Annotated in this window: 118 protein-coding genes, 2 pseudogenes and 1 riboswitch (1 of these 121 cut by a window edge); of the genes and pseudogenes, 49 read left to right on the forward strand and 71 right to left on the reverse strand. The window is 63.7% G+C overall.

Features of this window, described 5'->3' with window-relative positions; all coding sequences use genetic code 11:
- The 6 genes from FJ419_RS19615 to FJ419_RS19640 form a co-directional block, all read right to left on the reverse strand.
- Nucleotides 1-739 carry the 5' portion of a hypothetical protein gene (locus FJ419_RS19615; RefSeq protein WP_281405829.1) on the reverse strand. It extends 2,231 nt beyond the left edge of the window, so only the first 739 of its 2,970 coding nucleotides appear in the window; its start codon is at nt 737-739; its stop codon lies beyond the left edge, outside the window.
- Between the two features lie 369 nt (nt 740-1,108).
- Entirely contained in the window at nt 1,109-1,966 is an 858-nt protein-coding gene (locus FJ419_RS19620) for a patatin-like phospholipase family protein (protein WP_140696952.1), read from the reverse strand.
- Nucleotides 1,963-3,369, reverse strand: a complete 1,407-nt coding sequence (locus FJ419_RS19625; RefSeq protein ID WP_246679256.1) for a pitrilysin family protein — start codon at nt 3,367-3,369, stop codon at nt 1,963-1,965. The genes FJ419_RS19620 and FJ419_RS19625 overlap by 4 nt, the downstream gene beginning before the upstream one ends.
- Before the next feature lie 173 nt (nt 3,370-3,542).
- Complete coding sequence (locus FJ419_RS19630) at nt 3,543-4,904, reverse strand: pitrilysin family protein (RefSeq protein ID WP_246679257.1); 1,362 nt, start codon at nt 4,902-4,904, stop codon at nt 3,543-3,545.
- A gap of 84 nt (nt 4,905-4,988) precedes the next feature.
- Nucleotides 4,989-5,543, reverse strand: a complete 555-nt coding sequence (rsmD, locus tag FJ419_RS19635; protein WP_140696958.1) for a 16S rRNA (guanine(966)-N(2))-methyltransferase RsmD — start codon at nt 5,541-5,543, stop codon at nt 4,989-4,991.
- Nucleotides 5,524-7,485: a pseudouridine synthase gene (locus tag FJ419_RS19640; RefSeq protein WP_140696961.1), complete on the reverse strand. Its 1,962-nt coding sequence runs from the start codon at nt 7,483-7,485 to the stop codon at nt 5,524-5,526. The genes rsmD and FJ419_RS19640 overlap by 20 nt, the downstream gene beginning before the upstream one ends.
- A gap of 181 nt (nt 7,486-7,666) precedes the next feature.
- On the opposite strand from FJ419_RS19640, the gene FJ419_RS19645 reads away from it, so the two are divergent.
- Entirely contained in the window at nt 7,667-8,122 is a 456-nt protein-coding gene (locus tag FJ419_RS19645) for a nucleoside deaminase (RefSeq protein ID WP_140696964.1), read from the forward strand.
- 81 nt (nt 8,123-8,203) lie between these two features.
- Here the strand turns inward: FJ419_RS19645 and FJ419_RS19650 are convergent, their stop codons facing one another.
- The 5 genes from FJ419_RS19650 to FJ419_RS31035 all read right to left on the reverse strand — a co-directional run bounded on the left by FJ419_RS19650 (nt 8,204) and on the right by FJ419_RS31035 (nt 14,945).
- Nucleotides 8,204-8,878, reverse strand: a complete 675-nt coding sequence (locus FJ419_RS19650) for a hypothetical protein (protein ID WP_095767862.1) — start codon at nt 8,876-8,878, stop codon at nt 8,204-8,206.
- Nucleotides 8,879-9,127: 249 nt separating this feature from the next.
- Nucleotides 9,128-12,091, reverse strand: coding sequence for an isoleucine--tRNA ligase (ileS, locus tag FJ419_RS19655; protein ID WP_140696967.1), 2,964 nt, complete (start codon nt 12,089-12,091; stop codon nt 9,128-9,130).
- Between the two features lie 305 nt (nt 12,092-12,396).
- Nucleotides 12,397-13,194, reverse strand: coding sequence for a MipA/OmpV family protein (locus tag FJ419_RS19660; protein ID WP_140696970.1), 798 nt, complete (start codon nt 13,192-13,194; stop codon nt 12,397-12,399).
- 121 nt (nt 13,195-13,315) lie between these two features.
- Complete coding sequence (locus FJ419_RS19665; RefSeq protein WP_140696973.1) at nt 13,316-14,506, reverse strand: glycosyltransferase family 4 protein; 1,191 nt, start codon at nt 14,504-14,506, stop codon at nt 13,316-13,318.
- A 106-nt stretch (nt 14,507-14,612) separates the two neighbouring features.
- Entirely contained in the window at nt 14,613-14,945 is a 333-nt protein-coding gene (locus FJ419_RS31035; RefSeq protein ID WP_210241669.1) for a hypothetical protein, read from the reverse strand.
- On the opposite strand from FJ419_RS31035, the gene FJ419_RS19670 reads away from it, so the two are divergent.
- The 4 genes from FJ419_RS19670 (at nt 14,916) to FJ419_RS19685 (ending at nt 18,835) form a co-directional block, all read left to right on the forward strand.
- Entirely contained in the window at nt 14,916-15,593 is a 678-nt protein-coding gene (locus FJ419_RS19670) for a hypothetical protein (protein WP_210241670.1), read from the forward strand. The genes FJ419_RS31035 and FJ419_RS19670 overlap by 30 nt on opposite strands.
- 111 nt (nt 15,594-15,704) lie before the next feature.
- The gene (locus FJ419_RS19675) at nt 15,705-16,670 is read left to right on the forward strand and encodes a glycosyltransferase (RefSeq protein ID WP_140696976.1); all 966 of its coding nucleotides are present in this window, start codon (nt 15,705-15,707) and stop codon (nt 16,668-16,670) included.
- Entirely contained in the window at nt 16,670-18,097 is a 1,428-nt protein-coding gene (locus FJ419_RS19680; protein ID WP_140696979.1) for a glycosyltransferase family 1 protein, read from the forward strand. Before FJ419_RS19675 ends, FJ419_RS19680 begins: the two co-directional genes overlap by 1 nt.
- A gap of 183 nt (nt 18,098-18,280) precedes the next feature.
- A complete protein-coding gene (locus FJ419_RS19685; protein WP_140696982.1) occupies nt 18,281-18,835 on the forward strand; it encodes an HdeD family acid-resistance protein in 555 nt (184 codons plus the stop codon).
- Nucleotides 18,836-18,995: 160 nt separating this feature from the next.
- Here the strand turns inward: FJ419_RS19685 and FJ419_RS19690 are convergent, their stop codons facing one another.
- Both FJ419_RS19690 and FJ419_RS19695 read right to left on the reverse strand, forming a co-directional pair.
- Nucleotides 18,996-19,979 carry a bifunctional riboflavin kinase/FAD synthetase gene (locus tag FJ419_RS19690; protein ID WP_140696985.1) on the reverse strand — a complete coding sequence of 328 codons (984 nt, stop codon included), beginning with the start codon at nt 19,977-19,979 and terminating at the stop codon, nt 18,996-18,998.
- A 32-nt stretch (nt 19,980-20,011) separates the two neighbouring features.
- Entirely contained in the window at nt 20,012-20,872 is an 861-nt protein-coding gene (locus FJ419_RS19695; RefSeq protein ID WP_140696988.1) for a TIGR01459 family HAD-type hydrolase, read from the reverse strand.
- A gap of 262 nt (nt 20,873-21,134) precedes the next feature.
- On the opposite strand from FJ419_RS19695, the gene FJ419_RS19700 reads away from it, so the two are divergent.
- Both FJ419_RS19700 and FJ419_RS19705 read left to right on the forward strand, forming a co-directional pair.
- Nucleotides 21,135-23,051 (forward strand): pilus assembly protein, encoded by a 1,917-nt coding sequence (locus FJ419_RS19700; protein WP_281405828.1) that lies wholly within the window; start codon nt 21,135-21,137, stop codon nt 23,049-23,051.
- Nucleotides 23,052-23,251: 200 nt separating this feature from the next.
- Nucleotides 23,252-25,225: a pilus assembly protein gene (locus FJ419_RS19705; protein ID WP_181170761.1), complete on the forward strand. Its 1,974-nt coding sequence runs from the start codon at nt 23,252-23,254 to the stop codon at nt 25,223-25,225.
- 249 nt (nt 25,226-25,474) lie between these two features.
- On the opposite strand, the gene FJ419_RS19710 is transcribed toward FJ419_RS19705, so the two are convergent.
- On the reverse strand, nt 25,475-26,299 hold the full coding sequence (locus tag FJ419_RS19710) for a DUF2189 domain-containing protein (RefSeq protein ID WP_140696991.1): 825 nt from the start codon (nt 26,297-26,299) through the stop codon (nt 25,475-25,477).
- Nucleotides 26,300-26,467: 168 nt separating this feature from the next.
- Here FJ419_RS19710 and FJ419_RS19715 point away from each other — a divergent pair, with 168 nt between their 5' ends.
- On the forward strand, nt 26,468-26,974 hold the full coding sequence (locus tag FJ419_RS19715; protein WP_140696994.1) for a CAP domain-containing protein: 507 nt from the start codon (nt 26,468-26,470) through the stop codon (nt 26,972-26,974).
- A gap of 30 nt (nt 26,975-27,004) precedes the next feature.
- Here the strand turns inward: FJ419_RS19715 and FJ419_RS19720 are convergent, their stop codons facing one another.
- The 7 genes from FJ419_RS19720 to FJ419_RS19750 form a co-directional block, all read right to left on the reverse strand.
- Nucleotides 27,005-28,537: a DHA2 family efflux MFS transporter permease subunit gene (locus tag FJ419_RS19720; protein WP_140696997.1), complete on the reverse strand. Its 1,533-nt coding sequence runs from the start codon at nt 28,535-28,537 to the stop codon at nt 27,005-27,007.
- 373 nt (nt 28,538-28,910) lie between these two features.
- The gene (locus FJ419_RS19725; RefSeq protein WP_140697000.1) at nt 28,911-30,107 is read right to left on the reverse strand and encodes an HlyD family secretion protein; all 1,197 of its coding nucleotides are present in this window, start codon (nt 30,105-30,107) and stop codon (nt 28,911-28,913) included.
- Nucleotides 30,104-30,580, reverse strand: coding sequence for a MarR family transcriptional regulator (locus tag FJ419_RS19730; protein WP_140697003.1), 477 nt, complete (start codon nt 30,578-30,580; stop codon nt 30,104-30,106). Before FJ419_RS19730 ends, FJ419_RS19725 begins: the two co-directional genes overlap by 4 nt.
- Before the next feature lie 155 nt (nt 30,581-30,735).
- Nucleotides 30,736-31,722, reverse strand: a complete 987-nt coding sequence (locus tag FJ419_RS19735) for an iron ABC transporter permease (RefSeq protein WP_140697347.1) — start codon at nt 31,720-31,722, stop codon at nt 30,736-30,738.
- A 353-nt stretch (nt 31,723-32,075) separates the two neighbouring features.
- On the reverse strand, nt 32,076-33,023 hold the full coding sequence (locus FJ419_RS19740) for an ABC transporter substrate-binding protein (protein WP_140697006.1): 948 nt from the start codon (nt 33,021-33,023) through the stop codon (nt 32,076-32,078).
- 32 nt (nt 33,024-33,055) lie between these two features.
- Nucleotides 33,056-33,844, reverse strand: a complete 789-nt coding sequence (locus FJ419_RS19745; RefSeq protein WP_140697009.1) for an ABC transporter ATP-binding protein — start codon at nt 33,842-33,844, stop codon at nt 33,056-33,058.
- Nucleotides 33,841-34,227 carry a DUF1636 family protein gene (locus FJ419_RS19750; protein WP_140697012.1) on the reverse strand — a complete coding sequence of 129 codons (387 nt, stop codon included), beginning with the start codon at nt 34,225-34,227 and terminating at the stop codon, nt 33,841-33,843. Before FJ419_RS19750 ends, FJ419_RS19745 begins: the two co-directional genes overlap by 4 nt.
- Before the next feature lie 91 nt (nt 34,228-34,318).
- A riboswitch (cobalamin riboswitch) is annotated at nt 34,319-34,523 on the reverse strand.
- 232 nt (nt 34,524-34,755) lie between these two features.
- Here FJ419_RS19750 and FJ419_RS19755 point away from each other — a divergent pair.
- Nucleotides 34,756-35,589, forward strand: coding sequence for an AraC family transcriptional regulator (locus FJ419_RS19755; protein ID WP_140697015.1), 834 nt, complete (start codon nt 34,756-34,758; stop codon nt 35,587-35,589).
- A gap of 157 nt (nt 35,590-35,746) precedes the next feature.
- On the opposite strand, the gene FJ419_RS19760 is transcribed toward FJ419_RS19755, so the two are convergent.
- On the reverse strand, nt 35,747-36,682 hold the full coding sequence (locus FJ419_RS19760; RefSeq protein WP_140697018.1) for a helix-turn-helix domain-containing GNAT family N-acetyltransferase: 936 nt from the start codon (nt 36,680-36,682) through the stop codon (nt 35,747-35,749).
- 182 nt (nt 36,683-36,864) lie between these two features.
- Between FJ419_RS19760 and FJ419_RS19765 the strand changes: the two genes are divergently transcribed.
- Both FJ419_RS19765 and FJ419_RS19770 read left to right on the forward strand, forming a co-directional pair.
- Nucleotides 36,865-37,161, forward strand: a complete 297-nt coding sequence (locus FJ419_RS19765) for a type II toxin-antitoxin system HigB family toxin (protein ID WP_140542535.1) — start codon at nt 36,865-36,867, stop codon at nt 37,159-37,161.
- Nucleotides 37,161-37,562 carry an XRE family transcriptional regulator gene (locus tag FJ419_RS19770; RefSeq protein WP_140631121.1) on the forward strand — a complete coding sequence of 134 codons (402 nt, stop codon included), beginning with the start codon at nt 37,161-37,163 and terminating at the stop codon, nt 37,560-37,562. The genes FJ419_RS19765 and FJ419_RS19770 overlap by 1 nt, the downstream gene beginning before the upstream one ends.
- Nucleotides 37,563-37,567: 5 nt before the next feature.
- Here FJ419_RS19770 and FJ419_RS19775 read toward each other — a convergent pair whose 3' ends face one another.
- From FJ419_RS19775 to FJ419_RS19785, 3 genes are read right to left on the reverse strand one after another with little or no spacing between them, the layout of a single operon-like run.
- On the reverse strand, nt 37,568-38,704 hold the full coding sequence (locus FJ419_RS19775) for an alanine racemase (protein WP_140697021.1): 1,137 nt from the start codon (nt 38,702-38,704) through the stop codon (nt 37,568-37,570).
- Nucleotides 38,701-39,981, reverse strand: coding sequence for a D-arabinono-1,4-lactone oxidase (locus FJ419_RS19780; protein ID WP_140697024.1), 1,281 nt, complete (start codon nt 39,979-39,981; stop codon nt 38,701-38,703). The genes FJ419_RS19775 and FJ419_RS19780 overlap by 4 nt, the downstream gene beginning before the upstream one ends.
- Before the next feature lie 2 nt (nt 39,982-39,983).
- A complete protein-coding gene (locus FJ419_RS19785) occupies nt 39,984-41,180 on the reverse strand; it encodes an MFS transporter (protein WP_140697027.1) in 1,197 nt (398 codons plus the stop codon).
- Nucleotides 41,181-41,299: 119 nt separating this feature from the next.
- Here FJ419_RS19785 and FJ419_RS19790 point away from each other — a divergent pair, with 119 nt between their 5' ends.
- Nucleotides 41,300-41,926: a TetR/AcrR family transcriptional regulator gene (locus tag FJ419_RS19790; RefSeq protein ID WP_140697031.1), complete on the forward strand. Its 627-nt coding sequence runs from the start codon at nt 41,300-41,302 to the stop codon at nt 41,924-41,926.
- Nucleotides 41,927-41,932: 6 nt separating this feature from the next.
- Here FJ419_RS19790 and FJ419_RS19795 read toward each other — a convergent pair whose 3' ends face one another.
- Nucleotides 41,933-42,829: a LysR family transcriptional regulator gene (locus tag FJ419_RS19795; protein WP_140697034.1), complete on the reverse strand. Its 897-nt coding sequence runs from the start codon at nt 42,827-42,829 to the stop codon at nt 41,933-41,935.
- Between the two features lie 106 nt (nt 42,830-42,935).
- Here FJ419_RS19795 and FJ419_RS19800 point away from each other — a divergent pair, with 106 nt between their 5' ends.
- Nucleotides 42,936-43,697 (forward strand): SDR family oxidoreductase, encoded by a 762-nt coding sequence (locus FJ419_RS19800; RefSeq protein WP_140697037.1) that lies wholly within the window; start codon nt 42,936-42,938, stop codon nt 43,695-43,697.
- An 8-nt stretch (nt 43,698-43,705) separates the two neighbouring features.
- Here FJ419_RS19800 and FJ419_RS19805 read toward each other — a convergent pair whose 3' ends face one another.
- Nucleotides 43,706-44,557 (reverse strand): hypothetical protein, encoded by an 852-nt coding sequence (locus FJ419_RS19805; protein ID WP_140697040.1) that lies wholly within the window; start codon nt 44,555-44,557, stop codon nt 43,706-43,708.
- Here FJ419_RS19805 and FJ419_RS19810 point away from each other — a divergent pair.
- The 6 genes from FJ419_RS19810 to FJ419_RS19835 all read left to right on the forward strand — a co-directional run bounded on the left by FJ419_RS19810 (nt 44,531) and on the right by FJ419_RS19835 (nt 51,694).
- Nucleotides 44,531-45,430 (forward strand): class I SAM-dependent methyltransferase, encoded by a 900-nt coding sequence (locus FJ419_RS19810; RefSeq protein ID WP_246679258.1) that lies wholly within the window; start codon nt 44,531-44,533, stop codon nt 45,428-45,430. The genes FJ419_RS19805 and FJ419_RS19810 overlap by 27 nt on opposite strands.
- A gap of 229 nt (nt 45,431-45,659) precedes the next feature.
- Nucleotides 45,660-45,956 (forward strand): co-chaperone GroES, encoded by a 297-nt coding sequence (groES, locus tag FJ419_RS19815; protein ID WP_010915433.1) that lies wholly within the window; start codon nt 45,660-45,662, stop codon nt 45,954-45,956.
- Nucleotides 45,957-46,019: 63 nt separating this feature from the next.
- A complete protein-coding gene (gene groL, locus FJ419_RS19820; protein WP_140542511.1) occupies nt 46,020-47,675 on the forward strand; it encodes a chaperonin GroEL in 1,656 nt (551 codons plus the stop codon).
- 901 nt (nt 47,676-48,576) lie between these two features.
- Nucleotides 48,577-50,649, forward strand: coding sequence for a TadE/TadG family type IV pilus assembly protein (locus FJ419_RS19825; protein WP_246679259.1), 2,073 nt, complete (start codon nt 48,577-48,579; stop codon nt 50,647-50,649).
- Nucleotides 50,649-51,230, forward strand: a complete 582-nt coding sequence (locus FJ419_RS19830) for a TadE/TadG family type IV pilus assembly protein (RefSeq protein ID WP_140697043.1) — start codon at nt 50,649-50,651, stop codon at nt 51,228-51,230. The genes FJ419_RS19825 and FJ419_RS19830 overlap by 1 nt, the downstream gene beginning before the upstream one ends.
- Nucleotides 51,227-51,694 (forward strand): TadE/TadG family type IV pilus assembly protein, encoded by a 468-nt coding sequence (locus tag FJ419_RS19835; RefSeq protein ID WP_140697046.1) that lies wholly within the window; start codon nt 51,227-51,229, stop codon nt 51,692-51,694. Before FJ419_RS19830 ends, FJ419_RS19835 begins: the two co-directional genes overlap by 4 nt.
- 72 nt (nt 51,695-51,766) lie before the next feature.
- Here FJ419_RS19835 and FJ419_RS19840 read toward each other — a convergent pair whose 3' ends face one another.
- Entirely contained in the window at nt 51,767-52,375 is a 609-nt protein-coding gene (locus tag FJ419_RS19840; protein ID WP_140697049.1) for a TetR/AcrR family transcriptional regulator, read from the reverse strand.
- A 114-nt stretch (nt 52,376-52,489) separates the two neighbouring features.
- On the opposite strand from FJ419_RS19840, the gene FJ419_RS19845 reads away from it, so the two are divergent.
- The 3 genes from FJ419_RS19845 to FJ419_RS19855 are packed head-to-tail and all read left to right on the forward strand — an operon-like array spanning nt 52,490 to nt 54,378.
- Nucleotides 52,490-53,500 (forward strand): NAD(P)-dependent alcohol dehydrogenase, encoded by a 1,011-nt coding sequence (locus FJ419_RS19845; RefSeq protein WP_140697052.1) that lies wholly within the window; start codon nt 52,490-52,492, stop codon nt 53,498-53,500.
- 37 nt (nt 53,501-53,537) lie between these two features.
- Nucleotides 53,538-53,972, forward strand: a complete 435-nt coding sequence (locus FJ419_RS19850; RefSeq protein WP_140697055.1) for an OsmC family protein — start codon at nt 53,538-53,540, stop codon at nt 53,970-53,972.
- Nucleotides 53,973-53,991: 19 nt separating this feature from the next.
- Nucleotides 53,992-54,378, forward strand: a complete 387-nt coding sequence (locus FJ419_RS19855) for a nuclear transport factor 2 family protein (RefSeq protein WP_140697058.1) — start codon at nt 53,992-53,994, stop codon at nt 54,376-54,378.
- Here the strand turns inward: FJ419_RS19855 and FJ419_RS19860 are convergent.
- The 10 genes from FJ419_RS19860 to FJ419_RS19900 form a co-directional block, all read right to left on the reverse strand.
- Nucleotides 54,375-54,773, reverse strand: a complete 399-nt coding sequence (locus tag FJ419_RS19860) for a RidA family protein (RefSeq protein ID WP_140697061.1) — start codon at nt 54,771-54,773, stop codon at nt 54,375-54,377. The genes FJ419_RS19855 and FJ419_RS19860 overlap by 4 nt on opposite strands.
- 119 nt (nt 54,774-54,892) lie before the next feature.
- A complete protein-coding gene (locus FJ419_RS19865) occupies nt 54,893-55,504 on the reverse strand; it encodes a LysE family translocator (protein ID WP_140697063.1) in 612 nt (203 codons plus the stop codon).
- Between the two features lie 101 nt (nt 55,505-55,605).
- The gene (locus FJ419_RS19870; RefSeq protein ID WP_246679260.1) at nt 55,606-55,926 is read right to left on the reverse strand and encodes a YkgJ family cysteine cluster protein; all 321 of its coding nucleotides are present in this window, start codon (nt 55,924-55,926) and stop codon (nt 55,606-55,608) included.
- Between the two features lie 62 nt (nt 55,927-55,988).
- A complete protein-coding gene (locus FJ419_RS30840) occupies nt 55,989-56,147 on the reverse strand; it encodes a hypothetical protein (protein ID WP_181170762.1) in 159 nt (52 codons plus the stop codon).
- A 1-nt stretch (nt 56,148) separates the two neighbouring features.
- Entirely contained in the window at nt 56,149-56,556 is a 408-nt protein-coding gene (locus FJ419_RS19875) for a hypothetical protein (protein WP_140697359.1), read from the reverse strand.
- A gap of 371 nt (nt 56,557-56,927) precedes the next feature.
- Nucleotides 56,928-57,683 carry an SDR family NAD(P)-dependent oxidoreductase gene (locus tag FJ419_RS19880; protein ID WP_140697066.1) on the reverse strand — a complete coding sequence of 252 codons (756 nt, stop codon included), beginning with the start codon at nt 57,681-57,683 and terminating at the stop codon, nt 56,928-56,930.
- 105 nt (nt 57,684-57,788) lie between these two features.
- Entirely contained in the window at nt 57,789-58,448 is a 660-nt protein-coding gene (locus FJ419_RS19885; protein WP_140697069.1) for a glutathione S-transferase family protein, read from the reverse strand.
- Nucleotides 58,449-58,466: 18 nt separating this feature from the next.
- Complete coding sequence (locus FJ419_RS19890; RefSeq protein ID WP_140697362.1) at nt 58,467-59,870, reverse strand: patatin-like phospholipase family protein; 1,404 nt, start codon at nt 59,868-59,870, stop codon at nt 58,467-58,469.
- A 352-nt stretch (nt 59,871-60,222) separates the two neighbouring features.
- Nucleotides 60,223-61,347 carry a metallophosphoesterase gene (locus FJ419_RS19895; protein WP_140697072.1) on the reverse strand — a complete coding sequence of 375 codons (1,125 nt, stop codon included), beginning with the start codon at nt 61,345-61,347 and terminating at the stop codon, nt 60,223-60,225.
- A gap of 49 nt (nt 61,348-61,396) precedes the next feature.
- On the reverse strand, nt 61,397-62,044 hold the full coding sequence (locus FJ419_RS19900) for a TetR/AcrR family transcriptional regulator (RefSeq protein WP_140697075.1): 648 nt from the start codon (nt 62,042-62,044) through the stop codon (nt 61,397-61,399).
- A gap of 239 nt (nt 62,045-62,283) precedes the next feature.
- On the opposite strand from FJ419_RS19900, the gene FJ419_RS19905 reads away from it, so the two are divergent.
- Nucleotides 62,284-63,042 carry an NIPSNAP family protein gene (locus FJ419_RS19905; RefSeq protein WP_140697078.1) on the forward strand — a complete coding sequence of 253 codons (759 nt, stop codon included), beginning with the start codon at nt 62,284-62,286 and terminating at the stop codon, nt 63,040-63,042.
- On the opposite strand, the gene FJ419_RS19910 is transcribed toward FJ419_RS19905, so the two are convergent.
- Complete coding sequence (locus tag FJ419_RS19910; RefSeq protein ID WP_246679262.1) at nt 63,043-63,864, reverse strand: alpha/beta hydrolase; 822 nt, start codon at nt 63,862-63,864, stop codon at nt 63,043-63,045. It lies immediately after the preceding gene.
- Nucleotides 63,865-63,875: 11 nt separating this feature from the next.
- Complete coding sequence (gene choX, locus FJ419_RS19915) at nt 63,876-64,814, reverse strand: choline ABC transporter substrate-binding protein (protein WP_140697085.1); 939 nt, start codon at nt 64,812-64,814, stop codon at nt 63,876-63,878.
- A gap of 84 nt (nt 64,815-64,898) precedes the next feature.
- On the opposite strand from choX, the gene betI reads away from it, so the two are divergent.
- The 4 genes from betI to FJ419_RS19935 all read left to right on the forward strand — a co-directional run bounded on the left by betI (nt 64,899) and on the right by FJ419_RS19935 (nt 68,542).
- On the forward strand, nt 64,899-65,549 hold the full coding sequence (betI, locus tag FJ419_RS19920) for a transcriptional regulator BetI (protein ID WP_140697089.1): 651 nt from the start codon (nt 64,899-64,901) through the stop codon (nt 65,547-65,549).
- Between the two features lie 181 nt (nt 65,550-65,730).
- On the forward strand, nt 65,731-67,128 hold the full coding sequence (gene fumC / locus FJ419_RS19925) for a class II fumarate hydratase (RefSeq protein ID WP_140697092.1): 1,398 nt from the start codon (nt 65,731-65,733) through the stop codon (nt 67,126-67,128).
- Between the two features lie 465 nt (nt 67,129-67,593).
- Nucleotides 67,594-68,010: a DoxX family protein gene (locus FJ419_RS19930; protein WP_140697095.1), complete on the forward strand. Its 417-nt coding sequence runs from the start codon at nt 67,594-67,596 to the stop codon at nt 68,008-68,010.
- Between the two features lie 109 nt (nt 68,011-68,119).
- Nucleotides 68,120-68,542 carry a DoxX family protein gene (locus FJ419_RS19935; protein ID WP_140697098.1) on the forward strand — a complete coding sequence of 141 codons (423 nt, stop codon included), beginning with the start codon at nt 68,120-68,122 and terminating at the stop codon, nt 68,540-68,542.
- Between the two features lie 4 nt (nt 68,543-68,546).
- On the opposite strand, the gene ppx is transcribed toward FJ419_RS19935, so the two are convergent.
- Nucleotides 68,547-70,082: an exopolyphosphatase gene (gene ppx / locus FJ419_RS19940; protein ID WP_140697111.1), complete on the reverse strand. Its 1,536-nt coding sequence runs from the start codon at nt 70,080-70,082 to the stop codon at nt 68,547-68,549.
- The gene (locus FJ419_RS19945; protein ID WP_140545464.1) at nt 70,079-72,274 is read right to left on the reverse strand and encodes an RNA degradosome polyphosphate kinase; all 2,196 of its coding nucleotides are present in this window, start codon (nt 72,272-72,274) and stop codon (nt 70,079-70,081) included. The genes ppx and FJ419_RS19945 overlap by 4 nt, the downstream gene beginning before the upstream one ends.
- A 251-nt stretch (nt 72,275-72,525) precedes the next feature.
- Between FJ419_RS19945 and FJ419_RS19950 the strand changes: the two genes are divergently transcribed.
- Together FJ419_RS19950 and FJ419_RS19955 are read left to right on the forward strand one after the other, a co-directional pair.
- A complete protein-coding gene (locus FJ419_RS19950) occupies nt 72,526-72,771 on the forward strand; it encodes a zinc-finger domain-containing protein (protein ID WP_027169907.1) in 246 nt (81 codons plus the stop codon).
- Nucleotides 72,772-72,786: 15 nt separating this feature from the next.
- Nucleotides 72,787-74,019 (forward strand): FAD-dependent monooxygenase, encoded by a 1,233-nt coding sequence (locus tag FJ419_RS19955; protein ID WP_140697120.1) that lies wholly within the window; start codon nt 72,787-72,789, stop codon nt 74,017-74,019.
- A 227-nt stretch (nt 74,020-74,246) separates the two neighbouring features.
- Here FJ419_RS19955 and FJ419_RS19965 read toward each other — a convergent pair whose 3' ends face one another.
- The 5 genes from FJ419_RS19965 to FJ419_RS19985 form a co-directional block, all read right to left on the reverse strand.
- Nucleotides 74,247-74,915, reverse strand: a complete 669-nt coding sequence (locus tag FJ419_RS19965) for a TIGR02117 family protein (RefSeq protein WP_140697123.1) — start codon at nt 74,913-74,915, stop codon at nt 74,247-74,249.
- A 172-nt stretch (nt 74,916-75,087) separates the two neighbouring features.
- Nucleotides 75,088-75,891: an amino acid ABC transporter ATP-binding protein gene (locus tag FJ419_RS19970; protein WP_140697126.1), complete on the reverse strand. Its 804-nt coding sequence runs from the start codon at nt 75,889-75,891 to the stop codon at nt 75,088-75,090.
- Nucleotides 75,892-75,906: 15 nt separating this feature from the next.
- Nucleotides 75,907-77,064, reverse strand: a complete 1,158-nt coding sequence (locus FJ419_RS19975; RefSeq protein ID WP_140545462.1) for an amino acid ABC transporter permease — start codon at nt 77,062-77,064, stop codon at nt 75,907-75,909.
- A 4-nt stretch (nt 77,065-77,068) separates the two neighbouring features.
- Nucleotides 77,069-78,256 (reverse strand): amino acid ABC transporter permease, encoded by a 1,188-nt coding sequence (locus FJ419_RS19980; RefSeq protein WP_140697129.1) that lies wholly within the window; start codon nt 78,254-78,256, stop codon nt 77,069-77,071.
- 62 nt (nt 78,257-78,318) lie between these two features.
- The gene (locus FJ419_RS19985) at nt 78,319-79,347 is read right to left on the reverse strand and encodes an amino acid ABC transporter substrate-binding protein (RefSeq protein ID WP_140697132.1); all 1,029 of its coding nucleotides are present in this window, start codon (nt 79,345-79,347) and stop codon (nt 78,319-78,321) included.
- A 465-nt stretch (nt 79,348-79,812) separates the two neighbouring features.
- Here FJ419_RS19985 and FJ419_RS19990 point away from each other — a divergent pair, with 465 nt between their 5' ends.
- The 5 genes from FJ419_RS19990 to FJ419_RS20010 all read left to right on the forward strand — a co-directional run bounded on the left by FJ419_RS19990 (nt 79,813) and on the right by FJ419_RS20010 (nt 84,241).
- Entirely contained in the window at nt 79,813-80,985 is a 1,173-nt protein-coding gene (locus FJ419_RS19990) for a cystathionine beta-lyase (protein ID WP_140697135.1), read from the forward strand.
- A 143-nt stretch (nt 80,986-81,128) separates the two neighbouring features.
- Nucleotides 81,129-81,827: an RNA polymerase sigma factor gene (locus FJ419_RS19995; protein ID WP_140545458.1), complete on the forward strand. Its 699-nt coding sequence runs from the start codon at nt 81,129-81,131 to the stop codon at nt 81,825-81,827.
- A gap of 93 nt (nt 81,828-81,920) precedes the next feature.
- A complete protein-coding gene (locus FJ419_RS20000; protein WP_140697138.1) occupies nt 81,921-82,445 on the forward strand; it encodes a DUF4142 domain-containing protein in 525 nt (174 codons plus the stop codon).
- An 86-nt stretch (nt 82,446-82,531) separates the two neighbouring features.
- Nucleotides 82,532-82,828 carry a cupredoxin family copper-binding protein gene (locus FJ419_RS20005; protein WP_246679268.1) on the forward strand — a complete coding sequence of 99 codons (297 nt, stop codon included), beginning with the start codon at nt 82,532-82,534 and terminating at the stop codon, nt 82,826-82,828.
- 327 nt (nt 82,829-83,155) lie between these two features.
- Complete coding sequence (locus tag FJ419_RS20010; protein WP_140697146.1) at nt 83,156-84,241, forward strand: HPP family protein; 1,086 nt, start codon at nt 83,156-83,158, stop codon at nt 84,239-84,241.
- Nucleotides 84,242-84,342: 101 nt separating this feature from the next.
- Here FJ419_RS20010 and FJ419_RS20015 read toward each other — a convergent pair whose 3' ends face one another.
- Both FJ419_RS20015 and FJ419_RS20020 read right to left on the reverse strand, forming a co-directional pair.
- Nucleotides 84,343-85,566, reverse strand: coding sequence for an anion transporter (locus FJ419_RS20015; RefSeq protein WP_140697149.1), 1,224 nt, complete (start codon nt 85,564-85,566; stop codon nt 84,343-84,345).
- Between the two features lie 683 nt (nt 85,567-86,249).
- Nucleotides 86,250-86,414 carry a DUF3309 family protein gene (locus tag FJ419_RS20020; protein ID WP_095768421.1) on the reverse strand — a complete coding sequence of 55 codons (165 nt, stop codon included), beginning with the start codon at nt 86,412-86,414 and terminating at the stop codon, nt 86,250-86,252.
- A 202-nt stretch (nt 86,415-86,616) separates the two neighbouring features.
- Between FJ419_RS20020 and FJ419_RS20025 the strand changes: the two genes are divergently transcribed.
- From FJ419_RS20025 to FJ419_RS20035, 3 genes and pseudogenes are all read left to right on the forward strand, one after another.
- Nucleotides 86,617-86,784, forward strand: coding sequence for a Thivi_2564 family membrane protein (locus tag FJ419_RS20025; RefSeq protein WP_140545453.1), 168 nt, complete (start codon nt 86,617-86,619; stop codon nt 86,782-86,784).
- Between the two features lie 114 nt (nt 86,785-86,898).
- A complete protein-coding gene (locus FJ419_RS20030; RefSeq protein WP_348642822.1) occupies nt 86,899-87,138 on the forward strand; it encodes a hypothetical protein in 240 nt (79 codons plus the stop codon).
- A 122-nt stretch (nt 87,139-87,260) separates the two neighbouring features.
- Nucleotides 87,261-87,696, forward strand: a pseudogene (locus tag FJ419_RS20035) (GFA family protein).
- A 119-nt stretch (nt 87,697-87,815) separates the two neighbouring features.
- On the opposite strand, the gene FJ419_RS20040 reads toward FJ419_RS20035, so the two are convergent.
- Nucleotides 87,816-88,139, reverse strand: a complete 324-nt coding sequence (locus tag FJ419_RS20040; RefSeq protein ID WP_140697152.1) for a hypothetical protein — start codon at nt 88,137-88,139, stop codon at nt 87,816-87,818.
- Nucleotides 88,140-88,214: 75 nt separating this feature from the next.
- On the opposite strand from FJ419_RS20040, the gene FJ419_RS20045 reads away from it, so the two are divergent.
- Nucleotides 88,215-88,784: a hypothetical protein gene (locus FJ419_RS20045; protein WP_140697155.1), complete on the forward strand. Its 570-nt coding sequence runs from the start codon at nt 88,215-88,217 to the stop codon at nt 88,782-88,784.
- Nucleotides 88,785-88,810: 26 nt separating this feature from the next.
- On the opposite strand, the gene FJ419_RS20050 is transcribed toward FJ419_RS20045, so the two are convergent.
- A complete protein-coding gene (locus FJ419_RS20050) occupies nt 88,811-89,071 on the reverse strand; it encodes a hypothetical protein (RefSeq protein WP_140697158.1) in 261 nt (86 codons plus the stop codon).
- Nucleotides 89,072-89,242: 171 nt separating this feature from the next.
- Between FJ419_RS20050 and FJ419_RS20055 the strand changes: the two genes are divergently transcribed.
- On the forward strand, nt 89,243-89,437 hold the full coding sequence (locus tag FJ419_RS20055) for a hypothetical protein (protein WP_127235553.1): 195 nt from the start codon (nt 89,243-89,245) through the stop codon (nt 89,435-89,437).
- A gap of 110 nt (nt 89,438-89,547) precedes the next feature.
- Here FJ419_RS20055 and msrA read toward each other — a convergent pair whose 3' ends face one another.
- The 11 genes and pseudogenes from msrA to FJ419_RS20115 form a co-directional block, all read right to left on the reverse strand.
- A complete protein-coding gene (gene msrA, locus FJ419_RS20060; protein ID WP_140697161.1) occupies nt 89,548-90,069 on the reverse strand; it encodes a peptide-methionine (S)-S-oxide reductase MsrA in 522 nt (173 codons plus the stop codon).
- Between the two features lie 155 nt (nt 90,070-90,224).
- Entirely contained in the window at nt 90,225-90,545 is a 321-nt protein-coding gene (locus tag FJ419_RS20065; RefSeq protein ID WP_140545448.1) for a hypothetical protein, read from the reverse strand.
- A complete protein-coding gene (locus FJ419_RS20070) occupies nt 90,545-90,739 on the reverse strand; it encodes a hypothetical protein (RefSeq protein ID WP_140697164.1) in 195 nt (64 codons plus the stop codon). The genes FJ419_RS20065 and FJ419_RS20070 overlap by 1 nt, the downstream gene beginning before the upstream one ends.
- Nucleotides 90,724-90,963 carry an ABC transporter permease gene (locus FJ419_RS20075; RefSeq protein ID WP_140697166.1) on the reverse strand — a complete coding sequence of 80 codons (240 nt, stop codon included), beginning with the start codon at nt 90,961-90,963 and terminating at the stop codon, nt 90,724-90,726. The genes FJ419_RS20070 and FJ419_RS20075 overlap by 16 nt, the downstream gene beginning before the upstream one ends.
- Before the next feature lie 109 nt (nt 90,964-91,072).
- Nucleotides 91,073-91,276: a hypothetical protein gene (locus FJ419_RS20080; protein ID WP_140697169.1), complete on the reverse strand. Its 204-nt coding sequence runs from the start codon at nt 91,274-91,276 to the stop codon at nt 91,073-91,075.
- Nucleotides 91,273-92,025 (reverse strand): glycosyl hydrolase 108 family protein, encoded by a 753-nt coding sequence (locus tag FJ419_RS20085; protein WP_140697172.1) that lies wholly within the window; start codon nt 92,023-92,025, stop codon nt 91,273-91,275. Before FJ419_RS20085 ends, FJ419_RS20080 begins: the two co-directional genes overlap by 4 nt.
- Before the next feature lie 267 nt (nt 92,026-92,292).
- A complete protein-coding gene (locus tag FJ419_RS20090) occupies nt 92,293-94,353 on the reverse strand; it encodes a sialate O-acetylesterase (RefSeq protein WP_246679263.1) in 2,061 nt (686 codons plus the stop codon).
- A gap of 11 nt (nt 94,354-94,364) precedes the next feature.
- Nucleotides 94,365-94,637 (reverse strand): annotated as a pseudogene (locus FJ419_RS20095) (terminase family protein); the annotation flags it as partial.
- 302 nt (nt 94,638-94,939) lie between these two features.
- Nucleotides 94,940-95,941 carry a bestrophin family ion channel gene (locus tag FJ419_RS20100; RefSeq protein ID WP_140697178.1) on the reverse strand — a complete coding sequence of 334 codons (1,002 nt, stop codon included), beginning with the start codon at nt 95,939-95,941 and terminating at the stop codon, nt 94,940-94,942.
- 292 nt (nt 95,942-96,233) lie between these two features.
- The gene (locus tag FJ419_RS20105; RefSeq protein ID WP_140697182.1) at nt 96,234-96,587 is read right to left on the reverse strand and encodes a hypothetical protein; all 354 of its coding nucleotides are present in this window, start codon (nt 96,585-96,587) and stop codon (nt 96,234-96,236) included.
- A 324-nt stretch (nt 96,588-96,911) separates the two neighbouring features.
- The gene (locus FJ419_RS20115; RefSeq protein WP_140697185.1) at nt 96,912-97,661 is read right to left on the reverse strand and encodes a terminase family protein; all 750 of its coding nucleotides are present in this window, start codon (nt 97,659-97,661) and stop codon (nt 96,912-96,914) included.
- A 22-nt stretch (nt 97,662-97,683) separates the two neighbouring features.
- Here FJ419_RS20115 and FJ419_RS30845 point away from each other — a divergent pair, with 22 nt between their 5' ends.
- The gene (locus FJ419_RS30845) at nt 97,684-97,962 is read left to right on the forward strand and encodes a hypothetical protein (protein ID WP_181170764.1); all 279 of its coding nucleotides are present in this window, start codon (nt 97,684-97,686) and stop codon (nt 97,960-97,962) included.
- On the opposite strand, the gene FJ419_RS20125 is transcribed toward FJ419_RS30845, so the two are convergent.
- The gene (locus tag FJ419_RS20125) at nt 97,949-98,317 is read right to left on the reverse strand and encodes a hypothetical protein (protein WP_140697191.1); all 369 of its coding nucleotides are present in this window, start codon (nt 98,315-98,317) and stop codon (nt 97,949-97,951) included. The two genes, FJ419_RS30845 and FJ419_RS20125, sit on opposite strands and share 14 nt — an antisense overlap.
- A gap of 348 nt (nt 98,318-98,665) precedes the next feature.
- On the opposite strand from FJ419_RS20125, the gene FJ419_RS20130 reads away from it, so the two are divergent.
- The 4 genes from FJ419_RS20130 to FJ419_RS20145 all read left to right on the forward strand — a co-directional run bounded on the left by FJ419_RS20130 (nt 98,666) and on the right by FJ419_RS20145 (nt 100,475).
- Nucleotides 98,666-98,986: a hypothetical protein gene (locus tag FJ419_RS20130; RefSeq protein ID WP_140697194.1), complete on the forward strand. Its 321-nt coding sequence runs from the start codon at nt 98,666-98,668 to the stop codon at nt 98,984-98,986.
- 153 nt (nt 98,987-99,139) lie between these two features.
- A complete protein-coding gene (locus FJ419_RS20135; RefSeq protein ID WP_246679264.1) occupies nt 99,140-99,595 on the forward strand; it encodes a hypothetical protein in 456 nt (151 codons plus the stop codon).
- Nucleotides 99,596-99,828: 233 nt separating this feature from the next.
- Complete coding sequence (locus FJ419_RS20140; RefSeq protein WP_095768410.1) at nt 99,829-100,098, forward strand: hypothetical protein; 270 nt, start codon at nt 99,829-99,831, stop codon at nt 100,096-100,098.
- A 71-nt stretch (nt 100,099-100,169) separates the two neighbouring features.
- On the forward strand, nt 100,170-100,475 hold the full coding sequence (locus tag FJ419_RS20145; RefSeq protein ID WP_095768409.1) for a hypothetical protein: 306 nt from the start codon (nt 100,170-100,172) through the stop codon (nt 100,473-100,475).
- A 93-nt stretch (nt 100,476-100,568) separates the two neighbouring features.
- On the opposite strand, the gene FJ419_RS20150 is transcribed toward FJ419_RS20145, so the two are convergent.
- The gene (locus FJ419_RS20150; RefSeq protein ID WP_140697371.1) at nt 100,569-100,982 is read right to left on the reverse strand and encodes a DoxX family protein; all 414 of its coding nucleotides are present in this window, start codon (nt 100,980-100,982) and stop codon (nt 100,569-100,571) included.
- Nucleotides 100,983-101,195: 213 nt separating this feature from the next.
- Nucleotides 101,196-101,987 (reverse strand): tryptophan 2,3-dioxygenase family protein, encoded by a 792-nt coding sequence (locus tag FJ419_RS20155; RefSeq protein ID WP_140697197.1) that lies wholly within the window; start codon nt 101,985-101,987, stop codon nt 101,196-101,198.
- A 137-nt stretch (nt 101,988-102,124) separates the two neighbouring features.
- Here FJ419_RS20155 and FJ419_RS20160 point away from each other — a divergent pair, with 137 nt between their 5' ends.
- The gene (locus FJ419_RS20160) at nt 102,125-102,598 is read left to right on the forward strand and encodes an Lrp/AsnC family transcriptional regulator (RefSeq protein ID WP_140697200.1); all 474 of its coding nucleotides are present in this window, start codon (nt 102,125-102,127) and stop codon (nt 102,596-102,598) included.
- Between the two features lie 426 nt (nt 102,599-103,024).
- Here the strand turns inward: FJ419_RS20160 and FJ419_RS20165 are convergent, their stop codons facing one another.
- From FJ419_RS20165 to FJ419_RS20175, 3 genes are all read right to left on the reverse strand, one after another.
- Complete coding sequence (locus tag FJ419_RS20165) at nt 103,025-103,384, reverse strand: SPW repeat protein (protein WP_095768502.1); 360 nt, start codon at nt 103,382-103,384, stop codon at nt 103,025-103,027.
- Between the two features lie 166 nt (nt 103,385-103,550).
- The gene (locus tag FJ419_RS20170) at nt 103,551-104,555 is read right to left on the reverse strand and encodes a PAS domain S-box protein (RefSeq protein WP_246679267.1); all 1,005 of its coding nucleotides are present in this window, start codon (nt 104,553-104,555) and stop codon (nt 103,551-103,553) included.
- Nucleotides 104,556-104,666: 111 nt separating this feature from the next.
- Entirely contained in the window at nt 104,667-104,912 is a 246-nt protein-coding gene (locus tag FJ419_RS20175; RefSeq protein WP_140543076.1) for a hypothetical protein, read from the reverse strand.
- A gap of 94 nt (nt 104,913-105,006) precedes the next feature.
- Here FJ419_RS20175 and FJ419_RS20180 point away from each other — a divergent pair, with 94 nt between their 5' ends.
- A complete protein-coding gene (locus tag FJ419_RS20180; protein ID WP_140697208.1) occupies nt 105,007-105,513 on the forward strand; it encodes a hypothetical protein in 507 nt (168 codons plus the stop codon).
- Between the two features lie 40 nt (nt 105,514-105,553).
- Here the strand turns inward: FJ419_RS20180 and FJ419_RS20185 are convergent, their stop codons facing one another.
- On the reverse strand, nt 105,554-105,967 hold the full coding sequence (locus FJ419_RS20185; RefSeq protein WP_140543024.1) for an HD domain-containing protein: 414 nt from the start codon (nt 105,965-105,967) through the stop codon (nt 105,554-105,556).
- Nucleotides 105,968-106,514: 547 nt separating this feature from the next.
- On the opposite strand from FJ419_RS20185, the gene FJ419_RS20190 reads away from it, so the two are divergent.
- Together FJ419_RS20190 and FJ419_RS20195 are read left to right on the forward strand one after the other, a co-directional pair.
- Entirely contained in the window at nt 106,515-106,718 is a 204-nt protein-coding gene (locus FJ419_RS20190; RefSeq protein WP_140697211.1) for a CsbD family protein, read from the forward strand.
- 350 nt (nt 106,719-107,068) lie between these two features.
- Complete coding sequence (locus FJ419_RS20195) at nt 107,069-107,269, forward strand: hypothetical protein (RefSeq protein ID WP_140697214.1); 201 nt, start codon at nt 107,069-107,071, stop codon at nt 107,267-107,269.
- A 95-nt stretch (nt 107,270-107,364) separates the two neighbouring features.
- On the opposite strand, the gene FJ419_RS20200 is transcribed toward FJ419_RS20195, so the two are convergent.
- Nucleotides 107,365-107,559 (reverse strand): hypothetical protein, encoded by a 195-nt coding sequence (locus FJ419_RS20200; RefSeq protein WP_140543027.1) that lies wholly within the window; start codon nt 107,557-107,559, stop codon nt 107,365-107,367.
- A 106-nt stretch (nt 107,560-107,665) separates the two neighbouring features.
- On the reverse strand, nt 107,666-107,875 hold the full coding sequence (locus FJ419_RS20205; protein ID WP_095768399.1) for a cold-shock protein: 210 nt from the start codon (nt 107,873-107,875) through the stop codon (nt 107,666-107,668).
- 405 nt (nt 107,876-108,280) lie between these two features.
- On the opposite strand from FJ419_RS20205, the gene FJ419_RS20210 reads away from it, so the two are divergent.
- Nucleotides 108,281-109,591 (forward strand): divalent metal cation transporter, encoded by a 1,311-nt coding sequence (locus FJ419_RS20210; protein WP_140697217.1) that lies wholly within the window; start codon nt 108,281-108,283, stop codon nt 109,589-109,591.
- The last annotated feature ends 176 nt before the right edge of the window (nt 109,592-109,767 follow it).

The following is a 109,767-nucleotide window of genomic DNA, read 5'->3' on the forward strand; positions in this document are numbered from 1 at the left end:
CGACCGTCTGCTTGTCGATGGCGATTCCGGGCTGGGTCGAAACGCTTGGGACTGTCGTGGTGCGCCACTCCTCGAAGCCGCCATCCGAACCTGAGAAGCTTGAGTAGAGCGTGACGTAGGAGCTGGACGTCGCGCCGGCACTGAGGAAGGAGCTTACCGGGACAAGCACGCGGTAGTCGTCCGTGCCGGAACCGCTATTGGAGTCCGTCAGCAGCTGCGTGCCGGGCATGTCGAAGACCGAGACGAAGCCGGAGAAGCCGGCATCATAGTCTGTGATGGTCGCGTCGTGGTTGGAAATATAGACCCTGAGATCGGTCAGCGTGATGTTGGCATTGACGTTTTCGTTAAGGTCCAGCCGGAACTCGATATATTCGACGCCATTGACGGTGATCGGCTGCAGATTGCCCCATTGCAGGCTGTGTGTGAACGAGGCCTTGTCGTCGAGGACTTTGCCATTCTGATCGGTGTTGAAGCCTTGCTCGACACCTGTCGCCTGCAAGCGGAAGAAGGAATCGTAGTTACCTGTGCCGGAACCAATCGACGTGGCCTCGAGAAGCACACCATCGCCAATGTCACTCATTGTCATTTCCTCCACAGACGCTCGCGCGCCTTTTTGGCCGCCACGGCGGCTAACTACCCCATGCAACGACGCCAAGATCGGCGTCCAAATTCCGTGCGGAGAGGAGGATCCGCTTAGCACCCGGCGCGCCGCACCTGCCCGTCCCCGGCCCGAGCGCACCAAATACAACATGGTGTCTCATGGCGGGTGGCGGCTCGATGGTGACGGCTAAAAGCGGCTACGGATGCCGCGCTGCGTTTCCCCTACCCCAGTAGCGCAGTATCTCGTTGTTGCCGGTATCGAGACTGTTCACGCTACTATATTAGGGTATTATTAACTCTACCGCAGCGTGCGTCAACGGGCAATTCGATGAAGAGTTAATGACAAAACTCAAACCAAGGCGCGAATTCGGTTATTCGGCATAAAGAATACTTCATTCTATCCTTAGGTCTTACTTTATAAGGGACCTTTGCAGCGACCATTTCAGACTTCGGTGTCAGACCTCGGTCGCAGCCATGGCAACTGAAGCGATGCGGCTGGAGGGGGCTCTCAGACCACCTTCTTGTTGCCCTGCCTGCCGCCATGCGCTTCCACGGCCTTCTCCACGGCGCGCTTCAGCTCATCCTTGATCTCCGCCGTCTCGGCCATCAGCGCCTCGATCTTGAGAAAATCGAGCACGCGGTATTTCGAGACTTTTGGGCGGATCAGTATGTCGGGGCTGGACTGCTGCAGCTTGTTGGCGATGATCGACTGCATCATCAACTGCGAGGCGCCATACATCAGGTCTACCGTGGTCGGATGCTTGCGCTCGGCGTCGCTCGGCGCACCGACCACGTCGATTGCGATGACGATATCGGCATCCTTTTCGAGGAGATCGAAGGGGACGGGATTGTAGATGCCGCCGTCGATCAGCAGGCAATCATTGCGCACGACAGGGCGGAACACCGCCGGAATGGCGGCCGAGGCCGCGAGCGCCGAATGCAATTCACCCTCGGCGAACACGGCGAGCTTGTGGCCGAAATAGTCGGTCGCCGTCACCTTGAGCGGAATTTTCAGCTCCTCGAAAGTGGTGGGGATATGCTGAGGCAGGAACGCCTTCAGGATGCGCTCGATGTTGAACTGGCCGACGCGGATGCCGCCCTGCATGGCTTCGGCGATCGTGCCCGGCCGCGACCGCCACATGCGCGCCGCCATTTCAGCGCGGCTGCCGAGGATCGAACGGGAATAGTCGTGGATTTGCGCTCCAGTCATGCCCGCGGCCATGCCGGCGCCCATGATGGCGCCGATCGACGAGCCGGCAATCGCCGCCGGCTTGATGCCAAGCTCGTCGAGAGCCTCGATGATATGGATATGCGCAAGACCGCGCGCGCCGCCGCCGCCGAAGGCCACCCCGAAGGTCGGGCTCATCCCTTGCGGCCTCCCGCCACCTGAACCAGCGGCGGCCCAATGACCATCACCGCCGGGTCGGACGACAGGAGCTTCTTCGCCGCCGCCTTGACGTCGGCCAGCGTCACCGCGTTGATGAGAGCCGCGCGCCGCTTGATATAATCGATGCCGAGATCATCGATCTGCAGCTCCACCAGCGTCGCGGCGATGGAGCTGGACGAATCCAGATTGCTGATGGCATAGGCGCCGACCATGTATTTCTTGGTCGCCGCGAGCTCCTCCTCCGAGGGGCCGTTGTCGGCCATGTCCCTCACCACCTGCCGCACGATCGCAAGCGTTTGGGCCGCGCGGTCGGAACGCGTCGCCGTCGTCACCAGCAGCGCGTTGGAATGCTCGTGATCGACGAGATCGGAGCTGACGCTATAGGCAAGGCCGCGCTTCTCGCGCACCTCTTCGTAGAGACGCGAGGTGAATGTCGAGCCGCCGAGTATCTCGTTCATCAGCGCGGCGGCGTAGAAATCGGGATCGCTTCGCTTCACGCCCGGCCAGGCAAGCTGCAGGGAGGTCTGCGGCAAGTCGTAATTCACTTCGAGCTGCTGCCCGAGCTTGGGCGTGACGTCGACAATCGGCGCCAGCGCCTGCTTGTCCGGCAGGTCGCCGAACACCTCGTCGAGCCTGCCGCTCAACGTGGCGGCGTCGATATCGCCCACCACCGCCACATGCAGGCCGCCGCGGGCGAAATTTGCTTTGTGAAAGGCCCTGAGGTCGTCGGCAGTGATGGTGGCGAGGCTGTCTTTGTTGCCCTCGTCTGGCCGCGCATAGGGATGCTGGCCATAGATCGCGCGCAGCCAACGCTGTTGGCCGATCGTATTGGGGTCCCGCTCATTGGCGAGGATGCCGGACAGTATCTGGGCGCGGATGCGGTCGATCGGCGCCTGGTCGAAGCGCGGGCGGTTCACCGCCAGCTTCAGCAGGCCGAAAGCCTCGTCCTTCTGGTCGGACAACATGCGCATCGAACCATAGATGCCATCGCGGGCGGCCTGAAAACTCATCTCGGCGCCGGCATCGTCGAGCTTCACCTGGAAGCCCTCGCTGTCGAGGTCGCCGGCGCCCTCGTCGAACAGGCCGGTCATCAGGTTGACCAGGCCTTCCTTACCGGCCGGATCCTGCGCCGTGCCGCCGTCAAAGACGAAACGGATCGCAACCAGCGGGATCGAATGGTCTTCCACCAGCCAGGCGGTGACGCCCTTCTTCGACTTCACCTCCTGGATGTTCATTTCGGCGCGCGCGGCAAGCGCCGGCAAAAGCAGGAAGAACAGGGCGAAGCAAAGGATGGCGACGGCGCGATAGACGCGCCCACCTTCTCCCCTTGCGGGAGAAGGTGGATCGGCGCGCAGCGCCGAGACGGATGAGGGGTGTTGCAAGGATCGCCGTCCTTGCCAAGCTGGAACACCCCTCATCTGACCGAGCTTCGCTCGGCCACCGCCCGGGGTCGAGCCACGGGTCTCGCCCCGTCCTTCGGACCCCACGAGGGGAGAAGGGGAAGCCTGGCGGGGAGAAGGAAAGGTGCTCGTGCGGCCAAGAACCATGCTCATCATCAATTCCCCGCCTGCTGCTGCGGCAAGAGATAGCCACTGGTTGAGCGATCGAGCACCAGATAGCGGGCGGCGACTGCCTTGACTTCATCGGCGGTTACCTTGCGGATGCGGTCGGGCCATTCCTGGACGTCCTTGACATTGCCGCCCGTGGCAAGCGTCGAGCCGTACATGTTGGCCATGTCGTCCTGCTTGTCGCGCGCAAAAATCATGGAGCGCACATAGCGGGTCTTGGCCCGCTCCAGCTCATCGTCGCTCACGCCGTCCTTGACGATGCGGGCGATCTCGGCATCGACCGCCGTCTCGATATCGACAAGCTTGGCGTCGCCGCGCGGGGCACCATAGACGGTGAAATTGGTGGCGTCGAGCATGGTGCCCTGGAAGTAGGCGCCGGCCTCGGAAGCGATACCCTGCTTGACGACGAGCTGCTGGTACAACCTGCTGCGGTTGTCGCCGCCGAGGATCTCGGCAAGCAGGTCGAGCGCCTCGGCTTCGCCGGGCTTGGCCGTGTGATAGGACGGCACCACCCATTGCGTCGAAAAACTCGGCACCGAGACGCGCGCGTCGGTCAGCGTCACTGTGCGCTTCGTATTCTGCTCCGGCTCGACGGGACGGATGCGCGGCCGCAGGTCCGGGCCGCGGGCGACCTTGCCGTAGGTCCTTTCGGCCATCGCCTTCACCGCGTTGGGATCGACGTCGCCCACCACCACCAGCACGGCGTTGTTCGGCCGATAATAGGCGTCGTAGAAGGCTTTCGCGTCCGGACGGTTCAACTGCTCCATCTCCTGCATCCAGCCGATCACCGGAATGCGGTAAGGCTGGTTCTGCCAGAGCGTCGCGTCGACCTCCTCGTCGAGCACCGCCTGCGGGTTGCCGTCGATGCGCGAGCGGCGCTCCTCCAGGATCACGTCGCGCTCGGTCTTGATGACATCGTCGGTCAGGATGAGGTTACGCATGCGATCGGCCTCGAAGCCCATCATCTGCTCGAGCGCCGAAGGCGGCACCGTCTCGTGGAAGGCGGTGTAGTCGTAAGAGGTGAAGGCGTTGTTGGAGCCGCCGATCTCGGACACGGCGCGGTCGAACTCGCCGGCGGCGTGATTTGTCGTGGCCTTGAACATCAGGTGCTCGAAGAAATGCGCGATGCCGGATTTGCCGGGCGGCTCGTCGGCGCTGCCGATCTTGTACCAGACCATGTGGGTGACGATCGGGGCGCGATGGTCCGGGATGATGACCACTTCCATGCCGTTGTCGAGCAGGAAATCCTTGACCTCGCCGTCATCGGCCGCGCGGGCCGGAGCAGCCGCGGCAAGCGCCAGCGCGCCCGCCAGAAGCGCTGCGCGCAGCCCAATCCCTGTTTGTCTCATCAAGTTCTCCGGTCGCGGTTGCGCGACGATAGGCAAGGTTCGCTGGTGAGGCAAAGTGATTTGTTCGGCATTTTCGAGGCGAGGCTAGTTGGCCTCGACGAAGCGGATGACCGTTTCGCCGTAATTGCGCTCGTCCATCACGGAAAAACCGGCGCCCGGCTCGAATGGCGCCGAGGCAGCCTCCTCGACGACGCAGAGCGCGCCAGGCAGAAGCCAGCCGCCGGCCTTGGCCGAGCGCAGCGCGCGCTCGCCGAGCCCTTTGCCATAGGGCGGGTCGGCGAAGATCAGGCCGAAGGGCGAGATCGTGCCGGCTTCGCCCAAATGAGCGGCGTCGCGACGAAAAATCTTGGTGCGGCCGGTGAGCCCATAGGCCTCGACGTTCTCGCGGATCAGACCTCGCCCTTCGGTCGATTCTTCGATGAAGACGCAGTAGGAGGCGCCGCGCGACAGCGCCTCAAGTCCGAGCGCGCCGGTGCCGGCGAAAAGGTCGAGCACGCGGCCGCCCTCGAGCTTTTCCGCGTAGCGATGCGCCAGGACGTTGAACACCGCCTCGCGGGTGCGGTCGGTGGTCGGGCGGATGGCATTGCTTTTCGGCGTCGCCAGCGGACGCCCGCGGAATTCACCGCCGACGATCCGCATCGCCGCCCCTCTTCGGACCGCGCGGCCTGTCGCCGCCATCGCCTTCAGGACGCTCGCCGCGAGGCTTGCCGAACGGCTTCGCGCCCGGCTTACCCTTGCCGCCCGGCTTGTAGGATGCCTTGCGCGCCTTCGCCTCGGCGGCCTTGGCGGCATCGGCCTCCGCCCTGCCCTTGCCGATCGGCCGGGCGCCCGGCGCCATCCAGACATTGGCCTTGCGCTGGCCGGGCGGCTCGATCGGCCGCTGCTCGCGCTCGGATTTCTTGCCCCCAAACCGCGGCTTGTCGCCGAAACCGCCACGGTCGGATTTCGGGCCGCGCTCGCCGAACGCCCTGTCCGGCCCAAATACCCTGTCCGGCTTTGTCGAGAGCTTGCTCAGCGCCTCGTCGCGGCTGCCTTCGCGGCGCTTGCGCGCCTTGATCAGCCCGCCCTCGCCGATCGGTCGATGGTCGCCGTCGCGCGTGAATTTCGGCCGGTCGGTCTCTTCACGGCGAGGCCCGCCGCCGCGCACCGGCTTGTTGGAGAACGGCTTTTGGATTTCGGCATCGAAATTGGCGCCGGACTCCTCGATCAGCCGCTCGCCAAGCTGTTCGCGCAACACGCGGCCCTTGATCTCGAGCACATGGCCCTCCGGCAGGTCCTCGAGTTGGAACGGCCCGTAGGAGATGCGGATCAGCCGCGTCACGTCGAGGCCAAGCGCGCCGAGTATGTTCTTCACCTCGCGGTTCTTGCCTTCGCGCAGGCCGAGCGTCAGCCACGCATTGGAGCCCTGCTCGCGATCCAGCGAGGCTTCGATCGAGCCGTAGAAGACGCCGTCGACGGCGATGCCTTCGCGCAGGCCGGCGAGCGCGCTCTCCTCGACCTTGCCGTGGACGCGCGCACGATAGCGCCGCAGCCAGCCGGTCGCGGGCAATTCGAGCACGCGCGACAGCCCGCCGTCATTGGTCAAAAGCAGCAGGCCCTCGGTGTTGATGTCGAGCCGGCCGATCGTCATCAGCCGCGGCAGGTCGGGCGGCAGCACGTCGAAAACGGTCCTGCGGCCTTCCGGATCGCGGTTGGTCGTGACGACGCCCGCCGGCTTGTGGAACAGGAAGAGACGCGTGCGCTCGATCGGCGGAATCTCGGTGCCATCGAGATGGATAACGTCGTCGGCGCCGACATTGAAGGCCGGCGAGTCCAGCACCTTGCCGTTCACCTTGACGCGGCCGGCGGCGATCAGCTCCTCGGCGTCGCGGCGCGAGGCGATGCCGGCGCGCGCCAGCCGCTTGGCGATGCGCTCGCCGCTTTCCGGCGCGGCTTCCGGGGGACGCGGCCGCGGCTTGAAGCCGCCTTCCGGCTTTCTTGCGGTGGCGTCGCGCGGCGGGCGATCGCTGAAGTCGCGCTTCGGCCGGTCGGCGAAATCGCGTTTGGGACCGTCATCGAACGCGCGCTTGGGGCGGTCGAAACGTCGTTCGCCCCGCTCGCCTTCAGCCGCCACCGGCCGGTCGCCCCGCGGCGTATAGGGCTTGCGGCTCTCACGCTTGTCGAAGGGCTTGCCGTCGCGCGGCGGACCTTTGCGGAACGGCCTGTCGCCTCGCTCCCCGCCTTCCCCCGTTTCACGCGGCTTGTAGCTGCGCTTGAAGTCGCGGGCCGGGCGCTCACCTTCGGCCGCCATCGGCCGGTCGCCGCGCGGCGTGTAAGGTTTGCGGCCATCGCGCTTCTCGAATGGCTTGCCGTCGGGACGCGGACCTTTGTTGAACGGCTTTTCGGCACGCCCAGCGCCCTCGCCCGTTTCGCGTGGCTTATAGCTACGCTCGCCATGGCGGCGCTCGCCTTCGGCAGCCGCGGGCCGCTCGCGCTTGGCGAATGGCTTCTTGGCGCCGTAGGCCGGCTTGCCGTCTCGCCGGCCCGCCGGTTTCGAGCCGCCTTTGCGCGGCCCGCGTGAAGATTTCTTGTCGTCGTTCATTACTTCGCTCGTCTTCACCTGCTACAGCGCAGCACGCCCTTTCGGACGCCCAGCGCAGGCGGTGCCATCTTGATTATTGCGCATATGCCAGCGCGGCAAAAACCGATTCCGGTTTTCAAGGTCTCGCGCTAGATAACAGGATCGCTGTCGGGTGGCGAGGAGTAATCGGAATGGAGACCGCTTGAAACGACCGGATTTCATGGCCCTGGCGCTTGAAGAGGCCGAAGCGGCCGGCGGCCGCGGCGAAGTGCCGGTCGGCGCTGTGATCGCCAATGGCGGCACGGTGGTCGCGAAAGCCGGCAACCGCACGCGCGAGTTGGCGGACCCGACCGCGCATGCCGAGATGCTGGCGATCCGCGAGGCCTGCCGGAAGCTCGCAAGCGAGCGTCTCACCGGCCACGATCTCTATGTGACGCTGGAGCCCTGCGCGATGTGCGCCGGCGCGATCTCCTTCGCCCGGCTGCGGCGGCTCTATTTCGGCGCCGCCGACGAGAAAGGCGGCGCGGTGATCAACGGCGTGCGCTTCTTCGCTTCGCCCACCTGCCACCACACCCCGGACATCTATCCGGGAATGGGCGAGAGCGACGCCGCCCTCATCCTCAAGGACTTTTTTCGCGAGAGACGGGATGGTGGGTGAAGTGAGTAGTGGTTAGTGAGTAGTGAAGCAGTCACCACTGACTACTGACTACTGACTACTGACTACTGACTAATGACTATTTCACAGGCCGAGCCAGTCGAACCAGCCGCCCTTCTTGCCTTCGGCCTGCGCCTTGAGACGGCGCTCCTTCTTGTACTCGTCCTCGCCGAGCTCGTTCTGCGGCGCGGTGGCGGCCGCCTGGCGATAGGCAAGCGGCGGCTCGCTCAGATATTTGCGAGTGGTCGGATCGCCCTGCTTCTGTTCGGCCAGCCGGCGCTGAACCTCGGCGCGGCGCGTGGCGCTGGAATCATCCGGCGACCAGCGCGGCGGGTGGCTGGAACCCGAATCCGCCATCGCCTTCTTCACCGCTTCGGGATCGGTCTGGACATCCTCGGCCGCTTCAGGCTGGTAGTTCGGATCGTTCTGGTGCGCGGTGGCGTCGGCGCGGATGCGGGCGCGGCGCGCCTCCGGCGATTCGGGCCAGTCGGCGCTCGCCGTCTGGATGCTCTGCTGCGGCGCGGGCAAGCTTTCCTTCTGCCCAGGAGCTGGCTTCACCAGTTCAGGACGCGGCTTGTAGTCGATCGGATCGCGACGCTTCGGCGTGATCGCGGCAGCGCCGGAAACATCATCGAAGAGCTGCGCGGCAGCGGTCTTGCCGGTCCCGTAGGTGGGCGAGCTCACGCAGCCGGACATTGCGATGGCCGATACCACAAGCGGCGCCATCAGCGCGGCGCGCGCAAACGTTCTGTCGGTCATGCCAAAAAGTCCCACTCTAACAGCCTTTCGGTCGCCACCGGCCAACGGCACGATCCCCTGCTTCCCCGCACTTGCGATGGAAATCCGGCGACAATTTGTCTGCCGGAGTGTCACGTGTTTACCTCAACCGCTTATTAAGGGCAACGCACGGGCGGCGATTGGCCCCCCGGCGCGGTACTTTTGCACTGGATCCCAAAACCGCTGCGCACACTCGGAGCAAGCCCGAGCGCATGCTTTGGGCGACATGCGCTAAACCCGCCCAAGCGCCTTCAGCTCGTGCAGCACGGCCGCATCGCGGGCCGAAACGTCCGGGAATTCCGGGTCCTGGCCGACATCGGCGGTGTAGCGCCAGGAGCGCGCGCATTTGACCAGACCGCGATCCTCGGCTTTCTCCACCACCACCGCCACACCCTTGACGTCGTCGAGCGTGAAGGCGCTTTCCGGGGCTTTGCCATGCTTGACGACGAGATCGCTGGTGATCGCCATCTCGGCCATGTCGACATCGGCGATCGCCGCCTCCAGCGCGGCGTCGTCGAGCGTCACCACCGGCACGGCCTCGAGCGAAGAACCGATCAGCTTCTCGGCGCGCGCGATCTCCAGCGCGCCGGTGACGACACGGCGCACTTGCCTCACCTTGCGCCATTTCTCGGCCAGCGCCTCGTTGCGCCAGTTCTGCGGAATCGTCGGGAACTGATCGAGATGCACCGAGACGGCTTTCGGATGGCGGTCGAGCCAGGCTTCCTCGGTGGTGAAGGGCAGCATCGGCGCCAGCCACTTCACCAGGCATTCGAAGAGGTGGCGCACCACCTGCACGGCCGCCCTGCGACGCAGGCTCGACGGCGCGTCGCAGTAGAGCGCGTCCTTGCGGATGTCGAAATAAAAGGCCGAAAGCTCCACCACCATGAAGTCGAGCAGCGTGCGGGTGATGCGCTTGAACTCGAACGCGTCGTAGCCCTGGCGGACCACCTCATCCAACTCGGACAGCCGATGCAGCATCAGCCGTTCCAGTTCCGGCATCGCCTCGACCGGCACATCCTGGCCGTCGTCATGGGCGAGCGTGCCCAGCATCCAGCGGATGGTGTTCCTGAGCTTGCGGTAGGCGTCGATATTGGTCTGCAGCACGTTCTTGCCGAGGCGCTGGTCTTCCCAATAATCGGTCGTCACCACCCAGAGCCTCAGGATATCGGCGCCGGACTGTTTGATGACGTCCTGCGGCACGACAGTGTTGCCGAGCGACTTCGACATCTTGCGGCCTTCCTCGTCCATGGTGAAGCCATGGGTGATGACCGTGTCGTAAGGCGCCCTGCCCCTGGTGCCGCAGCTTTCGAGCAGCGAGGAATGGAACCAGCCGCGATGCTGATCCGAGCCCTCAAGATAGACGTCGGCCGGCCATTTGAGATCCGGACGGTCTTCCAGCGTGAAGACATGCGTCGAGCCGGAATCGAACCAGACGTCGAGGATGTCCATCACCTGGTGCCATTTCGAGGCATCGTGATTGCCGAGGAAGCGCGCCTTGGCGCCCTCGGCGAACCAGGCGTCGGCGCCTTCCTTCTCGAAAGCGTCCATGATGCGCCGGTTGACGGCCTCGTCCTTCAGCACATTGCCGTCCTCGTCGGCGAAGACGGCGATCGGCACGCCCCAGGCGCGCTGGCGCGACAGCACCCAATCCGGGCGCTCCTCGATCATGGCGCGGATGCGGTTCTGGCCCGCCGCCGGCACGAAGCGGGTGTCGTCGATCGCCTTCAGCGCGCGACCGCGCAGCGTCGTGCCGTCGCCCAGGTCCTTGTCCATATAGACGAACCATTGCGGCGTGTTGCGGAAGATGACCGGCTTCTTGGAGCGCCACGAGTGCGGGTAGCTGTGCTTCAGCCGGCCACGCGCGAAGAGCGCGTTGCGCTTGATCAGCTCGTCGATCACCGCCTGGTTGGCGTTGCCCTTCTTGCCGTTGTCATCGATGACGCGCGCCGCACCGCCCTCGCGCCCGGGGCCGAAGCCCGGCGCGTCCTTGGTGAAGAAGCCGGCATCGTCGACCGTGAAGGGGATCGCGGTATCAACGCCGCGCGCCCTCAGTTCGCTCGCGGCTTCCATCCAGGCGTCGAAATCCTCGCGGCCATGGCCGGGCGCGGTGTGCACAAAGCCGGTGCCAGCATCGTCGGTGACATGCTCGCCGGCAACCATCGGCACCGGGAATTCATAGCCGCCGCCGAGCCCTTTGAAAGGATGCGAAAGCGTAAGCTTCCCAAGCTGTTCGGCCGAGACGCTATGAAGCCTGTTGAACGTGACCTTGGCCTTGGCCGCACAGTCCTCGGCCAGCGCGTCGGCAAAGATCAGCTTCTCGCCCGGCTGCGGACCGAAGGCGTTCTCGGCCGCCGTCACCTCATAGAGGCCATAGGCGATGCGCGGCGAATAGCTCACGGCGCGGTTGCCGGGAATGGTCCAAGGTGTGGTCGTCCAGATGACGACATGCGCCTCGACCAGATCGAGCGCGGCCTCGTCCAGCGCCGGCGAGGCGCCCGCGACCGGCTGGACAAGACTCGCGACCGGAAACTTCACCCAGATCGTGTCGCTCTCATAGTCCTGATACTCGACCTCGGCTTCGGCGAGCGCAGTACGCTCGACCACGCTCCACATCACCGGCTTCGAGCCGCGGTAGAGCTGACCGGACATGGCGAATTTCAACAGTTCGCCAGCAATGCGCGACTCGGCATGGTAAGCCATGGTCGTATAGGGATTGTCGAAATCGCCGATGACGCCGAGGCGCTGGAACTCGTCGCCCTGCACCTTGATCCAATGAGCCGCGAAGTCGCGGCATTCCTTGCGGAACTCGTTGACCGGCACCTCGTCCTTGTTCTTACCCTTGGCGCGATACTGCTCCTCGATCTTCCATTCGATCGGCAGGCCGTGGCAGTCCCAACCCGGCACGTAGTTGGCGTCATAGCCGCGCATCTGGAAGGAGCGGTTGATGACGTCCTTGAGGATCTTGTTCAGCGCATGGCCGATATGGATGTTGCCGTTGGCGTAGGGCGGGCCGTCATGCAGCACGAATTTCTCGCGGCCGGCGGCCTCCTCGCGCAGCTTTCTGTAAAGGTCCATGTCCTGCCAGCGCTTGACCAGGCCAGGCTCCTTCTCAGGCAGGCCGGCGCGCATGGGGAAATCCGTCTGCGGCAAATAAAGCGTTTTGGAATAGTCGATCGTCTCAACAGTGTCGGTCATTGATCTGCCATCTCAGGGTACCCGACGACAAAAGCCGGGCGTTCAGGTCTTGCCTTGACGCATATCGTTTTCCCAAAAACGAAGCCACCTTTGGGCGATATGCGTTGATGTTCATGAAAAAACGCGAGGGGCGCGCGCGAAAACACCCGGCGGCTCCAGCGGCGCTCAGGCCGCCCGGAACACCGGGCCCGTAATTCGTATCGCGATCGCGAAAAGGCGCGAAAAGCTCGTCATGGCGTGGCTTTTAGCGGATGGCGCGGCAGGAATAAAGCGCGGATTTCAAGGCATGAGGCCGCTTTCGCGACCTACATCGTGAAATTGAAGCGGTAAGTGGTCGAGACACCGAAGGTCCACTGGTTGCGGTCGCCCCGTTCCTTGACCAGGCTGGAATCGGCAGCCGGCCCCATCAGGCGCAAATATTCGGTGAAGACGCTCGCCGTCATCGGCTCGGTCACCTTCCAGGTGATCGCGCCGCCGAGGCCTGTCGACTTCACACCGCCGCCCGGATGGTACTCGCTCAAGCCCGAAGCCGCCGCTTCCTTGGCATTGACGCCGTAGTAGGCGTCGAAATAGTCCGACGAGGCGAAGGAAACGCGCGGACCGCCGGAGATGCGAACGGTCGGCGTGATGTCGTAGAAGGCGTCGGCCGCGATATCGGCGACGAAGCCGTTGTGGGAGCGTATGCCATGCCGCAACTCGGCCCGCGCGCGCAGCCAGTCCAGCGGATAAAATTCGAAGAAGCCGCCCACCTCGCCGCCGAAGCGCACCGGATCGAGCCCCTTGAGCTCATCCTTGCTCTCGCGCGAGAATATGAACTTGCCGGTCAAGCCGGCGCGAACGGAACCGTCATCGATCAGCGCCAGCGAGATGTTGTCGTTGCGCGAGGTGAAACGCGCCTCCGGACCGACCTTGCCGAGCGAAATGATCGGCTGGGCGCTGAGCATGTATTTCTTGCCGCCCTCGAAATTCGGCGCGACCAGCGCTGTGGCGCCGAGCGTCAGATACCAGTCGCCGGATATCCAGCTGCCCTCGCCAGCCTGAGCAGCAGGCGCGGCGGACAGGCCCATGGCAACGGCCAGCGGAATCGTCCCGACAATACGCATCGTCACCCCTTACGCGAAACAGGCCGGCAGCACCACCTGCCAGCGCTGAAGCCAATGCCGTGCGTTCGGTAAAATTTGACTTAAAGTCGTAACGTCGGAACCAGCGGAATCAACGGACGAATTAGGCGACACGCCGGGTGCGGCGAGACGTCTCTATCAGATCGCAGGCCGCTTCCAGTCCGCCGGTAAGCGGATTTGATGCCCCGTAGGCAAGGGCCGCTCTGTGCCATTGCGCGGGGACCGCCGGGTTGCCGGCCTTCAGGATTGCCTGCCGCCAGATTTCAGGATCGTCGCGGTTGGCCACAACCAGCCCCGCTCCGCTGGCTTCGACATATTTCGCATATCCGCAGGCGTCCGATGCGATGACAGGCAAGCCGTTTGCGAGTGCCTCGAGGATCACCGTGCCTGTATTTTCAAGGCGAGCCGGATGCAGCATGAAATCGCTTGCAACCACAATCGCCGGAATGTCTTCCTGGATGCCCAGCAGGGTAACCCGTTCCGACATGCCGGATTTGGCAATCAGGGCGCGAAGTCGCGTTTCTTCCTCGCTGCCTTTTCGAAGACCGGCGATCAGCCAATGGATATCCGGGAACGGCTGAAGGCCCTTTACCGCCCGATCGAGACCCTTCACCTTCAATCTGTTGGCGATGGTCAAGGCAATGACGGATTTGCGGGGAAGCCCAAAACGATCGCGGATCTCATTGCGGTCGACAGTGAGCAGCTCCGGTCTGCGGCGTTTCGGATCGAGCGTCGGGCCGACGACGTGAATGCGCGATTCCTCGGTTCGCCAGAAGTCGCGGTAAAGCGCTGCCTGGTTTTCGCTGAGCGCAATGATCTGCACGGCGTTGCCAGGGGCAAAGATCATCGATTCAAGATTCTGCTGGCGCATGAAGCGGGGCGAAAACGGCCGCCACCATCCGAGCTTCGACACAAAATAGGGCGGATCGCCGGCATAGTAGATGTCCAGACCCGCCATCTTGTTGAAACCGACCACGCAGTCGAAGTCGCGCCTGGCCGTCAGCACCGACCTTCCCAGCGCATATTCGGTGCCCGGGTTGGAGAGAACCCTTGCCGGCTGGATCTTTATCGTAGCCGAACTCTCGACATGACCGACCTGGCGCGTCGTCAGGATCGTCACGCTATGGCCGCGCCCGACCAGTCGGTCGCTGATATTGAGACAATCCCTCTGCAGACCCCCGTTCATGAAGAGGGTAGAGATTGCGCAGCAGATTCTCATCGCGTTATCCGGAGCGCCGCCCCACCCCCAAGTCAGATCGGAGAGAGACCCCGGGTGCGCCCCAGACTTCCCCATTCAAACAAACACGCCGGGCGCTCAAATGTTGGTCGTGTTGAAAACAGGCATATGCTGTATATAGTCCGTTATCAAGAGACCTGGATGCTGTTGCATTCAAGCTTTTTCAAAAAAACTCAATTGGAGCGCGCATGAAAATTCCACGGAACGATCGTGGCCGCCGTGCCGGCCTCGACTGAAAGCCGCGGCAGCCGTGCCAAAGGCCCTGCGCGAATATGACTTGCAGCAATGGTTGAGGCTGCAGCCGCTGACGCATGCCGTCAAGACTGCCCGTTACCGGAAAATCGACCGGAGATTTCTGCGCCAGCCGCTCAAGGATGGCGATATCCAGGACGTCCGTGCCGCCGCCCGGGGTCGCCATGTCCTGGTTACCGTCGCTTTCGGCGATGCTCAGTGCCTGGATCTGCAGTTGCGGCTGACGAGACGACTTGTTCGCCATGATCTCCACATCGTTGCCGACAACAGCATCGGCGAAGCTTCCGCAGGCGACAACAGGCAGGTATGCGCAGCCCATGGCGCCGCCTATGTCAGGCTGCCGACCAATCCGTGGACCGCAAGAAACCCGAGCCGGTCCCACGGCGCGGCGCTCAACTGGATGTGGCACAATATTCTGAAGCCGGCCGCGCCGGCCGCGTTCGGATTCCTGGACCAGGATCTTTTCCCGACGAAGCCATGCGACCCTTTCGAGCCTCTTGAAAATGCGTCGTTTCACGGCGACCTCCGCAGAGCAGGCTCGCGATGGTATTTGTGGGCTGGCTATTGCTTCTTCCGATTCGACGCCGTCGGCCGCAAGCCTCTCGATTTCGGGCTCGACTGGTTCGCCGGCCTCGACACCGGCGGAGCCAACTGGGATGTGCTCTATAGGGATGTGGATCCGAACACGGTTCCGCAACGGCCGATAACCGCATTCGCGGCCTTGCCTGGGGTTGAGCTCAGACGGGCCTATTGCGAATGGCGGGGAAGCTGGCTTCATGAAGTCGGCCTCGATGGCGACCTCTCGTTGAAGGCGAAGAAACGCGAGGCGGTGCTGCGGCTGCTCGCGCCCGCACTTGAGGTCCCGCCCGGATCGGCGCGACAAGGAAATTGACGGTCGACAGACCGAGGAAAGTTTGGAATTGGAAATTTTGAAGCCAGGCTGCCGACATTCGAGAATTCAACGGCCATTCGGTCGCGGCCGATCATCGCAAGGAAAGTTCCATTGCCGACAGTAAGCGTCATCATGCCGGTACGAGACGGCGCGCAATATGTCGGCGAGGCCCTGCAAAGCATCCTGGACCAGGATCTGGCGGATATCGAAGTCATCGTCGTCGACGACGGATCTTGCGACAACAGCGCCGCGATCGCGACATCGATCGGCGGCCGCGATGGCCGCGTCAAAGTTGTCGCCAACCGCGGCAAGGGGATCGTCGATGCGCTGAACATGGGGATTGCGCTCGCGCGGGCCCCTCTTGCGGCGCGCATGGATTGCGACGATGTCTCGCTGTCCGACAGGTTGCGCCTACAGGTGGCGTGTTTCCAGGCCGACGCCGATTTGCAGTTGCTCGGCACGGCGGGATTGCAGATCGACCGGGACGGAAACCCGTTGAGGCCGATTGACGTTCCCGCCGGCAACGACCAGTTGCGGGATGCGCTTGCCAGGTACAATCCGATGCTGCATCCGACAGTGATGTTCCGGACCGAGGCCGTCCGGCGCGCTGGAGGCTACCGTCGGGCATTCACCTATGCCGAGGACTACGATCTTTGGCTGCGGCTTTCCGAGACGGGAAAACTGGCCAACATAGATGCGCGGCTCGTGAAGCTGAGATCGCATCCGGGACAGGTATCGCGCATGAAGCAGGATCAGCAAAAGGCGGCAGCGGCATTGGCCAGACAGTCGGCGCTGCTGCGTCGAAATCGCGCCGAGCCGTTCGACGCCAACGGCCAACCCGCGCAGGCCATCGCGCGCTTTCTGGCATCGCGCGCCGCCACAGGGGCCGGCATCTCCAGCCTGGAAAGACGCGACATCGAGTTGCTGTTGCGAACCGCAGGCATACCCATGGCCGTCACTTGCAAGCTGCTGTTCCTTGCGGCTGTCGGCGCCCCGTCCTTCAGGACGCTCGCGCTGGGACCTCGACTGGCCTGGCGCAGGATGATCGCGCGTCCGGCACGAATTCGGCCCAACTGATGCGACTTGTCGTCGATCTCTCGAGCATGCTGCGCTGGCTCGGCCCCCCGGTCGGCCTGGTCCGCGTGCAACGCCACTACGCAGCCGTGGCGGCCGCATTCAAGGCCTCCGAGGTGGCATTCACGGTGTTCGACCCGATCGAGCGGGTGCTTAGACAGGTTTCGCCGAACGTGGCGGCGGAGATCATCGCCGGCGACATTTCGTGCGACATGACCTTTTACCCGGACCCTGCCCGCTTCAAGACGCGTTTTTACGATCGCTGGCCGAACTGGGCGCGGCGGTTGCTGATGGCGATCATCAGACCGCGCCGAATCCTGATAGCGGAAATCGGCGCGTTCGGCCGGCGCAATCCCGGCAGCCCTTTCCTTCGTTTTCTCGACCGGATCGAAAACAGGCTGATGAAGGAAACCGAGCGGCGGCAGGTCGCTGGCGCGGGCGGTTCACGCGCCCGGATCGTCCCGCTCAGGACCGTGGCCGGCGACAAATACGATCTTTCGCCCGGCGACCATCTGCTCTTGATGAACAACGACTGGGCGCATACCGATATCGGGGTCATTTCGCGTGAGGCGCGCTTGGCCGGCGCAAAGCTGATCGTGCTGTTGAACGACATCATTCCGATCCAGTTTCCCGAATGGTACAAGCCGCACGACGTAACGAGATTCACGGACTATGTGGATCTGGCGATGAGACTGGCAGACCGTTTCATCCTGACTTCGAGGCGCGTCACCACCGATGTCGAGGAATATGCCGCCAAGCGCGGCATCCATCTGCCGCAGCTGGAGCATGTCCCTCTCGGCTGCGACAGCGCCCGCAAATCGAAGGCGGACGGCCGCCTGCCGGAGCGGCTCGAGACGGATCGCTACGTCCTCTTCGTTTCCACCATCGAACCGCGCAAGAACCATTCGCTGCTCATGGATGTCTGGACGCGCCTCGTCGTGGACGGAACAGTCGCGCGTAGCGGCATGAAGCTGGTTTTCGTCGGCCGCGGCGGCTGGCTGGTCGACGGCATCCTGGCCAAGCTTCACGGCCATCCTGCCTACGGCAAGAGCCTCGTTCATCTCGACAACGTCGATGACGGAACGCTGTCCCTTCTTTACCGCAACAGCGCGTTCTGCGTGTACCCGTCGCTCTATGAGGGATATGGGCTGCCGCCCGTCGAGGCGCTGGCCTACGGCAAGGCGCTGATCGCCTCGACGGGCGGAGCCATCGCCGAAGTGGTCGGTTCGTCGGGACTCTGCCTTGATCCGCTCGACGTCGAAGGTTGGGAAGACGCTATGCGGGAGTGGATCACTTCGCCCGCGGCCCGTGCTCCGTACGAGGCGAGGGCCGCAGATTTCGTCGCGCGAAGCTGGGGGCAGGCGGGCCGGGAGACGCTGGAGGCGACGCTGGCGCCCTTCCCGGACGAAGTCCAGCCGCAGCAAGGTTGACGATCTCTGCATGCCCGCCGATCGCGGTCATCCGGCCGACGCCGGCCAAGTCGGTTCGTCGGCGAATGAAGGGCTGACGAAGGCGGCCCTTCGCACGCCGTGCTGCTCGCTGGACGCTTAAGTTCATCGGGACTACCTTCCTTTCACCCGCAAGCGGCGCGGCGACATCGGAGGGAAAAGATCATGACCTTGCAAGGCGATGCTCTGAAAGACGCGATCGGCCAGACGCGGGACAAATGGGGATGGTTCGTGGCGCTCGGCGTGTTGCTGCTGATCTTCGGCGGCATCGCTTTCGGCAATCTGTTCATCGCCACCGTCGCCTCCGTCTATGTCGTCGGCTGGCTGATGCTGATGGCGGGTGTCATCGAGATCATCCACGCCTTCGGGGTCAAGACCTGGGGACGTTTCTTCTACTGGCTGCTGAGCGGCCTGCTCTACGCGGTCGCCGGCTTCTTCGCCTTCGACAACCCATTGCTCGCCTCGGCGGTGCTGACGCTGCTGCTGGCCGTCGCGCTCGTCGCTTCGGGGCTTTTGCGGTCCTGGGTGGCCTTCAATCACCGGCCGCAGCAAGGCTGGGGATGGCTGCTGGCGGCCGGCATCATCACCATTCTGCTCGGCCTGATGATCGCCATGGGCTGGCCGGTGAACAGCCTTTGGGTTCTTGGCATCTTCCTGGCGATCGACCTGGTGTTCCAGGGATGGAGCTTCATCGCCATCGGGCTGGCGCTGAAGCGGTAAGCCGCAAGCGGGCGATCTAGGGTGTGTTGAGATTCAGGTCAGGCCGAGCCGAGAACGGTGGTTTCCGAGAACCGGAGCGGAGCGTACTTTTCGTACGTGAGCACCGGAAGCGCAGGAAACCGTCGTTCGCAGGCCGGCATCACCTGAATATCAACGCAGCCTAGAACGCGATTTCGGCGTCCAGCTGCGAGAGCGGGCGCACGCCGTTGAGCAGCGCTCTCGCCTCGGCCTCGTCCTTCTTCATCTGCGCTACCAGCGCATCGAGGCCGTCGAATTTGAGCTCCGGGCGCAGGAAGCCGAAGAACGACACTTGGCAGGTCTCGCCATAAAGATCGCCGGAAAAATCGAAGACGTAGGTTTCGAGCAGCGGCGCGCCATTGTCGTCGACGGTGGGACGCCGGCCGAAGCTGGCGACCCCGTCATGAAGCGCGCCGTCGGCGCGACGGAAGCGGACGGCATAAATCCCCTCCTTCAAACCCGCTTCCGGCGAAAGCCGCATATTGGCCGTCGGGAAGCCGAGGGTGCGGCCAAGCCGCTGGCCGCCGATTACCTCGGTCTCGACGGTGAACCGGTAGCCGAGCAGGCCGGCGGCCTCCTCCACCTTGCCTTCGGCGAGCAGGTCCCGGATGCGGCTCGACGAAACCACCTCCGCGCCTTCATCGCGGAAGGCGTCGACCAGCGTGACGCCGAAGCCGTGCCGTTCACCGGCGGCCATCAGAAAGGCCGGCCCACCCTGGCGGTCCTTGCCGAAATGGAAGTCGAAACCGGTGACGGCGTGGCGGATGCCGAGGTTCTTCTCCAGCACGTCGGTCACGAAAGCCTCGGGGGAGAGCGAGGCAAAATCGCGCGTGAACGGCTGCTCGACCAAAGCGGCAAAGCCAAGCCCGGCGAGCAGCCGCGCCTTCATCGGCGGCGGCGTCAGCACGAAGAGCGGCACCTGTGGCCGGAACACCTTGCGCGGATGCGGCTCGAAGGTGAGCACCAAAGCGGGCACGCCATTGCGGGTTGCTTCGCTCAGCGCGCGCTCCAGGACGGACTGATGGCCGCGATGGACACCGTCGAAATTGCCGATCGCCACGACGCCGCCGCGCAGATGCGCGGACAGCGGCGCGACCGCCGAAAGACGTTGGAAGGCTTGGTTCATGTCGAGGCGCCCGTCATGGCCAGACCACCAACCTATTGCAGACGCGCAATGACGGCGACCGGCCGGTAGCCGTGCTTTTCAAGGAAGCCGGCGAGCCTTTCCGGATCGGGGCTGAGCGGATCGCCATAGTCGCGAGCGTGGATGCCGCCCGAGACATAGAGCACGTCAAAGCCGTTGTCGGCCGCGCCCTTGACGTCGGTCATCATGCCGTCGCCGATGGCGAGGACCTCGCTGCGCTCGACGGCGCGGCCAAGAAGGCCGGCGACCTCCTTCATGGCGACATCGTAGATCGGCGCGAAGGGCTTGCCGGCAATCAACGTACGGCCGCCAAGCTGCGCGTAATCTCGCGCGAGCGCGCCGGCGCACCAGATGGTGCGCTCGCCGCGCTCCACCAGGATATCGGGATTGGCGCAAATGAACGGCAGGTTGCGGGCGCGCAGCCGTTGTAGCATGTCCGCATAGTCGGCGGGCTTCTCGACCTCGTCGTCATAGAGCCCCGTGCAGACGATGCCGGAGGCCTCGAATTCCTCGACGAGATCGACGTCGAGCCCATCATAAAGGGTGAAGTCGCGCTCGGGACCGATGTGAAAGATCTTCCTCGGTCCTTCGGCGATCAGGTCGCGGGTCACATCGCCTGATGTGACGACCTGGTCAAAGGCCTCGGCCGGAACCCCGATGACCTTCATCTGGGCGACGACGTCGGCGCTGCGACGCGGCGAATTGGTGATGAGCACGACAGGCACATTGGCTGCGCGCGCCCTTGCAAGCGCTGCAGCAGCGGCCGGAAAGTGCCATTCGCCATTGTGCACGACGCCCCATACGTCGCACAGTATGGCGGCGTAGCGCCCCGCAAGATCGTCGAGCGAAGCGATGATGTCAGGCGAATCCGCCATGCCGTGTCCCTGATTTCGATCCCTGACAAGACCGCGACAGCCATTCTTCAGTTCAGCGGACGCCACGGCCGGTCCCGCATAACCGAAGCGCTTCATCCTGTCACCAGCTTTCCGGCATCGGCCTTCGACGGCGCGTCGGTGCACAGGGTTAATGCCCAGTCAAATGACCGTGCGACCTTGACGCTTTCGAGAGAGCTAAAATTTAACGATTCATGATCATGCTAAACGAGAAACTATAGGATCCTGGCGGGGGCTAAGGGCATTGATCCGCAAATTCCTACACGACAGGCGAGGCAACTATGCCTTGATGACGGCCGTCACCATGATACCGCTGATGGGCGGCGTGGCGCTTGCGGTCGACTATGCCGAGCTCATAAGGGAGCGGCAGGAGACGCTGAACGCGCTGGACGCCGCCGGCATCGCGACGGCACAGCAGATCGTCGGCGGCGCCACCGACGCCGAAGCCAAGGCTTATGCCAAGACATTCTTCGAGGCCAATCTCAAGCACGTCCTTCCGGCGAACACGACGCTGACGGTGACCTTGCCGAACAACAATGCGGGCGGCGGCACGCTGGTGCTCGAGGCGGCCTTGAAGTACCAGCCCTACTTCCTGCCGGCCGCGGTCGCATTGCTTGGCGGAACGCCGGGTCAGACGAACGTCAACTTCTCGGCCAGATCTGAAATCCGCCTCAAGAACACGCTGGAAGTGTCGCTGGTGCTCGACAATTCGGGCTCGATGACCGATATCAGCGTCTCGAACAAGGTGCGGTTCGATCTCCTCAAGAGTGCCGCCAAGCAGCTCGTCGATCAGTTGGCCGGGCAGGCGCAGTTGATGAAGCAGGTTTCCAAGCCAGTCCAGTTCAGCCTGGTGCCCTTCGCCGCCTCGGTCAATGTCGGCCCCACCTACCAGGGTGCGGCATGGCTTGATCCGTCTGGTATTTCACCCATCCAGCACGAGAATTTCAACTGGGCTACCATGACCAAGGCGCTCAACGCCAACAGGTGGGCGGAGCAGGTTGGCGGCGTTTGGTATGCGCGCGGTTCGCAATGGGGAACACAGCAGGATCAGGCGCTGACGCGCTTTTCAGTCTTTGATCAGATGACGCGGGTGACCGCATGCAGTTTAAAGGATTCGAGCGGCAACTGCCTGCCTAACGCGACATTCACCTATGGCAAAGTCGCGAGCTGGGGAGGATGTGTCGAGGCGCGACCTTATCCCTACAATATCAACGATGCCCCCGCCACGTCGGCAACACCGGCCACGATGTTCGTGCCGATGTTCGCACCGGATGAGCCTGGCAACCAGTGGACGCTTTCAAGCGGTTACGTCAAAACCTTCGGCATGATTAACAGCTGGTGGGATGACAATGATGCGACCACTTCCACAGGCCAGGCCGCACAATTGGCCAGGCAGAAGAACATGACGAAGTACTTCGCCCCGGCCCCGCTTAACAAAGCCCCCTTGCCCGCGCCAATCGACGGCGGACCGAACTATAGCTGCACCACGACAGCGATCACCCCGCTCACGGACGTCTCGAACGCCACCGGCTTGACCACTGTCAAGAACGCCATCGACGCCATGGTCGCAGTCGGCGCTACCAATGTAACCGAAGGCATGGCCTGGGGCTGGAGAACCCTGTCCAGCACAGCTCCCTTTACCGGGGGCCGACCCGAAACGGAAAAAGGCAACGATAAGGTCGTGATAGTCCTCACCGATGGAGCCAACACCTATTACACGCCCAGTTCGTTCTACGCCAATGACTATCCCCTGAACAGGTCGAGCTATTCCGCTTATGGATACACGGGCGTCGGCTACAACGGGACCAGCACTACCCGCCTTTACATGAACACCGATGCAAACTTTGATAGGACGACATACACGAACGCCAACTACACCAAGGCCATGAGCGAGCATCTGGCGACGCTGTGCGACAACGCCAAGGCGGCCAACATCATCGTCATGACCATCGCGCTCGACCTCGATTCACGCAACACGGCCGAGGCGGCGCAGATGGCAGCCTTGAAAACCTGTTCGTCGGACTCGCGCTTTGCCAAGGATCCAGCCGACCCGACCGGCAAGACGCCGAAGAAACTGTTCTGGAATTCGACCGGTGCCACGCTGTCGGACGACTTCAAGGCGATCGGCAACGAATTGTCGAACCTGCGCATCGTCGGCTGATCTGCTCGGACAAGCGATCGCTGACGCCCGCCCGCAAGGCGGGCGCTTGCCATCGTGCGGCACGCCGCCGGCGATAGTTTGGTTAGCGATTGGTGAAGCCGCCGTTAAGCAATCGAGCGGTTTGGCAAACCGGTCCTTCAGCGTTCTGTGGAAGTGTGGCCCGACAGAGAATCCGCCGGCGGGGGGCCGCTTTAAGTACAATGCGCAAATTCTGGCATCAATTCTGCCGTGACCGCCGCGGCAACTATGCGCTTATGACAGCTATCGCCATGGTGCCGCTGATGGGGGCGGTGGCGGTGGCCGTCGATTTCAGCGAGCTCAACCGCCAGAAGCAGATGGTGCTCAACGCGCTCGACGCCGCCAATTTCGCCGCGGCGCGGCGGCTTGCCGAAGGCGCCACGGACGACCGGATCAGAGCCTATGCGGTCGACTTCTTCAACGCCAACCTGAACAACATCGACCCCGCCGACATCTCGCTCAACATCACGCTGCCCACCAGCCAGGCCGGCGGCGGTCTGCTCACGATGAGCGCGACGCTGAACTATCACCCTTATTTCTACCCGTCCTCCTCGCTGCTCGTCGGCGCATCCACGATCGATGCGAACAAGTCGATCAACCTCGCCATGGACTCGCAGGTGCGGCTGAAGAACACGCTGGAAGTGGCGATGGTGCTCGACAATTCGGGCTCTATGACGACGCCCGGCACAGGCACGGGACAGAAGCGCATCGACCTGCTCAAGCAGGCGGCCAAGCAGCTTGTCGACACGCTGGGGCAGCAGGCAGCGCAGATCAAGCAGATCGACAAGCCGGTCCAGTTCAGCCTCGTGCCGTTCGCGGCGTCGGTCAATGTCGGGCCGAACAACGACAACGCCTCCTGGATGGATACCTACGGGCTGTCGCCAATCGCCAACGAGAATTTCGATTGGTCGACGCTGAATGCTCCCGCCAAATACGCTCAGAAAATCAACGGCATCTGGTATAAAAAGGGTACCGGTTGGGGCGCGGAGGAAGGGCAGATACTGACCCGTTTCGAGCTCTATCGGGACATGAAGGTCGTCACCAGCCACGAACGCATCGCCGGCAGCAAGCGCGTCGTCTGCGACGAATATCGCGACAACCATACCTGCGAGCGCAGCCACAATGAATATGACTACAACGACACCTATGGCCCGTTCGCCAGTTGGCAGGGTTGCGTGGAAGTGCGGCCCTACCCCTACAATATCAACGACACGCCGGCCTCCGGCGGGCCAAACAACACAGGCATCGGCGTCGGCGATCCGGCGACCATGTTCGTGCCGATGTTCGCGCCGGACGAGCCCGGCAACCATTGGTATGTCACACAGGATCCTGACGAACCGAGGCCGGTGACCTATGGCGCCGCCAACAGCTGGTGGAACGACGATCCGTCGAGCACCACCGGCAAGACCATGCAGTCCAACATGGCCAAATACTTCATGCCACGGCCGATCAATGCTCCGGTATTGAGCTCGGGCGCCGGGCCGAATTACAGCTGCACCACCACACCGATCACGCCGCTCACCGACGTCACCCAAACAGATGGGCTTGCCGCCATCAAGGCGGCGATCGACCTGATGCAGCCCAACGGCAACACCAATGTGCCCGAAGGCATGGCCTGGGGCTGGCGCACGGTTTCGAGCGCCGAACCCTTCACCGAAGGCCGTCCGGAATCCGAGCGCGGCAACGACAAAGTCGTCATCGTGCTCACCGACGGCGAGAACACCTATTCGACGGTCAGTTCCGATCCGGCCGGCAACAAGTCGACCTATGCCGCCTACGGCTATACCGGCGTCGGCTATAACGGCACATCGGTCACCCGCCTGTTCGGCGGCACGTCGAGCGCGATCGGCCAGTTCAACTATTCGTCGAGCAACTACACCGCGGCGATGAACGAGCAGATGGCGAAGCTGTGCGACAATGCCAAGGCGGCCAACATTATGGTGATGACGGTGGCGCTCGACATGTCGTCTATCAGTTCAAGCGACCAGAAGGCGATGGCCGCGCTGAAGGCCTGCTCTTCCGATTCCCGCTTCCGCAAGGATCCGACCGACCCCAGCAAACCGGCCAAGCTGTTCTGGAACGCCACCGGCGCGACGCTCTCCGACAACTTCAAGGAGATTGCCAACGAGTTGTCGAATTTGCGCGTGGTTGGGTAAGGCGCAGTTAGCGTCGGGCGGAATAGCGCCGGCGCGAAAGCTGCTAATCTCCCCCCTTGTGGGGGAGATGGCCGGCAGGCCAGAGGGGGGCGTGAAAGGAACGCCGGCCCTTGTCCAACCGGCCACTGCTTAGATCATATGAAATTGTGAAGCCGGCGGGACAGCACCCCCCTGCCTTGCCAGGCATCTCCCCCGCAAGGGGGAGATTGGCAGGTTCGCCGATTTCGCCAATTGTCCGCGCTGGCAGCCCTACATCGGTCGGCGTACGGGCCGGATCTGCTCCGGCTCGACCACCTTGCGGTAGAGATGCCAGGTCGCGTGGCCGAGGATCGGCATGACGACGGCAAGCCCGGCAAACAGCGGGATCGAGCCGACCACCAGCAACACGGCGACAGTAAGCCCCCAAAGCGCCATCGTCAGCGGATTGGCCATGACGGCGCGGGCCGAGGTTTCAATTGCCGAGACGGCGCCGACATCGCGGTCAAGCAGCAGCGGAAAGGCAATGACGGTGGTGGCCAAAACGACGGCGGCGAAAACGAAACCGACGGCGTTGCCGACGAGGATCAACGTCCAGCCCCTGCCGGTCGTCAGCACATCGCGCAAAAAGGCGCCGACCGAAGCGGGCGGCTCGGCGCCGAACAGGCTGGTGTAGAGCGACTGTGCGGCGAACAGCCACAACAGGAACAGCGCGAAGAGCAGGACGCCGATGACGGCGATCGACGGCAGCGCCGGCGAGCGGCGCACGTCGAGCGCATGATGCCAGCGGCTGCTCATGCCGAGCTCGCGCCGGCGGCTGATCTCATAGAGGCCGATGGCCGCGAAGGGCCCGATCAGCGCAAAGCCCGACATCAGCGGGTAGACGAGCTGGATGGCGTTGGAGCCGGAGCTCCACCGCGTCAGGATCAGGCCGACGATCGGATAGATCAGGCACAGGAACACATAATGCGACGGCTTGGCCCAGAAATCCTCGGCGCCGAGCCTCAACGCATCCCAGAGATCCGACGTGGTGATGTGGCGCACCGTGGGCTGCACATGCATCCCGCGCGCGTCCGCCATGACATGAAAACCAGCCATAACCGTCCTCCGTTTGATACCGGGGGCGGTCACCGCCTGGGTGGCCGCCCGTGGCTGCCACTTTCAAGAACGCCGGGATCATAACCGATCTTCCGGGGAATGTCGCGCTTCATGCGATTTTCATCGCCCTGCCCGGCAAAAGCCACGATCGCCGGTATCAGAGGCCGCATGACCAGCTCGATCACCGTCTCCCCCGATTTCAAGCGCCGCACGTTGCTTGCAGCCGCCGGCCTGGCGGCGCTTGCCGGTATCGCCGCCTGCAGCACCGTCTCTGTGCCGACGGGCGAAGGCGCGGGCGTCTCTTCGTCCGCGACAGCGACGTTGGCCGGTATCCGCAGCTCCGCCGGTCTGCCGACGCTGACGCCGGACACGCAGCTCGAACAGGCGGCGCTGCAGCAGGCCGGCTATATGGCCTCGCGCGAGCGCATGAGCCACACCACCGCCTGGGGCAAGGATTTCGCCTCGCGCATGAAGGACAATGGCGTGCGCGGCGCCGCCGCCGAAAACATCGCCGAGGGCCGCTTCGACCTTGAGAAGCTGTTCGACATCTGGATGCATTCGGCCGGACACCGCCGCAACATGCTCGATCAGGACTTCAGCCGCTTCGGGCTGGCTTACGTGCGGGACGGCCGGGATCCGGCGTTGCGCTATTGGGCGCTGGTGCTGGGCCGCTGAAAAGGCGGCCGGCTGAGAGCAGCGACTTTATCAATCCATATGCGCGGCCGGCGCCCCGCCTGCGGGCGCGGCCCTGGGCTTGCGCAGCAGAATGACGAATGGAATGGCGGCCAGTGTCATCACCATCAGGATCTTGAAGTCGTTGATATAGGAAATCATCATCGCCTGGGCATTCACCGCGCGGTCGACCTGCGAAAGTGCTAGGGGATTGCCGGCGGCGGCCGCCGGAGAAGCGGCCCACAGATTCGGGTTGTACGGATTGATGAAGGCCGACAGCTCGGTGTGGTTGATCTGGGTGTTGCGCACCATCAGCGCCGCGACCACCGATACGCCGATGGACGAGCCCAGATTGCGCACCAGGCTGAACAGCGACGTGGCGTCGGTGCGGTAGCGCGCGTCGAGCGTGGCGAAGGCGACCGTCGACAGCGGCACGAACACCATGCCCATGCCGAGGCCCTGGATGACGCCCGAGGAGATGATCAGCCAATTGTCCATCTGCGGCGTGAAGCTCGCCATCGTATAGAGCGACTGCGCGGTGAGGAGGAAGCCGATGGCGACGAGGATCCTGGCATCGATCCTGTGCATGATGCGGCCGACGACCAGCATCGAAATCATCGTGCCGATGCCGCGCGGACCCAGCACGACGCCGATGGTCACGGTCGGATAGCCGAAGATGTTGGCCAGCATCGGCGGCAACAGCGACATCGAAGCCAGTATCAGCACGCCCATGACGAAGATGAAGCCCAGCCCGGTCACGAAATTGCGGTCGAGGAATATTTTTGGATCGATGAAGGGATGCTCGGCCGTCACCGTGTGGATGATGAACACCCAGAAGCCGGTGAGCGACAGAGCGAGCTCGATCCAGATTTCGGCCGAGTTGAACCAATCGACCTCGCCGCCGCGGTCGAGCAGAAGCTGCAGCGCGCCGACACCGAGCGACAGCATGGCGAAGCCGAAGAAGTCGAAGCCGCGCACGCGCTTGGCGATGACGGGCAGGTAGGCGGCCATGCCGAGGAAGGCGAGAATGCCGACCGGCAGATTGATGAAGAACACCCAGCGCCAGTTGAAGTTTTCCGTCAACCAGCCGCCGAGCGTCGGCCCCAGGATCGGCCCGAGCATGATGCCGGCGCCCCAGATCGCCATTGCCTGGCCATGGCGCTCCTTCGGGTTGATGTCGAGCAGGAAGGTCTGCGACAGCGGCACGATGGCCGCGCCGAACACGCCCTGCAGCAGGCGGAAGAGCACTATGGTCTCGAGGCTCCAGGCAAGACCGCAGAGCATGGAGAAGATGGTGAAGCCGACGACGGCGGTGAGGAACAGCTCCTTGCGGCCGAGCCTGTCGGCGAGCCAGCCGGTAACCGGCGTCATGATCGCCGCGGCCACGATATAGGAGGTCAGCACCCAGTTGATGTTGTCGGGCGAGGCGCCGAGGTCGCCGGTCATGGTCGGCAGCGCGACATTGGCGATCGTGGTGTCGAGCGCCTGCATGATCGTCGCCAGCATCAGCGCGACTGTGATCAGTCCGCGGTGCGGCACTTCCTTGAAAGGTTCGGGCGTGCTCATGATGCTGAACTTCCAGCAGGTAACAAAAACATGTACGTTAGAGCACGATGCTGAAAAGTATCATGCTCTTTGACTTAGAGGCGGATTCGGATTTCAGGTCGAACAGACCCGAAATCATCCGGCTCTAGGTTTCCGGGCGGCAAAGCCTTCGTTGAGAGACCTTCATCGCGGTGGGACGCGACTATCGATGTGGGGGTTACATCGACCGAAAGTCTCTGTTGGAGCGGATGCCTGCCGCCCGGAAACCTGAGGACCAACGGGTCCGTGGCCAGCTTTCGAACGAGCCGCCATGCGGCTTGCCTTGCCGATCCTTGCCACGTCTCCACCAGACCAATCCCCTCAATGCCCGCCGGATCGCGACGGGCTCGCTGTCTTACCGCGCCTGCTCCCCTGCCGTGGCGTGACCGAAGATCGACGGCAGGCCGCGCGCCACGCCGGTGTCGACGGTGACGGTGGCGCTCATGCCGGTGCGCAACGCCATCTTGGCGTCGGGGTCGGTCAATTCCAGGCGCACGGGAATGCGCTGCGTGACCTTGACCCAGTTGCCGGTGGCGTTTTGCGCGGGCAGCAGCGAAAACTCCGCGCCCGTGCCGGCGCCGATCGCTTTCACGGTCGCCTCGAAGGTTCGGCCCGGATAGGTGTCGACGACGATCTCGGCCTTCTGGCCCGGCTTCATGTTGGTGAGCTGGGTCTCCTTGAAATTGGCGTCGATCCAGGTGTCGCCCGTCTCGACCAGGGCGAATAGCGGCGTGCCGACGCCGACATACTGGCCGACCTTGAACGACGCGGCCTGGTAGACGATGCCGTCCGCCGGCGCCTTGACTGTCGTCTGCGCCAGATCGTAGGCGGCCTTGGCGCGCGCGGCGAGCGCCGCCATCACGGTCGGATGCTTGTCGGTCTCGATTTCCGGATTGCCGCCGAGCGCTGCCTTGGCGCTGACGATCCCCTGCTGAGCGACGGCGAGCTGTTGCTTGGCCTTGTCGAGGTCGTTGCGCGCCTCGTCGAGCGACGACTTGGCATTGATGCCCTTCTGCGCGAGATCGGCGGCGCGGCCATATTGCGACTGCGCATAGTCGACCTCGCTGGAGGCGGACTTTTCCTGCGCCATCGCCTGGCTGTAAGCGGCGCGCAGCTGCTCGACATTGAGGCGCGCGGCGGCGACCGCCGCATCGGCCTGGGCGAGCGCGATCTTGTAAGGCTCGGGGTCGATGACGAAGAGAAGGTCGCCCTGCTTGACCAACTGATTGTCGGCTATGCCGACCTGGACGATACGGCCGGCGGTGTCGGAGGCGACCGAAATCCTGGCCTGCTGCAGGTTGGCGTTCTCGGTTTCCTGATAGCGGCCGCCCGTGATCCAGACATACGCGCCGCCGGCAAGCAGGGCCAGCGGCAGGGCGACCATCAACAGGAAGCGCCCGGGGCGGCGCTTCTTCTTCGGCGCCGGAGCGAGCCGCGGCTCGGGAGCCGCCGCAACCGGAGCGGCCGCCGGCTGGGCCGGCGCTTCCGCGACCGGCTGGGCCGGCGCAAGCTTGGTGACGTTGTCGTCTTCTATCTTGGCTGCCGCGTTCATGCTGCTGCCCCTTCCGTATTCTTCATCTTTTCCAGGGACGTCTCGGCGTCCGTCAAATTCTGCACGATGGCGTCCAGCACTCGGACCAGGACGCGGCGTTCTTCCGCCGACACGCCGGTCAGCGATTCCTCATAGACCTCGCCGGCAAGGCTCTTGACGTCGGCATAGGCCGCGTTCGCCTTCTCGGTCGGGAAGATCATGCGCACGCGCCGGTCGGTCGCGTCCTGGCGGCGCTCGATCCAGCCGCCCTCCTCCATGCGGTCGACCAGGCGCGAAACGCTGATCGGCTCGATTTCGAGGAGCTCGGCAAGCCGCGCCTGCGCCACGCCGGCCTCCTTGGCAACGCGCACGAGCAGCCGCCATTGCGCCGAGGAAAGACCCAACCCGCTGGCGCGCGCCTCGAAACGCTTGCGCATCAAGCGCTGCACGTCGTGGATCAAAAATCCCAATCTGTCGATACCGTCGGAAACCATGAGCGGTACATATAATAAGCGTGCTCACTATTCAAGAGGCTGCTTTGTTCCAGAAGCCGGCAAATCGACGTTGCAGCAAGGCAAGCTCCCTTACGGTTAGCGATCGATGAACGTGCAGGGGTCGGTGCCGGCAGGCCGATCCCAGGGCGGGGAGATCATGGCCGGTTGCGCATCAGCATGGTGACGACGAAGAAGGCGCCGAGCGAGCTCGTGATGATGCCGATCGGCAGTTCCTGCGGCGGCAAAAGCGTGCGGGCAAGTAGATCGCTGGCCAAAAGCAGGATCGAGCCGAACAGCGCGCAGATCGCTATCATGGGCCGGTGCAGCGAGCCGGCCAGCGGCCGGCCGAGATGCGGGATCATCAGGCCGACGAAGCCGATGACGCCGGCTACGGCAACGAGACTGGCGGTCGCCAGCGCGGCGACGAGGAATGTCGTGCGGCGCATCCTCGCCACCGGCACGCCAAGGCTCTCGGCGGCGCTTTCGCCGGCGAGAAAGGCATCGAAGCGGCGGTGGTTCCACAGGCCGTAGGCGAGGATGATGCCGGCGCCCAGCGCCGCCAGGCCGATATTGTCCCAGCGAGCAAGGCCAAGCCCGCCCATGGTCCAGAACAACACCGAATGCGCGGCGCGCTGGTCGCCGGCGAAGACGAGGTAGTTGGTCAGCGCGGTGAACATGAACGAGACGGCGAGGCCGGCAAGGATCAGCCGCTCCGGCCCCTGCCCCCTCACCCGCGACACCAACAGAAGCACGATCGCCGCCGCCAGCATGCCGCCTGTGAAGGCGGCGAGCGGGAGCGTCCAGATGCCGAAACTGTCGCCGAAGACGGTGATGACCGAAACGGCGCCGGCTGCCGCGCCCGAGGAGAGGCCGAACAGGAACGGATCGGCGAGGTCATTGCGGGTGACGGTCTGCAGCAGCGCGCCGACGACGCCGAGGCCGGCGCCGACGGTCATCGCCAGCAGCGTGCGCGGCAGCCTCAGGTCGACGACGATGCTGCCGACCGGGCCGGATGGGCCCCGGCTGTCGAGCCCGGACGCATGCGCCAGCGCGCCGACGACCTCGCGCAAAGGTATCAGCGTCGAGCCATAGGCGATCGAAAGCAGCGCGAGCGCTACCAGCAGGATAGCGCCCAGGGCCATCGCCAGGATGAATGGGGTATGGCGCAAATTCACGGCATGGGACCTGCCGCGGCGATACCGGCGTTCGGGATTAGCGGGGGTCTCCGCGACTTCGTCATTCCAGGGCGAAGCAGGCGCGAAGCGCCGTCGCGGAGACCCTGGAGTCCATTCCGTGACCTGGCGCGCGGAGAGCGACGGCGTAGAATTCCGCACGGTTGCAACGCTCGAAAGCCACGGAATGGATCCTCGGGTCTGCGCCGCGTCGCTTCGCTCCTTGCTCCGCCCGTGGATGACGAAGTGAGGGGCGTTTTCGCCATTCTCCAAGGCAGGCTATCCATCAACGGCAACACTTCCGGCTCATCCGTGCCTCAGACCTAAAACGCCTCCGGATGCATGGCCCTGGCGATCTTGCCGATCGCCTCGATGTTGGCGGGTCCGGGCGTCAGCTCGGCGTAGCGCAGCGCCACGAAGCGCTCGTTCCTGACCGCGTCCGTCTCTTTCATCGCAGGATGGACTTTAAGGAAATCGAGCAGTTTCCTGTAGCCGCCGCCATCCTGGTAATCGAGCAGGATGAGGAACTGGGGATTGCGCGAGGCGACCGTCTCCCAGTCGGTGTTGCCCCAGCTCGTCTCCATGTCGGCCATGATGTTTTCGCCGCCGGCGGCGGCGATTATGGCGTTGGGAATGGCGAACTTGCCGGCGGTGAAGGGCTTGTCCTCGCCGGAATCGTAGAGGAAGACGCGCGTGCCCTTGCGGCCACCCACCTTCGCCATGATGCCGGCGAGCTCGGCCTTCCAGCCGTCGACCAGCTTTTCGGCCTCCGCTTGCTTGCCGAAGATCTTGCCCAGCTTCTCGACGTCGTCATAAAGCAGATCCATCGAGGCGGCGGGCCGGTTCTTGTCGAGATGGACGCAGCTCTCGGTCAGCACCAGCGTCTTGATGCCATGCGGGGCAAGCGTGTCGGGCGTCACCTCGCCGCCCGGCTTCATGCCGTAATACCAGCCGGCGAAGAAGAAATCCGGCTGCACGGCGACGAGGTTTTCGAGCGTCGGATATTTTGGCGCCAGCTCCGGGATGGCGCCCTGCTCGGCCTTGAACTCGGGGCCGACCTTGTACCACCCGGTGATGCCAGTGAGCCCGACGATCGACGGCTGCAGCTTCAGCGCGAAAGCCATCTCGGCCATGTTGAGATCCTGGATGACGGCGCGTTTCGGCGGCGCATCGAAGGTGAGCGGTTTGCCGCAGCTGTCGACGGTGACCGGGAAAGCGAAGGCGGCCGAGGCGACGAGCGACAGGGCCGGCGACAAGGCGAGGCGTTTCACGAGATGATGCTCCTTGTTGGGGTTGTGCAGGTTCAGGGCGGCGAGGAAGCGCGCATGGGAAGCTCGAAGACGGTGAGCTCGCGATCCTCGGTCGGGTGCCGCAGGCGCAGCACGTCGATGCCGAACACCTCGCGGACAAGCGGCTGCGCCAGCGCCTCGCGCGGCGGAGCCAGGGCGTGCAGCCGGGCGTTGCTCATCACCGCGACGCTGGTGGCGAAGGGCGCCACAAGCGCGAGATCGTGCAGCACGGCGACCACGGCCATGTTGAATTCGGCCACCAGCTCGAGCAGCTCGCCGCGGGCGCGCGGGTCAAGGTGGTTGGTCGGCTCATCGAGAAACAGGATTTTGGGCTCTTGCGCGATGGCGCGGGCGAGCTGCGCGCGCTGGCGCTCGCCGCCGGAGAGCGAGCCGACAGTGCGCGCGAGCAACGGCAACAGCCCAGTCCGGCGCAGCGCCTCGACGACGATGTCGCGATCGTCGTGCCGGCGCCTCAGACCGGCGTGCGGGACACGGCCAAGCTCGACATAGTCGATGAGCGCAAGGCGTGGATCCGGCTGGTCCGTCTGACCGACGACGGCGATGCTGAGCGCCCGTTCGGCGGCGGTGATCCTGTCCAGCCGGCGTCCGGCAAGACGAACCTCGCCGCGGCTCGGCGACAACGCCCCGCATAACATGCGCAGCAGAGTCGTCTTGCCGGCGCCATTGGGGCCGATGATGGCCAGCCGCTCGCCCGCCGCCAGCGACAAGCTGACATCCTCGACCAACATCCGGCCATTTGCCGTGGCGCGCAAATCGCGAGCTTCGAGCAGGAGCGCGCTCACCGGACCTGCTCCCTGGCCTTGCCCGCGGCGGGGATGCGCGCCAGTATCTTGCCGGCGAGCCTTGCCGGGCGCTGGCCGGAATTGCACCAGCCGTCGGCCAGCGAGGCATAGAGCCTGGCAAATTCGACCAGCGCGCCGGCGTCGGTGCCGCTGTCGATGGAACCGAAGAGATAGCTGGCTTTGCCTTCCGCGTTGAAGGCCACGGTCAGCGGCCGCGCGCAGCCGGCCATGCAATCGATGGTTTCGACAGCAAATGACGACGCCAAAGTCTCGGCAAGCCTTGAGCGAAGGTCGGCGCACAAATCCCCGCCGGACCTACGTCCGGTCACGGTATCGCGGCACAGCGAACAGACGATGATGCGATGGCTAAAGACGTCCAGCATTTCCGTCACTTTCCAAAAATGGCGACGGAAGGATGCCGGACGAGCCGGCCGACAAGACCGGTGTCCGCGTCTCCTCCCGGCACACCCCGTCCGGTCAACTCGTGTCGATGGCAGGTCTCCTGGCTCGCGGGTCCTTACGCCATCCGCCTTCCCAGCCTTGCCGGCCAGTGGCGTTTCGGATGGAGCTCGCCGCTCACAGTTGCGGGGGCAGCCACGGCCTCGACTCGGATGAGCTCACCGTGTTCCCTTTTCACCCCTCGCCTTGCGGCTCGGGGACCATGACGCAGCTATCGTAGGTTGTCCGCGTGCGAGTCGCAACGGGCCTTCGTCCGCCCCTCGTGCGAAAGACATGGCGGGATCGTCGGGCCGTTGCCGCAAGTCGTTTACTTCCCCTGATATGTAATAACATTACCAGCTAGAATACATTGCCTTGGCTTGTCAACCCGCTCGACTTCGCTCAAAGCGCAATTTCGATCAAACTGGCCGGCGGCGCGGGGGCTAGTGTCGCCGAGCCAAATGCGAGGAGCCATGAACCCGACAGAGAAAGCGCTGTGGTTTGTCGAAAGCCACCTGCCCGACGCCATCAGCCTTGACGAGATAGCGGCAAGCAGCGGCGTGTCGCGCTTCCATGTGACGCGCGCTTTCGGCGCGGCCACGGGACGGTCGGTCATGGGCTATATGCGGGCGCGCCGCTTGAGCGAAGCGGCGCGCAAGCTGGCCGGCGGCGCGCGCGACATTCTCTCGGTCGCGCTCGATGCCGGCTACGGCTCGCATGAGGCGTTCACGCGGGCCTTTCGCGATGAGTTCGGCACCACGCCGGAGTTGGTGCGCGCGCAAGGCTCGACCGAAAACCTCGATCTTGTGGAGCCCATACTGATGGACAGTTCGCTTCTCACCGCACTCGAGCCGCCGCGCTTCGAGACCAGCCGTCCCTTCCTCGTTGCCGGGCTCGGCGAGCGCTACAGCTGCGAGACCAGCGCCGGCATCCCGATGCAATGGCAGCGCTTCGCCCCCTATATCGGCAACATTCCGGGCGAGGTGCCCGGCGTCTTCTACGGTGTGTGCACGAATGGCGACGATGCCGGCAATTTCGACTATGTCGTTGGCGTCGAGGTGATGGATTTCTCCGACCTGCCGAAGGATTTCCAACGCGTGCGGGTGCCGGCGCAGAAATATGCGGTGTTCTCGCATCGCGAGCACATCTCGACCATCCGCCGAACCGTCAACACGATCTGGAACAAGTGGCTGCCGGTCTCCGGACACGAGATCGCCGACGCGCCCGAGTTCGAGCGCTACGGGCCCGAGTTCGATGCCCGCACCGGCAATGGCGGGCTGGAGATCTGGGTGCCGGTCAAAGGATGATGGTCTTCCCTTCTCCCCCTGTGGGAGAAGGTGGATCGGCGCGCAGCGCCGAGACGGATGAGGGGTGTTCCAGGGAAAGCCAGCGTCTCACTCCGCTGGAACACCCCTCATCCGTCGCCTTCGGCGACACCTTCTTCCACAGGGGGAGAGGGAACACCTAAAGCTCGAGATTCCACGTCTGCCCGACAAGATCCTTGCCGAAGGAATGATGGCGTTCTTCCTCGACCAGCTTGAAGCCGGCAGCCTGGTAGATGCGGCGGGCCGAGCCAAGTATGTCGTTGGTCCACAGCGTCAGCGTCTTGTAGCCCTTGGCGCGTGCGAAGGTAATGCATTCGTGGACCAGCCGCCGACCGATGCCGAGGCCGCGCGCCGACGGTTCGACATAGAGCAGCCTGAGCTTCGCGACCTTGGGCGATTTGCGCATGATGAAGACCGAGCCGACCACCTCGCCTTCGCGCTCGGCGATCCAGCTGCGCTCCCATTGCGGGACGAAGTTCTTGACGAACTCACCGAGGATCTCTGCGACCAGAGCCTCGTAAGTCTCGTCCCAACCGTATTCCTGTGCGTAGAGCATGCCCTGGCGGTGCGTGACCCAGCCGATGTCGCCGACCTGCAGCGGCCGCAGGATATAGGGCACCTTGGCTTCAGGTCTGTTGCCGAGCAAGTCTTGGACGGTGCGCATAGCCTTGACCAGCCGCTCCTGGTCGGCCGGCGCCAGGCGATCGAGCAGCGTGCGCACCTGGTCATGCGAATCCTGGTTGAGCGGCGCGAAGGCTTCCCTGCCGGCTGGCGTCAGCGCGATCGAGGCGCGGCGCGCGTCGGTCTCGCTAGCTTCACGTCCGACAAGGCCGCGCTCCTCGAATTTCTTCAAGAGCCGGCTGACATAGCCGGGGTCGAGGCCGAGGTCGCGCACCAGGTCGCTTGCGACCAGCCCGTCGCGATGGGCGAGCTCGTAAAGCACCCGCGCCTCGGTCAGCGAGAACGGGCTTTTCAGCAGGCCCTCGTCGAGCAGGCCGAGCTGGCGGGTATAGAAGCGGTTGAAGGCGCGCACCGCATCGATACGGTCCTTGCCGGGGTGATTGTGGATGGTCATGGGAAATCCTCCTGTCATAGACAGGATCAACCATTTAGTTGACTGAGTCAATAAATACGGCAATTGGTGATCTCGCGATCTCGCGATAGGTCGAGCCGTTACGGTGGGTGCATCTCGGGCATGGTATTCCCGAATTGGGAAATCTCGCTTGTTCCCAAGATGGGAATACGCTATATGTGGTCATGCAGATCGTCAGCAAGAAAACGCTCGTAACGTTTTGGACCAAGCATCCACAGGCTAAAGCGCCGCTTACCGCCTGGTTCAACGCGTCGAGCAAGGTCGAATGGAAGACCTCGGCGGACATCAAGGCCCAGTTCGGCACGACCGTGGATTTTGTCGCCGACAATCGCGTCGTGTTTGACATAGCCGGCAACAAGTACCGGCTGGTCGTGCATGTGAGCTACACATTCAAGCGGTTGCTGATCAAATTCGTCGGCACCCACGCCGAATATGACAAGATAGACGTGGAGAAGGTGTGATGGAAAACATTCGACCCATTAAGACCGAGGCTGATTACGATTGGGCCATTGCCGAAATCACTCGCTATTTCGACCATGAGCCCGCTGTGGGCAGCCCGGAGGCCGACCGCTTCGATGTGCTGGCTGCCCTGATCGAGGCCTACGAAGCCAAACACTATCCCATCGAAGAAACCGACCCCGTGGATGCGATCGTCGCCCATATGGAAATGGCCAATCTCGATCGGGCAGCGCTCGTGCGACTCTTGGGCTCAGCGTCGCGCGCCTCCGAGATCCTGACCCGCAAACGCGCGCTCACGATGGACATGGCATTCAAGATCAACCGCGAGTGGCATATCCCCGCGGAAGTCCTTATTCATCCGTACCATCTGGCGAACGATGAAAAAGTGACTGCCGCCGGATAACGCGGTCACCCCATCGGCAGCACCGGCCAGAACTCCACGATCCGCCCACCGGCGAATACCGCGATCGCGCCGAAATGCTGCAGCACCGCCTCGCTCTGCGTCGGCCTAAGGAACGCATAGTCGCCGGGTTTCACGCTCGCGCCCGCCGGCAGGCCCATGAACTGCTGGTTGGATGACAGGCCGATCAGCCCGTTCGGCTTCATCCCTTCGGGAAACACCGGCTCGGCCATCCATTTGCCGCCATAAAGGTAGCAGCCCTTGCGCGGGTAAAGGCCAAGCGCCTGCAGCGTGCGTGAGACCGCTGGCGGACCGGGCAGCATCGGATCGAGCGCCTTGAGGATCGGCGTGGCGATAAAGGCCGCCGGCTGGAAGCCCTCCAGGCCGGGCGTGTCGAAATCCTTTGGCAGCACGAAGGCCGAGCCGATCGACACTTCGTTGGCGACGCCGCCGCCATGCAGCAGCGCCGTCTTGGAGCCGCCGATGTTGAGGATGCGGCGCTGGTCCGGATCGAGGGCAGCGGCGAACTCCGCGGCCTTGGCAGAAGCCTGCTTCAGCGCCTTGGCCACGCCGCCGAACAGGCCCGGTATCTCCGGCGCATGCGCCTCATAGGCCATGATGCCGTCGCAGAGCAGACCTTTTGGAATCGTGAGCGCGTCAATCTCGGCGGGATCACGAAAACCGCCGCGATGCAGGCCGACGTCGACCTCGAAAGCAAAGCGCAATTCGGTGTCGAGCGCAGCAGCGAGCGCGCCATATTCCGCCAGCCGTTCCGGCGTGTCGATCAGCCAGCAGACGCGCGACCACCAGCCGGCGCCGCCCCTGGTCAGCGCGGCCTTGGCGGCACCCACCGGCATCGGCTTGCCGTAGAGCAGATCGCCCTCGGGAAACGCGTCGAGCACGGCCTGCGACAGCGGCGGATGGAAGGTCATGAAGCGGTTGGTGCCAATCGCCTTGGCGATGTGCGAAAGCAGCGGCACGCAAGGCAGCGACTTGTCGACCAGCCGCACGGCAAGGCCCGGTGCCAGCCTTTGCTTCACCAGCGCGATGTTGCTGTCCAGCCGGTCGCGATCGAGGACAAGGCAGGGCCGGAAAATCTCGGCGGCCCTCAATGCATTGGACAGGGCGGCGAAATAGGCGCTCATTGTTGGATGCCGAACAGGCCGGCCATGTAGGGCGAGACGAAACGGTTTTGCGGATCGATGTCGCGCCGCACCGTCATCGCATCGTCCCAGCGCGGATAAAGCTTCTTGAAGTCCGCCGCCTTCAGGCTGTGCATCTTGCCCCAATGCGGCCTGCCGCCATACTTGCGGAAGATCGGCTCGGCGGCCCGCATGAAAGGCAGCGGATCATTCGCCGCATCGTGGTGGACGGCGATCGAGCAGGTCAGCCTCTTGTAGAATGGCGAAAGCCAGAATTCGTCGGCCGCCACCGAGCGCACCTCCATCGGGAAATAGACTTCCGGGAAATGCTTTTCCGTCAGCGCGATGATCTCGGCCAGCGCCTTGGGACCTTCCTCGTAAGGCAGGTGATACTCCATCTCGTTGAATTTGGTGCGACGCTCGCTGGCGTAGACGTTGAGCCAGTCCTGCACATAGTCTTCCGCCGGCACCTTCTTTACCGCCCCTCTGATCAGCGCACGGCGCAACCACGGCAACCAGCGCAACGCGGTCCGAAGCTTGCGCAAAGTCGCCAGTCCTTCCTCGTCGTCGTCGGCCGGCCGCGTCGTCGGTGCCGCATCGCTGAGATCGCTGGCGATGAACTGGGCATATCCGGCAAATGGAATGTAGTAGAACTCGGCCGAGCGATGCGCGGCCATCATCGTCTCGAAATTTTTGAGCATGTCGCCGATCGGCAGCACCCATTTGCGGCGGCGCAGCCGGTAGGTGGCGATGTTGTTCATCGCCACTTCGGTCAGCACGCCGAAAGCGCCCAGCGCGACGCCCGTGGCGTGGATCATGTCCAGGTCGTTTGCCCGGCTGAACTCGCGCAGCTCGCCTTGCCCATCGACGAGCTGCAGCGCCTCCAATTGCGTGTGATAGGCGCCGAGCGTCGGGCCGGAGCCATGCGTTGCCGTGCCCAATGCGCCGCCGATCGCCTGGCGGTCGATGTCGCCCATGTTGGGCAGGCCCTGGCCGATGTCCTGCAGGATGTGCATCAGGGCGCCGAGCCGCGTGCCTGCCCTCACCCGCGCCCGGTTGTTCGCGGCATCGTGCGAGACCAGCCCCTCGATCTTCTCCAGCGAGACGATGGTGCCGTCGGACTGCACCAGCGGCGTGAAGGAATGGCCGGCGCCGGCGACGCGCAGCGGACCGGGCGCCGAGCGCACCAGTTCGGCCAGCTCGCCGGCATCGGCCGGTGTCGCGATCATTTTCGGGGAAGCCGTGACGAAGCCGGACCAGTTGCTCCAGGGATTTGCCATCTTCACCCCTTTGCTCGGACCCGGCCGCGCCCTCGCGCGACCAGCACGAAAATGCCGAGCAAAAGCACGCTCGCCAAAGCGGCGGCAGCGGCGAATTCGGGCACGGGCCGGAAGTCCGCGCCGTCGATCAGCAGCGAGGCGGCGACCGGGCCGATGGCGAGGCCGAAGAGTTGGGCGGCCGGCACCAGCAGCACCGCGGTGCGCGTCTCGTCGGCGGTGATCGCCAGCCGGATCTGGTAAGGCACGATGAAGAGCAGGATGAAGCCCATCACCAGCGCCACGGCCCAGAACACCGAAAGAGCCGGGCCGGACGCAAGCAGCAGAGAGCTGATCGCCGCGACGATGCCGATGGCAGTGATGGCAAAACGATAGTCAATGCGCGCCTCGAAGCTTGTCGCGGTCATCGCGCCGAGCACCTGCGCGGCAAGGCTCGCCGAAACCATCAAGCCGACAGTGCGGCCATCGATGCCGAACTGCGCGCCGATGGGCTCGAGAAAAGCCCAGACGGCGCCGAAGAACATGAAATAGCAGAAGATCGACAGCAGCGCGGCGATCGCCGGCACGGTCGCCACGTTAGCGAACTGTTCTTCCTTGGGCAGATCGGCGTAGTCGTCCGGCACGGTCCATGCCACGACGAGCGAAAGCAGACAGACGATGCCGAGCGCGATGAAGCCGCCGGCGGAGCCCGCTCTCGGCACTGCATAAAGCGCAAGGATCAGCGCCAGCGCGCATTGCGCCAAGGTCTGCAGCGTGACGAAATAGCCGCCGATGCGCTCGGCCCGGCGCGAGCGGGCGATCAGCTCGGTCGCGACGGCGACCAGCCCGCCCTCCGCGAGGCCGGCCAGCGTGCGTGCGCCGATCAGCGCATTGGGGCTGCCGGCGTAGGCGGTCCAGACATTGGCGAGCGCGAGCAGCACGAGCAGCACCGTGCTTTTCCAGCGCATGTTCCTGGCAGGAAGCAGCATCGCCACTACGCCCGAGCCGATAGCGATGGCAATCATCTCGGCGGTGGCGACCAGCGCCAGCTCGTCGCCGGTGACGTGGCCTTCGCTGTAGAGCGCACCGAGCAGCACCGGCTGCAGTCCGAGGATGAGGAGACCGACCGAGCCGATCCACAGCGCCGAGGCCAGCTGCAGGCCCGTCGGATTGCCGACAAGCCAATCGCCATTTTCCGCTTGCGCGGCTTGCGAAGCAGTCACGAGGCGCTCTCCCTTGCAGCTCGATCGAAAAACTGACAAGTTGTCAGCATTTGGCGAAACTGATACTTGATCATGTTTCTTGTCAACCGCGAATTCGCGGCTTTCACGAGATTTGGCGCATGACGCAGACGAGGCGAACGGCGACGGAACCGCGGCGCAGGCCGAAGCAGGAGCGCAGCCGCGAGCGCATCGACGCGATCCTCGCCACGACCATGCGGCTGATCGGCGAGAAAGGCATCGACGCGGTGACGATGAAGGAAGTCGGCGCGCTGGCCGGCGGACCGATCGCTACCGTCTATCATTACTTCCCCAGCAAGTCGGCGATCCTGGCGATGCTCTATGAGCGGTTCTCCGAGGAAAGCCGCGCACGCTTCGGCGCGATCATCGCCGGGATAGGCCGGCTGGATGACGTGACCGCCGCGGCCGACCAGCTGCTCGACGATTATCATGCCCGTGTCGCCGCGGACCCGGCCATCCAGGACCTGCAGAACGCCATCCAGGCCGACAAGGCGCTGCAGCATCTCGACATCGCCGAGACGAGGCAACAGGCGAAGATGTTCTGCGATAAGGTCGGGCCGATGCTCCAAGCGGAGCAGCGCGAGGCGTTCGGACGTGTCGTGTTCCTGATCTTCCAGCTCGCCGGCGGCGTCGTGCGGCTGGCGCTGACGCAGGACGAGGCGGAGGGCCGGCGCACGATCGAAGATTATCGTTCGATCATCCACACGCAGTTGCGCTTGTTTCTCTGAGCGCGATCAGGGATCCAGCTTCGGCCCCAGGATTTCCACCAGCCAATCAACAAACACCCTCACCCGTGGCGACAATTGGCGGCTCGGCGGATAGAGCACCGAGATCGGCGTCGGCGTCGGCGGAAAATCGGGAAGCACCTCGACCAGCCGGCCGGCCGCGATATCGTCCGCATAGCGGAGCCTTGGCGCCTGGAACAGCCCGAAGCCCAGCCGGACCAGCGCAGCACTTGTGTCTGAGTTCGCGACGGTGACCCGCGACGGTAGGGTGATCTCGCGAACCTTGCCGTCGACGGTGAATTCCAGCGGCATCACCTGCCTCGTGCGCGATGACACGAAGCCTATCATCAGATGGCCGACCAGATCGTCCGGCGTGCGCGGCACGCCGTGGCGTGCGAGATAGGCGGGGCTGGCGACGGTGATTTCGCGGGCGATGCCGAGCCGCCGCACGATCATGTCGCTGTCGGGCAGCGTGCCGGCCCTGATGACGCAATCGACGCCCTCGCGCACGAGATCGACGAGGCGGTCGCCTTCGCCGATATGCACGGTCAGGCCCGGATATCTGGCGAGCAACGCCGGTAGTTCAGGCAGCAGGAAGGTGCGCGCCATGTGGCCGTTGACGTCGACGCTGAGCCTTCCGCGCACCTCATGCGCGCCGAAGCCGCCTTCGGCATCCTCGATGTCGGCCAGAATTCCGATGCAGCGCTGGTAATAGGCTTCGCCGTCGAGCGTCGTCGTCACGTGGCGCGTGGTGCGGCGAAGCAATTGCACGCCGAGCCGTTCTTCGAGCTGCTTGATCGCGGCGGTGGCGCTGGAGCGCGGCAGGGCGAGATCGGCGGCGGCCGCAGTGAAGCTGCGTCGTTCCACGACGCGGGTGAAGAGCCGCATGCTGTCGAATCGGTCCATCGCTGATTGTTCGCACATACTGAATAGTGTTGGCAATCCATGGCCGATTATATCGTCTCATCGGGCGAGTATATGCATCTCCATCCAGGCAGAAGGAGATTTCGCCATGACCACCCGCCCCATCGCTCTCATCACCGGCGGCAGCCGCGGCCTCGGCCGCAACACCGCGCTCAACCTCGCCCGCAAGGGCGTCGACGTCGTCCTCACCTATCGCTCGCGCGCCGACGAGGCGAAGACGGCAATCGCCGAGATCGAGGCGGCCGGCGGCCGGGCTGCCGCGCTTGAGCTCGACGCCGGCGCCGTCGCCAGCTTCCCGGCTTTCGTTGAAGCGTTGAAGAAGACGCTTCACGATACCTGGCAACGCGACCGTTTCGATTATCTCCTCAACAATGCCGGCACCGGTCTGCGCAAGCCGATCGCCGAGACGACGCAAGAGGAGTTCGACACGTTGATGAACATCCATCTCAAGGGCGTGTTCTTCCTCACCCAGGCGCTGCTGCCGCTGATCAACGATGGCGGCCGTGTCATCAACGTCTCGAGCGGCCTGGCGCGCTTCTCGGTCCCGGGCTCCGCCGCCTATGCAATGATGAAGGGCGGCGTCGAGGTGTTCACGCGCTATCTCGCCAAGGAACTGGCAGCCCGGCGCATCACCGCCAACACGGTGGCGCCGGGCGCGATCGCCACCGATTTCAACGGCGGCCATGTGCGCGACAATGCCGAGATCAATCGCGTCGTGGCCGACATGACGGCGCTCGGCCGCGCCGGTGTCGCCGACGACATCGGCCCGATGATCGCCGCGCTGCTGTCCGAGGACAATCGGTGGGTCAACGCCCAGCGCATCGAGGTGTCGGGCGGCATGAATATCTAGGCGATCGGTCACTTGACCTGCTGGATCAGTCCTTCGAAGCCGTCGGCAAGATTGGCATTGCCGGCGGCGATGAAGCTCGACAGGTTCCGGGCTCGCCCAGGAGTCTTGTTGGCATCGAGCAGCACCGCCCTGCCCTCATGCATGACGAAGTCGAACTTGCCGTAATCGAAGCCGAGTTGGCGCCGCAGCGCGCGCAGCTCGTCCGGCACGGGCACCGCCTCGCGGCGGATGGTGTCGTCGCCCTTGACCAGGCTCTGCGGCGAGACATGACGGGTGCAGCGCTCGCGCTCGCCGCAGAACAGCCAGAAGCGGGCGCCAAAACCGTCCGGCTCCGGCTCGGGAATGAATTTCTCGACGACCAAATCCCGACGTTCGAAGATCTCGGCCGGAACATCGGCGAGCGAGGCATGGATCTCGTATCTTTCGAAGGCTTGGACGCCGGGAAACGGCTCCGGCCTGCCGGCTCGCCGCGCGCGCCGGTTCAGCTGCTGTTCCGGCGTTCCCCGATGGTTGAGGCTGCTCTTGACGATGACCTGTCCCTGCCAGTCGTCGCCTTGGCCAATCACGGCGCCGCTGATGCGGCGTTTCGAGATGTCGGCGGCCCCAAGATTGAGGCAGAAGGGAAAGCGGCGCGCATAGTCGACATATTCGGGCGGCGTCACGGTCGAGTCGAGATGCAGCACCGCGATGTCGGCGGCCGGCTTCGCCGACGTGCCGCGCAGGACCCGCACCGAATGGCCGCGGCGCTTCAGCTCCTCCAGCAGATCGAAGAGCATATACGGGCTGTCACGGCGCAGCAGCAGCCCGCGCCGGCTCTGGAAGCGGTCCTGTTCATGCGTGATGACGGCGATGCGTGCCATGCGCCCCACTTGGCTTATTATGCGCCTTCGATTATGCGACGAACACAATGCCCTAACCGATACAGGGTTTGCATGACCGAGCACTGGAATGCAATTCGCAAGCACTGGCAGTTGCTCGGCTCGCCGCTGCGGCCGCCGGCTCAGGTGGTCGAGGCCTACGAACGTGAGCTCGAGCTTTCGCAATCGCACGTCGTCATGCTCGGCGTGACGCCCGAGCTCGCCGGACTTGGCGCCATGATGACGGCGGTAGACGAGTCTCCAGACATGATTGCCGGCATCTGGCCGGGCGACACCGATATGCGCAAGGCGGTGCAGGGCGACTGGTTCGACTTGCCGTTTCCCGGCGCGAGCATCGAAGCGCTGATCGGCGATGGATGTCTCTCCGTCATCGGCGCCGCTGACCTCAGACGCACGCTGTTCGCGTCGATCGCGCGTGCGCTCAAATCCGACGGGCGTGCCGCCGTCAGGCTTTATGCTTCCCCCGAAACCCGCGACGAACCGCAGGAAGTCCGCGCCCTGGCGCTGGCCGGTTGCGTCTCGACGTTCCACGAGCTCAAATGGCGCGTGGCCATGACCGCTATCGCCGGCGCGCCTGATTACACGATACCGGTCAAAGGCATTCTCGAACAATTCGACGGGGTGTTTCCCGATCGCGAGGAGCTGTCGGCTCGAACCGGATGGGAACTGCCGGTTATCGGAACCATCGACGTCTACCGGAACTCGTCCGTCGTCTACAGCTTCGCTCCGGCGGCAGCGCTGATCAAGGAAGCCGGGACCTTCTTCGATGATGTCCGGCTGGCCAAGACCGGCACATACGGGCTCGCGGAACGCTGCCCGCTGCTGGTGCTGCGTTCGCCGAAGCGCCTGGACTGACGGGCGGGGTTGCTCGTCGGCGCCTCGCGATGGCCGGCGCATTTCGGCCTGGCGTCTAGCACGAGAAAAATTTCGCGCCGCTGCCCCCTTGCGCGCGCCTTGACTCCGGCAACCTAGCGGCCTATCTCAGCGCCACGTTAGCACTCGCCTTTGGTGAGTGCTAACTTATATCCGGCGGCCTCGCCGGATGGAGGAACAGTTCTCACCGTTCTCATTCGAGGAAGATAACATGGCAAAGTCCAAGTTCCGCCCGCTTCATGACCGCGTGGTCGTTCGCCGGGTCGAATCCGAATCCAAGACCGCCGGCGGGATCATCATCCCGGATACGGCGAAGGAGAAGCCGCAGGAAGGCGAAATCATCGCCGTCGGCTCCGGCGCCCGCGACGAAAGCGGCAAGCTCGTGCCGCTGGACGTCAAGGCCGGCGACCGCATCCTGTTCGGCAAGTGGTCGGGCACTGAAGTCAAGCTCAATGGCGAAGACCTTCTGATCATGAAGGAATCCGACATCATGGGCATCATCGGCTGACCATCGGCCTCACCTGAATCTTCATCTTCGGGCTCTTCCCGAGCCCCTGCCAGGAGCTAAAACATGGCTGCCAAAGACGTAAAATTCTCCCGCGATGCCCGTGAGCGCATGCTGCGCGGCGTCAACATCCTCGCCGACGCGGTGAAGGTCACCCTCGGTCCCAAGGGCCGCAACGTCGTCATCGACAAGTCGTTCGGCGCCCCGCGCATCACCAAGGACGGCGTCACCGTCGCCAAGGAAATCGAGCTTGAGGACAAGTTCGAGAACATGGGCGCGCAGATGGTCCGCGAAGTCGCTTCGAAGACCAATGACATCGCCGGCGACGGCACCACGACCGCAACGGTTCTGGCGCAGTCGATCGTCCAGGAAGGCCACAAGGCGGTTGCCGCCGGCATGAATCCGATGGACCTGAAGCGCGGCATCGACCTCGCCGTTGGCGACGTCGTCACGACGCTGATCAAGAACGCCAAGAAGATCAAGACCTCGGAAGAAGTTGCCCAGGTCGGCACCATCGCCGGCAATGGCGATGCCTCGGTCGGCTCGATGATCGCCGAAGCGATGCAGAAGGTCGGCAATGAGGGCGTCATCACCGTAGAGGAGGCCAAGACCGCCGAGACCGAGCTCGAAGTCGTCGAAGGCATGCAGTTCGACCGCGGCTACCTCTCGCCCTACTTCGTCACCAACGCCGACAAAATGGTTGCGGACCTGGAAGACGCCTACATCCTTCTGCACGAGAAGAAGCTCTCCAACCTGCAGGCCATGCTGCCGATCCTCGAGGCTGTCGTGCAGACCTCGAAGCCGCTGGTCATCATCTCGGAAGATGTCGAAGGCGAGGCCCTGGCCACGCTCGTCGTCAACAAGCTGCGTGGCGGCCTGAAGATCGCCGCCGTCAAGGCGCCGGGCTTCGGTGATCGCCGCAAGGCCATGCTGGAAGACATCGCCATCCTCACCGGTGGCCAGGTCATCTCGGAAGACCTCGGCATCAAGCTCGAGAATGTCGGCCTCAACATGCTCGGCCGCGCCAAGAAGGTGTCGATCTCCAAGGAGAACACCACCATTGTCGATGGGGCCGGCAAGAAGGCCGAGATCCAGGGCCGCGTGTCCCAGATCAAGCAGCAGATCGAGGAGACCACCTCGGACTACGACAAGGAGAAGCTGCAGGAGCGTCTGGCCAAGCTCGCCGGCGGCGTCGCGGTGATCCGCGTCGGCGGCGCGACCGAGATCGAGGTCAAGGAAAAGAAGGACCGCGTCGATGACGCTCTCAACGCGACCCGTGCGGCCGTCGAAGAAGGCATCGTTCCCGGCGGCGGCGTCGCGCTTCTGCGCGCTTCGCTGAACATCAAGGCAACCGGCGCCAACTCCGACCAGACCGCTGGCATCAACATCGTGCGTCGCGCCCTGCAGGCTCCGGCCCGTCAGATCGCGTCCAACGCCGGTGCGGAAGCATCGATCGTTGCCGGCAAGATCCTTGAGAACAAGGGCCCGACCTTCGGCTACAACGCCCAGACCGGCGAGTATGGCGACATGATCGCCATGGGTATCGTCGATCCGGTCAAGGTCGTTCGCACGGCTCTCCAGGACGCGGCCTCGGTCGCCGGCCTGCTTGTCACCACCGAAGCCATGATCGCCGAAGCTCCCAAGAAGGAGTCGGCTGGCGGCGGCATGCCTGGCGGCATGGGCGGCGGCGGCATGGGTGGCATGGGCGGCATGGACTTCTAAGAAGTCCATAAAGCACGCCCATGAACTAACGTTGCTCAAGCCCGCAAGCGGGCTTGAGTGGCGGCATGGTCTCTAATCCAGCCGATCTGGCTAACACACGGAAAGGGGCGGCAGAGATGCCGCCCTTTCTCGTTGCGGCGGCCCAGAGCGTAGATCAGGATGACGTTTCGTTGAATCGCCATCCTGATCTAACTCTCTGTTGGAGCATGATCTTCTCCGAAACCGGTTCCCACTTTCGTGATCGCGCTCTAGTGGCACAGGGGATTTTGACCGGTCGGCTCTGTTTGCGTTGGCAGGCGGCATGCCTTGGAGATTGGCCGAAACGCCCATCGCGATCGTCATTCCAGGGCGGAGCAGGAGCGAAGCTCCGTCGCGAAGACCCTGGAATCCATGCCGTTACCTTCGCCAATGCGTGCAACGGAGCAAAATTCTGCACCGAGGCGGCGCTTCCAAGTCACGGCATGGATTCTATGGTCTGCGCCGCGTCGCTTCGCTCCTTGCTCCGCCATAGAATGACGAGGTTGGGGCGGCTTCAACCAATTCCCGGCGTTTGCGCTGATTTCACGGAAATGAACGGAGAATCTTGCACCAAGACAAACGGCAACCTTTCAAAAATCTCTGTGTCGGAGAACTAGTTGGAGCATGATCCTCTCCGAAAACCGGCTCCCACCTTTCCGGGATCATGTTCCAGCCAAGCGTGCTGCTCCATGGGCAACCCCTGCTGCAGCTTCAACCGACTGCCTAAACTTTGTGCAATTCCTCAACAAAATCAGCGCCTTCGGTTAAACGCCCGCGATCGTTGCGGCATTTGTCGGACAATATTTTTTAAGATATCCGCGCTTACTAATGAATAGGGCGTGCTTGATTGCTCGCGCGCTTAGGGGTGTCGGGGTCTTCATCGATGCAAATTTTCCACCGGTTCGTGCGTGACCGTGGCGGCAACGTCCTCATCATGTCCGCGCTGCTTTTGCCGCTGCTCGTCGGCATGGCGGCGCTGGTCACCGAATATGGCGGCGCGCTGGTCGAGCGCGCCAGCAACCAGCGTACCGCCGATCTCGCGGCCTTTGCCGGCGCGCTTGCCTATAACAAGACACAGTCGACCGACCGGATGACCGCGGCGGCGATCAATGTCGCCACGCTCAACGGCGTTCCGGCAGCCGATGTGTCGGCGACGCTGGTCACCTCGCCGAAGACAACCGGCGTGAACGCGGTCTCCGTATCGATCCGCACGCAGAAGCAGCTGCTGCTTGCGCGCGTCCTCGACAATCGCCAGCAATTGCAGATCTACGCCAATTCCGTCGCTGAGCTCGGCGCGCAGCCGTCGACACCGGGTTGCATGCTGGCATTGGACGGCACCCAGACGGGCATCACGCTGTCAGGCGGCACGGCCGTCAACGCCCCCAAATGCACGGTCTCGTCGAATAACACGATCACCGTTCCGTGCGGCACCGGCATCTCGGCTATCGGCGTCAACTACAATTCCGCAACGGCCCCGAGCCAGCCTTGCAACGGCATCACCGGACCAAACGGGACGGCGGCGGTGATCACCAAGAAGTCGACTCCCGATCCGCTGGCGGGCAATTCCGCGGTCGCGGCTGCCGTCGCCCGCTTTGCCACCGTGGCGGCGCTCTCGCCAACCGCCGCGCCAGCAGCGCCGACCACCCCGAGCGGCAACAATATCGACTTCGGCTGGACCCAGGGATCAACCCAAGGCCAGGCGAATGCGCTGGGCTGCGCCGCCAGTTGGGCATCGTCGTCATCAACCTGGACGCTGAATTGCGGCAGCAAAACCACGGTCAACCTGGGCACCATCACGATCGGCGGCGGTATCAATCTCAACTTCGCCACCACGGGCGCGGCGACGACCGTCTACAACATCTCCGGCGATCTCACGACCAGCGCCACCACCAAGTTCGGACCGGGCACCTACAATTTCGCGGGCAAGCTGACCACGGCCGGAACCACCACCTTCGGCGCCGGCACCTATGATTTCGGCAAGCAGGTGACAACCACCGGGACTACCACATTCGGTGCCGGCACTTTCAACTTCAGCAAGGGGCTGACGACCGGCTACGGCACCACGGCGTTCGGCGCCGGCACGTTCAAGATCGGCATCAGCGATAACACCTGCGGCGGTATCGCGCGCGTCAGCCTCTGCAACACCAGCACGCTCACCTTCGGCGGGCCGAGCACATTCGAGCTGCCTGGCGGCATCAACAATGCCGGCGGCGCCACGCTGACTTTCGGCTCGGGCACCTCCAACAGCTACAAGATCGGTCCCGGCGGCAATGGCGATGCCATCACGCTCGGCGGCGGCTCCATCACGATCATGGCCGACGCCACCAGCTCGGGCGTGTTCCAGGTCGTCGGCGATGTGAACGGCGGCGGGGGCGGCAGCTGCTTCGTCGTCCCGGCCACCGCCCAGCACGACATCGAGGGCAACTTCATCGCCTCGGGCGCGGTGCTGCTCGGCGCCGGCGTCTACACGGTCGACGGTTACTTCGCGCTGGGCGGGAGCGGTGGCGGCAGCGCCAGCTGCGGCGGCTCGTGGATCAGCGTCAGCGGCAACAACGTAACGCTGGTGCTGTCGGGCAAGACCAAGTCGAACTCGGGAAGCTGCAATGGCTATGTCTTCTGCGTGGCCGCCGGCTACAGCAACATCGTGCTGTCCGCGCCGCAGACGGGCGCCACGGCGAAGCTTGCCGTGATCGGACCGACGTCGACCTCGGTCACGGCCGGCGCAACCTTCGCCGAAGGCGGTTCCAACGCGCAGATCTCCGGCGCGTTTTATTTCCCTTACGGGCCGATCATCATGAATGGCGGCTCCAGCATCCTGGGTTCGAACACCGATACGACCAAGTGCCTGCAGCTGATCGGTTCCCTGATCACCCTGTCAGGCGGCACGGCGGCCACGTCGGAATGCGTCGCCGCCACTGGCGCTACCACGAGCAGCAAGGTGAGCCTCGTCCAGTGATGCCACGTTTCAACACCAGCCCAGCATTCGCCCGCTTTCTCCGCCGCGAGACGAGCGGCGCATCGGCCGTCGAGTTCGCGTTGATCAGTCCGGTGCTGATCCTGATCCTTGCCGGGCTGGTCGACATCGGCGCGTCGCTGAAGGCGAAGTTCGACCTGTCCTCGGCGATCTCGGCCGGCTCCAACTACGCGCTGCTTGGCGCCGACAAGGTCAACTCCGCCGGCGGCGGCACGCTTGCCGGCAACATCCTGGCGGTGGTGGCGAACGGGTTGGGCAGCGCCGGCGGCAGCGTTCAGGTCGTCGTCAACAACGGCGCCGCAGTCAACTACAACACGAGCAACGGCACAGCGACCCAGACCGGCACCGTCTCCAACGCCGATCTCTGTTATTGCCCGACCGGCAGCGCGGCCAGCGTCACCTGGGGTTCGGCGGTGACCTGCGGCTCGACCTGTCCGGCCGGCGGCATCGGGGGCAAGTTCGTCACCATCAGCGCAAGCCGGTCCTTCTCGCCGCTGTTCGGCGGCTTCGACGTGGTGAACAGTGGCAACATCACCGTCCGGGCCATGGTGCAGCCGCAATGAGACACGTCCTGGAGCGCTTCGCGGCGAAGTCTTTGATCCCGTTCATCCGCGACCGGTCCGGCGCCAATGCGGTCGAATTCGCCCTGCTTTCGCTGCCGCTCTTGCTGGTGCTGTTCGGCACGGTGGAGTTCGGCCGCATGTACTGGACACAGCACGTGCTGCAGGACACGGCGACAGCCGGCGCGCGGTGCGTCGGCGTGCTGCAGAGCGGCTGCTCGCAAAACGGCACCTACAACGCCGCCAACACCGTTACCTTCATCAGCGGCATGGCTGCGGCGGACGGCATCACACTCACTGGCACCAACATCAACGTCAACAACAACACGACCTGCTCGGGCCTCAGCGGCTTCACCACCGTGCGGGTTTCCTACACATTCGCGACGGTGCTGCCATCCGTCCTGGTCGCCTTGGCCAGCGGCCCGCAGCTCAGCGCCACGGCCTGCTTTCCCAATCAGGGCGCATGACCCGAAAGGTTTGAACCGGTTTTTCGGCCAGACTTCAGGTCGACTCGGCCTGAAATCATCCGGCTCTAGCGGTCAGACGGCTGTCTTTGCAGGTTGAGCTACGCCACCAGCCAGCACCGCCTGCTCGACCAGCGCCGCAACCTCGTCGGCCACGGCGGCGAGCGGCGTGCGGTCGCGGGTGGCGCGGGCGATCACCATCAGGCCTTCGAGCGAAGATTCGACCAGCAGGGCCAGCGCCTGCGCGCGCCGCTCCGGCACCCCTGCCCTGACGAATGCCTGGCGCAGCAGTCCGATCCACTGCTCGAAGGCCGAGCGGCAGATTTCAACCAGGTCCGGAACGTTGTTCGGCGCGTCGAGCACCACCGGCGCGACCGGACAGCCGAGCGAGAATTCGTTTTCCTCCAGCATGCGTCCGACCGACTGGTAGATGTGGTGGACGGCAACGGCGGGATCGCTTTCTTCCAACAGCGCGGCGCCCAGCCGCTCCGTCACGTCGGCGACACTGGCTCGCGTCACCTCGATGACCAGTTGGTCCTTGCCGCCCGGGAAATGGAAATAAAGGGAGCCGCGCGGTGCTCCGCTGGCGGTTAGAATGTCGTTCAGCGACGTGCCGTGATAGCCGCGCTTGCGGATGAGCAGCGCCGTCGCCTCGATCATGCGGGTGCGTGTGTCCGTCGCCACGTCGACCTCTCAAAATGTCAACCTCTGTCAGGAGAGCGCATTATAGGGCTCGCCCCGAATATGACAATCGGTCTACATAATATGTAAATCGGTCTACATATATCGGAGGCAAAAATGCGGACTTACCGGCTCGAGGAATTCGGCGGCATCGAGGGGCTGGTCATGCGCACGGAAGCGCTGCCCAAGCCGGGTGCAAACCAGATCCTGGTGCGAGTGCGCGCCGCCTCGCTCAACCGCCGCGACACCATGATCCTCAACGGCACCTATCCTCTGGCACCCCGCGCGGGCATCGTGCCGCTGAGCGACGGTGCCGGCGAAGTCGTGGCCGTCGGCGACGGCGTCACCCGCTTTGCCGTCGGCAACCGCGTCACCGGCAGCTATTTCGCGCGCTGGATCGACGGCCGCATGCATCCGGGCGTGATCGACCAACTCGGCTGCACGCTGGACGGCATGCTGAGCGAATATGCGCTGCTTGACGAGCAATGGGCGGTGCGGCTGCCGGACCATCTTTCCTGGCAGGAGGCGGCGACCTTCACTTGCGCCGGGCTGACCGCCTGGAGCGCGCTGACGGGCGCCGAGATTCCGAAGCCGGGGCAATGGGTTCTCACCATTGGCTCAGGTGGTGTTGCATTGTTTGCCTTGCAGTTCGCCAAGCTCATGGGCTGCCGTGTGGCCGCTGTCACCTCGCGAGCGGAGAAAACCGAGAGGCTGCGGGCGCTCGGCGCCGACCTCGTCGTCGCGGCAGCCGAGACACCGGAATGGGGCATGAAGCTGCGCGAGGCGACCGGCGGCATCGACCTGGTCGTCGAAACCGGCGGCCCGGCGACTTTTGCGCAATCGCTGATCGCCAGCACCCTTCACGGGCGCATCGTGCTGCTCACCGTGCAGGACCGCAACGGCAAGTCGGTCGAGATTCCGGGCGCCGTCTATCAGCGCAGCCTGGTCACCATCGGCCGTCTCTTTGTCGGCAGCCGCAACGGGCTCGAGGCGATGCTTGCCGCGGTCGCCACGCACCGGCTGAGACCGATCATCGACAAGGTCTTCCCGTTCGCCGAGGCGCGCGAGGCTTACCGCCATTTCCAACTGGGCGACGTCTTCGGCAAGGTCGTCATCGACGGCGCGTGATCGCCGCGTTTCCGCAAAACCAGATAGGAGATCAGCCATGACAATCCGCGAAGCCTCGGCCCAATGGCAGGGCACGCTCAAGGAAGGATCCGGCCGGCTGCGGCTGGGCAGCGGCGTGTTCGAAGGCGCCTATTCCTTCCCGTCCCGCTTCGAGAACGGCCCGGGCACCAATCCGGAAGAGCTGATTGCGGCCGCCCATGCCGGCTGCTTCTCGATGGCGCTTACCGCCATACTCGGCGCCGAAGGCCACACGGCCGAGAGCATCCACACCATCGCCAAGGTGCATCTCGGCGCGACCACGGCCGGGCCGACGATCACCCGCATCGAACTCGAAACCAAGGCGAGCATCGCCGGCATATCGGTCGAGGATTTCGAGCGGCTGGCGCAAAAGGCCAAGGCGGCCTGTCTCGTCTCGCGCGCACTGGCGGGCGTCGCCACCATCACGCTCAAGGCGGGGCTCGTAGCTCACTGAAACGACAGGAGAATATCCAATGACCCAGGAATTGATCATCGACATCGCCGCGGCCAAACGCTCCGCCGAAACGGCGGAAATCATGCGGCGCTACAACGACGTCTTCCAGCGTCACGATCCGGCGGCACTGGACGAATTGGTGGCGGAGGGTTGTGTGATCGAGAACACCACGCCGGCGCCCGACGGCGCCCGCCGCACCGGCAAGGCGGCTTGCGTCGAATTGTGGTCGGCGATCGCTACCGGACCCGGTACCCGCTTCGACATCGAAGAGACGTTCGTCGCCGGCGACCGCGCCACGATCCGCTGGCGCTTCTGGATGGCCGACGGCAGGTCGCTGCGCGGCGTCAACCTGATGCGCGTCGCGGATCGGCAAATCGTCGAGGCGATGGGCTACGTGAAAGGCTAAGCATCGACCACGGCAACCGCATCGACCTCGATCAGATATCCAGGCGACAGGCTGGCCACTCCCAACACGACGTTGGCGGGCTTGTGGTCCCCGAACAGGGTCACGCGGGCGGCATCGATGATCGGGTAATGGTCATCGAGCCGGTAGCCGACGACGTAGATCATGAGCTTCGCCACGTCGTTGGGACGGGCGCCCGCGGCGGCAATAGCCCGACCGAGATTGGCGAACACCTGGCGCGTTTGAGCCGTGAAATCACCTTCGCCGACAAGCTTGCCGTCTAGGTCTTCAGATTCCTGGCCGGCGATAAATATCAGCCTGGTGCCTTTCGCCACGACGACTTGGCTGTATGTGTCAGGCTTGGGTAGATCCTGGGGATTGATGCATTCAAGCGTCATTGCGACCGCCTTTCTTACTCGGATTTCCGGCCTACTCGGATTTCTGGATCTCTCGAGCCTCGTTAGCCCAAAAGCTCCCCGAGGCTCGACCATGGGCTATGTGGGGGCTGGCGCCAAGGCTACCGATCGGCAAGCGCCAGCTTGGCGCCGAGCATGACGAAGGCGGCGGCAAAGCTGCGGCGCATCCATGTCAGCACCTTCGGCCGCGACACGATGTGGTTGCGCACCGATGCCGCGAAGACGCCGTAGATGGCGAAGACGACGAACGTCATCAGCATGAAAACGCCGGAGAGCTCCAGCATCTTGGGCAGCGCGTGCGGCTCGGTGGGGCTGACGAATTGCGGCAGGAAGGCAAAGAAGAAGATCGACAGTTTCGGGTTCAGGATGTTGATCAGGATGCCCGAGGTGATCGTTCTGGCGGTCGAGCGCGGCGCGGCGTCCTCGTCGATGCTGAGGCCGCCTTTTTCCTTCAATGTGTTCCAGGCCATGTTGAGCAGATAGGCGACACCGAGATATTTCAGCGTCTCGAAGGCGACGGCGCTTGTGTGCAGCACTGCGGCGAGGCCGGTGATGGCGGCCGCCATATGCGGGACGATGCCAAGCGTGCAGGCGAAGGCCGCGACAATTGAGGCGCGCGCGCCGCGCGAGAGGCCAGCGCCAAGCGTGTAAATGACGCCGGTTCCGGGCGAAGCCACGATGATCAACGACGTCAACAGGAATTCAATGCTCATGGATTTCCTCCGCTGCCCTGCCCGGCCGGAAGGTACCGGGAGGCGTGCAACAGGGCAAGCGGGACACTTTTCCTCGCCCCCGCGATGCGGGGGCAAGGAAACTAGCTCACTGCAAGCCCATGCGACGCCCTCGCCATCAGGCAGTCGCCGCCGCCGGGCATGCAGGCGCGGCAGACGTCGGGGCGCAGCTCGTAGATGCCGCAGGCCGTGTGCTTGCCCACCTCGCCGGTGAGCGCCGAGCATCGGCCGCCCTCGCAGCGCATGCCGGACTGGTCGGCTGCTACCAGCTCGGCCGGGATCCGGTCGAGCTGCTCATCCTCCTCGGTCGAAAAACGCGGCCAGTCTGCCGAGTAGGAGCAGCAGGCGCCACAGCTCTGACAGTCGAAGACCGCGACCGCACCGCCATCCTCGTCGACAGACACAAAGGACTGACCGGGCAGGCCGAGCGGCTTGGCTGTGCGACCGCCGTCCTGCGGCAAGGGCGCTACTTCTTTCTGGTCTTGCGCGCCGGCGCTTCGGCCAGCGACTTGAACAGATCGGTCGCAACCTCTGCGGGCGCATCCGGCTTTGCCGCCGGCTTGGCTGGCTTGGCAGCGGCGGGCGGAGCTGCCGGCTGGTCCTTGGCGGAGAATTTTATGGCCATGTCAGTCCTCGTCAGAAAAGCGCGATGATGGCGCATTCGGTTTGCGCAAGCGGCCGATCAGCGCCGAGACCGCCGTGATGTTCATTTCCTCGGGCGACCAGTTCCTGGCGTCCTCGATGTGGTGCGGCGCCAGCTCACGATGCGTGCTGCCGCTGTAGGCGGCATCCTGATAGCTGGTGCGTTGATGGGTCTTGGCGTCTTCCCGCACATACTCGATCAGATAGTTCGGGGCTTCGGCGCGGCCGCGCACGCCAACGCGCACCTGGGCATCGCCATGCGCTCGCTTGCAGCGTTCGAGCCTTTCCAGCACTCGGCGAACATATTCGATCGGCTTGTCAAGGGTATCGACCATATCGGCGATGGTCGCATCGGCGGCGATCGGCGTTGATGGTACGCGTTTGGCGGCCATCAGCGTGTGCCTGCCGGTTTCGGCAAAGCCTGCCCACATGATTCATTCGAGCTAGCGGTCAAAATCTTCTCCTGCCCGGAGGCCTGATGCCGAAATGGCAGAGCGTCTTTCGGCCATGACCACGCACAAAGCAACACGGCGCCGGATTTAAATTGCGGACGCCCGCATCCCTGGCCTTGCCGCATTCTTATCACATCGTGGCGGACGTTGGGGCTATCCGCAAAAAAGGGCAAAAAATTCGTCGGCTGCGGAACCAATGTCGTGGCGGGCCGTTTCCACTCAAGCCGTCAGCAATTCACGAGCAATCGAGAACGGTTGACGGCAAAAGCGTCTCCCGCGCCATAACAAGCGCGAGAGGCGTTTTCTATTGTTCACCGCTCCTGATCGGTCGGACGGATAAGTATCTCGTTGACATTGACCCTTGGCGGCTGGCTGACGGCATAGAAAATCGCGTTCGCAATGTCTTCCGCGGTCAGCGCTTCCATCGTGGCGAGACGGTGTTCAAGTCCGGCCTTGGATTGCACGTTGGTGATATGATCGCCGAGTTCGGTACGCACAAGGCCCGGCTCGACGACGGTGACGCGCACCTTGTCGGCATAGACCTCGCGGCGCAGCGATTCCGAAAAAGCCACCACACCAAACTTGGTCGCCGCATAGCCGCTGGCGCCGGGATTTGCGACCCGCCCGGCGACCGAGGAGACGTTGACGATATGACCCTTTGAAGCCTTCAGGTGCGGCAGCGCCGCCTTGGTGGTCGCCATCAGGCCGATAAGGTTGAGCTCGATCATCTGGCGCCAGTCGTCAAGATCGGCTTCGGCCGCGGGAGCAAGCAGCATGACGCCGGCATTGTTGACGAGGATATCGAGCCGTCCCCATTCGGATACGACCTTATCGACCATCGCGGTGATGTCGCCGGGTTTGGCGATGTCGGCTTCAATGGCGAGCGCGACGCCATCGGCCTGTTCGATGCGCGCAACCAGTGCTTCGAGGCGATCGGCACGACGGGCAGCGACCGCGACTTTCGCGCCGGCCGCGGCAAGGACCGCGGCGGTGGCCTCGCCGATGCCGGACGAAGCGCCGGTGACGAGCGCGACCTTGCCCGTGAGTGGTGAATTTGCGGTTGTCATGAGAAATCTCCAGGAGCCCGGCCCGCCCCTTCACATAGGCCGCCCCGCCGGGGCTTGAAGGCCCCATGAGAGCCATCGACGCAATTTGCCCGAGCCTGCCCGGGCTCAATCCTGTTCGTGCGGCCCAGGCTCCGGCCAGGGCTCCCTGGCGGCTTCGGCATACCAGTGCCGCATCGCGGGCATCGCCAATATCGCGTCGACATAGGCGCGGGTGACGGGTGCCAGCTCGCCGCCATAGGTGTCGAAGCGCGTCACCACCGGCGCATACATGGCATCGGCCGCGGTGAAATGGCCGAACAGGAACGGGCCGCCCTCGCCATATTGCTCGCGGCACTGGCGCCAGATCGCTTCGATCCTCGCCCGCTGCGCCTCGCCCTCGGCATCGAGCGGCTTATGGGATTTCGGCCGGCGCAGGTTCATCGGCCAGCCGTAGCGGACCTCGCGGAAACCCGAATGCATTTCCGTCGCCACCGAGCGCGCCAGTTGACGGGCGCCGAGATCGGTCGGCCAGAGCCTTTTTTCCGGATAGAGATCGGCCAGATATTCAAGGATGGCAAGCGTTTCCCAGACGATTCTTCCATTATGATTCAAGACCGGCACGAGGCCGGTCGGCGACACCTTGGCGAGGTTGGCCGTCGTCTCGGGTGTGCGCAGCCGCACGAAGCCTTCCTCAAAAGGGATATCCAGGTGCTTCATCGCCACCCATGGCCGCAGCGACCATGAGGAAAAGCATTTGTTGCCGATATAGAGGGTGAACTCCGCCAAGACCGTCTCCTGATGATGTCAATCCGCTGCGGCCGTCGTGATCGCCGTCGGCCCGACGCCGGCGCGGGCCTGGATCGCAGCGACCGCTGCCTTTATGTCGGGGTTGACCTCGATCGCCTTGCGGCCGGCCTCGATCGCGAGGTCTACCTGGTTTATCGGCAGCCGCAGCCTGGTCGGGATCTCGTTGAGCTTCGCCTGCACCGCCGGATCGACATCGGCGAAGGACAGGTGCTGGACAACAAGGCGGACATCACGGCAGTTCCAGCCGGAAGCCGAACCACGATAGGCGGAAACGGCGGAGGCCGGCAGGCCACAACGATAGCGCACCAGCTCGCCCTTCCATTGCGAGACGGCGAGCGTCAACGCATCGAACTCGTCGCGCACCGAGGCGGCGAGTGTGGTGCTGGTCACGGCGTCGAGGAGTTCGGCAGCCCTTGGCCCATGCAGGGACTTCGCCCAGCTCACGTCGCTGTCGCTCCCCGCATCCGCGACAATGAAGATCAACGTCGTCAGGCGGACCGCGGCCGATGGCGACAGCGGCCCGTAAGGCGTACCCGCGGCGGAACGCTCGAGCGTGAAGCCGGTGACGCCGATATTGTCGGTGAGGCCGCCGTCGAGCAGCTTCACATAGTCGAGCGGATCGGCGTTCTGATAGGAATCCAGAGCGCTGGCATAGGCCTTGAGCCGCAGCGAGGCATTGCGGTCCTCGAGCGCCAGGCTCAGCCATTGCGGCCTGCGATAACCGCAATGGGGACTGGTCGCCGAGACCACGATCGGCGCGAAGACGATCGGCACGGCCGCTGATGCCGCGACAGCATCGGCAAGCCGCACCTTGTCGAGATCGCTGCACAGCGCCGCGAACGTGTCGTAGGTGAAGAGAAATGGCGTGCGGTTGTAGATGTCGGAAGCGTTGATCCAGACGATCGGCCCGTTCGGCCTGTGCAACGCCTTGAATGTCGCACCGTCGAAGAGATGGTCGTTCAGCCATCTGGCGAAGCCGCTGCGGTCGTTGACGCCGCCATAATAGGCGCGAACCAGATTGACCGGAGAGATCGATACCCTGAGATCGGCCTCGGCATTCTGGGTCAGGAAGCGCTCGCGAAAATCCCGGTAGCCGTCCCTGCCCTTGTAGCCGAAATAGGCGGCGGCGACGGCGCCTCCCGAGGCGCCAGAAATCATCCTGATGTCGTCGACCAGCGTGCGGCGTTCCGGCCGTTCGTCGATGACAATATCGTCGAGCGCCCGCAGCACGCCATAGGAGAAAGCGGCCGCCCGAGTGCCGCCGCCCGAGAACGCCAGCCCGACGACGGTCGAACCGTCATCGGCGGTGTCGGGTATGTAGGTGGGTGACGGGTGGCCGACTTCTGTGCTCAGCACGTTGATCGGCCCGACATCGTCGGCGACGCAGCCGGCCAGGGCCATCAAAACTGCGACAAAGGCCACACGAAGACGCAAACTCGTTTCCCCCAGGGCTGCCTCTCCCGCAGCCGCGGCAGACCCTAACCGGATTGTCTTATCCGATGCAACCGCACCGAGAGAGAGATCCCCGCAGCCTGGAACCCAAACGGATCCGGCACGTTGTCAGACCCGGATGCGGTTCTCGTGTCCAGACCCAGGAGATGCGCGTCAAGCCAATGAAGGGCTTCCGTCAAGCAACGGCCGGCAAGGTGCAGAAGGCTTAGTGGCGACGTGAACGAGAAGGTTCGCAAAGCATTCTGAGGCCGTCTTGTCTTGATGTCGAGATAGGCAAGAGGCCGCCGCGAGGCGGCCTTTTTCATGTCCGGAATTGCTTGGCGAAAGCGTTGGTGAAGACGATCTCGCCATGGTCGCCGGCCGCCTCGCCCAACACCACATCCATGTTGCCGGCAGTGACCCTGGCCAGCGCGAAGCCGCCCATATAGGCCGCCTTCGGCTTGATGATGTCGAGCCGGTCACGCTGGTAGATCATCGGCACTTCGTGCTGGTGGCCGTGGAAGACGGCAATCACATTGTAGCCCTTGATCGCGGCCAGTAGCGCCTGGCGGTCGGCCTCGCCCCACCAATGCGGGCGGCCGGAGCCATCGTCATCATAGGTGCGTTTCACCGGGTCCCAGCGCTCCGTCGAGAAAGTGTCCCAGCCATAATGCTGGAACAGGATCACCGGCCGGCCGTCGCCGGCATAGGTGGCGAGATCCTGCTTCAGCCAAGGCAGGCTGCTTGGCGCGCCATGGCCGGTATCGCCGGCGAAGCGATGCATCTGGACGAGATGCAGGCCGCCCCAGTCCCAGGAATAGCAGTCGGTATCGACGTCGTATTCGGTAGCGGGCACCGGCGGCTTGAAGAACACGCCGGGACGATGGTTGACCTCGACATAATCGCGCAGTTCGCGGCGATACCAATCAACGTGCGGCGGCGAGCCGTTCTGGTCGAGATCATGATTGCCGAGCCCGACATAGACCGGGATGTGGACCCGGTCCGGCCCGACACCTTCTTGATAGCGCTTGGAGAACTGCAGAAGCTGCGTGCCTTCGCTGGGCTCCGTGACCTGGCCGCCGCCATCGTCGGTGATGTCGCCCCCGGTGACGAGGCCGAGCGGCGTGCCGATGCGGGTGCCGGCCGAATGCAGGCCGGTGGCAACGCCGTTGATCTCGGCCGGCCACTTCTTGTCGGCAATCGCGTTCAAGGCCGCGACGTTGCGCAGAAGTGCTGCATCGGTCTTGCCTTCCTGCAGGCAATTGGGACTGAGCCCGCTTGCCATGCGGCAGGCATGGATATCGGCGATGAAGAGGAAAGTGGCGTCGATCGGCTGGATGCGCCTGCCGGTCTGGCCGAAGGCGACGCGAGGCAGCGCGCCGGCAGCAGCGAGACCGCCGGCGATGAAGATGCGGCGCGAAACGGTTGCTGGCGAAGAGCGATTCATCGTCACCCGATTAAACACCCTCGGACCGCCTCCCTCTGTCCTGGCAGCGTTATCGCAATAACACCCTGCGGCGTCGTCTCGTTGCCAATCCGCCCGAAGACGGATGCACGCTTTCCAGCCCCCTCAAGCACTCGCGCAACACCCCGGCGTCCTGTGACGTCTTGGCCATCGACATGGCGCCGGAATAGGCCGCCACCGCAAGCGCGGCGAAGCGGTCGGGATCGGTCCCATCCTCCCCGCCGTCCTGCTGGTCGGCCCGGATCTTGTCGGCGATAGCCCTCCGCCAGCCGGCGAAGATCCTGGCAAGCGCCAGGCGAAACTCGTCGTCGGCCAGCGACAGTTCATGCGCCAGATTGTTAAGCGGGCAGCCGCGCACATAGCCCTGTCGCTCTAGCTCCGCAGCCACCGCCACGAACACGGCCCGCACGCCTTCGCGGGCCGATGACGCCGCCAGCACCGGGTCGATCCAGGTCTCCTGGACCGCCGCCGCCACTCGTTCCTCGATCACTGCGAGCGCCAGCGCCTTCTTGGTCGGGAAATGGTGGTGCAGCGCGCCGCCGGTGACGCCGGCCGCCGCCATCAGATCGCCAAGGCTCGATGCGTGATAGCCGCGCGCCTGGAAGGCGCCTTCCGCCACGTCGAGGACGCGCCGGCGCATGCCTTCCGGATCGTTGGTGCGCTTTTTGCGTTGGGCCATGGCGATCTCCCCTTTTTTCCCTGTTGGAGAAGGTACCTGAGCGAAGTGAGGGCGGATAAGGGTGCCCCGGGAACGCCAGCGCCTCACTCCGCTGGAACACCCCTCATCCGTCTCGGCGCTGCGCGCCGATCCACCTTCTCCCACAAGGGGAGAAGGGGAAAGCAAGATAGCAGATTGACAAAACAGGACAACCGGTCTGTTTATAAACAGGACGATCACCCTGTTTTGAGATTCTGGCCATGAACCGACCTTCCCGCCTTGCCTCGCCCATCGTCGAGCTTCGGCAATACACACTGAAGCCCGGGCAGCGCGAAACGCTGATCGCGCTGTTCGAGCGGGAGTTCGTCGAAACGCAGGAAGCAACGGGCATGACCGTCATCGGACAGTTCCGCGATCTCGACCGCCCCGACATGTTCGTCTGGCTGCGCGGCTTTGAGGACATGGAAACGAGAAAGGACGCGCTGAGCGCCTTCTATGGCGGCCCGGTCTGGGCAGCCTATCGCGATGCCGCCAATGCGACGATGATCGATTCCGACGACGTGTTGCTGCTCAAACCGGCTTGTCGGGGCGCGGGTTTCGACCTGTCGGGGTTGCTGCGGCCGACAGCCACCGAGGCTGAAACCATGAGCAATGGGAGTCGGCTGCCCGGCTTTGTTGAGATTTCGATTCATCATTTGCGGCCAGGCACTGAGGCCGGCTTTGTCGAACGCTTCCAGGCTGAGGCCGTCCCGCAACTTGCGACAAACGGCGCCCGGCTTCTCGGCGCCTTCGTCAGCGAGCATTCCGAAAACACGTTTCCGCGTTTGCCCGTGCGTGCTGCTGAAAACGTCTTCATCATCGTCACGGGGTTTGTTGATGGCGATGCCCACGCCGGCCATCGGGCCGCTCTCGCCGCTTCGTCGGTATGGCGGGCGGCCCGCGAAACCATGGCGACCGTTGCCACGAAGCCGACCGAGACATTGCGCCTGACGCCGACGGCCCGGTCGCTGCTGCGATAGTCACGCTGAAGGCAAGATGCCGGCTATCGCCTCGGCGACAAAGGCCGGATCTTCCCAATGCGGGTTGTGGCCGCAATCCTGTGCCCACACCAGGCGCGATCCGGTCAGCGCCCCTGCCATCGCCCGCTGATGCGCTTCGCCAAAAAGCGGATCGCGCTCGCCTGCGACGATCAGCGTCGGGGCCTGCACGGCGTGCGCCGCGGCGGTCAGATCGGTGCGACGGACTTCTTCGAGGATGGCGCGCCAGCGCGCCGCGGGAATCGCGGACGCGTCTTTCGCAAGGCCGGCGAGAAAAGCCCGCGGCACGCCCGGCCGGCAGGCATGCCACCAATGATAGAAGGGATCGACCGGCGAGATCGGATCGCGCAACGCCGCGACTTCATCGATCAGTTGGTGATCCTGTTCGAAACCGGGCATCAGCGCGCTTGCCAGGATCACCAGCCCGCCGACCAGTTTCGGATGCCGTGCGGCCAGCGCGATCGACACCATGCCACCGAGCGAATGGCCGACGACGACCGGCCGGTCGAGCCGCAGGCGCCGGATCAGCCCGGCAATGTCGTCGGCGAAATCGGCGACGCCGCAACCCTCGCCCGCCTGCGAGACCCCATGGCCACGCAGGTCCGGCATGATGAGCCGGCGGCCGGGAAGATGCGGCGCCAGCAGCGAGAAGCTGCGGCTGGTGTCGGTGAAGCCGTGCACCAGGACAAGCGGCGGCTCCGAACCGGGGATCTCGACATAGGCAAGGTCGAGACCGCCGATATCGACGGTCCGCTTGCGCCCGGCCCAGGACGCCTGCTCGGCCTCCTGATCCGTCAGTTCCAAGGCTGCCGGCCTCACAGTCCGAGCTTTTCCTTGACCGCGGCAAGACCGGGCTTGCCGTCAAAGGTGGTGACGCCGGCGAGCCACGCATCGAGCCGATCCTTGTGCAGGGTGATCGACTTCAGCGCCCCATCCTCCGGCTTCATGCCGTCATTGATGAGATAGCCCATACCGACATTTTCCATGTCGATGTCGAAGGCAAGGTTCTTCAGGAACTGCGCGACGTTGGGGCATTCCTGCAGGAAACCCTTGCGCACCTGGGTGGTCACGGTGGCGGCGCCGAAATTCGGGCCGAAGAACTTGTCGCCGCCGGTCAGGTACTTGAAGTCGTACATCGTGTTCATCGGGTGCGGCGCCCAACCCTGGAAGACGATGAACTGCTTCTCCTTGATCTCATAGCCGACCTCCGAAAGCATGCCGGCTTCGCTCGATTCGACCACCTGCCAGCCGTCCAGACCAAATTGCGGATCGGCAATGGCATCCATCATGAGCTGATTGGATCCGGGCTCGATGCCGTACATCTTCTTGCCGAACTTGTCGGCGAATTTGTGCAGGTCCGACAGGTCCTTGACGCCGGCGTCCCAGACATAGGTCGGCACGGCGAAGGTGTATTTTGCGCCGACCAGGTTGACGCGCACATTCTCGATCGAACCGTCCTTCTTGTAGGGCTCATAATAGGTGACCATCGCCGGATCCCAGTAGCCGAGGAACAGGTCGAGGTCTTTGTTCTTCATGCCTTCATAGATGACGTTGATGCCAAGCACCTCGCTTTGCGGCTCGTAGCCGAGCGCCTGGAGCAGCACCTTGGCCACAGCCGTGGTGAAGGCGAGATCGTTCCAGCCGGGTTCGGCCATGCGAACCACTTTGCAGCCTTCGGCCTCGGCGGCGCCCGCCGCCTGGGAAGCCAGCATTAGCGCCGCGACACAGACGCCTCTCGCAAGCATGCGCAACATTCCGGTTCTCCTCTTTTCGATCGCTTTTGACCTATTGGTCATTTTATTGTCCCATTGGTCAATGATTGATCTGGGCGGACGAAAATGTCAACGTGGATTCGCCATGCATGGATCGGTACGGTGAAACTCACACGCCTCAGCGACATACGCCGCAAGGAACTGCGGCAGGCGGCCTTCGCGGTGCTGGAGCGCGAAGGCATCGCCGGCGCGACGCTGGAAAAGGTCGCGGCCCGGGCCGGCGCCTCGAAGGGCATCGTGCTGCATTATTTCCGCAACAAGCAGGAGCTCTTCGAGCACGCCATGCGCGAGGCCAACGCCGTGCTCTGTCACGCCGTGGTCGCCCGGCTTCAGCGGGCGCGAACGCCGATGGAACGGCTGGACGCCGTGATCGAAGGCAATTTCGAGGAGCATTTGTTCCTGCCGCCGCTTTGCCACGCGTGGCTGTCGCTCTGCGCCGAGGTGCCGCGCGACGAGAAGCTGGCGCGCATCCAGAAAGTCATCCACGCGCGCATGCGCTCGAACCTCTTATCCGGCCTGCGCGGCCTCGCTTCGCCCGAACTGGCCGAAGAGATCGTGCTCGGCGTCACCGCTTTGATCGACGGACTGTGGCTCAGGCTTGGCCTGCAGCCGGGCAGCGTCACGCGCGAGCAGGCGGTGCGCCAGGTCACGGATTTCGTCGCGGGCCGGCTGGCGCTGCGCCAGCCCGCGCCGGTCGGGCTAGCCTCGGCCGGATAAGGTTCATACCGGCGATAGCTCCCGCGCTTGACTAGCCGCGTTGCGACAGCGCCCTCCTCCAGGAGGGGCGAGATTGACCCTCCCTTCAACCGATTTGCATCTTCCCCGCCCGCAATCTCCGCTTGATGCGGTTTGTGCAACGCGATACGCCCTTGCCCAAATCGACAGACGGAGACTTGCCGTGAGCGCTGAAAAGACCAGAACCGAGACCGATACGTTCGGCCCCATTGAGGTCGCGGCCGACCGCTATTGGGGCGCGCAGGCGCAGCGTTCCCTGGGCAATTTCAAGATCGGCTGGGAGAAGCAGCCGGCTTCGATCGTGCGTGCGCTCGGCATCGTCAAGCGTGCCGCGGCCGAAGTGAACATGGAGATGAAGCGGCTCGACCCGGCCATCGGCGAGGCGATCGTGGAAGCAGCGCAAGAGGTGATCGACGGCAAGCTCGACGAGCACTTTCCGCTGGTCGTCTGGCAGACGGGCTCGGGCACCCAGTCGAACATGAACGCCAATGAGGTGATCTCCAACCGGGCGATCGAGATGCTCGGCGGCGTCATGGGCTCGAAGAAGCCGGTGCATCCGAACGACCACGTCAATATGAGCCAGTCGTCCAACGACACCTATCCGACGGCCATGCACATCGCCTGCGCCGAGCGGGTCGCGCACCACCTGATCCCGGCGCTGCACCATTTGCACAAGGCGCTCGGCGCCAAGGCCCGTGCCTTTAATCACATCATCAAGATCGGCCGCACGCATACACAGGACGCCACGCCGCTGACCCTCGGCCAGGAATTTTCCGGCTATGCCGCGCAGGTCGCCTCTTCGATCAAGCGTATCGAGCTGACGCTGCCCGGCCTGCAGGAACTGGCGCAGGGCGGCACCGCCGTCGGCACAGGGCTCAACGCGCCGGTCGGCTTCGCGGAAAAGGTGGCGGACCGTATCGCCGCCATCACCGGCATCGCCTTCGTTACCGCGCCGAACAAGTTCGAGGCGCTGGCGGCGCATGATTCCATGGTGTTCTCGCATGGTGCCATCAACGCGGCGGCCGCGGCGCTGTTCAAGATCGCCAACGATATCCGCCTGCTCGGTTCCGGGCCGCGCTCGGGCCTCGGCGAGCTCTCGCTGCCGGAAAACGAGCCGGGCTCCTCGATCATGCCGGGCAAGGTCAACCCGACCCAGTGCGAGGCGCTGACGCAGGTCTGCGTGCAGGTGTTCGGCAACAATGCAGCACTTGCCTTCGCCGGCAGCCAGGGCCATTTCGAGCTCAACGTCTATAACCCGCTGATGGCTTACAATTTCCTGCAGTCGGTGCAGCTGCTGGCCGATGCTTCCGTCTCCTTCACCGACAATTGCGTGGTCGGGATCGAGGCGCGCGAGGACAATATCAAGGCCGCGCTCGAGCGCTCGCTGATGCTGGTGACGGCGCTGGCGCCGACCATCGGCTACGACAACGCGGCCAAGATCGCCAAGACCGCGCACAAGAACGGCACGACCTTGCGCGAGGAAGCCTTGGCCACCGGGCTGGTCAGCGAAGCCGATTACGATCGGCTGGTGCGGCCGGAGGACATGACGCATCCCGGGTAGCGACGCGGAGCGAGGCTGTTACAGGCTGCTGCAGCCTCGCGATGTCGTCATTCCAGGGCGAAGCAGCCGCGAAGCGGCGTCGCGAAGACCCTGGAATCCATGCCGTTACCTGAACCGAAGGACGCAGCGGAGCAGATCCTCCACCGCTTGCGGCTACTTTGAGGTCACGGCATGGATCCTCGGGTCTGCGCGCGTCGCTTCGCTCCTTGCTCCGCCCGTGGATGACGACGTCATGAGCGTCTCGGCAAATCTGCGAAGCCAGCGCTCGCAAACTTCGGACCGACGGTCCGTTTTGCGGCAGCAGAATTTACTGGGATAGCCCGATCCCGCGACACGATTTTTGCGCACGACCGTCAATCCCGAAAACATACATTCTGTGAACAATGTGTCGCCACATAGGCGGCTTTGGTGAACAGTCACTGTCGTCTATCTGACGGACTATTCAACCCCGTTCGGAGAACCGCCATGTCCATCAACTCTTCCGTCGCCGGCACCGCGTCCAACAGTTCCACTACGATCCTTCTGGGCCGCATTCTGCTCGCCGTCATCTTCCTGCTTTCCGGCTTCGGCAAGCTCACCGCGATTTCCGATACCGCCGGCTATTTCGGCGCTCTCGGCCTGCCTATGCCAACCGTAACCGCCGTCCTGGTCGGCCTGATCGAGCTGCTCGGCGGCCTTGCCATTCTCGTCGGCTTCCAGACTCGGATCGCCGCATGGGTGCTCGCCATCTTCACGATCGCCACCGGGCTGGTCGCGCACACCGGCTGGGCCGACCAGATGCAAATGATCCAGTTCCTCAAGAACCTCGCCATCACCGGCGGCTTCATCCTGCTCGCCTCTTCGGGGGCCGGCGCTTACTCGATCGACGCCAAGCGCGGCTAATTTCTTCCTCCCAGACTGCCAATGGAAGCGGCGCGGAATTTTCCGCGCCGCTTTTCGTTTTTCCAATTGCAGGCGTAAACTGCATCTGCAGACGGCAAGGAGTTGGCCCGTGGCCCGCAACGCACTGCTTTTGGTCTCGCGGCTACTTCTTGCCGCGCTGTTCGTACCGTCGGGTTTCCAGGCGCTCAGCAATATCGGCGGTACGATCAATTATTTCGCCGGCCTCGGCCTGCCACTGCCGACCTTGGCGGCCTGGGGCACAGGCCTGTTCGAGTTGATCGCCGGGTTGTTGGTTCTCGTTGGTTTCCAAACGCGGATCGTGGCGCTGCTGCTTGCCGCCTTCAGCGTAGTCGCCGGTTTCATCGGCCATTACGGCCAGGGCGCGGGCGACGCCACGCTGTCCTTCATGCACCAGCAGATGCTGATGAAGGACATCGCCATTGCCGGCGGCTTTCTGGCGCTGGCCATGGCCGGCGCCGGCGCATGGTCGGCGGACGGGCGTGGCTTCGGAATCGGCGCCGACGTCAGCTGATCCGTTACTTCACCAAGACGCTCGGCCCGCCCTCTACCGCGAGCACCAGGCGGCGGTTGGTGATACGCGCCAGTTGCGCCAGCCGGCCGGCCGGGCGCTCACCATAGAGGTCGGAAAGCGAGGCCGGCAGCACCAGCGCCAGCGCTCCGTTGCCGCGGCTTTCCCATTTCAGCCTCGGCATCACGCCCGGCATTGCCGCCGTCAGCAGATAGACCACGCGCATCATGGCCGCGAGCGTGCGGGCGCGTTCCAGAAGGCGCGGCGGCGCCAGCGCCTTGATCTCGGGAGCGATGCCGTCGTTGAAGACGCCGTCATGGCGATAGGCGTTGGCCAGAGCCAGATAGGCGCGGCCCGGATGGTCGACGCCGGTGAAGGAGGCATGCGCGATGATGTTGAGCGACTGCCGGCCGCGATATTCCGGATGCGCGCGCCAGCCGATGTCGGCAAGCAGGCAGGCCGCATGGCGGTAGCGCGCCTCATCCTCCGTCTCGTCGATGCCGAACGCCTTGAAGGCCTTGCCGGTCCATTCGACCAGGTCATGGGCGTGATGCACCGAGCGCGAGCGCAATAGCGCCAGTTCCTCGGCGGCCGAGATCAGCGGGTCGGCCTTCTGCTCGGCGGCGTCGAGCAGCGAATAGAGGAAACCCTCGCGCACGCCCTGCGCCGAGACGACGATCTTCGACGGCTGCATGGCCGACATGATCTCCTGCAGCACGACGGCGCCGTAGGGTAAGAGCGAGCGGCGGTTCTTGGAGACGCCCTCGATGCCCCTCACCTTCTCGACCTCGCTGCGGGCGACCTGCTTGAGGAAAGTCTGCGCGCTGTCGGCCGATATCTCGTAGTGATGCATGACGCCGAGCGGGTAGTTGTTCATCTCCATATGCAGCCGGGCAAGGTTTCGCCAGGTGCCGCCGACGGCGTAGAAAACCCTGCCCTGCCCGCCCTTCAGAAGCTTCGCCCGCGCCAGTTCCTGGCGCGCGATCTTCTGCGCCTGAACCAGCGAGTTCCTGGCCATGTCCTGCAGGCGCAGGCCGCCGAGCGGCAACGTTATGCCGTCGCCCATTGTCTCGCCATTGATGTCGATCAGCTCGAGGCTGCCGCCGCCAAGGTCGCCGGCGATGCCATTAGCCGGATGGAAACCGGAAATGACGCCGAGCGCCGAATAGTAGGCCTCCTGGCGCCCGGTGAGCACGCGGATCTCGGTCTTCAGCACCTCCTCGGCGCGGTGGATGAAATCGGGGCCGTTGCCCGCTTCGCGCGCGGCGGCTGTCGCCAGCACATAGATGTGCTCTGCACCCGCCTGGTCCGAGAGCGCGCGGAACCTGCGGAATTCCTCCATCGAGCGCGTCACCGCCTCGGGATCGAGCTTGCCCGTCGAAACGATGCCGCGGCCTAGGCCCGCCAGCATCTTCTCGTTGAACAGAAGCGTGGGCGAGCGCGCCAGCCCCTCATAGACGACAAGGCGGATCGAGTTCGATCCGATGTCGATGATCGACAGCGGCCGCCGGTCCTGAAGCCGGCCCTGGGAAACTGCAATCACGCGGCGCTGTTCTTCTTGCGGCGCTTGAACTGGGCAATGCGCTTGGGCGCATGCGATTTCAGCGCGTCGCCCCGCCCGGAGAGGCTCGGATTGGTCATGAAATATTCCTGCGCGTTGAACGGCTCCTCGCCCTCCTCCAGCACAGCGCGCCGGGAGGTGCCGTCAGCCAATACGTCGAAACTTTGCTGGTTGTCCATGATGTTGCCCAGCATGATCTGGCCAAGCACCTGTTCATGCACAGTTGGATTGGTGATCGGCACCAAGGTCTCGACGCGGCGGTCGAGATTGCGCGGCATCATGTCGGCCGACGAGATGTAGACGACCGCCTCGTCGGACGGCAGGCCGTGGCCGTTGCCGAAGCAGAAGATGCGGCTGTGCTCGAGGAAGCGGCCGACGATCGATTTCACCCTGATATTCTCGGAAAGACCCGGCACCTGCGGCCGCAGACAACAGATGCCGCGCACAACAAGGTCGACCTCGACGCCGGCGCGGCTGGCGTCGTAAAGCGCGTCGATGATGGTCGGATCGACCAGCGCATTCATCTTCATCCAGATGCGCGCCGGTCGGCCGTCGCGGGCATGGACGATCTCGTCCGAGATGTGTTTCAGGATGCGCTTGCGCAGCGTGAAGGGCGATACGGCAAGGCGCATCTCCTCGGCGGGCTCGGCATAGCCGGTGATGAAATTGAAGAGCTGCGCGACATCGCGCGCGATCGTCGGGTCAGTGGTGAAGAAGGACAGGTCGGTGTAGATACGGGCGGTAACCGGGTGGTAGTTGCCGGTGCCGAGATGCACGTAGTTGCGCAGCCGGCCATCCTCGCGGCGCACGATCAAGGACATCTTGGCGTGGGTCTTCAGCTCCAGGAAGCCGAACACGACCTGCACGCCGGCGCGCTCGAGGTCGCGCGCCCAGCGGATGTTGGCTTCCTCGTCGAAGCGCGCCTTGAGCTCGACAAGTGCCGTGACCGACTTGCCGGCCTCGGCGGCGTCGATCAGCGCGCGCACGATCGGGCTGTCGTTAGAGGTGCGGTAGAGCGTCTGCTTGATCGCCACCACTTCCGGGTCGGCGGCGGCCTGGCGCAGGAACTGCACCACCACGTCGAAGGACTCGTAGGGGTGATGGACGACGATGTCCTTCTCGCGGATTGCGGCGAAGCAGTCGCCGCCATGTTCGCGGATGCGCTCGGGAAAGCGCGGATTGTAGGGCGTGAATTTGAGGTCGTCGCGCGGGATGGCGACAATCTCGGATATCTGGTTGAGCGCCAGCGGACCGGTGAGCACGCTGATGCGGCTCGACGATACGCCGAGCTCGCCGGCGACGAAGTCCCGCAACGCGGCCGGCATCAGCGTGTCGAATTCGATGCGGATCACCGAGCCGCGGCGGCGCCGCTTCAGCGCCGTTTCGAACAGGCGCACCAGGTCTTCCGACTCTTCCTCGACCTCGATGTCGCTGTCGCGGATGATGCGGAACGTACCGGAGCCCTTGACCTCGTAGCCGGGGAAAAGCTTGCCGATATAGATGCCGACCACTTCCTCCAGCGGAATGAAGCGGACATGGTTCTTGCGGTCGGGCAGGCGGATGAAACGCCTGAGCGCCACCGGCAGGCGCAGCAGCGCGCTCATCTCCTCGCCATTCTTGCGATGGCGCAATTGCAGGGCGATGGAAAAGCCGAGATTGGGGATGAACGGAAACGGATGCGCCGGGTCGATCGACAGCGGCGTCAGCACCGGGAAAACCTGTTCCTGGAAATGCTCCTCCAGCCAGGCTTTCTCATCCTTGGTCAGCGCGTCGCGGGTGATGCTCTCGATGCCTTCCTTGTTGAGCAGCGTCATCAGCGCCGAGAGGCTCTTCTGCTGGTCCTCCTGCAGGCGCTCGACCTCGCGCAGCAACTGCTCGAGTTGCTGTTCGGGCGTGCGGCCGTCCGGGCTCTTCAGCGCGATGCCCTCGCGGACCTGGCCGGCAAGGCCGGCGACGCGGACCATGAAGAACTCGTCGAGATTGGCGGCAGAAATCGACAGGAAGCGGACGCGTTCGAGCAGCGGATGATGCTCGTTCAGCGATTCCTCCAGCACGCGGCGGTTGAATTGCAGCCAGGAGAATTCGCGGTTGACGAAACGATCGGGATTGCCGCCGTCGGGGCTTGCCGCCTCGACGGTGATAAACTCGCTCTGCACCGGCTTCAGTTCGTTCATAGTTTCCTGCTCTTGCCCGCAACCGTCCCCAGGGGGCGTCGCATATTGCCGTTCAATGACGCTCTAGCATTTCTTTATGACGCATGATCGTCACGGAATCGCTCCGACACCGCCCTATGCGCTTAACCGGCTCAACTTATCCTCTGCCAGCCTTTTGCGACAGTTTGATTTCATCGATCTTGCAAACTGGCCTGTTATGCTCCAGATGCAAACTGGTCACACCCACTGGCCGAACCCAATTGGAGACGACGATGGCAGGCGGCAGCATTCCCCATTTCCAGAACGACGCGGGCCATCCCGTCATCGAGATCGGCGTCAAGGAATTCATGTGCACCGGCGCCAACCCGCCTTTCGACCATCCGCATGTGTTCCTCGACATGGGCGACGACAATGAAAAGGTCTGCCCCTACTGCTCGACGCTCTACCGCTATTCACCGTCGCTGAAGGCGACGGAAACCCAGCCGGCCGGCTGCCTCTATGTCGACCAGGCCGCCTGATCGTCCCGATCGACCATGACTGAAATAAGGTCCCGGCAGATCGTCATCGCCGGGGCTGGCATTGCCGGGCTGACGGCGGCGCTTGCCTTTGCCGAGCGTGGCTTCCCGGTAACACTGTTCGAGCAGGCCAGGCAACTCGAAGCGGCCGGCGCCGGCCTCCAGCTTTCCCCCAACGCGACCCGCATCCTGCGGCGGCTTGGCGTGCTCGATCGCCTGCTGGCCAACGCGATCCGGCCGCGAGCGGTGGTGCTGAAGGACGCAAGAAGCCTGCGAGAGCTGGCGCGCGTACCGCTTGGGGAAGCCGCGGAAAAGCGCTGGGGGGCGCCCTATCTCGTGGCGCACCGCGCCGACCTGCAGGCGGCGCTCATGGCGGCAGTGGCGGAACGGCCCGGTATCGCGCTTGTCACCGGCGCGCGCATTACCGGCATTGCCGTCGACCCGCAAAGCGTTACCGCGACGGTCGAATTCGACGGCAAGGCGACGGATGTCGCATGCGGCCTGCTGGTTGCAGCCGACGGCGTCTGGTCGTCGGTTCGCGCCCAGCTTGCCCGGACGGCCGGCTTTGCGGCAAGCCGTTTTTCGGGCGAGCTCGCCTGGCGCGCGACGGTCCCGGCGGAAAGCGCCGCCGGCAGTGCTTTTGCCGAGATCGGAGCCACCGACAGCGTCACCACCTTCCTGCATCCCGGCTTCCACATGGTCGCCTATCCGGTGAGCAAGGGCAACGCCTTCAATCTTGCCGCCTTCACCAGGGGCGAGCGCATCGCCGAAGGCTGGTCCGGCCATGCGGACCCTGCGATTCTTTCGGCTGCCATGCGAGGCACGGCGGCAGCGCTGGCGGAGCTGGCGGCGCTTGCCGGGCCGTGGACAGCCTTCCCCATCCACACGGTCGCGCAGCGGCGCTGGACCATGACGGAGGGCATCGCGCTGATCGGTGACGCCGCGCACGCCATGACGCCCTTCGCGGCGCAAGGCGCGGCCATGGGGATCGAGGACGCCGCTATGCTCGCCAATCTCGTTGCCGACTCCCCCGGCGATCCAGCTCGAGGCCTTGCCATCTGGGAAAATCTCAGACGCCCGCGCGTCGAGAAGGTGCTGAAACGCGGCGCTCTCAATCGGCTGGCCTGGCACGCCTGGGGACCGGTGGCGATCGCGCGCAATCTGGTGCTGGCGACGCGGCCGCCGGAAAAGCTCGCGGCGGACCTGGACTGGCTCTACGGGTGGGAGGAGCGGAAGGTTGTGCGGCGGTAGGCTGGATTGTGCGGAAAACAAGATAGGCTGGCGGGACAGCGCCCCCCTCTGTCCTGCCGGACATCTCCCCCACTTGGGGGGAGATTGGCAGCTTTGGCGCTGGCGCTCATCCTGCAACGTCGGAGATTTGGCGAAAGCCGGCGCGACATCCGATCTCCCCCCTTGTGGGGGAGATGTCCGGCAGGACAGAGGGGGGCGCGAAGGAATGAGACGCTCGCCAATCGGCGCTAATTATAAAGTGTAAGCGACCACCCCAGCGATACCGGCAGCGGGTTCCACCAACCTGTCCGGATGCCGGCAGTGCGCAGTGCCGCCGCCGTCCAGGTGTTGCAGCCGACCAGCGCGTTGAACTGGCCGTTGGCTTCGTAAAAACGGTCGTAGCTCGAGTAGCCGGCATTGTCGATGGCGACCGGGCCGTTTGGGCCGCTCCGAAAGCTCGAGGCGATATAGTCGAGCAGCGCTGAAAAATGCGCCTCGTCGATATCGAAGATTGCGACATCCGGGTGCGGTTCCTTGATCGCCCCCGCAGCATCGACATGCATCACCGAGGCGTCCAGCGTCAGCGCCTTCAGCACCGGCACCGCTTTGAGTTCCAACCAGGTCGGCGTCTCCAGATAGAAGGCGCGGCCGCCCCAGCCGAAGACGATGTAGCGCGCCTCCGGAGCCTCGATCGGCAGGCCGGCATCGGCCAGGAAGGCAAAGCGTTGGCGCACGTCATCATCGACCGGTATCGCAATGTCGGTGTGAATCGGATTCCTCAACACCAATATACGCCGCGTCCCCTCGCCTTCGGCCCGTGCCGCCGGCCAGAGCGGACGCGGTACCAGCGCGCCGAGCGCGGCGGCAAGCACCGCCGCTCCCAACAGCATCACCATATATCGCAGGACTCGTCTCATCGGGTGCGGTGGTTCCGTCTTGTCTGCGTCAACTCCAGGAAAACCTGGACGATCAGGCTAGACGATTTCGGAGCGTCAACCAAAAATGAGCCGGTCCTTGTCCGATCGCCCGAATGCAAAAAAAGCCCGGCTGTTTCCAGCCGGGCTCCCGAAAATTTAGCGTCGCGCCCGCTCAGTGCAGGATCTGCGACAGGAAAAGCTTTGTGCGTTCATGGCGCGGATGGTCGAAGAATTCGGCCGGCGTGTTCTGCTCGACGATCTGGCCCTGATCCATGAAGATCACGCGGTTGGCGACCTTGCGGGCAAAGCCCATCTCGTGGGTGACGCACAGCATGGTCATGCCCTCTTCCGCCAGCCCCACCATCGTCTCCAGCACTTCCTTGATCATTTCCGGATCGAGCGCCGAGGTCGGCTCGTCGAAGAGCATGATGCGCGGGTTCATGCACAGCGAGCGTGCGATCGCCACACGCTGCTGCTGACCGCCGGAGAGCTGGCCCGGATATTTGTTGGCCTGCTCGGGGATCTTGACGCGCGTGAGAAAATGCATGGCGATCTCCTCGGCCTGCTTCTTCGGCATCTTGCGCACCCAGATCGGCGCCAGCGTGCAGTTCTCCAGGATGGTCAGATGCGGGAACAGGTTGAAATGCTGGAACACCATGCCGACCTCGCGGCGCACCTCGTCGATCTTCTTCAGATCGTTGGTGAGTTCCTTGCCGTCGACGATGATCTTGCCTTTCTGGTGCTCTTCCAGCCGGTTGATGCAGCGGATCATGGTCGACTTGCCGGACCCGGACGGACCGCAGATGACGATACGCTCGCCGCGCATCACCTTGAGGTTGATGTCCTTCAGCACATGGAACTCGCCATACCATTTGTGCATGCCGACGATGTCAATGGCGACATCGGTGGTGGAGATGTGCATCTTGGCGGCGTTGACCTTGATTTCTTCCGCGCTGACGGCGTTTTCGGTGGCCATAACCTGTTCCCTTTTTTATCGTTTATAACCGGTGTCGAGCCGGCGTTCGGTGTACATTGAATAGCGCGACATGCCGAAGCAGAACAGCCAGAAAACGAAGGCGGCAAAGATCAGGCCGGACCTCGCGGTCTGCGGGGTCGCCCAGTTTGCATCGGCGAAATTCTGCTTCACCACGCCGAGCAGGTCGAACATCGAGATGATCAGGACCAGGCTGGTGTCCTTGAACATGCCGATGAAGGTGTTGACGATGCCCGGAATGACCAGCTTCAGCGCCTGCGGCAGCACGATCAGGCTCATCTTCTGCCAGTAGCCGAGGCCGAGCGAATCGGCCCCCTCATACTGGCCCTTCGGGATCGCCTGCAAGCCGCCGCGAATCACTTCGGCCATATAGGCGGCGGCAAACAGCGACACACCGATCAACGCACGCAGATACTTGTCGAAGGTAACGCCCGCGGGCAGGAACAGCGGCAGCATGACGCTGGCGAAGAACAGCACGGTGATCAACGGAATGCCGCGCACCGTCTCGATGAAGACGATACAAAGCCATTTGATGATCGGCATCTTCGAACGGCGCCCGAGCGCCAGCACGATGCCCAAAGGCAGCGACACCGCAATGCCGACGAAGGAGAGGCTGAGCGTCACGAGAAGCCCGCCCCAGCGCGAGGTCTCGACAACCGGCAGGCCGAACACGCCGCCAAGCAGCAGGAAGAAGGCGACGATCGGCAGCGCTACGAACAGCAGCATCGCATTCAATCCCTTGCGCGGCACGCGCGGGATCAGCATCGGCACCAACAGCGCCACGAACAGGATGGCGACCAGGATCGGCCGCCAGCGCTCCTCGATCGGATAGGTGCCGAACATGAACTGGCCGAACTTGGCGTTTACGAAAGCCCAGCAGGCACCGGTCCAGCCGTCCGGCTGGATGCCGCCTTGCGTGACGGTAGTGCAGACGGTGCGATCCGGCCCGGTCCACTGGGCATTAAGGAAGGCCCAGCTGATGACCTGCGGCAGGATCCAAAGCACGATGGCGATGCCGAGGATTGTGAGGACGATGTCGCCGACCGAACCGATCAGGTTCTTGCGCACCCAGGCATAGGCGCCGCGTTCGGTAGGCGGCGCCGGCTGGGCAAGCGCCATCTCGGTGCGCACCCAGGACATGTCATGTTCCTGCATGGCCCTACCTCTCTACCAGCGCCATTCTGGCATTGACGATATTCATGACAAAGGACGTCACCAGGCTCAGCACCAGATAGGCGATCATCATTATGAACACGCCCTCCACCGCCTGCCCGGTCTGGTTGAGCACCGTGCCGGCGGTCGCGGTAAGGTCCGGATAGCCAATGGCGATCGCCAGCGAGGAGTTCTTGGTCAGGTTGAGATATTGGCTGGTGAGCGGCGGGATGACTATGCGCATCGCCTGCGGGATGACCACCAGCCGCAGGATCGGACCGGAGCGGAGGCCGAGCGCCGCCGCTGCTTCGCTTTGCCCTTTGTTGACGCCCCTGATGCCGGCGCGCACGATCTCGGCGATGAAGGCCGCCGTGTAGAAGGAGAGCGCCAGCAAGAGCGACAGGAATTCCGGCTTGACCCAGAAGCCGCCGGTCAGGTTGAAGGTCGACTGCTTCGGAAAATCGAAGGTGAGCGGCATGCCGCCGAGCAGGAAGGCCAGCACCGGCAAGCCGACGATAAGCGCAACCGACGTCCAGAAGACCGGAAACTGCTGGCCTGTCGCCTTCTGCCGTTGTCGCGCTCTGTGGGAGACGAACCAGGCCATTGCAATGGCGAGCAGCAGTGCGACGCCTATCAGCCAGGAGCCATCGCCCCAAACGGCGCGCGGAAAATAGAAGCCGCGCTGGTTGAGGAACGAGCCGAAAGGCAGGTGGATGCTCTCGCGCGGCGGCGGCAGCACGGCCAGCACGCCGGAATACCAAAAGAAGATGACCAGCAGCGGCGGGATGTTGCGGAAGATCTCGACATAGACCGTGCAGATCTTCCGGATCAGCCAGTTCTGCGACAGGCGGCCGATGCCGATGGCGAAGCCCACGATGGTCGCAAGCACGATGCCGGCGGCGGCGACGATGATCGTGTTGAGCAAACCGACGACCAGCGCGCGGAAATAGGTCGAGTCGGACGTATAGGCGATCGGCGTGTCGGAAATGTCGAAGCCGGCCCTGCTCCTGAGAAAACCGAAGCCCGACGCGATGTGCAGACGCTGGAGGTTTTCGATGACGTTGTGGACGATCCACCAGATCGAACTGAACAGCAGGATCACAACCAGCGTCTGAAAGAACAGGCTACGTATTCTCGGGTCATTGATGAAGGAGCCGCGACTCGGCTCCTCGCGAAGGATTTCCTGCGAAGCCATGGACCGTCCTCTGGAAAGAGAAACCGGGAGACAGACGACCTGCCTCCCGGATCACGTTTCAATCAGCGGATCGGCGGACCGTATTGCAGGCCGCCCTTGGTCCACAGCGCGTTGATGCCGCGCGCGATCTTGAGCGGGCTGCCCGAGCCGACATTGCGCTCAAACATTTCGCCGTAGTTGCCGACAGCCTTGACGATGTTGACGACAAAGTCGTTGGAGAGGCCGAGATCGGCACCATACTTGCCGTCCGGTTCAGTGCCGAGAAGGCGCTGGATGTTCGGGTCGGTCGACGTCTTCATCTCATCGACATTGGCCTGCGTGATGCCGGCTTCCTCGGCGTTGAGCAGCGCGAAATATGTCCAGCGCGCGATATGCGCCCACTGGTCGTCGCCCTGGCGCACGGCCGGGCCGAGCGGCTCCTTGGAGATGATCTCGGGCAGCACGACATGGTCGGCCGGCGAGGAGAGCGTCAGACGGATACCATAAAGGCCGGACTGGTCTGTGGTGTAAGCATCGCAGCGGCCGGCGTCATAGGCGGCGTTGACCTCTTCAAGCTTCTCGAACACGACGGGGTTGTACTCCATCTTGTTCTTCTTGAAGTAGTCGGCGAGGTTAAGCTCGGTGGTGGTGCCGCTCTGCACGCACACGGCGGCGCCCGAAAGCTGCAGCGCGGAGTTCACGCCGGGCAGCTTCTTGGCGTTGATCATGAAGCCCTGGCCGTCATAGTAGGTGATGCCGACAAAATCGAGGCCGAGCGCGCTGTCGCGGTTGCTGGTCCAGGTGGTGTTGCGCGACAGGATGTCGATCTCGCCCGACTGCAAGGCGGTGAAACGCTCCTTGGCGCTGAGCGGCGTGAACTTGACTTTGGAGCCGTCACCGAAGACAGCGGCGGCAACGGCGCGACAGAAGTCCGCGTCGATACCCTTCCAGTCGCCCTTGTCGTCCGGTGCCGAGAAGCCGGCGAGGCCGGTCGAGACGCCGCACTGGATAAAGCCCTTCTGCTTCACGGTATCGAGCGTGCCGGCCGAAGCGGCAGACGCCATGAACCCGAACGCGGCGACGCCAAGAATGCCGATTGCAATGTGTTTCATGACCCACAGACCCTTTTCTGTTACAGGCGCCCCTATCGCCAGGCGACGCTTGATCTTTTTTCGTTTGTGAATGCAGCTCCCACTCCAAGGCCCACTCCCGGGACCCGCATCGGTTGCGATGCGCTGCCTCCCATTCACGAAACGCATCGAAGGCGATTATTCCTGTGAGGTCAAGGGAAATGACCGATTCCAGGGAGGTTTGAAAAGCAATTGGCGCAAATGCCTGAATTGCGGACAAGAGCACATGAAACCGGCAGGCGATGCGAACAAATCAGCCAAGTCGCGCCGTCGCGAATCCGTGGTCTGGCGGCAGAATCCGCTGCGGCAATGGCGGTGCTTTACTGGGCTTGCGCGCATTTGGATTGGCCCAGCGGAAGACCGGCTTTTGGCGGGCGCGGCGCGGTTGCGCCGGCTTTGCCGCCGCTTTATGGCTGGTTCCTGACATCATTCGACAGGCGATGAACCATGGCTAGAGACGGCATCGAGATGGGCATCAATACGCTGCTTGCCCATTCCGGCAACAACCCGCGCGACTATTTCGGCTTCGTCAACCCGCCGGTCGTGCATGCCTCGACAGTGCTTTATCCCGACGCTGCTTCGATGGCCGGGCGCAGCCAGAAATACACTTACGGCACGCGCGGCACCCCGACGATGGACGCGCTGACGCTCGCCGTCGATGCGCTGGAAGGCTCGGCCGGCACGATCGCGGTGCCTTCCGGGCTGGCGGCGGTGACGGTGCCGCTGCTCACTTTCCTTGCCGCGGGCGACCACTTGTTGATCGTCGACAGCGTCTACCACCCGACGCGCCACTTCGCCGACACGATGCTGAAGCGGCTCGGCGTCGAGATCGAATATTACGAGCCGCGCATCGGCGCCGGCATCGCTTCGCTCATCAAGCCAAACACAAAGGTGGTGTTCACCGAATCGCCGGCATCGAACACCTATGAGGTGCAGGACATCCCGGCGATCTCCGAGGCGGCACATGCGGCGAACGCCATCGTGATGATGGACAACACCTGGGCGACGCCGCTCTATTTCAAGCCGCTCGACCATGGCGTCGACATCTCCATCCACGCAGCGACGAAATATCCGGGCGGCCATTCCGACGTGCTGCTCGGCCTGGTTTCGGCCAACGACGCCTGCTGGACAAAACTTTATGATGGGTTTTGCGCGTTGGGCTGCTGTTCCGGTCCCGACGATATCTACCAGGTGCTGCGCGGCCTGCGCACGATGGGCGTGCGGCTCGAGCATCACCGCAAGAGCGCGCTCGACATCGCGCGCTGGCTGGAGGAGCAGCCTGGCATCGGGCAGGTGCTGCATCCGGCGCTGGAAAGCCATCCCGACCATGCGCTCTGGAAGCGCGATTTCTGCGGCTCGAGCGGAGTCTTCTCGATCGTGCTCAACGGCGGCGGCCAGAAGGCCCAACACGCCTTTCTCGATGCGCTCAAGATCTTCGGCCTCGGTTATTCCTGGGGCGGCTATGAAAGCCTTGCCGTTCCGGTCTTCCTCGGCGACCGCTTGCTTGCCAAAGGCTCATATGCCGGCTCGCTGATCCGCCTGCAGATCGGGCTCGAGGATGTCGAAGATCTCAAGGCCGACATTCTGCGCGGGCTCGCGGCGGCCGCCGCAGCCGGATGACAGGCTGATCGGCACGGAATCCGCACCGGCGGCAGACAAGCCCCGGTCGAAGCGGTAGCATGGTCCGTGCAACTAGCTCGGGAACCTTTTGTCGGCAGGCGCATCCAACCGTGGATGCAACATCTGTCGGGAGATCGGGCGCGATGATAAAGCCCGCCATCGAAACTGCCGAGGTCGGTACGGCCGAAGCCGGCGACATGGCATTGGTTCGCCGGGCGCTTGCGCGCGATCCGAATGCGTTCCGTGCCATTATCAAGACGTACAACCAGCGACTCTACCGCATCGCGCGCGGCGTGGTGCGCAATGACGCGGAGGCCGAGGACATCGTGCAGGAGGCCTATTTGCGCGCCTTCGCCAGTCTCAGCAGCTTTCGCGGCGAGGCTTCGCTCTCCACCTGGCTGTCGCGCATTGTCATCAACGAAGCGCTCGGCCGGCTGCGCAAGCGCAAGCGCGTCGCGGCGATGGATGAGAACCCGGAGGCGCAGATCATCCGGTTTCCCTTGAATCCAACCGACTTGAACCCAGGCGACGATCCGGAGCGGACGATGGCGCAGCGGCAGATTCTGAGGCTTGTCGAACGAGCGACCGACAGCCTTCCCGATGTCTATCGCACCGTCTTCGTCGCCCGCGTCATCGAGGGCCTGAGCATCGAGGAAACCGCCGATTTTCTCGGCGTGAGGCCCGAGACGGTGAAGACCAGGCTGCACCGGGCGCGAATGCTGCTGCGAAAGGCACTGGACGACGAGATCGGTCCGGTGCTGCTCGACGCCTTCCCCTTTGCAGGCCGGCGTTGCGAGCGGCTGACGCAGGCGGTGATGAAGAGGCTGGATTTCGAAGGCTAACTTTCCCGGGAACGTTTCGACGCGTTCGGCATCCAATCTACCGTCAACCTCAAATGAAGCCCGAGGCCAGCGCCGCCGGGCGAAGGAGATGCCATGTTCATGCGATCAACCGCCGCCCTCGCCGCCCTTTTCTTCGTGAGCACGGCGCCGCTGGCGCTAGGCGCCGAAAAGCCCACCGACCCGCAGATCGCCCACATTGCCTATACGGCCGGCACGCTCGACATCGAAGCGGCCAAGCTGGCGATCAAGAAGTCCAAGAACAAGGAGGTCGTCGACTTCGCCAAAGACATGGAGCGCGACCATGAGGCGGTGAACAAGCAGGCGCTCGACCTCGTGAAGAAGCTGAAGGTCACGCCCGAGGACAACGACACCAGCAAGGCCCTGACCAAGGCTGCGAAGGAAGAACGCGCCAAGCTGGCGAAGCTGAAAGGGGCTGCCTTTGACAAGGCCTATATCGAGAACGAGGTGGCCTATCATAAGCAGGTCAACGGCGCGCTCGAAACCTTGCTCATCCCCTCGGCCAGCAATGCTGAGCTGAAGAGCCTGCTGGAGACCGGCCTCAAGGTTTTCCAGGGACATCAGCAGCATGCCGAACACGTTGCCGGCATGTTGAAATGAGGCTGCTATTGCTTTGTTTTGAGGCAATTCCTGACGGAAGGCTACGGCGAAGTCGCCGCGCCCAACCGTTTCACACTTTTCCAGGAATTGCTCTGGTCACCCTGGCGCTGGCCCTCATCGCATCGCCGGCGTTCGCGGCGACGATCGAGATAACGATCGACAAGCTGGTCTTCTCGCCCGCAAACATTCAGGCCAAGGTCGGCGATACGATCGAGTGGACGAACAACGACGTGATCGCCCACACCGCGACGGTGAAAGGCGGCTGGGACGTGATGATCCCGGCAAAGTCGAAGGGCAAGGTTACGCTGAAGGCGGCGGGGACAGTGGACTATTTCTGCCGCTTCCATCCCAACATGAAGGGCCATGTCGAGGTGGCGCCCTAGCTATCCGAGAGCGAGGCGCGCGCAGCGCCTCGCTTGACCTTGCAGCAATCCTCCCATGCCGAAAGCAGCCTCAGCGCCGCGCGCCGCATTCGCACACTTTCGCCGAGGCCAGGACATCCGGGCGAATTGCCGAACCGACTCTGCAAACCGTCGTAAAAGCTTGGCGCGATTGAGAAAGCCGAGGCCGCTGGCGGCGCGTCCTGCGCGGATCGCTGTGCAATAATATTCTCTTCAGCGGCGAATCTGCGGATTGGGTTGGCTTTCAAATCCGCGGCTTCAGCGGCATTGCGGGCAACGCAATTCCACCTCTTCGATCCAGGGCCTGCCATGGCGTTTCGCCTTTTCGTTCCGATCCTTGCTGGCGCGACGCTTCGCGAACGGCTGCTTGCCTGCCTCGGCGCTACCATCGGTATCGCGCTCACCGGCATGATTAGCGGGCTCGCCATGGGTAGCGGCCCGCTTGTGGCGATGCTGGTGGCGCCAATGGGCGCTTCGGCGGTGCTGCTCTTTGCCGTTCCCTCGAGCCCGCTGGCGCAGCCCTGGTCGATCATCGGCGGCAACACGATTTCGGCGCTGGTTGGCGTGACGGTGGCGCATTTTGTGCATGACACGGTGATCGCCTCCGGCCTAGCGGTGGCGCTGGCGATCGCCGCCATGTCGTTCACGCGCTCATTGCATCCGCCGGGCGGCGCAGCGGCGCTTACCGGCGTGCTCGGCGGGCCTGCCGTAGCCGCCGCGGGCTTCCTGTTTCCCTTCGTGCCGGTAGCACTCAACTCGACCATCCTGGTTGCGCTCGGCTTCCTTTTCCATAAGCTGTCGCGGCGCAACTATCCCCATGTGCACGTGCCCGCCGCCCGCGGCCACGGCACCGCCGACCGGCCGCCGGCCGAGCGCGTCGGCTTCCGGCCCGAGGATGTCGACGCCGCCCTCTCGGCGCTCGACGAGACCTTCGATATCGACCGTGACGACCTGGAGCGCCTGCTGCGCCAAGTCGAGTTGCAGGCCATGGTGCGCTCGCAGCGTACGCTGCTTTGCAAAGACATCATGTCGCGCGATGTGATCTCCGTGGCGGAAACGGCCTCGGCCGACGACGCGCGCAAACAGCTGATCGACCACAACATCCGCACCTTGCCGGTGATCGACGCGGACGGACGGCTCTCCGGCGCGGTCGGTCTGCGCGAGCTGACGAGGGCGACCGACACGGTCAAAGGGGTGATGTCTAAGGCCGGCGCCGCCTCTCCCGACACGCCGGCGATGAGCCTGCTACCGGTGCTGACCGACGGGCGAAGCCATGCGGTGGTGATCGTCGATGCCGAGCGGCGCATCCTCGGCCTGATCACCCAGACCGACCTGCTTGCAGCCGCCGCGCGCCTGCAGCAGACAGACAAGGCGCCGTTGAAAGCGGTGGCCTAGGCAAGGCCCTCATCCCGGCAGGCCGGCTGCCAGGTCGAGGCGCTGCCGCCGGTCATCTCGCCGCGGCGCTCTCAATCTGGCGGTCCGAAGGGACAGCGTCTTCAGGCCCAGGCCAGCCAGGCGGTGCCGGCAAGAAGCGTCACCAGCGTCAGCGGCAGGCCGACCTTGAAGAATGCGGAGAAGGAAAGCTCCTTGCCGGCAGCTTTTGCCTGTTCGGCGACGATCAGATTGGCAACCGAGCCGAGCAGCGTGAAATTGCCGGCAAGCGTCGAGCTCATCGCCACGACCAGCCAGGCGCGCCCCGGGTTTTCCAGCCCAGGAACGAAGGGCCGGAGCGCCAGCACCGCCGGCACATTGCTCATGATGTTGGAAAGCACCGCGGTGAAGCCGGAGAGCCGCCAGACATCGTCTAGTCCGATGTTCTTGGCCCAGGCGATCATGTCGGGCGTGAGCAAAGTGCGCTCGGCACCCGCCACCACCACGAACAAGCCGGCGAACATGAAGAGCAGCGGTCCGTCGATCTCGCGGTAAATGCGCCGCGGCTTGATTGCCCGCGTGACCAGCAGGAAGGCGCCGGCAACGAGCGCCGCCTTCGCGACGGGAACGCCGGCGAAGAAGGCGAGCGCCAGCAACACGCACACGATGGTGGCCTTCAGCACCTGCCCGGGCAGCATGCGGCCGCGATAGACTTCCGGGCTGAGTTCGGCAGGGCGGGAGAATTCGGCACGGTAGACGATGCGTACGATGACGATGACGCAGAGCAGGCCGAACAGCGCCACCGGCGCGAGCGCCAGCGTGAAAGCCGGATAGGAAATACCGGACAGCGCACCGATCACCATGTTCTGCGGGTTGCCTGTGATGGTGGCGACGCTGCCGCAGTTCGAGGCCGTGCAGGTAGCGATGAGGTAGGGCACCGGGTTGCGGTTGATGACTCGTGTGACGTGCACGACGATCGGCGCCATCACCAGGCAGATCGCATCGTTGACCAGGAAGGCCGAGAGCGCGCCGGTCAGCAGCGTCACCATCACCAAAAGCATGAAGGGCGCGTGGGCATGCTCGATGGCAAAGCCGCCGAGCGCCCGAAACGCGCCCGAGACCTTCAGATGCGCCACGACGATCATCATGCCGAGCAGCAACGTGATGGTGTCGAAATTGATGGCTCTGTAGGCATCTTCGATGCCGATCGCGCCGATGGCGATCATGGCGGCGCCGCCCAGCAGCGCGATGCCGGCGCGGTCGAGCCGCAGGCCCGGAATGCGGCCGACGGCGACGCCGGCATAGGTGAGCACGAGGATGAAAAGCGCGCCCGCGCCGGTCCATGTCATTGCAAGAAGGTTCCCGTTGCCTGCCCTGTCCCGCCGGAATCGATCGACGCACCGGGCGGCACCACATTTAGCAAGGCCAGCGCAAAGGGAAAGCGCGCAAGCGCGTGAAAGCTTATGTCGCTTTCATGCCTTTCACATTCATAAACGCTAATGTAAAGAATGGTGAATTAACATATGTGACCGATAATCCAGGCGTTGGGGACTAAACGGATGAACACGGTCGTTGAAGCGGAACATAGCGTCCCGTCACGGGAGGAACTGATGCGTCCGCAGGAATGCCCCCGCTGTCACGGGGCCAAGAAGGTTTTTGTTTGCGCGCGCTGGCTGAGCTCGAACGGCCATTGCTGCCCAGGGGGCACGCATCGGCTGAATTGTCCGGGACACAGTATCGCCTGCCTCGAATGCAGTGTGCGCGAGAGCTAGCGGGATTCGCGGATCTGCCGCCGGTCGACCGCAACACCGCCGAATCCTGTTCTATGGCAGCAATGATCATCTGACTGCGATGCGCCCTGCGATGGCAAACACTTCCGCTCCTTGCCGTCGTCGCGCTGATCGTCACCTTACGCGCCAACTTCGCCGAAACGCAGATCGGGAACCGCAACGCCAGTCGCGAAGCAATTGGCCGGCGGCGAAGCTGAGGGACGCGCTGGCGACGCCCTGAGGCCCGGTCGCGCCGTGGGCCGTCAGATGCGGCCGAGCAACACCAGGATGATCACGATGACCAGGACGAGTCCGAGGCCGCCGCCGCCATAATAGCCGGTGCCGTAGAAAGGCCCTCCGCCTAAGCCGCTGAAGCCGCCAAGCAGGGCAAGAATGAGAATGATGATGAGAATCGTGCCGAGGCCCATGGTTTCTTCCTCTCTGACAGTGCGATCCCGCGCATTGCTATCGAGGAAGTGAACTCGCAAGCCGCGCGCATGTTCCGCCGACGTCGAAGCCAGCTTCTGTTTTCGCACGACACGATCGGCGGCTCGATCCGCTTGGAACCATTTCGCAGCCGGCAACGTTGGAGCCTGCCCATCCGGGCAATCTTGGTAAGGAGGCAGGCATATGGGCGCATCGATCCTTATCGGCATATTGATCACCTTCCTGGTGGTGATCCTGGTGCTCTACCTCGTGCAACGCCTGCCGCTAGATGCCCGCGCGCGGCAGATCGCGCAGATCATCGTCATCATCATCGGAATCGTTTCGCTGCTCAAATATCTTGCGGTATTCTAGCCGCGATCCATATTCGACAGCCGGAAACTTCAAAAGCCCGGCGTCCCCATGAGAACCCTGTCGATCGCACTTGGCGCAGGCAAAATATTGTGCGCCGGCCCAATGTTGTGCACCATGAGCGCTGCCTACGCCCGGCCGGACACACGCGCGATGACTTGCGAGCAGACGCAGACACTCATCAAAGGCGATCGTGCCATAGTTTTGAGCACGGGTCGGGACACCTATGACCGGTTCGTTCGGCAATTCGGCAATGCGTGCGACTGGCCGGAAGTGCCTGTGTCGACGACGGTTCCGACCAAGGACGGCGAGTGCCGCGTCTATCGGTGCGAGGAGCCGATCAACCTCCCCGACTGACCGCCGCTTCTTGCACGCAGGCGTGGAACCATCGCAACTTGTTGCGGGTTTTAGCAGCCGGCAGCGGGACCTGCCGGGCGCGAGGGAAACTGGCTCTGTGCATAACCGAGGGAGGAACGGCAATGCCTGAAATCGCACGCAGCGGGAGTTGCCTGTGTGGCGGGGTGCAGTTCCGCGTCACCGGGGAGCCGCTCCGGGTCGGACTCTGTCACTGCAAGGACTGCCGCAAGCGGATCGGCCTTCCATGCCTACGCCGTATGGCCGCTAAAAGCGTTCGAAACCACCGGCATCACCAGCAGCTATGGCGCTCGGAGCTTTTGCCCCACCTGCGGAAGCCGCGTTCCGTTCGTCGGCGACGACGAGGCCGAAGTGACGATCGGCAGCCTGGACGTTGCGCCAACCGAAGGGCTGGTGCCGAGCTACGAACTGTGGATCGGACGCCGCGAGCCCTGGTTGCAGGCCCTCCCCGCGGCGCGCCAGTTCGAGCATGACCGGATCGCCGATGATTCGGCCGCAAGCGCTGAAGCCGACCTGGAGCCGCGGCAAAGCTTGGCTTAGGTTGATCTCTTGCCAGACTTTAGTCCGAACGACCTTCAGTCTGGTGACGGCTTCGGCACGTCCGGGAGGACGCCCGGCCGCGGACTGATGCGCGAGCTTTTCTCGAAGTTTCGCGTTTTTCAACCACCGGTCGGTTTGCCGGTCAATCGGCTGACGCTAGCATTTGGATATGCTGCAAATATGAGGCGGTAAGCCGGCTTGGCTCCCTGCAGCAGCACGCAAAGAGTTTTATTCTTTTTACAAAATATAAGAATTTTCAACCATCCTTCTTGTGGAAATACAACCTCCTGGATTGTTTCGCCTGCTTGCCCGCCGCGTTTTCGTGTGAAACGCCAAGCGGCAGTTGCAACATCAGGGTGAAAATTCTTTCGACTCAAGAAATTTTTCTTCGCCGTCTTTCCGGTTATACCGAACACGGCATCCCGAATTGCCACCGGCAGCAAGCCTTATGACTTCGGGCCTTGTACAAAAGGCCATGTTTGTTTCTTACCGTTTTTGCGGCATAGTGCTGCCAAAGCTTGAAACCGGACGGGGCGGTTTTCATGACGTCGGCGCCTGAACACGACCGCAACATGCATATGCGGTATCCACCGATCGACGGGTTCTGGACGTGGGACATCAAGCGCGACCGCGTTTATGGCGATGCCAATCTTTCAGATTATTTCGGTCTGACACTCGATGAGTTCTCTCACGGCGCCTCGCTTGAACGATGCATGCAAAGCATCGATCGGGACGACCGCTCACGGGTTCGGCTGGCGATCCGCAAGGCCGTGGAGCGCAGGTCCGCATTCAGGGAGGTCTATAGGGTCCATTCCGAAAAGATGGGGTTGCGCAAGATCCTGGCCGTCGGCCAATGCTATGTTGACGGGACAGGCGAGGCAGCGCTCTATCCCGGCTGGTTCGTCGATTTGACGGACGACGCCGCGTGCGAAGAGCAGGCGCTGCGCGAGATCCGCAACCATGTCGGGCAAGCCAAGGACCTGGCGCGGTCGATCGGACACGAGCTGATGTCGTATCTCCTGGACAACATCGAGGAAGAGGTCGAGCAGCGGCTTGGCGCAAGTCTGGGGAGGCGAAGATCGTCTTGAAGCAGCTTTCGCCGATTGCTCGCGGGTCAATTTCGCTTGCCGCGCCGGCCGACTTCAGCCGCGACCATGCGCGCAAAATGCGACTGGGGCGACCGGCGCTCTATGAGCTTGGCCCGCTCCAGGGCCGCATCGCCGTAAAATTCGATCAACACGCCGGCAGCCTTGGCGGCGTCGGCTCTCAATCGGCCCAAATCGGCTTGCCCGCTCTCGCTCGGGGGCTCGCTCCTGGCGATCACGTCAAGCATGGCTTGCAACTTGTCAGGAGTGCTGCCCTCGTCTTCGTGCATGGTCGCCATCCGATTGGGCGCGTAAAATATCGACATTTCCGCGCGATGTCCAACAGCTTCGTTGATCCGGCGTCCTCAGTGCAACCGAGTGCAGCTTCACCGCGAGCGAGGCGATAATCTTCGTACAAGCATAGTGAGCCAAACTTACCGCACCGACATTTGGGGGCACCCATGGACCAGCCTAGCAAAATGGAAAACCTGCAGTTCGCGCAGGGAATCCTGCGAGAACTTCGCCAGAAGGCGGAGGCCGATGGCGAGAAGCTTCTGACCTACCTGATCGACATGGCTTATCTCGAAGCTAGCGACCGCATCCGCGCCCACTGGATCGGCAGCCACGAACACGAAGGCCGCCGAGCCAAGGGCTGAGGCCCGCCGGGCCGGGACAACCGGCCGGAACGCAAAAAGCCCGCCATGCCTTCCGGCATGGCGGGCGGATCAAAGCGCGTGAAACCTATGTCAAACGCGGCGGTCGCTGATTATGACGCGGCCGCCTGTTGGCGAACCGGAAGCTTCCAGCCCGGCCGTGCGAAATGGCAGGTGTAGCCGTTGGGATAGCGCTCGAGATAGTCCTGATGCTCGGGCTCGGCTTCCCAGAAGGGCCCGACCGGAGCGAGCTCGGTGACGACCTTGCCAGGCCACAGGCCGGACGCGTCGACATCGGCTATCGTGTCCTCGGCGATACGTTTCTGCTCATCGCTGGTATAGAAAATCGCCGAGCGATAGCTCGCGCCGATATCATTGCCCTGGCGGTTCTTCGTCGTCGGATCGTGGATCTGGAAGAAGAATTCGAGCAGTGTGCGAAAGCTGGTCCTGGCCGGATCGAAGATGATCTCGATCGCCTCGGCGTGGGTGCCGTGGTTGCGGTAGGTGGCGTTGGGGACATCGCCGCCGCTGTAGCCCACGCGCGTCGAGATCACGCCGGGCAAGCGCCGGATCAGATCCTGCATGCCCCAGAAGCAGCCGCCGGCAAGGACCGCGCGCTCGGTGGAAGAAGCCATGTCGTACCTCCTTTGGATTGCTCCATAGATAGGCGTTGCGCCTGGATTCTTCCAGCGGCTCGAGCGGGCCAGCCGAACACACCGGCATCTTGGTCCGGTGTGGACGATCCGCCGGTCGACGTCTTGATGCCCTGCACGGCTTCGGTCCGCCGCGATCAGGAATCCGGCGTTTGTTTGAATCTTCGCACCACCACCTCGAACACGATGTCCGAGATCCACATTGCCGAGACTCCGATGAGGAAAGCGGCGGCGAGCGTGGTGGTGTCGTCGGCGGCGGGGATCGGCAGGCCGCTTGCCCGGACCCAGGCGACGACGGGCAATGTCAGATAGGCGGCGGCCAAGGCGCCGCAGATGGGCGAGGCAATCATCTCGCGCAGCTTGTAGCGATGGCGCGACAGCGCCCGCAGCACGCCGCCGGCGAGCCCCGCTGCCACGACCTGGCCCTTGATGCCCAGGAGATCGAAGATGTCATGCATCACGGCCTCCAGCCGCAGAGTTTCTCGCCCTTGCGGTTGTACGCAAGCAGCGCCCTCGCCTCCTGGTCGGACAAGGCATCGACCGCGCTGGCAGAGAGGCGCATCGGCGGGGCGACGGCGCAGAAGCTGCCCCTGGCCGTGGTGCAGCCGGCGAGCGCGGCGACGATGGCGGCGACGATCAATCCCTTGCCCATGATTTCAGCTCCTTTCTAACCGCGTCAGCCGGCAAAGCGCCGACCTCGTTGTCGACCTGGTCGGCGACATCCCGGGCCGCGGCCTCGGCGTCGGCCTGCTTGCTGCGCTCGGCCCTTGCGCCTGCGAGGCGCTGGCGGAAGCCCCAGCCGAGCGCGCCGACAAGGCCGGCGCCGATCGCCAGGATTGTCGGATTGGTGAGGATCCATCCCAGCAGCGCGCTCATAGCAGCGCTCCGATGAGAAGACCGGCGACAAAGCAGGCGGCGCCGATGACGACATACGGCCTGGCGGCTTCGATACAGGCGGTGAGCAGACCTTTCAGATTTTCCATGGTCAATGCTCCCAGCCGAACCGGCGCGCGAGCAGATGCCACCACTCCGCCGCGGCGGCGATGGCAAGACCGAGGCCGGTCTCCAGCGCCATTTGAATGTCGGGATCGGCGGAGAATGCCGAGGCGTCGTCGGCGCCCAGAAGGCCGCGCGCGACAAGCACGCCCGCGCAATAGCGCAGGGCGACGCGGATGATGACGGCAATCATTGGCAGAACACTCCGAAAAGATTGCAAGGAAGATGCGCGGTCCACGCGGTGAGCGAGCCGAGCGCCAGCGCGATCAGCGCGAGGACGCAGGCTACCTTGGCGGGCGATGCGGATTTGTGTGGCACAGCGGGCGCCTCGCCGGCGGCAGGCGATCCGGCGCCGGCAGGGGTTGCGGCTAGCGGGACGTCATCGGGGGACGCGGGCCCCGGCGAAGCGGATCCCTCAGTCGCCGACGGCGCGGCCGACATCAGCAGCGCCTGCCGGCGCACGGAGGCGACTCGGGCGCTCCAGCCCCGGCCGAAGCTCGGCCAAGTCGATAGTTTTTTCAGGAAGGCGAGCCGCGCGTCGCACAGCGCATCGATGACGACGCCGGCGGGTTTTGCCCTCACCGCCGCCAGCGTGGCCGGGCCAATGCGGCCATCCTGAACAACGCCGAGCACACCTTGAAGATACTTCGCCGCCCTGCCCGGCCCACTGTTCACGGCGAAGTCGAACAGCGCGTAGTCGATGCCGCCGGGGAGCTGAGCGCCCGCTACAGCATCCCAATAGAAACGGCGGTAGACGGTGGCGACTTGGTCATCCGAGATGGCGCGCAGATCGGCCTTCGTGGCGTCTGCTTTGACGTAGCGGCGGAAATTGGCGAGCGTGACGCCCTTCATGGTGGCGCCGCCGGGGTCGGCGGGGTTGTCGGACCAGCCGCCTTCGGAGGTGAGGACGAGCGAAAGGGCACGCGCAAAGTTGCGGTCCATGGGGGTTCCTTTCGGATTATGTTTGGATATGGCCGGCGCCAAGAGAGGGCCGATGCGCGACGGCTTGACCTTGAGGCGCACCGATGTTCAGGCGGAGACGTTTGACGAGGCGGCGGCGACGCTCGGGCCAGTCAAGGGTGGGCTGAGCCGGAAGCCGACAGCGGCCGGACTAACTGGGCTGCTTAAGTGACGATCACTCGGCAGGAGCGAACGCTCTGCCACGCATATGCCTGATGCCGACCAGTTCTCCCATGCCATCGAGTTCCATCAGGCAGCCATCTGGACAACCCAGTTGGTGCCGTCTGAAATCAGCAGCGCCCACTTCCCCGCAGTAGCGGCAAGGATAGCAGTTCCGGCCGCACCACCCGCAAGCGGCACGACATTCGCCGAAGCAGAAACTGTCGTGAAGGCTACAGTCGTCTTGATAAGGATCTCACGGCCGGGCCAGCTGGACGCCGACGGTAGGGTGGCGACGCAACTTGACCCCTTCGTTACGATAATGCTGTTTTCCGCATCTCCAACCGTGAAGTCAGCACTTTTCGTGACTGGGCCCGAACGCCCAAAGCTGCCTGATACCATTGACATAAACCCCCTATTGTCGACGGTCACCCGATCGGTGACAGCGGCCGCGCCGTCAGAGGTCGTCGAAATTTTAACCTTACCAGGCATGTCCCCTACGCCGGGAGTGCCGTCCACCACAATGGAGATGGACGCGGCCGGCGGAGCGTTCACGCCATCATCGCCGTAGCCGATCACTGTCGCAAGAGTGTCACCGTTCTGAACGATCGCGCGCGCTCCCGGCGAGGTTCCTCGAGACTTGAACATCCCGATAGTGGAGCCCCCGACGGAATTGGCCCAACGATAGAAATTCCCTTGCGCGCCGCCGGCATCCGTGCCGTGGGATTGGAACTGCGGCGCCGAGGCGCTGGTCGCCCCCACTGCCACCGACGTGCCATAACCGAGCATGAACTTGCCGAGGAGGTAGGACAGGACGGCTGTGCCGAAGTTCCTCAGCAACCCTGAGGCTGGTTTCGCCCCGGTCCGCCCAATGACGTTGTTGGCGATAGCTCTACCGATCGCCCAACAACCAGCGCCTGTAGGGTGTGCCGTGTCTTGCCACATAGCGGCGGAAGTCCAGCCGGGATAAACGAACTGGCGTGTCTCCGGCTCAACCTGCGCGCACTGCTGGAGGACGGTATTCATCACGTCCTTACCGGAGGTGCCCCCCAAGACTTCCGGCATGAGCCCGCAAATGGTGACGGGCAGCTCGCGAGGATACCACGTCTCTCCGCGGAACCGGGTCTGTACTGTTTCGAAGTCCGTCTGATAGGTCGTTGGCGTTGCGATGTCGCCCTCGCCCTGCCACCACAGCATGTGGCTGATCTTCGACCGGCCGAGCAGCGTCAACGCCGCTTCGACGTTGTTTTTGCAGTTCGCATACTGGTCCGGTGAAGATGCGCCCGCCTTCCACTGAGCGATCCCGTTCGGCGGTACCAGCAAGCCGACGCGGACCAGATAGACCTTGCGAAGCGGGTTATTCTCGGCAATTGCGGCAGCGAAAGAGTACGACGTGTTGATTTTCGTGCCGTCGAGCGCAGCAAACGCCGTCCCGGTCGTGCCGTCAACGCCGCTGTAATTCCAGTTGTAGAGGTTCGTCGGCGGCGTCCACAAATAGTTCTCCTCTTTGCCGATGTTCGATTGTCCTGTAGCGAGGATAACGATGGGATCTGTGGTTATCCCAGGCAGAGCCGCCGCCGCAGCAGCGGACGCCGCCGCCGAAGACGCGCTGCCCGCCGCCGCAGTGGCTGAATTCCCTGCATTGGTCGCTGCGGTCGAGGCTGTCGATGCTGACCCAGCAGCGGCCGTCGCCGACGTTGACGCGGCGCTTGCCGAGCCGGAAGCGGCCGTGGCCGAGCCGGCCGCATTGGTGGCGCTGGTGGCCGCCGCGTTCTTGGAGGTGAGTGCTGCGGCCGCGCTCGCGGCGGCGGCATTGGCAGCATTCACCGCGCCGCCAAGCGTGTCCTGCGAGAGATAGAAGCTGAGCACGATCGGGTCGGCGCCAATCACCGGATCCAGCGTCTCGAAGGCATAGACGCGATCGGCCGAGACCGTGCCCTCCTGCACATGTACCGTCGTGCCCTTCTGCATCGTGCGCGCGGTGCGGGCGTCGGCGGCGCGAAACCACTGGCCCTCGCTGGCGGTGTAGATACCGTTCTGGGTCTGGTCGGCCTGGTCCTTGACCAGCACGCGGTCGCCAACTTGGGCGGCCACGCCGTCGATGGTCTGCAGGGCATAAAGGGTGATGTTCGCGGTCGTCGCCAGGCGCACGGGTTCGCGTTCGTCACATAAACGAGGTCCGCCTCGGTATCCCAGGCAAGCTCGACCGCGGCCGACGGATGGTCCCAGCCGAAATCGAGCGCGCCGATACGTGGCCACCAGCGCGGCAATTTGAACGGCTCGCAGGTGATCGTCTCCTCCGCCACCGGGAAGATGCGGCCGGAGCCCAGCACCGGAATGCCTTTCGCGCGGGCCTCGCGCTCGTGCTCGGGATAGGCGGCGACGATTTCGGCGCGCTGCTCGGGCGTGTAATGCCCGGCATCGTCGATGGTCATGAAGGTAACGTGGCGGGACATGGCAAACCTTTCCCTTCTCCCCTTGTGGGGTCCGAAGGACGGGGCGAGACCCGTGGCTCGCCCCCGGGCGGTGGATCGGCGCGCAGCGCCGAGATGGATGAGGGGTGTTCCAGCGGAGCGACGCGCTGGCGTTCCCTGGGGCACCCCTCATCCGGCCGCTGCGCGGCCACCACCCGGCCTTTCGCAGGCTCAAGGCGTTCGAAGCTCGAAGAGCCAAGCGATTGGCTTTTCGTCCGCCAAACGGACCACTTCTCACCCCGCGAGGGGAGAAGGGAAGAGCTTCACGTCGCGATGTCGTTCACCGGCGCCAGCGGCGCGGGAAGCGCGGTCTCGCCAAGGCCACGGCGTAGCTCGATCTCGATGTCGCGGCAGATTTGCGAGATCGGCACGTCGTTGGCATTGCCTTCGAACGGATTGGCGCTGCTCTCGCCGACCAGGTCCAGCGACATGTAGACCCAGCCCAGCAGCGCGCTGAACGGGATGGTCAGCCAGATCGAGATCCAGCCGAGCACGCCGCCCAGCTTGCCCATGTCGGCAAAGACCGGAACGACGCCGAAGGGCAGCAAGGTGCAGAAGATGATCATGAATATCGAGCTCACGATCGCGTATTGCCGGGGATAGGGATTGTTCTTGATGCGATCGCAGCGCGCCTGCTGGTCCTGGAAGTCGCGTATCAGCTTGGTCAATTCGGAATAGACCTGCGTCGGAATGGCCGAGCTCTTCAACAAGCCGTTGACCACGGTCAATTGCCTGTCGAGAAGCTCTATCGCCGGCTGCGGCGATTTCAGCACGCCTTCGGCTTCCTCGCCCAGCAGCCTGCGCAGTTCCTCGGCAAGCGACGTCTTGTCCTCCTCAATGTGATAGCGACGGCGCCTGAACTCGATGTTAGCCGCTTTCGCCAACGATTCCCAAGGCATCGGCCGCCGCAGCGAAAAACGCAGCGCCGTCAGCCAGGCGAGATGGCGGTGGATCAGCTGCCGGGCGGCGGCCGCATCCATGAAATCGCGGCAGAAGCCGGACAGCATCCGGCTGCTGGCGGTGATCTGCGAAAAAGCCTGCAGAGCCTCGTTGGCGCGGGTGAAGACCTGAGAATTCTTGAAGCCGGTGACCAGCGACACCGTTGTGCCGAGCACCAGCACGACCGACCACGGCACCGAGAAGCCCGCGGTCGCCGGAAGGCGGTAGGCGGCGATCGCCAACCCGCTCACCACGACCATGTAGATGACGCTGCGCCGCGACCAGAGCGCGAAGTCCAGCAATCTATAAGAACGGCCTACATACATTCCCGAAATCCCTCACGGCATGCAAATCGCGCGACCGCGCGTTCGCGCACCATAAGGGGTGGAAATCGTTTTGACAGGGCCTACGGCTTTCCCTTTCTCCCCTTGTGGGAGAAGGTGGATCGGCGCGAAGCGCCGAGACGGATGAGGGGTGTTCCAGCGGAGTGAGACGTTGGTTTTTCTGTCGCTATGCCCCTTCGCTGTACGAGCGCTTTTGCCAAGCTGGAGCACCCCTCATCCGACTGAGCTACGCTCGGCCACCTTCTCCCACAAGGGGAGAAGGGAAAGCCAACGCTCAGCCCTTATAGCCCTCGTTGACGCAGTCGTTCTTCCAGGCCCAGTCGAAATCGGCCTGCGACATGGACGAGCCGAGGCCCGGTTCGACATAGGGCCCGGCGCCGTCGATATAGACGATGAAGCGCGCTTGCTTGGTGAAGATCCCGACCTTGCTTGCGATGACGCCGCAGGTCTGGCCGCTCGCGCTGTCGCCGGTGAGGTCGACATGCGAGAAACTCGCCGCCGGATCGTTGGTCAGGCTCCGCATCCTGGCTTCGGCCGAAGCGATCGCATCGCCGCGCCAATCGCCGCTAGAGCCGGAACAGGCCGAGAGCAACGCGCAGGAAAAAATCAGGCTCGGTATCGGTCGCATGTCGGCTCCGGATCGTGGCCGAAAGCTACTCGACCTTCGGTTGCGGCCAAAGCGGCATCGCAAATCATGGTTTCGGCGCGGTTTCGGAATGGGGTGCCGTCGCCGAAGCTGCCGATCTCCCCCCTTGTGGGGGAGATGTCCGGCAGGACAGAGGGGGGCGCTGTCCCGCCGGCGTATCAGTGGTCAAGTCGGTGTATGAGCGGTCAGACCCATCCACAATGGTTCGAGGAAGCACGCCGCGGGCAAAGTCGAGGTAAACACTCTACGGCCCCCCCCTCTGCCCTACCGGGCATCTCCCCCACGAGGGGGGAGATTGGCCGTCACCTACGTCTTCCCAATCTTCTCAACCTCGCCCGCGCTCAAGAACCTGAGCACCACGTCGCTCATGCCGAGCAGCGGCGTGAACGTCACGATCGTAATGCCATCCGTGGCATTCGTACGGGTGAGGCCCTCGGAATAGATATCCAGCGGCGGTTCCTCGTCGAACCAGACGCCGTGCAGCGTCTCGCCCTGCCATTTCTCGCGGCCCTTCTCGTAACTCTTGAACGAAAGCACGCTCTCGCCGGCCTGCACGTCGCCGCCGCCGCCCCAGCGCACGACGACGCTGTCAATTGCGCCGGGAACACTGCGGCCCATCACCATATCGGCGATGGCATCGGCCGGGATCATGCCGGTGCCCCATTCTGCCTGTTGTTGCGGCGGACCGACCAGCACGCGCTGCGGATTGTCGCGCGTGCCTTCGCCGGTCACGCCGGCGGCCCAGAGCCGCACCGGGTGGTCGAACATTTTGCCCTTCCACCAGCCCGGATAGCGACCGGTGAGGTGCATGGCCCATTCCGCGCCCCCTGCCCTGGTCTTGCCCAGCTGGTTGCCGGCCATGAACAGGCGTTCGCGGTTCGTTGCCCCTGCCGCGTGAAATTCGGCCTGCTGCTTGTAGGGCGCGTAGGCTGCAAGAAGGTTACGGCGACGCCTGCGGTCCATCTCCTCGAGCAGCGCCAGATAGGTTTGCATCGCTGTCCAGGAGCGGCCGGAGGCTCGCTTCGAGGCCGCGGATGCGGCTGCGGATCTCGTCATCGCTCAACTGCTCGAGACTGGTTTGCTTAGCATCGACACTTTCGGAGAAATCTTTGGGCAGCAGCGTCAGCACGACCTTCAGATACTGCTCGGGCTTTTCGGCCCGCACAGCGGCGATGACGCCTGCGCCATGGGCGCGGAAATCGGCGCGAAGCGCGGCGGCGAAATCGTCGACGAGCGTCCTTCGCGAGCGCTTCGGGCGGGGGCACGGAGCGGCAGCGGCTTGGGTGGCTTTCGGCTTTCGCCTCGCCCGCTTCGTGCCGACGGGCTCGCGGCGCCTGCTTTCGTCAACCATGCGTGACCGCATCCGATGGTGCTGCTTTCGCCGCCTTCGCCTTGCGGACCTTGCGGGCCGGTTTCCTGCGTCGCCTTGCGCTGGCCGGCTTGGCGGGCTTGGCATCGGCGGACGGCGCGGACATTGCCTTCAGCCCCGCCGTGGCTGTGCGGACCGCAGCCGGGCCGAGGCCCTGGCGCGGGAAACCGAAACCGGCGACGGCTTCATCAAGGCCACCCCGCACCATACCGATGCGCACGCCCGGCGCGACCTGCTCGACACGGCCCGAGCGCTGCGGAAGGCTTGCGCCTTCGAATTCGCCGATAGCGCTGACGATCTCGGCGCCGTCGTCGGCGGTGATGATGGTGGCATAGCGTGGCATCTGGGCCTCGATGTTGAAAGCGCCGCAGGACAGGGAAGGCGCCGACAGCGCTTCGAACGAATGGATGGCGCGAAAAACAAAAAACCCGCCGGGCGGCGGGTTGTTGGCGCAAATCAGCACCATGGAGAAAATAGTAGCATAGCTGCCTTCACCAGGCAACAGCTTCTAGGTACATTTTCCTAAATTGCTCGAAATGCCGGCGGCAAAGCGCGCCGTGCGCCACACCTATAGATTGAAACGCCGGGCCAGATCACCGCAAATTTTTGTCGGAACCAACCCTGGTCCGACGGGTTGCACTCTTAGTCGCAACGCGACAGACGACCGTCTCGCAACAGAGGAGAAGAGATCATGCTTACGAAGATTCTTGCAGCTTCGGCCTTGACCATCGGCCTCGCGACGGCGGCGATGGCCCAGAACGCCGGCGCCGGAAATGATGGCGCGGGCAGCGGCCAGACCGTTACCGTCAACCCGAAGACGCCGGCCGCGCCGTCGCCTGACCAGGCCCCTCCGCCCGATACCGGCACGACCGGCAGCATCACAGGCGGCGACATGAATTCGAACGCCGACAAGAACTGCGCGAATAATCCGCAGGGCGCAATGGGCGATGCCAACAACAGCACCGCCACCACGGTGCAGCCGAACGTGAACGACAACAACTGCGGCAAGTAGCTGCGGCAAGCAAGGGCATCGGGCTTGGACCAAGGGCCGTGGAGTTCGCTCCGCGGCCCTCGTCTTTTGGCCTGGCGGCGCGCCTGCGGAAACCGCGGCGGAACAATGGCACGGCTTGGCCGTTCGTTCCCAGGAGGCAAAAAGGAGAGACCGATGGCAGACAATGACACCAGCACCACCAATTCAGCCAACGGCAACGCGAAAACCGCCGCCGCGCGCGCCACGCGCAACCGTCCCGCGTCCCGCAGCAGCGCACGAGCCTCGCGGGCATCGGAAGACGCGATGAAGAAGCAGATCGCCGAGTTGAAGCGCGAGGTGAACCGGCTGAACCGCACGCTTTCCGAACAGGCCGCAGAGACCGCGCATGGCTGGTATCAGGGCGCGGCCGACCGGGCCTCGACCCTTTACAGCGGCGCCTCCGACCGCGCGTCGCGCGCGGCGAGCCAGTTGCGCAGCCAGGCGCATAGCGTTTCGGAAACCGTGCAGCAGAACCCCGGCACCTTCTCGACCGCGATGTTGATCGGCGGCCTGGTCGGCTTGCTGGCCGGCATGGCGATCAGCCGAAGCTCCGCCGCCGAGCCGGACTGGCTGCATCGCTGGCACAGGTAGGCATTTCCGGCCCGGCTAGAGAGCCGACCCGGAAAACGACAGTGAGTAAGGGTTGCTTTGCGGCGACCGCGCGGAAGGAAAGGCCAGGCCGTCGCGCCCGGCCTTTTTCTTTCCCCGCCGGCGTTCAGTTTCCGAGGTTGTGCTGGGGCCTGCTCTGTTCCGGCGGCCGTCCCGGGCTGGTCATTAGCCGGTGCTTATGGGATCATTCCCCAAGGGAATCGCGGAGAGCAGGCATGGACAAACCTGCCATGGCATCCGTCTTTCGGATGCGGCATGTGCCAGCAAGCATTTCGGGCGTTCGCAGCCTGGGCCGGGGCCAGGCCGATCCGATCTTCCATTCGAGACCGCTCGGCGAAGCGATCCGCTTCATCGCCCAGGCCGAGGGCCAATATGACCTCAGCGCCGTCGCTGTCTTCTACGGCGACCGCCAGACGCCGCCGCTCGGCAACCGCGAGATCAGGCGGCTTTGGAGCGAGTATGGAGAGCGGTGGATGGAGGCCTAAGCGAGGCTCGCGCATCTCCGGATCGTAACCGCGGCTCGCGCGTTTCATCCCGGTCAATGGGAGCAAAAGCCATGAATGTCGCCAATCTGCAGCTCGAGGGCCTCCTGATGGCCGTCGCTTCGGTCAACCAGGTGCTGGTGCGCAAGGGCGTGCTGACGGTCGAGGAGATCGACATCGCGCTGCGCAAGGCGGAGGCCAGCGAAACCAGCGAGGAGCGCTCGGAAGGCATGTCGGCCTCGAGCCGCGACGCCGTCAACTTCCCGATCCGGCTGCTCGAACTCGCCAACCAGTGCCAACCGGAGGCCGACATGCCGTCCTTCTCGAAGCTGGCGCGCATGGTCGGCCAGATGAAAGAGCCGTATAACGATCAGATGTGAGCGTGTGGGAAGGCGCCCTGTCTTGAAATGTTGGCGCCGCCCCTCATCCGGCCTTCGGCCACCTTCTCCCCGTAGAACGGGGAGAAGGAAAGTTCATGCCCTGCCCGGCCAACCCTGCTTGAGGGCCAGCACGCTGCCCGGGCCGTGGACGGCGGCGTAGAGCAGGCCGGCGGCGAACGGGAAATGCGACATGAAGGCGCCAAACTCGGCCTGGTTTCCGGCCCAGTGCGACGGGCCGTGAAAGGCGAAGCCGAGGAAGATGACATAGACCGCGCCGATCAGCGCCAACGGCGTCTGATAAGCGCCGGTGAGGAAGGCGATCACCAGCAACGCTTCGAGGATCGCCGCGCACCAGGCCAGGAACAGCGGAAACGGGAAGCCGGCGGCCGCGATGTAGCCGGCGGTGGCGCCGATATCCATCAGCTTGAAGGCGACGGCCATCGCGAACATCGCGGCGAAGATCAGGCGGGCGATGAGGATGGCGGCGGTCTGCCAGGTCGATTGCATTTCCACGATGTTCCTCCGGATTGTTGAAGCGGTTGATGCCCCCAAGGACGGGCGGAGGGAGTTGGTTCCGACAGGCGCTGGAAAAATTGTTTTGGCGGGGACGCGGCGCCTCGCCTTCTCCCCTTGTGGGAGAAGGTGGATCGGCGCGACAGCGCCGAGACGGATGAGGGGTGTTCCAGCGAAGTGAGACGTCGGTATTCCCTGGAACACCCCTCATCCGTCCGCTTCGCGGCCACCTTCTCCCACAAGGGGAGAAGGAGAAAGTTGCGGCGGATGGCTGATCGAATCCCGAACGGTGCCGTATTCGGCGCCCCAGCGGTCCGTCATGGCGCAGCGGATGTCCCAGAGCTCGGGGAAGAAGCGGTGGCGGGCGCCGCCTTCGAGGATCTCCACCGGCCTGCCTTTCAGCGACTTCGCGCCGAGCCCGATCGAGCGGTGGATCAGATAGAGGTGATTGGCGCGGAATTTCTGGAACAGCTCGTCGAACTCGATCAGCGCCTCGGCCACGACATAGGAATCGCCGTGGTCATAATGCTCGTCATAGATATCCTCCACGGTCAGCCCGCGGCCGTCGAGATAGGCATGCCTGAAGGCCCGCCAAAGGTCCGGCGGCAGGCGCAGCAAAAGCTTGAAGCCCGGCGATTCCTGGCCGCTGCCATTGCCGAGCTGCAGGCGGATCTGCTGGTACTCCTTGGGCGACATGGTCTCCAGGAGGTCGAGCTGCGCCGTCATCATGCGCATCAGCCGGTGCACGCGGCCCATCAGCGTCACGATGCGATGCGTGTCCTGTTTCTCCAGATAGTCGAGGACATCGATCAGCGTGTAGGCGATGAGCTTCATCCACAGTTCCTCGACCTGGTGCACGATCTGGAACTGCAGCTCGTCGGCGTTGACCATGTCGGAGAGCGGTTTTTGGCAGGTCAGAAGCTTGTCGCATTGCAGGTAAACGCCGTAGTCGCGCATCTCGGGGGCCTCGATGCGGGCGTGATAGTCCGTCTTGTCCATGGCTTATCCTCCTCGCGGCAGGTTTTCGACCTGGCGACAAGGATAGCGCTTTCGGCTTGAACATTGTTCCTTTCTGTTATTCAAATGACGTGGAATGAAGGACGATCGTCGATATCTTTCGTCATATTGGAGAACAAATGACGCTGGATGCTCTCGACCGTAGAATAGTCGCCGCACTTGAGCGCGACGCGCGCATCTCCTTCGGCGAACTCGCCGAGGAGGTCGGCTTGAGCAAGACGCCTTGCTGGAAACGGGTGAAGGCGTTGGAAGAGGCCGGCGTTATCCGCGGATATTCGACCCGCATCGACCCGGCCAGGATCGGCTTCGGCATCGAGGCCTTCATTCAGGTGTCGATCGACTTCGAGGTGTCGGATGTCTTCGAGGCGGCGGTGAAGAAGCACCCGCTGATCCGCCGCTGCCACGCCACCACGGGCGAAGCCGACTATGTGCTCCAGATCGTCACCGTCGACATGATGGCGCTCGACCGGATGCTGCGCGAGGAGCTCAGCCGCCTGCCCGGCGTGCGCCGCACGGTTACTTCAATGGCGATGCGCGAGATCAAGGGCGACATCTCGTTCGCCGAGGCGGCGGCGCGTGCGCTGAGGGGATAAGGCGAGCGCCAAATTGAGACGTCGGCTCGACGGCACCCCTGTCGGCAATCGAGCCGTGATCGCTGGCCGCGCAGGCCCGCGCCGCACGGTGTCTTTATGGCGACGCGAGGCGATCTACTGGTTGGAGGACGCGTGACGAGAATATGGGAGCCTGTTCACGGCCGGCTCCCGCTCCACCTTTTCCTTCTCCGCGTCGGCCTTGCGTTTCGGGCATTCCTCGAAATCATGGTCGCGGCCGCCGCAGTAGGAGCAGCACTTGGCTGGAGTGTCGGGGTAAAGCATCGAGACCATTCCCAAGAATGCACCAAAACGTTTCCCGTTGCAGCAATCGCGTGAAGACGCTGCAATCGCCGTTCAGCCCGATGCGCAGACGTCGCAGTGGCAGGAGCTCGCCGCGTGCGCGGCGGGCTCCCGCTCAATCACCGCTCACGCATGAGCGTGGGGATGACGGAAGTCCCAGACAGCCCAGGCCGATGCCGCGACCACCAGCACGCCGAGAACGACATGCGTGGCCATGACATACGTGTCAGCCGCGAAGTGTAGCAACCAGGGCGACACGATCAGCCAGAGCCCGAGGACGACGTTTACCCATTCTTCCCATTCGGCGAACACCGAAAGCGTCGCGAGCGCCAGCGCGCCGAGAAGAACGCCGACAATCCAGGCGTTCCACGCAGGCACCGTTGCCGCGGTGAATCCGATGACCCATGGTGAGATGAACAGGCAAATCGCCAGGATCAGGGTGATCCAGTCCTGGCTCTTTCTTGCTTCCATCAGTTTGCTTGGCATGACAACCTCCATAGACGAAGCTTGACCAAAGCAACTGTATCCGCGTGGACATTGCACGCTTAGCGATTGATGTAATTACGTTTCTATCAGGCTGCAAGTGGCGGTCGGGCGGGCCTGAAACGCGCGTCGCCCGGCGTGGGACGGCAGAAATCCCGCCGCCTGCCGCTCAGACGCTGAAGTCGGCGTCGCTCTCTACCCCCAGCTGCGGAACGACGATAGCCTCGAGCGGCGCGTCGAGCGTCCATTTCACGCTGCCGGGCGAACGCTCGAGGCTTGAGGAACCGCTCAGCGACTGCGGCGCCACCCGCTGCAGCACCACGGTGCCAAAACCCTTGCGCTCACTCGTCTTCTGCTCAGCACCAACGGCCGTCGCGCCGGATGTCTCGTGCCACAGAAGATGAAAGCGCCGCTGCGCTTGCGGGCCGGGCTCGACCTGCCAGGTGATTTCGATGCGGCCGCCTTCACCCGCCAGCGCGCCATATTTGGATGAGTTGGTGCCCAGCTCGTGGAAGGCCATGCCGAGATTCTGCACGGCGTTGGACTGCAGCGTCAGGAGCGGCCCGGAAAGCGAGATGCGCTCCTCATGGCCGAAAGGCTTCAGATGCTCCTGGATCAGGTCGAACAGGCTGGCGCCGGCCCATTCGGAGGTGACCAGGAGATCGTGCGAGCGCGACAGCGCCATGATGCGCGAACGGATCAGTTCCTCGAACTCGCCCGGATCGGTCGAGCGCTTGCTGGTTTCCCTGATCATCGACAGGATCACGGCGAACTGGTTCTTCACGCGATGGTTGACCTCGCGCATCAAGAGCCGGATGCGGCGCTCGCTTTCCTTGGCAGCGCTGATATCGCGGGCGATTGTCGAGGCGCCGATGATCTCGCCCGCATTGTTCTTGATCGGCGAAATCGTCAGTGAAACGGTGATCAGCGAGCCGTCCTTGCGCCTGCGCACAGTCTCAAAGCTCGGAATGCGCTCCCCCTTGCGGATGCGGCCGATGATCTCGGTTTCCTCGTCTTGCATATGCTCTGGGATCAGCATCAAGATCGACCGGCCGATGGCCTCTTCGGCGGTATAGCCGAACATGCGTTCGGCCGCGTGGTTCCAGTCGGTGATCACGCTGCCCAGAGTCTTGCCGACGATGGCGTCGTAGGACGAATCGACGATCGCGGCCAAGCGCGCGTCGGCATTCGGATCCTGTCGAAACGTCCCCCCGCGATTGGTCATGGACGGTAATTAGGGCCGGCCGAGGTCAAGGCAATCTGCCGCGAGCGAGCGTGCATTTGCTCAGGGTTTCGGGTCGCTGGAGCCATCTGCGGCCTTCCGATCCAGCGATATCACGCCGAAATCCTGCGACTTCGCGCCCAGGCCAGCGGCCAGAAACCCATCGGATGCCAGTCCACGGCGCAAAAGCTCGCGCACGGCGGCCGAGCGGCTTGGCATGCGTTTTTCGAAACGCCAGTTTTCCAGCGCCGCCAATTCCTCGTCGGTCAGCATGATCTGCAACCGTTGCGGCCGTTCAAGCTCAACCACTTCCTCCTCCATCCGAGCCGAATGCTGTGAGTTAGTATCTGCCTAACTGTGAGTAGAAATAGGAAGCGGCCATAAGGCGTCAAGAGGGGATGATTTGCCGACCGGCAATGAAGCCAACGATGCTAAGGATGCGGTGAAACTGCGTTTGATATACTTTGCTAACCAGCTGATTTATTTATTGATTTTAAAATTTGTGTATTGCCAACCGCACTGCTCCAGCGCATGGTTGCAACAGAGGGATAGACCCCCGCGAAAGGAGGGTTTTCCAATGATGCGAGGATTTTCCAACCGGCTGCGCGACGACTCTCACTGCAAGGTCCAGCAGGCCCTGCGGATCGACGGCATCGTCAACATAATCCGGGTTGCGGAAGAAATCAGGCTCAAGAACCTCGCCGACAACATCGCCCGCGAGGACATAGAAAGCCTGGTGATGCAAATCGCCCAACTTTACGGGGCGCCGATCGAGTTCGACGACCAGGCCTTGACGGCGCTCGACCTGCCGGAAGTCACGGGCGGCGACAACCGCAACGACCTCGAAAGAGCCCTGTGGGAGCACTCGCTGCCCGACGCGCGGATCGATTTGCTGCAGCTCGACGAATAGCGGGCGCCGCCGGCAGCAGGCCGGTGCCCCCCGACGCCGCTCAGTCCCTGGCGGCCAACTCGCCCAGAATGCCGAGCCCCGTCTCATACCGGTCCGGCGCAACGCCCGCCTGATGAGCTTGCCACAGATTGTCGCGCAGGTCGGCTATTTTGACCGGCAGGGCAAGCTCGTTCGAGGCGGCGCGGAAAATGAAGCCCTCCTCGCTCTCGTCCATGCGCCTGGTCAGCGCATCGACCGCCGCCACCACCGGCAGGCCGAAGCCGGCGCCGTGCAGCCGCTCGAGACTCCAACCCTCGCCTTTCTCGACCACGTCATGCAGATAGGCAACCGTCTTTTCGTCCAGCGTTTCGACCGCATCGGCAACCCGTCTCAGATGTTCGATGTAGGGTCTGCCGGTCTTGTCTTTCTGACCTCGATGGGCCTGCTCGGCGATTTTGGCGGCCTGGTGAAGCATGGTCCTTCCGATCTCGTCACGATAAAGCCCGTCCCGGCGAGGGACGGCCGAGGCGGGCTTGCTCGGGTCGGAACCCGGTCCGGATGGCGCGCCTTCGGGGAACTGCGCGCCATCATGCATGCAAAAACCTCGGCACCGGCCTAATGTTCCAACACCGCCGGATTTTTGAGGATGCGCCATCGCCAATCCGCGCCACCCGTTCCAGGCGGGATGCCAGCACCTGAGGCGCGTCGCTGAAAGGGATTCAGACGACACGCTTTAGGTCTTTGTTTTGATGCTCGTCGTCCCAGAGCCGCTGCGCACTTGTTGGCGACATGCATTAAAAAGAAGCCCGGACCAGGAGCCGGGCAAGAGAGGTCTTGGGAACATGCTGACCGGGGGTCACGTTCAGCGTTTGCTAATTTGGCGGTTCATTATGACGGCCAGATGAAGGCACATTCGTCCGCATCGTTGTGCTCAGTGCCTGCCTCGACGCAGAAAGAGCTTTCGACAGGAACTTCGCGGTCGTGTTGCCGTTAGCCCTCCGTGTCCAACAGGAGGTCCGGCCATGGACTGGAACCGCGTCGAAGGCAATTGGAAGCAGGTGAAGGGCAAGGTGAAGGAAAAGTGGGGCAAGCTGACCGACGACGATCTCGACCGTATCGCCGGCAAGCGCGACCAGCTCGAAGGCATGATCCAGGAACGCTACGGCCTGGAGAAGGATCGCGTGCGCCGCGACATCGACGACTGGTACAGGATGCAGGGCTGGTAACAGCCGGCTCCCCAAAAACGAAGGGCGTTGCCTCGCGGCAGCGCCTTTTTGCGTAAGCCGGTCAAGCCCGCCCGACGGCGGCATATCCGTCTCGACCTGCAGGTCGGGCGGCATGAATGGCTCCGACGGGCTGCCATGGCCGAGTTCCACCCGCGCTGCGGGCGCGCCGTATTTACCCGGATTGGCTTGCCTTCGCGAGGCTCCTGGCGCGCCGCCTTGCGGCGGTTCCAGAAAGCGAATCAGCCTCGGATCTCATGGTCCGCCGCCGGCGAGACGCCCCGGATGTCAAATTGCGGAAACGGATGAAACATGCCGCCGCCTCGACAGTTCCTACCGGAAGGAGTTGGCTCATGATCAACCGAGACGATGGCGCCCAATCCGGCGACGGCAAAGCGGCTCAACCAGCGCAGGGCGATGTGGAATTGCTTGCCCGCCGTCTGGCAAAGGATATGGACATCTCGGAGGACGAAGCTCGCGAGCTGATCGAGCTTATCGGCCCCGACTGGACTTCACTGGTGAGAGAGGCGAGGTTTCTCAAGGGACGGTACTGATCAAGGCTTGTCGAGATGATTTTCCCGCAGCCGGGCGACCATTTCGGGAAGGGATGAACCCAGCCCTGCCTCCACCGCCCGCTCAGGCCGCGCCGTTATTTGGCGGCGGCCTTCTTCTTCACCTTCTTTACCGGCTCCTCTACCGGCTCCTGCGCCAGCCTGGCCTTGCGAAGACGCGCCGTCTTGGCAACTCTGGCCGCCGCCTCGCTGTCGATGATGGCGCGCGCGGTTTTTGTAGTCGCCTCGTTCTTGGCGTCGCCTTTCGGCTTGAACACATTCGTATCAGCCATGTGCTACCTCGCTATGCAAATGAAAAAGGCCGGGCGAACCCGACCTTCCCTCAAAGCCCCAGCGCCTGTGCCGGTACATCCGTGGTCAAAGGCGCCGACGCATGGCTTAGGCTGCCTGGAGGTTCTCCGCGGCGCTCTTGCCGCTGCGAGCGTCCTTGACGACGTCAAAGCTTACCTTCTGGCCTTCGACGAGAGAACGCATCCCTGCGCGCTCTACGGCGGAGATGTGAACGAACACGTCCGGCTGGCCGCCGCCCTGTTCGATGAAGCCAAAGCCCTTGGTGGCGTTGAAAAACTTCACGGTTCCAGTAGTCATACGATTTCCTTTCAAATCGACGCAAATTACCGCCGCTTGGCCGAATGCCAAACGTCACGGTTTTCGAAATTGAGAGGGAAGATCGTCGGGCGCAAAGGCCCTGAAACAACGTTCGTTCAACAAGATCGATATCACACATATAGCGTTTAAACTGACTCCCGGCAAGACAACCCTCGATATATTTATGCAGGGCCCTTTTCGGCACCCGACCGGATCCGCCCTCTGATGCGAAGATGACGATGACGGCGGAACCGACATCATCGCCGCCAGTTACTCACCATCTTCGTTAGCTCTTGCTCATCTACGCAAAAACACCTGTCCGAGCCTGTCGTACAAGTCGCTCCGATTATCCCTGGCCTCGGCTGCCATTGCGCTAGCGCTCGGCCGGGCATGGAAGAAGCAACGATGGCCGAAGTCCGTTCGCACATCGAGAGAGAACAAAGCACCACGTCGGCAAAGGGACCCTTGCAACGGTTCCTGCGTATGATCGGCCCCGGTTTTATCACCGGCGCATCCGACGACGATCCCTCCGGTATCGGAACTTACAGCCTGGCCGGCGCGCAGCTCGGTTTCGATATCGGCTGGACCATGCTGTTCACCTTCCCGCTGATGGCGGCCATCCAGGAGATCGCCGCCCGCATCGGCCGCACCACGGGCAAGGGGATTTCCGGCAATCTCAGCAGACACTATCCCGCCTCGCTGCTCTACGTCGTGGTGGTGCTGCTTTCCGTCGCCAACGTCATCAATATCGGCGCCGACCTCAGCGCCATGGCGGACGCGTTGGAGCTGCTCATCGGCGGGCCGAGCCCGCTCTATGTCATCGCATTCGCGATCGTCTGTATCTGCACGATCGTTTTTCTCGACTACACCCGCTACGTGAAAGTGCTCAAATGGACAACCTTGAGCCTCTTCGCCTACGTCATTGCGATGTTCGCCGCGAATGTAGCCTGGGCCGATGCGGCCAAAGGCCTGTTTGTTCCGCACGTTGAATGGAGTGGCGCTTTCTTCACCACGCTGCTCGCGATCCTCGGCACGACGATCTCGCCTTACCTTTTCTTCTGGCAGGCCTCGCAGGAGGTCGAAGAGGAGGAACTCAAGCCAAGCGCCAAACCGCTGCGATGGGCGCCGTGGCAAGCTTCCAGGGCATTCCGGCGGATACGCGCCGATACGCTGGTCGGAATGGCATTTTCGAATTTGATAGGTGTCGCGATCATCTTCACCACGGCCGCCACGCTTCACAAGGCGGGGGTGACCGACATTGCTTCGTCCACCGACGCTGCCAAGGCTCTGGAGCCGGCCGCCGGAAAGTTCGCCTTCATCATTTTCTCGATGGGAATTATCGGCACCGGGCTCCTGGCTGTGCCGGTGCTGGCGGGGTCAGCGGCTTTCGCCGTCGGCGAAGCCCTGCACTGGACGGTGGGGCTGCAGCGCAAGCCGAAGGAAGCGTTGGCGTTTTACGTCACACTCGCCGCCGCGACGGCTCTTGGCACCGGGATCATGTTTACCCCGATCGACCCGATCAAGGCGCTTTACTGGAGCGCCGTCATCAACGGCATATGCGCCGTTCCCGTACTGATCGTCATGATGCGGATGGCCGGCAGCAAGGACATCATGGGTGAATTCCCGGTTCAGGGTTGGCTGCGCGCGCTGGGATGGCTAACGACAATGACAATGGCAGCCTCGTCGGTGGGCCTCATCGCGCAGTGGTTTGCGTGAATCCCGAGCAGGGAAAAGCGGTCTTTCAGATGCGACAGGCGGCGATTCATGCGTCGATCCGGCCAATTGCCTGGACGCGGCGGTGCTTCGTCGTCGTCAATAACAATTGATGCTTTTAGCTGTGTCGCCGCATGTATTTCTTTCTGGAACAAGTTTGATCAGGCCGTGTTGGTGAT

It is taken from the genome of Mesorhizobium sp. B2-6-2 (assembly GCF_006440615.1).
In the GTDB taxonomy this organism is placed as follows: domain Bacteria; phylum Pseudomonadota; class Alphaproteobacteria; order Rhizobiales; family Rhizobiaceae; genus Mesorhizobium.

What these genes read in the sequence shown, in the direction of transcription:
- FJ419_RS20205 (WP_095768399.1), bottom strand. Translation starts at nt 107,875, where the DNA reads ATGACTACTGGAACCGTGAAGTTTTTCAACGCCACCAAGGGCTTTGGC.
- FJ419_RS19705 (WP_181170761.1), top strand. Translation starts at nt 23,252, where the DNA reads ATGCGCAAATTCTGGCATCAATTCTGCCGTGACCGCCGCGGCAACTAT.
- FJ419_RS19865 (WP_140697063.1), bottom strand. Translation starts at nt 55,504, where the DNA reads ATGAGCATTGAATTCCTGTTGACGTCGTTGATCATCGTGGCTTCGCCC.
- FJ419_RS20050 (WP_140697158.1), bottom strand. Translation starts at nt 89,071, where the DNA reads ATGCACGAAGACGAGGGCAGCACTCCTGACAAGTTGCAAGCCATGCTT.
- FJ419_RS19730 (WP_140697003.1), bottom strand. Translation starts at nt 30,580, where the DNA reads ATGGTTTCCGACGGTATCGACAGATTGGGATTTTTGATCCACGACGTG.
- FJ419_RS19950 (WP_027169907.1), top strand. Translation starts at nt 72,526, where the DNA reads ATGGCAGGCGGCAGCATTCCCCATTTCCAGAACGACGCGGGCCATCCC.
- FJ419_RS20065 (WP_140545448.1), bottom strand. Translation starts at nt 90,545, where the DNA reads ATGCATGACATCTTCGATCTCCTGGGCATCAAGGGCCAGGTCGTGGCA.
- FJ419_RS19975 (WP_140545462.1), bottom strand. Translation starts at nt 77,064, where the DNA reads ATGCAGGAACATGACATGTCCTGGGTGCGCACCGAGATGGCGCTTGCC.
- FJ419_RS19770 (WP_140631121.1), top strand. Translation starts at nt 37,161, where the DNA reads ATGGAAAACATTCGACCCATTAAGACCGAGGCTGATTACGATTGGGCC.
- FJ419_RS20010 (WP_140697146.1), top strand. Translation starts at nt 83,156, where the DNA reads ATGGCGTTTCGCCTTTTCGTTCCGATCCTTGCTGGCGCGACGCTTCGC.
- FJ419_RS20075 (WP_140697166.1), bottom strand. Translation starts at nt 90,963, where the DNA reads ATGAGCGCGCTGCTGGGATGGATCCTCACCAATCCGACAATCCTGGCG.
- FJ419_RS20080 (WP_140697169.1), bottom strand. Translation starts at nt 91,276, where the DNA reads ATGATTGCCGTCATCATCCGCGTCGCCCTGCGCTATTGCGCGGGCGTG.
- FJ419_RS19690 (WP_140696985.1), bottom strand. Translation starts at nt 19,979, where the DNA reads ATGAACCAAGCCTTCCAACGTCTTTCGGCGGTCGCGCCGCTGTCCGCG.
- FJ419_RS20070 (WP_140697164.1), bottom strand. Translation starts at nt 90,739, where the DNA reads ATGGGCAAGGGATTGATCGTCGCCGCCATCGTCGCCGCGCTCGCCGGC.
- FJ419_RS19965 (WP_140697123.1), bottom strand. Translation starts at nt 74,915, where the DNA reads ATGAGACGAGTCCTGCGATATATGGTGATGCTGTTGGGAGCGGCGGTG.
- FJ419_RS20020 (WP_095768421.1), bottom strand. Translation starts at nt 86,414, where the DNA reads ATGGGCCTCGGCACGATTCTCATCATCATTCTCATTCTTGCCCTGCTT.
- FJ419_RS19825 (WP_246679259.1), top strand. Translation starts at nt 48,577, where the DNA reads ATGCAAATTTTCCACCGGTTCGTGCGTGACCGTGGCGGCAACGTCCTC.
- FJ419_RS20200 (WP_140543027.1), bottom strand. Translation starts at nt 107,559, where the DNA reads ATGGCTGATACGAATGTGTTCAAGCCGAAAGGCGACGCCAAGAACGAG.
- FJ419_RS20105 (WP_140697182.1), bottom strand. Translation starts at nt 96,587, where the DNA reads ATGCGACCGATACCGAGCCTGATTTTTTCCTGCGCGTTGCTCTCGGCC.
- FJ419_RS19985 (WP_140697132.1), bottom strand. Translation starts at nt 79,347, where the DNA reads ATGAAACACATTGCAATCGGCATTCTTGGCGTCGCCGCGTTCGGGTTC.
- rsmD (WP_140696958.1), bottom strand. Translation starts at nt 5,543, where the DNA reads ATGCGGATCGTCGGCGGTGAATTCCGCGGGCGTCCGCTGGCGACGCCG.
- FJ419_RS19995 (WP_140545458.1), top strand. Translation starts at nt 81,129, where the DNA reads ATGATAAAGCCCGCCATCGAAACTGCCGAGGTCGGTACGGCCGAAGCC.
- FJ419_RS19755 (WP_140697015.1), top strand. Translation starts at nt 34,756, where the DNA reads ATGAACCCGACAGAGAAAGCGCTGTGGTTTGTCGAAAGCCACCTGCCC.
- FJ419_RS19830 (WP_140697043.1), top strand. Translation starts at nt 50,649, where the DNA reads ATGCCACGTTTCAACACCAGCCCAGCATTCGCCCGCTTTCTCCGCCGC.
- FJ419_RS20125 (WP_140697191.1), bottom strand. Translation starts at nt 98,317, where the DNA reads ATGCCACGCTATGCCACCATCATCACCGCCGACGACGGCGCCGAGATC.
- FJ419_RS20185 (WP_140543024.1), bottom strand. Translation starts at nt 105,967, where the DNA reads ATGCTTCACCAGGCCGCCAAAATCGCCGAGCAGGCCCATCGAGGTCAG.
- msrA (WP_140697161.1), bottom strand. Translation starts at nt 90,069, where the DNA reads ATGGCTTCTTCCACCGAGCGCGCGGTCCTTGCCGGCGGCTGCTTCTGG.
- FJ419_RS19900 (WP_140697075.1), bottom strand. Translation starts at nt 62,044, where the DNA reads ATGGCCCAACGCAAAAAGCGCACCAACGATCCGGAAGGCATGCGCCGG.
- betI (WP_140697089.1), top strand. Translation starts at nt 64,899, where the DNA reads ATGTCAACGTGGATTCGCCATGCATGGATCGGTACGGTGAAACTCACA.
- FJ419_RS20100 (WP_140697178.1), bottom strand. Translation starts at nt 95,941, where the DNA reads ATGTATGTAGGCCGTTCTTATAGATTGCTGGACTTCGCGCTCTGGTCG.
- FJ419_RS20140 (WP_095768410.1), top strand. Translation starts at nt 99,829, where the DNA reads ATGGACAAACCTGCCATGGCATCCGTCTTTCGGATGCGGCATGTGCCA.
- FJ419_RS19970 (WP_140697126.1), bottom strand. Translation starts at nt 75,891, where the DNA reads ATGGCCACCGAAAACGCCGTCAGCGCGGAAGAAATCAAGGTCAACGCC.
- FJ419_RS19710 (WP_140696991.1), bottom strand. Translation starts at nt 26,299, where the DNA reads ATGGCTGGTTTTCATGTCATGGCGGACGCGCGCGGGATGCATGTGCAG.
- FJ419_RS20015 (WP_140697149.1), bottom strand. Translation starts at nt 85,566, where the DNA reads ATGACATGGACCGGCGCGGGCGCGCTTTTCATCCTCGTGCTCACCTAT.
- FJ419_RS19720 (WP_140696997.1), bottom strand. Translation starts at nt 28,537, where the DNA reads ATGAGCACGCCCGAACCTTTCAAGGAAGTGCCGCACCGCGGACTGATC.
- FJ419_RS19760 (WP_140697018.1), bottom strand. Translation starts at nt 36,682, where the DNA reads ATGACCATCCACAATCACCCCGGCAAGGACCGTATCGATGCGGTGCGC.
- FJ419_RS19990 (WP_140697135.1), top strand. Translation starts at nt 79,813, where the DNA reads ATGGCTAGAGACGGCATCGAGATGGGCATCAATACGCTGCTTGCCCAT.
- FJ419_RS31035 (WP_210241669.1), bottom strand. Translation starts at nt 14,945, where the DNA reads ATGGCGAACAAGTCGTCTCGTCAGCCGCAACTGCAGATCCAGGCACTG.
- FJ419_RS19790 (WP_140697031.1), top strand. Translation starts at nt 41,300, where the DNA reads ATGACGCAGACGAGGCGAACGGCGACGGAACCGCGGCGCAGGCCGAAG.
- FJ419_RS19660 (WP_140696970.1), bottom strand. Translation starts at nt 13,194, where the DNA reads ATGCGTATTGTCGGGACGATTCCGCTGGCCGTTGCCATGGGCCTGTCC.
- FJ419_RS19695 (WP_140696988.1), bottom strand. Translation starts at nt 20,872, where the DNA reads ATGGCGGATTCGCCTGACATCATCGCTTCGCTCGACGATCTTGCGGGG.
- FJ419_RS20145 (WP_095768409.1), top strand. Translation starts at nt 100,170, where the DNA reads ATGAATGTCGCCAATCTGCAGCTCGAGGGCCTCCTGATGGCCGTCGCT.
- FJ419_RS19685 (WP_140696982.1), top strand. Translation starts at nt 18,281, where the DNA reads ATGACCTTGCAAGGCGATGCTCTGAAAGACGCGATCGGCCAGACGCGG.
- FJ419_RS19890 (WP_140697362.1), bottom strand. Translation starts at nt 59,870, where the DNA reads ATGGCCCTGGCCGGCTGCGTCGCCGACGATGTCGGGCCGATCAACGTG.
- FJ419_RS19765 (WP_140542535.1), top strand. Translation starts at nt 36,865, where the DNA reads ATGCAGATCGTCAGCAAGAAAACGCTCGTAACGTTTTGGACCAAGCAT.
- FJ419_RS19715 (WP_140696994.1), top strand. Translation starts at nt 26,468, where the DNA reads ATGACCAGCTCGATCACCGTCTCCCCCGATTTCAAGCGCCGCACGTTG.
- FJ419_RS19905 (WP_140697078.1), top strand. Translation starts at nt 62,284, where the DNA reads ATGAACCGACCTTCCCGCCTTGCCTCGCCCATCGTCGAGCTTCGGCAA.
- FJ419_RS20155 (WP_140697197.1), bottom strand. Translation starts at nt 101,987, where the DNA reads ATGGACAAGACGGACTATCACGCCCGCATCGAGGCCCCCGAGATGCGC.
- groL (WP_140542511.1), top strand. Translation starts at nt 46,020, where the DNA reads ATGGCTGCCAAAGACGTAAAATTCTCCCGCGATGCCCGTGAGCGCATG.
- FJ419_RS19955 (WP_140697120.1), top strand. Translation starts at nt 72,787, where the DNA reads ATGACTGAAATAAGGTCCCGGCAGATCGTCATCGCCGGGGCTGGCATT.
- FJ419_RS20115 (WP_140697185.1), bottom strand. Translation starts at nt 97,661, where the DNA reads ATGACGAGATCCGCAGCCGCATCCGCGGCCTCGAAGCGAGCCTCCGGC.
- FJ419_RS20030 (WP_348642822.1), top strand. Translation starts at nt 86,899, where the DNA reads ATGAGCGCTGCCTACGCCCGGCCGGACACACGCGCGATGACTTGCGAG.
- FJ419_RS19860 (WP_140697061.1), bottom strand. Translation starts at nt 54,773, where the DNA reads ATGACGCTTGAATGCATCAATCCCCAGGATCTACCCAAGCCTGACACA.
- FJ419_RS19845 (WP_140697052.1), top strand. Translation starts at nt 52,490, where the DNA reads ATGCGGACTTACCGGCTCGAGGAATTCGGCGGCATCGAGGGGCTGGTC.
- FJ419_RS19810 (WP_246679258.1), top strand. Translation starts at nt 44,531, where the DNA reads ATGCGTGATGACGGCGATGCGTGCCATGCGCCCCACTTGGCTTATTAT.
- FJ419_RS19640 (WP_140696961.1), bottom strand. Translation starts at nt 7,485, where the DNA reads ATGAACGACGACAAGAAATCTTCACGCGGGCCGCGCAAAGGCGGCTCG.
- FJ419_RS19650 (WP_095767862.1), bottom strand. Translation starts at nt 8,878, where the DNA reads ATGACCGACAGAACGTTTGCGCGCGCCGCGCTGATGGCGCCGCTTGTG.
- ileS (WP_140696967.1), bottom strand. Translation starts at nt 12,091, where the DNA reads ATGACCGACACTGTTGAGACGATCGACTATTCCAAAACGCTTTATTTG.
- FJ419_RS19930 (WP_140697095.1), top strand. Translation starts at nt 67,594, where the DNA reads ATGTCCATCAACTCTTCCGTCGCCGGCACCGCGTCCAACAGTTCCACT.
- FJ419_RS30840 (WP_181170762.1), bottom strand. Translation starts at nt 56,147, where the DNA reads ATGGCCATAAAATTCTCCGCCAAGGACCAGCCGGCAGCTCCGCCCGCC.
- FJ419_RS19795 (WP_140697034.1), bottom strand. Translation starts at nt 42,829, where the DNA reads ATGGACCGATTCGACAGCATGCGGCTCTTCACCCGCGTCGTGGAACGA.
- FJ419_RS20135 (WP_246679264.1), top strand. Translation starts at nt 99,140, where the DNA reads ATGGCAGACAATGACACCAGCACCACCAATTCAGCCAACGGCAACGCG.
- FJ419_RS20085 (WP_140697172.1), bottom strand. Translation starts at nt 92,025, where the DNA reads ATGGACCGCAACTTTGCGCGTGCCCTTTCGCTCGTCCTCACCTCCGAA.
- FJ419_RS19835 (WP_140697046.1), top strand. Translation starts at nt 51,227, where the DNA reads ATGAGACACGTCCTGGAGCGCTTCGCGGCGAAGTCTTTGATCCCGTTC.
- FJ419_RS20165 (WP_095768502.1), bottom strand. Translation starts at nt 103,384, where the DNA reads ATGCCAAGCAAACTGATGGAAGCAAGAAAGAGCCAGGACTGGATCACC.
- FJ419_RS19750 (WP_140697012.1), bottom strand. Translation starts at nt 34,227, where the DNA reads ATGCTGGACGTCTTTAGCCATCGCATCATCGTCTGTTCGCTGTGCCGC.
- FJ419_RS19630 (WP_246679257.1), bottom strand. Translation starts at nt 4,904, where the DNA reads ATGAGACAAACAGGGATTGGGCTGCGCGCAGCGCTTCTGGCGGGCGCG.
- FJ419_RS19980 (WP_140697129.1), bottom strand. Translation starts at nt 78,256, where the DNA reads ATGGCTTCGCAGGAAATCCTTCGCGAGGAGCCGAGTCGCGGCTCCTTC.
- FJ419_RS20160 (WP_140697200.1), top strand. Translation starts at nt 102,125, where the DNA reads ATGACGCTGGATGCTCTCGACCGTAGAATAGTCGCCGCACTTGAGCGC.
- FJ419_RS19775 (WP_140697021.1), bottom strand. Translation starts at nt 38,704, where the DNA reads ATGAGCGCCTATTTCGCCGCCCTGTCCAATGCATTGAGGGCCGCCGAG.
- FJ419_RS20025 (WP_140545453.1), top strand. Translation starts at nt 86,617, where the DNA reads ATGGGCGCATCGATCCTTATCGGCATATTGATCACCTTCCTGGTGGTG.
- FJ419_RS19800 (WP_140697037.1), top strand. Translation starts at nt 42,936, where the DNA reads ATGACCACCCGCCCCATCGCTCTCATCACCGGCGGCAGCCGCGGCCTC.
- FJ419_RS19735 (WP_140697347.1), bottom strand. Translation starts at nt 31,722, where the DNA reads ATGGCCCTGGGCGCTATCCTGCTGGTAGCGCTCGCGCTGCTTTCGATC.
- FJ419_RS19895 (WP_140697072.1), bottom strand. Translation starts at nt 61,347, where the DNA reads ATGAATCGCTCTTCGCCAGCAACCGTTTCGCGCCGCATCTTCATCGCC.
- FJ419_RS19945 (WP_140545464.1), bottom strand. Translation starts at nt 72,274, where the DNA reads ATGAACGAACTGAAGCCGGTGCAGAGCGAGTTTATCACCGTCGAGGCG.
- FJ419_RS19875 (WP_140697359.1), bottom strand. Translation starts at nt 56,556, where the DNA reads ATGGCCGCCAAACGCGTACCATCAACGCCGATCGCCGCCGATGCGACC.
- FJ419_RS20150 (WP_140697371.1), bottom strand. Translation starts at nt 100,982, where the DNA reads ATGCAATCGACCTGGCAGACCGCCGCCATCCTCATCGCCCGCCTGATC.
- FJ419_RS19805 (WP_140697040.1), bottom strand. Translation starts at nt 44,557, where the DNA reads ATGGCACGCATCGCCGTCATCACGCATGAACAGGACCGCTTCCAGAGC.
- FJ419_RS20130 (WP_140697194.1), top strand. Translation starts at nt 98,666, where the DNA reads ATGCTTACGAAGATTCTTGCAGCTTCGGCCTTGACCATCGGCCTCGCG.
- FJ419_RS19850 (WP_140697055.1), top strand. Translation starts at nt 53,538, where the DNA reads ATGACAATCCGCGAAGCCTCGGCCCAATGGCAGGGCACGCTCAAGGAA.
- FJ419_RS20055 (WP_127235553.1), top strand. Translation starts at nt 89,243, where the DNA reads ATGGACCAGCCTAGCAAAATGGAAAACCTGCAGTTCGCGCAGGGAATC.
- FJ419_RS19665 (WP_140696973.1), bottom strand. Translation starts at nt 14,506, where the DNA reads ATGGGGAAGTCTGGGGCGCACCCGGGGTCTCTCTCCGATCTGACTTGG.
- FJ419_RS19725 (WP_140697000.1), bottom strand. Translation starts at nt 30,107, where the DNA reads ATGAACGCGGCAGCCAAGATAGAAGACGACAACGTCACCAAGCTTGCG.
- groES (WP_010915433.1), top strand. Translation starts at nt 45,660, where the DNA reads ATGGCAAAGTCCAAGTTCCGCCCGCTTCATGACCGCGTGGTCGTTCGC.
- FJ419_RS19780 (WP_140697024.1), bottom strand. Translation starts at nt 39,981, where the DNA reads ATGGCAAATCCCTGGAGCAACTGGTCCGGCTTCGTCACGGCTTCCCCG.
- FJ419_RS19620 (WP_140696952.1), bottom strand. Translation starts at nt 1,966, where the DNA reads ATGAGCCCGACCTTCGGGGTGGCCTTCGGCGGCGGCGGCGCGCGCGGT.
- choX (WP_140697085.1), bottom strand. Translation starts at nt 64,814, where the DNA reads ATGTTGCGCATGCTTGCGAGAGGCGTCTGTGTCGCGGCGCTAATGCTG.
- FJ419_RS19880 (WP_140697066.1), bottom strand. Translation starts at nt 57,683, where the DNA reads ATGACAACCGCAAATTCACCACTCACGGGCAAGGTCGCGCTCGTCACC.
- FJ419_RS19855 (WP_140697058.1), top strand. Translation starts at nt 53,992, where the DNA reads ATGACCCAGGAATTGATCATCGACATCGCCGCGGCCAAACGCTCCGCC.
- FJ419_RS20210 (WP_140697217.1), top strand. Translation starts at nt 108,281, where the DNA reads ATGGCCGAAGTCCGTTCGCACATCGAGAGAGAACAAAGCACCACGTCG.
- FJ419_RS19680 (WP_140696979.1), top strand. Translation starts at nt 16,670, where the DNA reads ATGCGACTTGTCGTCGATCTCTCGAGCATGCTGCGCTGGCTCGGCCCC.
- FJ419_RS20190 (WP_140697211.1), top strand. Translation starts at nt 106,515, where the DNA reads ATGGACTGGAACCGCGTCGAAGGCAATTGGAAGCAGGTGAAGGGCAAG.
- FJ419_RS20000 (WP_140697138.1), top strand. Translation starts at nt 81,921, where the DNA reads ATGTTCATGCGATCAACCGCCGCCCTCGCCGCCCTTTTCTTCGTGAGC.
- FJ419_RS20195 (WP_140697214.1), top strand. Translation starts at nt 107,069, where the DNA reads ATGATCAACCGAGACGATGGCGCCCAATCCGGCGACGGCAAAGCGGCT.